This is a genomic window from Streptomyces saintjeani, assembly GCF_055409605.1.
The window spans coordinates 7,598,963-7,714,305 of the sequence record NZ_CP189624.1; the positions used below are offsets into that span (position 1 = coordinate 7,598,963).

The following is a 115,343-nucleotide window of genomic DNA, read 5'->3' on the forward strand; positions in this document are numbered from 1 at the left end:
CCACGACTGGGCGCTGATCCGCCTCGGCGCCCCAGGCGTCGTCCGCGGCATCGTCGTCGACACGGCCCACTTCCGGGGTAACTACCCGAAGGCGGTCTCCGTGGAGGCCACGTCGCTGCCCGGCGCGCCCTCCCCGGAGGAACTCCTCGGCGACGACGTCAAGTGGACCACCCTCGTCCCGCGCACCGAGGTCGGCGGCCACGCGGCGAACGGCTTCGCCGTCGACGTCGAACAGCGCTTCACGCACCTGCGCCTCAACCAGCACCCCGACGGCGGCATCGCGCGCCTGCGCGTGTACGGCGAGGTCGTCCCCGACCCCGAGTGGCTCGCCGTCCTCGGCGCCTACGACGTCGTCGCCCTGGAGAACGGCGGCACCGCCGAGGACGCCTCCAACCTGTTCTACTCCCCGGCGTCCAACACCATCCGCCCCGGCCGCGCCCGCCAGATGGACGACGCCTGGGAGACACGCCGCCGCCGCGACCAGGGCAACGACTGGATCCGCTACCGCCTCGCCGCCCAGTCGGAGATCCGCGCGGTCGAGATCGACACCGCCTACCTGAAGGGCAACAGCGCCGGTTGGGCCTGCGTCGCGGTCAGGGACGGCGAGGACGGCGGGGACGACGCCTGGCGCGAGATCCTCCCGCGCACGCGCCTCCAGCCCGACACGAACCACCGCTTCGTCCTCCCGGAACCGGCCGTCGGCACGCACGCGCGGGTGGACATCTTCCCGGACGGCGGGATCTCCCGGCTGCGGCTGCACGGCGCGCTCACCGGGAAGGGCGCGGCCGACCTGGCGGCACGTCACCGGGAGCTCGGCGGTTGATCCGTACCGGGTGAACCGATGAGTTCCGCGCGCGGGGCGGGGTCCGGCCTGACGGCAACGGGCCCCGCCCCGCGCCGTGGAGCCCGAGAACCCCGTCGCCTCGCGGCCGGACTCCCGGCCGATGCCCAGCCGCAGGTTAACTTCCTGAAAACGCTTCGGACTTGCCGGGAAAATCTTCGGAGTTGTCGTTGACATGCCATCATCTACGCGCGTCATCATGGACCCATGAGATTCCCCCCACGCATCACCCGAGTCGGCGCCGCTGCCGCCGTCCTGTCCGCCCTCCTGGTCGGCGGCACCGTCGCCACCGCGTCCCCGGCGGCTGCCGCGGTCGGCAGCATCTGCTACGGCGACCTGCCGTCGCAGGCGCACACCACCCTGGACCTGATCGACCAGGGCGGTCCGTTCCCCTACTCGCAGGACGGCGTCGTCTTCCAGAACCGCGAAGGCGTCCTGCCGAGCCGGTCCAGCGGCTACTACCACGAGTACACCGTGATCACCCCGGGCTCCTCGACCCGCGGCGCGCGCCGCGTCGTCACCGGGCAGCAGTCCCAGGAGGACTACTACACCTCCGACCACTACGCGACCTTCGACCTGATCGACTTCTCCTGCTGAGCCACCCCCACGCTCGGCCCTGAGGACAGGTGCCCCCACCCGGAAGCCCGACTTCATCAGTCGGGCTTCCGGCGTTCCGCGACGGCGAACAGCGCGCACCCGAGCACCACGAGCGCGATGCTCGCGTACACCTCCGCCCCGTCGAGGAAACCGGCCTTCTGCACGAGACCGACGTCCCAGCCGGCGAACTCGTGCAGGAGTCCCATTCCGCCCTGCACGAGGGTGATGAAACCGAGAACCTCCAGCAACTGCTTCATGCCTGCGAGTCTCGCCGCGCGGACCCCCCTCGCACATCGGCCGCCGGGCGACGTCGCCCCGACGGAAGGAGCCGGTCGGGCCGGGTGCGGTCGCCGAAAGTCGGTTCCGCCGTGACTTAGGTAGCCGATCACCCGCACAGGACGGTCAGAGGCCATGAGGGCGGCATAGATTTGTCGGCTGTGAAGACCGTGAAGCAAGACCGGGGGACACGGGCGTTCGCAGGGCCGCGGTGGCTGCTGCCGTCCGCCGTCGTCGCGGAGCTGGAGACGGACACCGACCCCGCGCGGGTGCTCGGGCGGCCCCGGCGTACCGCGCGCGACTGGTTCGTCGACTTCACCGCGTTCTTCCTGGCCGTCGTCGTGGGTCTCCTCGCCGCCGACGGCCTCGACCAGGAGACCGGCCTCCCCCACTCCCTCGCCGTCCTCGACCAGGTCCTGGGCGCCCTGGCCTGCGCGGGGGTCTGGGTGCGCCGGCGCTGGCCGGTCGGGTTCGCCGTCGCGCTGATCCCCGTCAGCCTGCTGTCCGTCACAGCGGGCGGCGCCGGGCTGATCTCCATCTTCACCCTGGTCGTCCACCGGCCCCTCAGGCAGTCCGGCTGGATCAGTGCCGCCTCTTTGGCGGTGATGCCGCTGTTCTACTGGATGCGCCCCGACCCCGACCTGCCGTACCTGGGCGCGCTCGTCCTCGTCACCGTGCTCGGCGCCGCCGTCGTCGGCTGGGGCCTGTTCGTCCGCTCCAAGCGCCAGCTCATGCTCAGCCTGCGCGACCGCGCGCACCGTGCCGAGACCGAGGCGCAGTTGCGCGCGGAACAGGCCCAGCGCCTCGCGCGCGAGGCCATCGCGCGCGAGATGCACGACGTCCTCGCGCACCGGCTGACCCTCCTGAGCGTCCACGCGGGCGCGCTGGAGTTCCGCCCCGACGCGCCGCGGCAGGAGATCGCCCGCGCGGCCGGGGTGATCCGGGAGAGCGCCCACGAGGCCCTCCAGGACCTGCGCGAGATCATCGGCGTCCTGCGCGCGGGCGACCCCGACGACAAGGGCCGCCCGCAGCCCACCCTCGGCGGTCTGGACGCGCTCGCCGCCGAGTCCCGCGAGGCCGGCATGAAGGTCACCCTCGACCAGCGCCTCACCGACCCCGCCTCCGTCCCCGCCTCCACCGGCCGCACCGCCTACCGCATCGCCCAGGAGGCCCTCACCAACGCCCGCAAGCACGCCCCCGGCACCGAGGTGTCGGTCACGGTCACCGGCGCCCCCGGTGACGGCCTCACCGTCCTCGTCGTCAACCCCGCGCCCGAGGGCGACGTCCCGCACGTCCCCGGCTCCGGACAGGGCCTCATCGGCCTCACCGAACGCGCCGCCCTCGCCGGCGGCACCCTCACCCACGGGCCCCTGGACGACGGCGGGTTCGAGGTCCGCGCCTGGCTGCCGTGGCGGACGGAGGGGGCGCGGTGAGGCGTACGGGAGGGGCGTCGGGACGCGGTGCGGGAGGGGCGGCGGGACATGGTTTCGTAAGCCCATGACTACGACGATCAGACTGCTCCTCGTGGACGACGATCCGCTGGTGCGGGCCGGGCTGTCCCTGATGCTGGGCGGCGCCGACGACGTACGGATCGTCGGGGAGGCGGCCGACGGCGCCGAGGTCGAGGCGCTCGTCGAACGGACGCGGCCCGACGTCGTCCTGATGGACATCCGGATGCCCGCCGTGGACGGCCTCACCGCCACCGAACACCTGCGCGCCCGCGCGGACACACCCCAGGTCGTCGTCCTCACCACCTTCCACGCCGACGAACAGGTCCTGCGCGCCCTGCGCGCGGGCGCCGCCGGATTCGTTCTCAAGGACACGCCGCCCGCCGAGATCCTCGACGCCGTCCGCAGGGTCGCGGCCGGCGACCCCGTCCTGTCACCCGTCGTCACCCGCCAGCTGATGGCCCACGCGGCCGGCACCGCCGCCGACACCCGCCACGCCCGCGCCCGCACGCGCATGGCCGAACTCGGCGACCGCGAACGGGAGGTCGTCGTCCGCGTCGGCCGCGGCATGAGCAACGCCGAGATCGCCGCCGAACTGTTCATGAGCGTCGCGACCGTCAAGTCCCACGTCTCCAGGATCCTCGCCCGGCTCGGCCTCAACAACCGCGTCCAGATCGCGCTGCTCGCCTACGACGCGGGGCTGCTCGACGAAGAGGCGTAGCCCGGCGGGCACTTCACGCCGCCGCCGTCCGTTGTCGGGGTGACGGGGCGACGGGAGGGAAGAGCATGGGTGACGTGGTCGATCTGTGGGGGTCCGGCGAGCGGGGAGTCGTCGACCTGACGGACCTGGGGGAGGAGCTGCGGCGCGACCCGCACCCCGTGTACGCGCGCCTGCGCGAGCAGGGCCCGGTGCACCGGGTGCTGCTCGACGGAGCCGACGGCGCCTGGGAGACCTGGCTCGTCGTCGGGTACGAGGAGGCGCGGGCCGCGCTCGCCGACGGCAGGCTCGCCAAGGACCAGCGCGGGCTGGCCGCAGGCGACCCCGACGAGTCGGAGATCAGCCGGCACCTGCTCGGCACCGACCCGCCCGAGCACACCCGCCTGCGCTCCCTCGTCACACGCGCGTTCACCGCGCGCCGCGTGCAGAGCCTCGCCCCGAGGGTCCAGGAGATCACCGACGGACTCCTCGACGCGATGATCCCGCGCGGGCGCGCCGACCTCGTCGACGCCTTCTCCTTCCCGCTGCCCATCACCGTCATCTGCGAACTCCTCGGCGTCCCCGAACTGGACCGCGCCGCCTTCCGCGCGATGTCCACCGAGGTCGTCGCGCCCAGTGGACCCGGCACCGGCCCCGAGGCGTTCGTCCGCCTCTCCGGCTACCTGACCGAGCTGATCGAGGACAAGCGCTGCACCGCGCCCACCGACGACCTGCTGAGCGACCTGATCCGCACCACCGCCGAGGACGGCGACCGCCTCTCCGGGGCCGAACTGCGCGGCATGGCCTTCCTGTTGCTCATCGCCGGCCACGAGACGACCGTCAACCTGATCACCAACGCCGTGCACACGCTCCTGACCCGCCCCGCACTCCTCGACGCCCTGCGCGCGGACCCCGGCCTCCTGGACGGCGTCATCGAGGAGACCCTGCGCTGGGAGGGTCCGGTGGAGAACGCGACGTACCGGTACGCCGCGCAGTCCCTGGAGATCGGCGGCACCCGGATAGCGAAGGGCGCCTCCGTGGTCATCGGCCTCGCCGCCCCCAACCGCGACCCCGCGCGCTACCCCGACCCCGACCGCTTCGACCCCCGCCGCGACACCCGGGGCCACCTCGCGTTCGGGCACGGCATCCACTACTGCCTCGGCGCCCCGCTGGCCCGCCTGGAGGCGCGTACGGCCATCGCCTCGCTCCTGGAGCGCGCGCCCGGACTCGCCCTCGACGGACCGGCCGGGGAGTGGCTGCCGGGGATGCTGATACGCGGGGTGCGGAGCCTTCCGGTGCGGTGGTCGACGGGGTGAGCCGGGCGCCGCGCGGGGACGGCCGTGTCCCTGCCGGAAGCGGCGGTGAAACCGGTCGGTCGGCCCGCCAAGCTGACTCGGGTTCGCATTTATGTGCGCGCGTACGGCCCCGGCTACGCGTGCGCTCCCGGAAGCTCCCCCAGATACACCGGTCTGCGCTCCCGCAGGGACACGTCGCACGCCTCCGCGATCCGCTGCGCCTGGAGCGCCTCGCGGCCGTCACAGGGGTTCGCGCGCTCGCCCCGGACCACTTCGACGAACGCGTTCAGCTCGGCCTCGTAGGACGGCGCGAAACGCTCCAGGAAGCCGCTCCAGGGCTTGTCGGCGGCGGGCGGGCCGGTCGGCTCGGTGGAGGCGATGGGCGTCCGGTCGTCCAGCCCGACGACGATCTGGTCCAGCTCCCCGGCCAGCTCCATGCGCACGTCGTACCCGGCGCCGTTCATCCGCGTCGCCGTGGCCGTCGCCAGCGTGCCGCCCTCCAGGGTCAGCACCGCCGCCGCCGTATCGACGTCGCCCGCCGCGCGGAACATCGGCGGCCCGGCGTCCGAGCCCGTGGCGTACACCTGCGTCACCTCCCGCCCGGTCACCCAGCGCAGCGCGTCGTAGTCGTGCATCAGGTCGTCCCGGAAGATCCCGCCGGACACCGGCAGCCAGTCGGCGGGCGGCGGCGTCTGGTCGGACGTCACCGTCCGCACCGTGTGCAGCCGCCCCAGGCGGCCCGCACGGACGGCCTCGCGGGCGCCCAGGTAGCCGGTGTCGAAGCGCCGCTGGAAGCCCATCTGGAGCACCGTCCCGGCCGCCTCCACCTCGGCGAGCGCGTGCAGCGTGCCCGGCAGGTCGAGCGCGATCGGCTTCTCGCAGAAGACCGGCAGCCCCGCCCGCGCGGCCCGGCCGATCAACTCGGCGTGCGCCGCCGTGGACGCGGTGATCACCACCGCGTCCACGCCCCAGCGGAAGATCTCGTCCACCCCGGGCGCCGCCGTCTCGCCGAGCCGCAGCGCTGCCTCCTGCGCCCGCGCGGGGTCCGCGTCGGTCAGGATCAGAGAGCCGACCTCGCGGTGCCGCCTCAGTGTGTTCGCATGAATCGTGCCGATGCGGCCCGTCCCGATGACGCCGATACGCATGAGGACAAAGTGAGGTCGCGGGCCGCACCCTGTCAATCCGCATGTCCGGACAATCTGACTGCGCAACTTCCCGTCGACGGACCCCACGGCTACGCTCGGGCCGTGCCGAAACCAGAAGTGGACCCGACCGTGCAGCTCGAACTCCGCGTGGACAGAAGCTCTCCGGTGCCGTTGTACTTCCAGCTGTCGCAGCAGCTGGAGGCGGCCATCGAGCACGGCTCGCTCACTCCCGGCAGCCTCCTCGGCAACGAGATCGAGCTCGCCGCGCGTCTCGGCCTGTCCCGCCCGACCGTCCGCCAGGCCATCCAGTCCCTCGTCGACAAAGGGCTCCTCGTGCGCCGCCGGGGCGTCGGTACCCAGGTCGTGCACAGCCAGGTCAAGCGGCCCCTCGAACTGAGCAGCCTCTACGACGACCTGGAGGCGGCCGGCCAGCGCCCCGCGACGACCGTCCTGGTCAACGCGGCCGTCCCCGCGACCGCCGAGGTCGCCGCCGCGCTCGGGGTCGCCGAGGGCAGCGAGGTCCAGCGCGTCGAACGCCTGCGCCTCGCGCACGGCGAGCCGATGGCGTACCTGTGCAACCACCTTCCCGCAGGGCTCCTCGACCTCGACACCGGCCAGCTGGAGGCCACCGGCCTGTACCGCCTCATGCGCGCCGCCGGGACCACCCTCCACAGCGCCCGCCAGTCCATCGGCGCGCGCGCGGCGACCGCCGCCGAGGCCGACCGCCTCGCCGAGCCCGAGGGCGCGCCCCTGCTCACCATGCAGCGCACCACGTTCGACGACACCGGCCGCGCGGTCGAGTTCGGCGACCACATCTACCGCCCCAGCCGCTACTCCTTCGAGTTCCAGCTCCTCGTACGGCCCTGAGGGCGCCGTAGCCGTCGGGGCCCGCGCGGGACGACCTGCGCGGGCCTTTTCGTGATCCCTTCTCGCGCTCCCGCGTGCGCGCGTGGCGGCTGCTGATTTCGTGGCGCCCGCGCGCGTGTCGGAAGGGGCATCCGTCCTGATGTCCGGACAATGCGACCGAGTCGCGGTCCCCGGCCGCGCGTCCGGCGATCCCCGTGTTCGATACTGGGGCGTTTGCGTCCGGTGAGCGGTCACCGGGCGCGGACGGACGACAGAGCACGGCAAGACGGCAAGAAGGGCACGGCCTCGTGGCACGGTTTCGGACCTGGGCAGGGATCGCGGTGGCGGGGGCGCTGTGCGTGTCCCTCGCGGGATGCAGCAGCACCGGGGGCAAGCGCGCCGAGGACGCCCGCAAGGCCGCGTCGGCCCAGGGCAGGGCGGCGGTGGACACGCCCCGCTGGACGTTCGCGATGATCACCCACTCCGGCGACGGGGACACCTTCTGGGACATCGTCCAGAACGGCGCCAAGCAGGCCGCCGTCAAGGACAACATCAACTTCCTGTACTCCCACGACGACGAGGCCCAGCAGCAGGCCCAGCTCGTCGACGCGGCCGTCGACAAGAAGGTCGACGGCATCATCGTCACCCTCGCCAAACCGGACGCCCTGAAAGCCTCCCTCGCGCGCGCGGTGAAGGCCGGCATCCCCGTCATCACCGTCAACTCCGGCTCCGCCGAGTCCAAGGCGTTCGGCGCGCTCGCCCACATCGGGCAGGACGAGACCGTCGCCGGCGAGGCCGTCGGCGAGGAGCTGAACAAGCGCGGCAGGAAGAAGGCGGTCTGCGTCCTGCACGAACAGGGCAACGTCGGCCACGAACAGCGCTGCGCGGGCGTCGCCAAGACGTTCACCGGCAGCGTCCAGAACCTGTACGTCACCGGCACCAACATGCCCGACGTGCAGTCCGCCATCGAGGCCAAGCTCCAGGCCGACACCTCGGTCGACGCCGTCGTCACCCTCGGCGCGCCGTACGCCGACACCGCCGTCAAGGCCAAGCAGGGCGCCGGGAGCAAGGCCGAGATCGACACCTTCGACCTCAACGCCAAGGTCGCCGAGGGCCTCTCGAACGGCTCCCTCGGCTTCGCGGTCGACCAGCAGCCGTACCTCCAGGGCTACGAGGCCGTCGACCTGCTCTGGCTGTATCGATACAACGACGACGTCCTCGGCGGCGGCAAGCCCGTCCTGACCGGCCCCCAGATCATCACCAAGGACCAGGCGGCCCGGCTCGCCCGGTACACCGAGCGGGGCACCCGATGACCGCCACGACCGACGAACGCCTCCTGGAGACCTCCCCGCTGCGCCGCCTCCTCGGCCGGCCCGAACTGGGGTCCGTGGTCGGCGCGATCGCCGTCTTCCTGTTCTTCGCGGTGATCGCCGACAGCTTCCTGCGCGCCGCGAGCCTGTCCACCGTCCTGTACGCGTCCTCGACGATCGGCATCATGGCCGTCCCCGTCGCCCTGCTGATGATCGGCGGCGAGTTCGACCTGTCGGCGGGCGTCATGGTGACGTCGTCAGCATTGATCTCATCCATGTTCAGCTACCAGATGACGGCCAACGTCTGGGTCGGCGTCGGCGTGTCCCTGCTGGTCACGCTCGCGATCGGCGTGTTCAACGGGTTCGTGCTCACCCGCACCAAGCTGCCCAGCTTCATCGTCACGCTGGGCACGTTCCTCATGTTGACCGGGTTGAATCTCGGGTTGACCAAGTTGATCGACGACACGGTGTCCACCAAGACCATCGCCGACATGGAGGGCTTCCCCTCCGCCCGCGACCTCTTCGCGTCCACGTTCACCATCGGCGGCGTCGACTTCAAGGTCACCATCCTGTGGTGGTTCGGCCTCGTCGCCCTCGCCTCCTGGATCCTGCTGCGCACCCGCGCGGGCAACTGGATCTTCGCCGTCGGCGGCAACGAGGACGCGGCCCGCGCGGTCGGCGTCCCGGTCGTCCGCACGAAGATCGGCCTCTACATGGGCGTCGCCTTCGGAGCGTGGATCTCCGGTCAGCACCTGCTGTTCAGCTACGACGTCGTCCAGTCCGGCGAGGGCGTCGGCAACGAGTTGATCTACATCATCGCGGCCGTCATCGGCGGCTGCCTCATCACCGGCGGCTACGGCAGCGCCGTCGGCTCGGCGGTCGGCGCGCTCATCTTCGGCATGACCAGCAAGGGCATCGTCTTCGCCGAGTGGAACCCCGACTGGTTCAAGTTCTTCCTCGGAGCGATGCTGCTCCTCGCGACCCTCCTCAACACGTGGGTCCGCAAGCGCGCGGAGGCGACCAAGTGACCCTCGTCGAACTGACCGACGTCAGCAAGCACTACGGCAACATCCGCGCGCTGGAAGGCGTCTCGCTGGCCGTCAACGCCGGTGAGATCACCTGCGTCCTCGGCGACAACGGCGCCGGCAAGTCAACATTGATCAAGATCATTGCCGGACTGCATCAACATGACGGCGGCACGCTCGACATTGACGGTGAATCAACCCGCCTGACCTCCCCGCGCGACGCCCTCGACCGCGGCATCGCCACCGTCTACCAGGACCTCGCCGTCGTCGGCCTCATGCCGGTCTGGCGCAACTTCTTCCTCGGCTCCGAGCCCCGCGTCGGCAAGGGTCCCTTCAAACGCCTCGACACGGACTTCATGCGCCGCACGACCCACGCGGAACTGCTCCGCATGGGCATCGACCTCCGCGACGTCGACCAGCCCATCGGCACACTGTCGGGCGGCGAACGCCAGTGCGTGGCGATCGCGCGGGCGGTCTACTTCGGCGCGAAGGTACTGGTACTGGACGAACCGACAGCGGCACTGGGCGTGAAGCAGTCGGGCGTGGTGCTGAAGTACGTGGCGGCGGCGAGGGACGAGGGCCTGGGCGTGGTCTTCATCACCCACAACCCGCATCACGCGTATCTGGTGGGGGACAGGTTCGTGTTGTTGAAGCGCGGAACGATGGTGGGAAACCATGCTCGCGACGACATCAGCCTGGATGAACTGACCAGGCAAATGGCGGGCGGAACAGAGCTGGACGCACTACGCCACGAGCTACAACGCAGCTAGGGGCGCGGGGAACTGCGCGACAAGCCACGACGCAGCCCGCACCCGGCAACGCACAGAACCCCCCACCCCCTGCCCCGCTCGGCGTCCTACGCGCGCGTGCGGCAGAATCAAGCCCGATGAGCACCTACGGCACCTTCACCGCCCCCATCGGCTCCCGCCGGGCCCCGGTCCTGCGCACCGTCGGCACCCGCGAACGCCGCTCACACCTGACGGCGCCCCGCGTCCCGACGGTCGGCATCGACATCGGCGGCACCAAGGTCATGGCGGGCGTGGTCGACGCCGACGGCAACATCCTGGAGAAGCTCCGCACGGAGACCCCGGACAAGTCGAAGAGCCCGAAGGTCGTCGAGGACACGATCGTCGAACTGGTCCTGGACCTCTCGGACCGCCACGACGTGCACGCGGTCGGCATCGGCGCGGCCGGCTGGGTGGACGCGGACCGCAACCGCGTCCTGTTCGCCCCGCACCTGTCGTGGCGCAACGAGCCCCTGCGTGACCGCCTCTCGGGCCGCCTGTCGGTGCCGGTCCTGGTGGACAACGACGCCAACACGGCGGCGTGGGCGGAGTGGCGGTTCGGCGCGGGCCGCGGCGAGGACCACCTGGTGATGATCACGCTGGGCACCGGCATCGGCGGCGCGATCCTGGAGGACGGCCAGGTCAAGCGCGGCAAGTACGGCGTGGCGGGCGAGTTCGGGCACATGCAGGTCGTCCCCGGCGGCCACCGCTGCCCGTGCGGCAACCGCGGCTGCTGGGAGCAGTACAGCTCGGGCAACGCGCTCGTGCGCGAGGCGAAGGAACTGGCGGCGGCGGACTCGCCGGTCGCCTACGGGCTCATCGAGCACGTCAAGGGCCAGATCGACGACATCACCGGCCCGACGATCACGGAGCTGGCCCGCGAGGGCGACGCGATGTGCATCGAACTGCTCCAGGACATCGGCCAGTGGCTCGGCGTCGGCATCGCCAACCTGGCCGCCGCCCTGGACCCGTCCTGCTTCGTCATCGGCGGCGGCGTGTCGGCCGCCGACGACCTGCTCATCGTGCCCGCGCGGGACGCGTTCAAGCGCCAGCTCACCGGCCGCGGCTACCGCCCCGAGGCGCGCATCGTGCGCGCGCAGCTCGGCCCCGAGGCCGGCATGGTGGGCGCCGCCGACCTGGCCCGCCTGGTGGCCCGCCGGTTCCGCCGCGCGAAGCGGCGCCGGGTGGAGCGCTACGAGCGCTACGAGCGGTTCGCCGAGACACGCCGTACGCAGGACTCGGCGTGACCGCGGCGCTGCCCCGGCAGGCGGCGCCCCCGGACGAACCGTCCCGCCCCCCGGAGGACCGGGGGCACGTGATCCGGCGCAGGGCGCTCACCCTGCTGATCATCGTCCTGCTGATCGGCGTACCGGCGGGTTATCTGGTGATCTCCGCCGCGCAGAGCCGGGACAGCGGCAAGGACAAGGAGGCGAAGTACTCGGCGACCGGCCTCAGCAAGGGCTGGCCGTCGAAGGTGCAGCGCCGCCTGTACGACGTACCGGTGCCGCACCCCTCGGTCAACGTCGCGTACTACGAGACCAACAACTGGCGCACCAGCCGCCTGTACGTCCAGTTCCAGACGACGAACGCCGGGCTGGACGAGTTCCTCGCCGACCTCGGGCTCACCCGCGCCGACCTGGTCAAGGGCAAGATCGCCGTCAACGCGCGCGACCAGGGCATCACCGGCTGGAATTTCACCGGCCCGGGCGCCCGCCCCGGCGACAACCTCGGCCTGGTCAAGGAGCAGAAGAACCCGAAGCCGACCCTGGACGTCGTCGTGAACACCTGGAACGCCGACAACCCGTTCGTGTACGTCGTCTCCCGCACCAGCCCCTGAGACCCCGTGACAGGCGGCCCCGGCCGGTCTCCGGGACCGATTGTCAGACCCCGCCCGTAGAGTCGGAGACGACCGGATCCGAGACACGGGCGGAGGTGGACGAAGCGCATGGACGAGCAGGCGGTGGAGGTGCCCTCCCGGCTGGCGGCCGTCTTCCTGCCCGCCCCGCTGCCCCGCGCGGGCCGCGTCGCGTTCTGGGACCCCGCGGACGGCCCGCTGCCCGCCGGTGACGTCACGGACCTGACGGTCGTACGGCCGCACGGCGCGGCGGCGGCCCGTCGTCGGCAGGCCCCGGCGCTGTCGCTGCCCCTGGAGCGCGCCCTGCCTGTCCTGGCGCGGGCCCGCCGCGACCCCGCCGCCCACCCCGCCACCGCCTGCTGGGGCGCCGCCGCACTGCACGCGCTGCGGCTCGTCGCGCGCGGGCGCCTGCTGCCGGGCCTGACCCCCGCCGGGGACGACGCCTGGCGCGCGGGCCCGCTCGACCCCGAGGACCTCGCGCACCTGCGCGCGATCGCCGCCGCCCTGCCGTACGAGGGCCACGCGGTACCCCTCCCCGGCCCGGGCCCCCTGCGCCTGCCCGACCCCGAACCGCTGGTGCGGGCCTTCCTCGACGCCGTCGCCGACACCCTCCCGCGCACCCCCGCCGCCCCCCACACCGTCGGCCGCCCCTTCGCCGACCAGCGCCCCCAGCGCCTCCCCGGCGCCCGCGACTGGGCCGCGGAGGTCGCCGCCGGGCGCGACGCGGGCGTACGGATCTCGCTGCGCCTCGACCTCTCCGCGTCCGCCGTGTTCGACGACAGCGAGGACGCCGCCCGCGCGGGAGCCGCGATCGTCCAGGTCCACAGCCTCGCCGACCCGACGCTCGTGACCGACGCCTCGGCCCTGTGGACGGGCGCCGCTGAAGCCGCGTTCGGCCCCCGCGCGCGCGTGGACGCCGCCCTCGCCGTACGGCGCGCCGCGCGCGTGTGGCCTCCGCTGGCCCGCCTCGCCGAGCGGGACGCGCCGGACGCGCTGGCCCTCTCCGAGGAGGAGCTGACCGACCTCCTGGGCCGCGCGGGGGCCCGGCTCGCGCAGGCCGGAGTCGCCGTCCACTGGCCCCGCGACCTCGCGCAGGACCTCACCGTCACCGCCGTCGTCCGCTCCGCCCCGGGCTCGGCGACGGACGGCACCGGCTTCTTCGAGGGCGAGGAACTCCTCAAGTTCCACTGGCAGTTGGCGCTCGCCGGTGACCCGCTCACCGAGGCCGAGATGGACGCCCTGGCCGAGGCCCACCGCCCCGTCGTACGGCTGCGCGACCAGTGGGTCGTCGTCGACCCGGAGCTGGTCCGCAAGGCCCGCAAGCGTGAACTCGGCCTCCTCGACCCCGTCGACGCGCTGTCCGTCGCGCTCACCGGCAGCGCGGAGATCGACGGCGAGACCGTCGAAGCCGTCCCCGTGGGCGCGCTGGCCGCCCTCCGTGACCGGCTCACCGCGGGCGTGCGGCCCGCCGAGCCGCCGGCCGGGCTGAAGGCCACCCTGCGCGACTACCAGCTCAAGGGCCTCGCCTGGCTGGACCTGATGACCTCCCTCGGCCTCGGCGGCTGCCTCGCGGACGACATGGGGCTCGGCAAGACCGTCACCCTCATTGCCCTGCACCTCAAGCGCGCCCGCCCCGAACCCACCCTCGTGGTCTGCCCCGCCTCCCTCCTCGGCAACTGGCAGCGCGAGATCGGCAAGTTCGCCCCCGGCACCCCCGTACGCCGCTTCCACGGCCCGGACCGCACCCTCGACGGCCTCACCGGCGGCTTCGTCCTCACGACGTACGGCACCCTGCGCTCCGCCGCCACCGCCCTCGCCGACCGGCCCTGGGGCATGGTCGTCGCCGACGAGGCGCAGCACGTGAAGAACCCCCACTCCGCGACCGCCAAGGCCCTCAGGACGATCCCCTCGCCCGCGCGCGTGGCGCTCACCGGCACCCCCGTCGAGAACAACCTCTCCGAGCTGTGGGCGCTCCTCGACTGGACGACCCCCGGACTCCTCGGCCCCCTCAAGGCGTTCCGCTCCCGGCACGCGCGCGCGGTGGAGAACGGCGAGGACGCGGAAGCCGTCGAACGCCTCGCGCGTCTCGTGCGGCCCTTCCTGCTGCGGCGCCGCAAGTCCGATCCCGGGATCGTGCCCGAACTTCCGCCCAAGACCGAGACCGACCACCCCGTGCCGCTCACCCGTGAACAGGCCGCGCTGTACGAGGCCGTCGTGCGCGAGTCGCTGCTCGCCATCGAGACGTCCGACGGCATGGCCCGGCGGGGGCTCGTCCTCAAGCTCCTCGGGGCGCTCAAGCAGATCTGCGACCATCCCGCGCTCTACCTCAAGCAGGACCCCGGCGCGCCCGGCCGCTCCGGCAAACTCGCCCTTCTCGACGAACTGCTGGACACGGTCCTCTCCGAGGACGGGTCTGCTCTCGTCTTCACGCAGTACGTCGGAATGGCCCGGCTCGTCACCGCCCATCTCGCCTCCCGCGCGGTTCCCGTCGAGCTGCTGCACGGCGGTACGCCTGTCGCCGAGCGCGAGCGCATGGTCGACCGGTTCCAGGACGGGGCCACGCCTGTGCTCGTCCTGTCCCTCAAGGCCGCCGGGACCGGGCTGAACCTCACGCGCGCGGGGCACGTCATCCACGTCGACCGGTGGTGGAATCCGGCCGTCGAGGAGCAGGCCACCGACCGTGCGTACCGCATCGGGCAGACCCAGCCCGTCCAGGTCCACCGGCTCATCACCGAGGGGACCGTCGAGGACCGGATCGCCGAGATGCTGGAGAGCAAGCGCGCGCTCGCGGACTCGATCCTCGGGGGCGGAGACGCGGCACTGACGGAACTGACCGACCGGGAGCTGTCCGACCTGGTGTCGTTGCGGAGGGAGGGGTGATGGGGGAGTCGATGAGCCCTGCGGAGGCGGCTCGGCGGGCGTTGCGGGAGGCGCGGGGGGTTCGGGAGGACGGCGAGGGGGCGGACGGGAGTGCGGAGGTGCTGAGCGTGGGGGCGGTTGTGGCGGAGTGGGTGGGGGCTGCGGAGGGGGCGGATCGGGTGGGTGGGGGAGAGGTGGGTTCCGGGCGGGCGGTCTCCGAGGGGGCGGCGCTGGAGGCTGGTTCCGGGCGGCCGGCGGCAGCAGGAGGCGAGAGGGTGGCGCGGCCCGGGGATGCGGCTCGGGCTGCGTTGCGTGAGGCGTTGGCGGCGCGGAGAGGGAGCGCTGGGCGGGAAGAGGTGGGGGAGGTTGGTGCTGGTGAGGGGGCTTCTCGTGGTGCGCGGGGTGTCGAGGGGGATGCTGCTTCCGGGAGCGGGCTGCGTGTGGCTGGGGAGGGTGAGCCTGAGGGAGGGGAGTCGTCCGGCGCGGGTGAGGTTTCGGCGGCCCTTGATCCCGGTGGGGCCGTGGACGCCGTCGACGTACCCCGGCCCGCCGATGTCGCCCGGCAGGCGCTGCGGGCTGCGCGGGCGCGGAGGCGGGAGGAGGACGAGGCGGCGGCTCAGGGCGGGCGGAAGCAGGTGCGGGGCGGTGCTCGGGGTGGGGCAGCGCGAGGTGAGGCCGTGCCGGGGGTCCCGGGTGAGCGGGCGCGGGATCTGAAGAGTTGGCTGGCGGGAGCTTTCCGGATGCCTTCGGAGGACGAAGGGGAGGAGACGGAGGGCGGGGGCGCGCGGGATGGGGAGGGGGGCCTGTCTGCGGAGGGGGTGCGTGTCGCGGATGGGGGCGACGAGACCGGGGTGACGGCGCTGCCGTGGGCGGGGTCGGACGAGGGCCACGAGACCGGCGTAGCACTGCCGTGGATCGGGGCGGACGCGTTGTACGCCACGCAGGGGCAGGGGTCGGCATCGGGCCCGCGCGCGGGTTCACCGACGGAGTCGTACCGGTCGGCCTTCCAGGAGCCGTCCGCAGCCACCGACCCGGCCCGCCCTGCTCCGGCTCGCGGCCCGGCCAGCCCCGTTCCGGTCCGGCCCGCTTCGGCTCCCGGCCTGGCTCGCCCCGTTCCGGCTCCCGGCCCGGCTTCGGCTCACGACTCGGCATCGGCTTCGGGCTTGGCCGGGGCTCACGACCCGGCTTCAGATCTGACCCCGGCCACCCCAGGAACCCCGGCCTTCGACCAGCCCCGATCCTCGACCGCGCCCGAGCCCTCCGCCCACCCGGACGAGCCCTTGGCCGGACAGCATGTCTCTCCCGGCGCCGGGGACCAGCCCGCGCTATCGGACGACTCCGGGGCCGCACGGGATGCTTCCGACAGGCATCAGCCCGCGCCGGCCGACGAGCCCTCGGCAGAGGCACATGCTTCTCCCCGGCCTCTGCCCGCGTCCTCCGGCGAGCGAGGCGCCGGATCGCATGCCTCCCCTCGGACCAAGTCCGCACGCTCCAGTGAGCCTCGGGCTGTGCCGCGTGATTCTCCCCGGGTTGAGTCCGGGTTCTCCGACGAGGCTTGGGAGGCGCCGCACGCCTCTCCCCGGTCCCACCCCGCGCTCGCCGACAACCCCCCGGCCACCCCGCATGCCTCCCCGGCCCCCGCCGAACCCCGCGCGTACGTCCCCCGGACCATGGCCTCCCCCTCCCGCGACGGCGACCTCAGGCGCACCTTCTCCGCCCTCCCCGTCCAGGGCGCCCCCTTCGCGCGCACCTGGTGGGGAGAGGCGTGGGTTTCCGCGTTGGAGGGCGGGGCCTTGGACGCGGGGCGGCTCGCGCGGGGGCGGGGGTATGCCGAGGGCGGGCGGGTGGACGCGATCACCGTGACGCCCGGGTCCGTGCTGGCGTACGTGCAGGGGAGCCGGCCGCGGCCGTACCGGGTGCAGGTCAGGCTGCGGACGTGGGCGGCGGAGGACTGGGAACGGTTCCTGGGCGCGGCGGTGGAGCGGCCGGGACAGATCGCCGCGCTGCTGGACAAGGAGGTCCCGCCGGCGCTGGCGGCGGAGTGCGGGGTGCCGTTGCTGCCGGTGGCGGGCGAGCTGGAGCCGCAGTGCAGCTGCCCGGACCGGGGGCACCCCTGCAAGCACGCGGCGGCCCTCTGCTACCAGACCGCGCGCCTGCTGGACGCCGACCCGTTCGTGCTGCTCCTGCTGCGCGGCCGGGGCGAACGAGACCTGCTGGACACGCTGGCCCGCCGCAGCGCCGCGCACGCGGCCCGCGCCGCGCGGGACGGCGAGACCGAGAACCTGCCCGGCGTCCGCGCCGCCGAGGCGATCGTACGGCGCGACCAACTCCCGCCGCTGCCCGCCCCGTTGCCCGTGCCGCCGCACCCGGAGCAGCCCCCGGCGTACCCGTCCGTCCCCGACGGCCCGGACGCCTTCGCGCTGGACCAGCTCGCCACGGACGCCGCCGCCCGCGCGCACGCGCTGCTCGCGACCGGCGAGGACCCGATCGGCGGACTCACCCTGTGGCAGGACGCCGTACGCCTGGCCGCCGCCCGCCCCGGCTCCGGCCTCACCGCCGCGACCCGCGCCCTGTACTCCGCCCTCGCCGCCGCCACCGGCCGCACGTCCGGCGACCTCGCCCGCGCGGTCGCCGCGTGGCGCCAGGGCGGGCTCGACGGGCTCGCCGTCCTGGAGGACCCCTGGGACCCGCCCGCCGGCCGTTTCGACCGGGCCCGCCCCCTCCTCCTCGCCACCGGCCGCCCCGCCTTCCGCCCCTGGCGCAACCACCTCACCCACCCCGTCGGCCACGTCCAACTCCGTTACGGCCAGGACGGCTTGTGGTACGCGTACGAATCCGAACCGGGCGACGAGGACTGGTGGCCCCGGGGCACGCCCGCGTACGACCCGATCGACGCGCTGGCGACGGCGAACCCGCGGGCGGACGAGTGAACGGGCTCGGTCCGGCAGGGGCTTGCGCCGGGGCCGGCGGGCGGGGCGCCGGACGTACGCCGCGAGTACTACGACCGACCCGAAGTGCTACGGCCCGTACGCGCCCTGTGTCGCCGTACGTCCCGTGAAGACCGTGTAGCGGTTCCCCGGGCGTGATGCGGTGATACGGCGGGAGAGCGCGCGGAGTTGGAGGGGGCCGTGGCCCGCGTGGCGCGTGGGGCGGTTAGCGTGGAGCGGTGAGTGAGACGAAGACCCCCACCCCCGCGACCGCGATCCCGGGTCTGCCGGCGGCCGTGCTGCCGGCCGTCGTCGGGAACGCGCTGCCCGCCGGTGCCGTGCCCGCGGCCCCGCCGACGGCCGGGCCGGTGACGCCCACCCTCCAGTACCGCTTCGACGGGCCGGACGACGCCCCCGTGCTCATCCTGGGCCCCTCGCTCGGGACCACCTGGCACATGTGGGACCGGCAGATCCCCGAACTCACCAAGCAGTGGCGGGTGTTCAGGTTCGACCTGCCCGGCCACGGCGGCGCCCCCGCCTACCCCGCCGGATCGGTCGCCGACCTGGCCGCGCGCCTGCTGGCCACCCTGGACGCGCTCGGCGTGCAGCGCTTCGGCTTCGCGGGCTGCGCGCTCGCGGGCGCCGTCGGCGTCGAACTCGCCCTGCGCCACCCCGAACGGCTCGCCTCGCTCGCGCTGATCGCCTCCTCGCCCCGGTTCGGCACGGCCGACGAGTTCCGCCAGCGCGGGGTGATCGTGCGCACCAACGGCCTCGACCCGATCGCCCGCACCTCGCCGGACCGCTGGTTCACGGCCGGGTTCGCCGCCGCGCAGCCCGCGATCACCGACTGGGCCGTCCAGATGGTCCGCACCACCGACCCCGGCTGCTACATCGCCTCCTGCGAGGCCCTCGCCGCCTTCGACGTACGGCACGAACTGGGCATGGTCGGCGTCCCGACGCTGGTCCTCGTCGGCTCCGACGACCAGGTCACCGGCCCCGCCGAGGCGCGCACGCTGGTCGCGGGCATCCCGGACGCGCGCCTCGCCGTCGTACCCGGCGCCTCGCACCTCGTACCGGTGGAGCAGCCGGCCGCCGTCACCGACCTGCTGGTGCGGCACTTCTCGACGGCCTGGCAGCCCGGGTACGACACGGGTCAGACCGTGGTACCGGGGATACCCGTAGTACTTCCGCAGCAGCCCGCCCCGATCGCCGAGATCGCCCCGGCCCCGCCGGTCGCGACCGACCAGGTGATGGGGCGTCCCGACCCGTACGACTCCGGGCTGAAGGTCCGCCGCGAGGTGCTCGGCGACGCGCACGTGGACCGCGCGCTGACCCAGGCCGACGACTTCTCCGGCGACTTCCAGGAGTTCATCACCCGGTACGCCTGGGGCGAGATCTGGGACCGCCCCGGCCTCGACCGGCGCGCGCGCAGCTGCGTCACCCTGACGGCCCTCGTCGCGGGCGGCCACCTCGACGAACTCGCCTTCCACACGCGTGCGGCCCTGCGCAACGGCCTCACCCCGGACGAGATCAAGGAGGTCCTGCTGCACGCCGCCGTCTACTGCGGGGTGCCCTCGGCCAACAGCGCGTTCCGGGTGGCCCAGCAGGTCATCCGGGAGGAGACCACACCGCAGGAGTGAGCGATGCAGGATGGACCCATGACGATCATCCAGCTCACCAAGAAGTCGCACGCCTGTGTCCGCCTGGAGAAGGACGGCCGCACCCTCGTCCTCGACCCGGGCGTGTTCAGCGAGGCGGACGCGGCCGTCGGCGCGGACGCGATCCTGATCACGCACGAGCACCCGGACCACTTCAGCGAGGCGCACCTGAGGGCCGCGCTGGAGGCGAACCCCGAGGCCGCGATCTGGACCCTGCGCGCGGTCGCTGAGCAGCTCGCCGCGGCCTTCCCCGGGCGCGTGCACACCGTCGGGCACGGCGACACGTTCACCGCCGCCGGGTTCGACGTCCAGGTCCACGGCGAGCTGCACGCCGTGATCCACCCGGACCTCCCGCGCATCACGAACGTCGGCTACCTGATCGACGACGGCCGCGTCTTCCACCCCGGGGACGCGCTCACCGTCCCCGACCACGCGGTGGAGACGCTGATGCTGCCCGTGATGGCCCCCTGGAGCAAGATCTCCGAGGTGATCGACTACGTCCGTGAGGTGAAGCCCGCGCGCGCGTACGACATCCACGACGCCCTCCTGACCGACCTCGCCCGGCCGATCTACGACAACCAGATCGGCGCGCTGGGCGGCGCCGAGCACGGGCGGCTGGCGCCCGGGGAGAGCACCTCGGTGTGACTGTCGGTGGGGCCCGGTAGGTTGTCAGGCATGCGCATCGCGACCTGGAACGTGAACTCGATCACCGCCCGCCTGCCGAGGCTCCTGGCCTGGCTGGAGAGCAGCGGCACGGACGTGCTGTGCCTCCAGGAGGCCAAGCTGGCCGAGGAGCAGTTCCCGTTCGACGCGCTGCGCGAGGCCGGGTACGAGGCGGCGGTGAACGCGACGGGCCGGTGGAACGGCGTGGCGGTGCTCTCCCGGGTCGGCCTCGATGACGTCGTCAAGGGCCTGCCCGGCGGCCCGGAGTACGACGGCGCCGAGGAGCCGCGCGCGGTGTCGGCGACCTGCGGTCCCGTGCGCGTGTGGTCGGTGTACGTGCCGAACGGGCGCGAGGTCGACCACGCGCACTACGCGTACAAGCTCCAGTGGTTCGAGGCGCTGAAGGCGGCGGTCACGGGCGACGCGCAGGGGGGCCGTCCGTTCGCCGTCCTCGGTGACTACAACGTGGCCCCCACGGACGACGACGTCTTCGACACGGCCGTCTTCGAGGGCCTCACCCACGTCACCCCCGCCGAGCGCGCGGCCCTCGCGGCCCTGCGCGAGACCGGCCTGACGGACGTCGTACCCCGCCCCCTCAAGTACGACCACCCGTACACCTACTGGGACTACCGCCAGCTCGCCTTCCCCAAGAACCGGGGCATGCGCATCGACCTGGTCTACGGCAACGAGCCCTTCGCGAAGGCCGTCAAGGACGCGTACGTGGACCGCGAGGAGCGCAAGGGGAAGGGCGCGTCGGACCACGCGCCGGTGGTCGTCGACCTGGAGGTGTAACCGGGTAGTACCTCGGAGGGAGGGCGGCGGGTGCCGGCACACCGGCGCCTCGCCGGAGGTCACAGCTCCGTCAGGTCCACCGCCGCCGCCAGCGCCGCGTACCCCGCGTCCGAAGGGTGCAGCCGGTCCCCGCTGTCGTACGCGGGCAGCAGCCGGGCCGGATCGGCGGGGTCCCGCAGCGCGGCGTCGAAGTCGAGGACGGCGTCGAAGGCGTCGCCGTCCCGGATCCACGCGTTGACCTTCTCGCGCCGCTCCTGGACCTCGGGGGTACACCTCAGGTCCCCGGCGCACGGCAGGAGCGTCGCGCCCAGTACCCGTACCCCGCGCGCCCCGGCCCGCTCGGCGATCTCCCGCAGCCCGTCGGTCACGTCGTCCGAAGTCCCGCCCCGGCGCAGGTCGTTGATCCCCTCGAAGACGACCAGCGTCCGCACCGACGGCTGCGCGAACACGTCCCGCTCCAGCCGCGCGAGCGCCGACACCCCCGAGGCGACGGGCGAGACACCGTCCCCGGCATAGCCGTCGGCGCCGACGCGGTTGCCGGCGATCCCGGCGTTCAGCACGCCGTACGCCGGTACCGCCCGCTGCCCGCGCAGGCGCGCGGCGAGCCCGTCCGGCCACCGCCGGTTCGCGTCCGTCGTCGACAGGTACCCGTCGGTGATCGAGTCCCCCAGAAAGACGACGCTCCCGGGTCCCCCGGCCACGTCGACCCCGGCGAGCAGCGGCCACCCGGTGAGCTCCGAGGCGTACGCCGTTCCCGCGCGGTCCGCCGTGTGATCGCCCGGCGCGCTGAGGTACGACCGCTGCGAGGCGTACCGGTGCGTGGGGAGCGCGGTCACGGTCCCCGGCAGATGGAAGCTGACCAGCAGATCGGCGCCCGCGGGCACGACGAGGTCCACCGGATCACTGACGGCACGCGTCCCGGCGGGGATCTCGACGCCGGCCGAGCCGCCGAACGACACGGGCACGGGGACGCCGTCCACGGCCGCTCCGGAGCCGCTGGGGGCGGCGCCAGGGGCCGCCGGGCCCAGGGGCGGGCCCGGAGATCCGGCGGGGCCTTCCGGGGCCGTCACGGACGGCGTGCGGCCGGGAGACCCGGTGGAGCCGCCCGGGGTGGTCCTGGACGCCGTGGCGCCCGCGCCCCCGGAGGACTCACCGGCCGGCCGGCCCGTCACGCCCCGCACCCCCGCAGGACCCGCGATCGCCCCTGACGCGCTCGCTCGCCCATCCGGCGTCGAGGACGCCCCGGGCGCCTCTGTGCCGCGCCTCCCGACACCGTTGCCCGAGGCCGCCCCCGGCGTGTCTGCCGCCCGCGCACGTAGGGCGACCGTCGCGGCCCCGATCCGCACCGGCACCGAGGCGAACGTGTTGTCGAAGCGCAGCCGTACGCGGGCGCCGCCCGCCGACGTGTGGACGACCAGCCGCAGCGTGCGGTCCGTCCACGGGCCCTCGGCGGGCAGGCCGGACTGGGCCGTTGCCCACGTACCGGTCCAGGGGCCGGGGTCCGTGCGGATCGCGAGGGCGAATACGTGAAGGCCGGAGGCGACGGGGAGGCGTACGGAGGTGACGGTGCGGGCCGGGGTCAGGGGGACCGTCACGGCGTACACGCGCGCGCGTGCGGGACGGCGGCCGGCGGGGGTGTTGACGTGGGGGAGAGTGACCGCCTTCGTGGCGGCGGGGCCCTGGCGCCAGTCGGGGGCGGCGAGGGTGTACGGCGCGCGCGTGCCGTCGGCGTACACGATCTCGCCCTTCCCGCGCGCGGTGTGCCCCGTCGTGCTCGTGACGAGGAACGTGAGCGCGTCGCCCCGGCCGAGGGCGGTCACCCGCTGCCCGTCGGCGAGGACGTTGTCCGGGGCGCCGGGGGCGGTCGCCGGCCAGGTCAGGCGGGTGCCGTGCACGGTCAGGGCGCGACCGGGGGTCCAGCCCGCCGAGGCGAGCGCCGAGGCGGAGAGAGAGGCGCCCCTGCTGTCGAGGTCCGCGCCGGAGGGACGGTCGTCCGCGCTGATGCCCCGGTTGTCGAAGTGGCTCTCCAGGGGTACGGGGGGAGCGCCAGAGGCGCGCGAACCAGCGCGCGCGGCGGTCTGGGGAGCCAGCAGCAGGGTCGCGATCAGCGGAAACGCCCAGGCCCTTCGGCGCACGTCTCTCCCTCTCCTGTCGTCCGATGATCGTACCGGGACGGCGGACACGGGTGCCCGCGCGCCTGTGGTGCGGACGACGGTGCGAATGCCACGCTGGGCGTATGAACATCCCTTTCCTGGGCAACAGGCGCAAGAGGGCTGCGGGCGTGCTGCTGGACGCGGACCCCGAGGGTGTGGCCGGACTGCTGTCCGAGTGCGAACTCCTGCGCTCCCAGGCGGAGGAGGCGGGCGTCCGGCTCGACGACACGGCCGGTTCCCTGGAGGCGCTCGACCAGTTGCTGCCGCGCTGGCGTGACGACGAGGAGACGCTGGCCTGGCTCGGCAACGACGCCGGGCTCTACCTCGGCACGGTCGTCGTACGTACCGTCGAGGGCGCCGAGTGGACCTTCTGGCCGGGCGGCGAACCGGTCGTACGGCTGGGCTCCGGGCGGGAGTTCGACGTCGTGACGGCCGGCCGGGAGTGGGCGGCCAGCGGGGTTCCGGAGCTGTCGCAGTGGTATGCGGAGGTCGCCGAGGTGTGACGGGGTGACGCGCCTTCGGGAAGAGAGGTTAAATACGGCTTATGCCCGAAAAGTGCGTGTCGCGTCTCAAGTCCCGTCCGCTCTCGATAGTTTGCGGCGACCACGACACACAGCTGAGAGCGAGTAGGGCTGAGCATGGCCGTCGATCCGTTGATCGGACTGCGTGACGTCGACAAGCGAAAGAAGGAGCCCGACCGGGCCCGCTCCGTCGGCCACTAGTGGGGGGCGTCCAGGCCGTGACCGGGCTCGACTACGATGGATCGTTCATCCCCGGAGCGACGGTGACCGGGCCGGGGACTCCGCCGCAGGGCGGACCGTAGGGGGCAGCAGTTCACCAGAGCCATACCCGGCCGGACGCGCGGCCGGAGATCACTGCTCGCACAGTGCAGGCGGTCCGTACGACGGGTCGGACGCTGTGCGGGGAGAAGGTCAGCCGCGCGCCGGACGGGTTGTGCTCGATGCGGAGCGGGTCGGGTGGGTGTGCGGCGCATCGCCGGACCGGCTTGCCGAGAGCGGGCGGGCCCCTGCCGTGGAGGCGCGGCGGGGGCCCGCCCGTCCCGGTTCCCGGGGGCGCGGCGTACGAGGCGTGTGGCGCACGGCAGTTGATGGAGCCTCAGGTCGTCCGGTGGGACGTCGGCGTCACCGGGTCCACCAGCGGCGTACGGGCCGGCCGGGTCACGTCGGCCACCAGCTCCACCACATCGGGGCCGTACGCCTGGGAGTTGACGACCTTCAGGAGCAGCGCGAAGGAGTCCGCGCCGTACTTGCGGGCCAGGCGCTCGTGGTGGCGGGCCAAGTACCGGGTCGCCGCCTGGTTGTTGATCGCGCGCTGGCCGCAGAAGAGGAACACCGGCCGCGTGCCGCGCCGTTCGCCGGTCGTGAGCCGGGCCAGCAGGACGTACTCGGTGATACCGGTGTCCATGCGGTAGCGCTCGGTGCCGATCTGGAACGCCCCCCGGTCCGGGCCGGGTTCGGGGTCGATGTTCACCCGGAAGCCGGGCAGCATCGCCGACATGTGCGCGAGCATCCGCCGGTTGGAGCTGGGCCCGCCCACACAGAACTCCGTACGCTCGCCGAAGCCTTGCTGCACCCCGTCCTGGGTGACCATCTGCACGTTGGCCCCGCAGTCCTTGACGAGCGCGGCCAGTTCGAGGAGCGCGAACACGTCGTAGCGGTGCACGGCGGGCTCGGAGGTCGCCGGGTCGCGGTTGACGACGAGCAGCGACTCGGAGTTCTCCGGCAGCCCGAAGAACGCCTGTTTACGCCGGAGTCGGCGCCTCCACAGGTACGTCCGCGCCAGCCAGCCGAGCCCGGCACTGAGACCGGCGGCCAGCACGCCGAGGACGATATTGCGCACGTCGTCGTTCATGGGCGCGCATGGTAGCGGCCGAACCCGCCTGGGGCGTACCCGTGTTCGAGGTGTGGCAGTCGTATGACAGTGCCCTGAATGCCCCTGTCGGCGACGGGGCAGTGTGGCTACAGTGCGCGGACGGTCCTTGACTGGAGGTACATGCGGATGGCCCTGCGTCGCCCTGTGGTACGGAAACTGACGGTCCTGGCGGTCTCTGCCGCCGTGGTCTCGGTGGGTGCCGCCGCGCCACCGAACGCCTTGTCATCGTCCGTGCGGCACAAGGCGGTGGAGAAGGTTCCCGTCGCCGTCGGGTACGGCGGCGCCGTCTCCAGCGTCGACGCGGACGCGTCCGCCGCCGGCATCGAGGTGCTGCGCAGGGGCGGCAACGCGGTCGACGCGGCCGTCGCGACCGCCGCCGCGCTCGGCGTCACCGAGCCCTACTCGGCGGGCGTCGGAGGAGGCGGCTACTTCGTCTACTACGACGCCAAGTCCCGTACGGTGCGCACGATCGACGGCCGCGAGACCGCGCCGCTGAGCGCCGACGTGAACCTGTTCGTCGAGAACGGGCAGCCCCTCGCCTTCGCCGACGCCGTCAGCAGCGGTCTCAGCGTCGGCACCCCTGGCACGCCCGCCACGTGGGCGAGCGCGCTGTCCAAGTGGGGTACGAAGAGCCTGGGTTCGGTGCTGAAGCCGGCCGAGCGGCTCGCCCGCGACGGGTTCACCGTCGACGACACGTTCCGCTCGCAGACCGCCGCCAACGAGACCCGGTTCCGCTACTTCCCCGACACGACGAAGCTGTTCCTGCCGAACGGGCAGCTCCCGGTGGTCGGTTCGACCTTCACGAACCCCGACCTCGCCCGCACCTACGCGGAGCTGGGCAGGAAGGGCGTCTCCGCGATCTATCAGGGCGACATCGGCAAGGACATCGTCAGGACGGTCAACAAGCCGCCGGTGGACCCGGGTTCGGGGTGGAACGCCCGGCCCGGCAAACTCTCCGCCGCCGACCTCGCCGCCTACCGCGCCAACTTCCAGGCGCCCACGAAGACTTCGTACCGAGGACTCGGCGTCTACTCGATCGCGCCGTCCTCCTCCGGCGGCACGACCGTCGGCGAGGCCCTCAACATCCTGGAGAAGACGGACCTTTCGAAGGCGAGCGAGGTCCAGTACCTGCACCGCTACATCGAGGCCAGCCGGATCGCGTTCGCCGACCGGGGCCGCTGGGTCGGCGACCCGGCCTTCGAGAACGTCCCCACGAAGGAACTCCTCTCGCAGAGGTACGCCGACTCGCGGGCCTGCCTCATCAAGGACGACGCCGTCCTCACCAGCCCTGTCGCGCCCGGCGATCCGCGCAACCCGGCGGCCTGCGACGCGAGCGGGACACCGGCACCGACGACGTACGAGGGCGACAGCACCACGCACCTCACGGTCGCCGACAAGTGGGGCAACGTCGTCGCCTACACCCTCACCATCGAGCAGACCGGCGGCAGCGCGATCACCGTCCCGGGCCGGGGATTCATCCTCAACAACGAGCTGACGGACTTCTCGTTCGCGCCCGCGAGCCCCGCCGTGCACGACCCGAACCTGCCCGGTCCCGGCAAGCGGCCCCGGTCGTCGATCTCGCCGACCATCGTGCTCGACAAGGCCGGCAGGCCGGTGGTGGCGCTGGGTTCGCCCGGTGGGGCGACCATCATCACGACCGTCCTCCAGGTGCTGACCGAATTCGTGGACCGGAAGCTGCCGTTGGTCGACGCGATCGCCGCTCCGCGAGCCAGTCAGCGCAACCAGACGACCACCGAACTCGAACCGGCCCTCTACAACGGTGACTTGAGGGCCAAGCTGGAGGCGATCGGGCACGGGTTCCGGCTGAACGCCGAGATCGGGGCGGCAACTGCCGTACAGCGGCTGCCCGGTGGGAAGTGGCTGGCCGCCGCCGAGACCGTGCGGCGCGGTGGCGGGTCGGCGCAGGTGGTGTATCCGGCGAGCTAGTGCCGTGTCAGGCGACGTTTGCCCGTCAAGGAGCGGCGTCCGGTGCGGCGAGAGTGCGTGCCGGGCGTCGCGACAGGCGAACGTTGCCTGACGCGGCACTAGGCAAGGGAGTTGACGGGCGGCTCACCCGATTCCGGGTGGGCCGGCCGTCGTTCAGTGGTCCCGGGCCGTCAGAATCCTCGGGCCGTCGTCCGTGATCGCGACCGTGTGCTCGACGTGCGCCGCGCGCGAGCCGTCGTTCGTGCGCAGCGTCCAGCCGTCGGGCGCCTCGTGGTAGCCGTCCCGGCCGCTCGCGATGAGCATCGGCTCGATCGCCAGGGCCATGCCCCGGCGCAGGAGCATGCCCCGGTGGGGGCGGCCCTCGTTGGGGACCGGCGGGTCCTCGTGCATTCGGCGGCCGATGCCGTGGCCGCCGAAGCCCTGCGGGATGCCGTAGCCGCCGTCCCGGCAGACCTCGCCGATCGCGTGCGCGATGTCGCCGATGCGGTTGCCGGCCGTCGCGGCGGCGATCCCGGCGGCCAGGGCGCGTTCGGCCGTCTCGATCAGGCGGACGTCGTCCGGGCGCGGGGCGCCGACGGTGAAGCTGATCGCCGAGTCGCCCGCCCAGCCGCCGAGTTGGGCTCCGCAGTCGATGGAGACGAGGTCGCCGTCGCGCAGCTTCTGGTGGGTCGGGATGCCGTGCACGATCGCGTCGTTCACCGAGGCACAGATGACGGCCGGGAACGGCGTCGTCGCGAAGGACGGGCGGTAGCCGAGGAACGGCGAGTCCGCGTCCGCGCCGCGCAGCACCCCGCGCGCCACCTCGTCCAGCTCCAGCAGGGAAACGCCCACGTCAGCGGCTTCCCGTACGGCCGTGAGGGCGCGGGCCACCACCTGGCCGGCCCGGTACATCTCGTCGATCGACGTGTCTGTCTTCAGCTCCACCATGCCAATTACTATACCGGTATTAGAATGGGGTCATGGTGCGCACCCCCTTGACCCCAGAAGAGCGTGAACGCGGCGAGCGGCTCGGCCGGTTGCTGCGCGAGGCCCGCGGCGGGCGGAGCATGGCCGAGGTCGCGGCGCGGGCCGGGATCTCGGCGGAGACGCTGCGCAAGATCGAGACGGGCAGAGCGCCGACGCCCGCGTTCTTCACGGTCGCCGCGCTGGCCGTCGTACTCGGGCTGTCCATGGACGAGTTGGCGGTGCGGTGCGCTCCGGCGGGGGTGGTCTGAGGCGCCCCGCGCGGGCGTCTTTCTTGTGAACTCCCTTTGCCCGCACGGCCTTTGTGTGAACATCCTTGGTGGGGTCGTCGGGATCCGGCCATGTCGTCTTCGCGGCCCCTTCGCAAACTGGTCGTAGCCGCGCTGTAACACGGCTGGTGTTTTCTGACCAGTCCGAGGGAGCGGTCTGGCGGGAGTTCGGAGATGACTGTGGAACAACTCCCGGGGCAGGTGCGGGAGTTCGTGAGCTGCCTGGACGGCCTGCTGGGGCGCCTCGACCAGGGCGGCGGCTGGTGCGCCGTGTTCTGGCAGCGCGACCCCGACGGCATGCGGGCCTGCCTCGACGGGACCGAGATGCCGCCCTGGGACGTCATGGAGGCGCTCCTCCAGGACCTGGCGTCCGCATACGGCCCCGCCGTCGCCGAGCGGGAGGCGCGGCGGGTGCGCGTCCTGCACGCCGCCGCCCTGCGCGCCCACGACTCCCGGCCCGGCGCCCGCGACGACCTCGGGGACCGGCTCGACGTCATGCTCCGCGAGCAGCGGTACGCCGTCGAGCGGCAGGCGGAGTTGGGGCGGCGGCTGTCCGCCGCCGTGACGCGGGAGCAGGCCGACAGGGTCCGGCTGGACCTGGCCTGGGCTCATGACGACCATGAGCGGGCGACCGCGCGGTGCGCTGAACTGCGCGCCAGGATGGCGGAGTTGGATCGGCTGGGCGGGGGATTCCCCGAAGAGGGTGCCCGGCAGGCGGGGGCGTTCGGGCGGGATGTGAAGGGGCGGCTTCGGGGGTTCAGGGGGAGCGAAGGGGAGTTCGAGGGGCGTGAGGGGAGTTCGGCGGGGGCCGGGTGGGCGGCGAGTGGCCCGGACGGTGTGTCGCCGGGGGCCGGGGGAGGTCCGGGGGGCGCGGACAGTGTGTCGTGGGGTGCCGGGTGGGGTCCGGGTGACGGGGAGAGCGGGGCGGGTGGCGTCGGGTCGGCCGGGGGCGGTGAGGCGGGGGCGCGCGGTGAGGGTGGCCGCGATGCCGGGGAGGCGTCGGAGGTGCCTTCTGCCGCCGTGCCCAAGCAGCGCAAGCGGCGGCGGGGGAGTGCGCGGTTCGCCGGGGTCGTGGAGGAGGAGGGGGCCGCCGTCGTCGTGCCGGAGGAGGCGGCAGGTGTCGTACCCGAGGGGGACGGGGGGAGGGGGCCACGCGGGGCGCGGTTCGCGGGGGCCGGAGGGCGTAAGACCGTGGCCCGGGTGCGGGCGGAGCCCGTCGTCGCGCCGGATGTCGCCGCCCGGCAGGAGACCGCCGAGGTCGTACGGCGGCTGGTCGCGCTGCGGGGCGAGCGGCGCAGCGGGGAGGCACACGCGCTGCTGGTCGAGCTGGCGTCCTGGCCCGCCGCGCGGATTCCGCTGGTCGCCGGGGAGCTTCAGCGGGCCGGGCTGGGGGCCGACTGGTCGACGCTGCTGTGGGAGGCGGCCTCGCTGCCCGCCGAGCGGCTCGTCGAGGCGGCGGACGCGCTGACCGGGGCGGGGCGGGCGGGTGACGGGGAGCAGATCCTGCGGCAGGGGGTGGCGCGGCCCGCCGAGGAGATCGGGGAGGCCGTCCTGGGGCTGGTCGGGGACGGGCGGCGGCGTGAGGTGCGGGCGCTGCTGGACGCGTACGTGCGGGTGCGGGCGCCGGAGGAGGCGGCGCGCAGTGTCGCGCCGGACCCGCGGACGCTGGTGCCGTTGCTGGTGGAGGCCGCGCGGGGGGTGTCGGAGGAGCGGTACTGGGATGTGGTGCACGCGCTGCGGGTGGCGGGGTTCACGGCGTGACGTGAGGGGAGCGCCGGTCGTGTGCGGGTCGTACCCGTGTAGTACCTCGGGGTGAGCGGGGCGGTGCCGGTCGTGCACCGGGCGTACCCGGGTAGTACCTCCGCCCGAGCCGCCGCCCCACCCCGCATTGCTCCGATCGGCCCCGCCCCACCCCCCACCGGAGTGTGAAACGCGATCGACTCCCCGGGTTAACGGCCGTGGTCTTGGCAAGGGCGTCGCGGAGGCTTACGTTCATGCCTCTATGGCCCGCTTTCTACGGGCGTAGAGGCTCTGACGTCCCGTCGAAGGAGCAGCTCATGGCCGATGTCGTACGTGCCGCACTGGTCCAGGCCACCTGGACCGGCGACACGGAGTCCATGGTGGCGAAACACGAGGAGTACGCCCGCGAGGCGGCCCGGCAGGGTGCGCGGGTGATCGGCTTCCAGGAGGTGTTCAACGCGCCGTACTTCTGCCAGGTGCAGGAGCCGGAGCACTACCGCTGGGCGGAGCCGGTGCCGGACGGGCCGACGGTGAGCCGGATGCGGGAGCTGGCACGCGAGACGGGCATGGTGATCGTCGTACCGGTGTTCGAGATCGAGGGAACCGGTTTCTACTACAACACCGCCGCCGTGATCGACGCCGACGGGACCTACCTCGGCAAGTACCGCAAGCACCACATCCCGCAGGTCAAGGGGTTCTGGGAGAAGTACTACTTCCGGCCGGGCAACGCGGGCTGGCCGGTCTTCGACACGGCCGTCGGAAAGGTCGGCGTATACATCTGCTACGACCGCCACTTCCCGGAAGGCTGGCGGCAACTGGGCCTCAACGGTGCCCAGTTGGTCTACAACCCGTCGGCGACCTCGCGCGGACTCTCCGCGCACCTGTGGCAGTTGGAGCAGCCGGCGGCGGCCGTCGCGAACGAGTACTTCGTCGCGGCGATCAACCGGGTGGGCCGCGAGGAGTACGGCGAGAACGACTTCTACGGGACGTCTTACTTCGTCGATCCGCGGGGACAGTTCGTGGGAGGGACCGCGAGCGACCAGGACGAGGAACTCGTCGTCCGCGACCTCGACTTCGACCTGATCGAGGACGTACGGCAGCAGTGGGCCTTCTACCGCGACCGCCGTCCCGACGCCTACGAAGGACTGGTGAAGCCGTGAGCGACCTGTACGCCCGCCACCGAGCCGTCATGCCGGACTGGCTCGCGCTGTACTACGAGGAGCCGCTGGAGATCACGCACGGCGAGGGCCGGTACGTGTGGAGCGCCGACGGCACCCGCTACCTGGACTTCTTCGGCGGCATCCTCACCACGATGACCGCGCACGCCCTCCCCGAGGTGACGAAGGCGGTGAGCGAGCAGGCCGGGCGGATCATCCACTCGTCCACCCTGTACCTGAACCGCCCGATGGTCGAACTCGCCGAGCGCATCGCCCAGTTGTCGGGCATCCCGGACGCCCGCGTCTTCTTCACGACCTCCGGCACCGAGGCCAACGACACCGCGCTGCTGCTCGCGACGGCGTACCGGCGCAGCAACACCGTGCTCGCGATGCGCAACAGCTACCACGGCCGCTCGTTCAGCACGGTCGGCATCACCGGCAACAAGGGCTGGTCCCCGACCTCCCTGTCCCCGCTCCAGACGCTGTACGTGCACGGCGGCGTCCGCACCCGGGGCCCCTACGCGCACCTGGACGACGAGGCGTTCATCGCGGCCTGCGTCGACGACCTCAAGGACCTCCTCGGCCACACCCGCCCGCCCGCCGCGCTGATCGCCGAACCGGTCCAGGGCGTCGGCGGGTTCACCTCCCCGCCGGACGGCCTGTACGCGGCGTTCCGCGAAGTCCTGCGCGAGCGCGGCATCCTGTGGATCGCCGACGAGGTGCAGACCGGGTGGGGCCGCACCGGCGACCACTTCTGGGGCTGGCAGGCGCACGCCCGCAGCGGGCCGCCGGACATCGTCACCTTCGCCAAGGGCATCGGCAACGGCACGTCGATCGGCGGGGTGATCGCCCGCTCCGAGATCATGAACTGCCTCGACTCCAACAGCATTTCGACGTTCGGCGGCACCCAGCTCACCATGGCCGCCGGGCTCGCCAACCTCACCTACCTGCTGGAGCACGACCTCCAGGGCAACGCCCGCCGCGTCGGCGGCCTCCTCCTCGAACGGCTGCGGGCAGCCGCCGCACAGGACCCCGGCGTCCGCGAAGTACGCGGGCGCGGCCTGATGATCGGCGTCGAACTGGTCAAACCCGGTACGGACGAGGCCGATCCGGACCGCGCCGCCGCCGTCCTGGAGGCGGCCCGCGAAGGCGGCCTGCTCATCGGCAAGGGCGGCGGGCACGCCACCAGCGCGCTGCGCGTCGCCCCGCCGCTCACCCTGACCGTCGCGGAGGCCGAGGAAGGCGCCGCGATCCTCGACAGCGCTCTCAGGAGTACGCGGTAACGAAGGAACGACGCCATGACCACCACCCTGGAACCAGCTCTGTCGGTCCGTCAGGTCCTCTCCCTGGAAAGGGTGTTGGCCGGTGAGCCCGAGGTGGTGGCCGGCGCGGGCCAGCTCGACCGGCCGGTGCGCTGGGTGCACGTCGCCGAGGCGCCCGACGTCGGCGTCATGCTCAGCGGCGGCGAAATGGTCCTCACCACCGGGGTGTTGCTCGCCGGTGACGACAGCGCGCAGGCCGAGTACATCCACTCCCTGTACCGCGCGGAGGCCGCGGCCGTCGTCCTCGGGCTCGGCCGCGCCTTCCCCACTCCGCCGGACGTGATGCGCAGGGCCGCCGAACGCTGCGGACTGCCCCTCGTCGTCCTCCACCGGCCCTTCCCCTTCGCCGAGTTGACGGAGGAGGTCCAATCCCGGCTGGTACGGCGGAAGTTCGCAGCCGTCAGCCTCTCGGAGGCCGTACGCACCGCGCTGACCGGCCTCATCACGGCGGGCGCCCCGCTGCAACGGCTCCTCGACGAGGTCGCCCAGCACAGCGGCTGCCCCGTCGTCGTCACCAACCTCGCGCACCGCGTCCTCGCCACCGCCGGTGAACGCCCCGCCGTGGACGACGTGTTGCGCGACTGGGAACGCATCGCCCGGCAGGCCGGCGGCAGAGAGGGCGACGGCTGGATCCGCGCCGAACTCGGCGGCCGGGGCGAACGCTGGGGACAGATCGTGCTGTGCGGCTACCGGGGCGACACCGCCGGCGGGCGGCTCCTCGCCGACCGGGCCGCCGAGGCCCTCGTCCTGCACCGCATGCTGGGCGCCGCCCCCACCTGGGAGGAGCAGTCCGCGCAGAGCCTGCTCACCGACCTCGTCTCCGGCGTCGTACCGGCCCGCGCGCTCCTGTCCAGGGCACGGGCCGCCGGGCTGCCGGTCAACCGGCGCACCTTCGTCCCGCTCGTCGTGCGCGACCGCGACCCCGGTGAACTGGAGCGTACGCTCCGGCTGTTGGGGCTGCCCGGACTCGTCGCCGAACTCGCCGACGGGCTCACCGCCGTCCTGCTCAGCCTCGCCCGCGACCAGGACGCCGACGCGCTCGCCGCGCACTTCGCCGCCCGCCTCGGGGCGGCCGTCGTCGCCTCCGCCGGGCCGCGCGGCAGCTGGGAGGACGTCCCGGCGGGGCTGCGCGAGGCGCGGCACGTCGCCGACGCCGTCGACGGCGCGGGCGACGCCCTCGACCTGCCCGGGGTCGTCCGCCTGAGGGACGTCCATCTCCGGGGACTGATCCGGCTGTTGCGCGACGACCCCCACGTACAGGCCTTCGCGGAGCGGGAGTTGGACGGGCTGCTGGGCGCGGTCGACGAGGATCTGGTCGCCGTGCTGCGCACGTACCTCGCGACCGGCCGCAACAAGTCGCGCACCGCCCAGCTCCACCACGTCTCCCGGCCCGCGCTCTACCGCCGACTGGAGGCGATAGAGACCCGCCTCGGCGTCGACCTGGACGACTTCGAACAGGCGGCGTCCATGCACATCGCACTCCTCGCGCACGACGCGCAACAGCGCTGAAACACAGAACGACCTGCGAAAACGGCGGTGAAACATGGGCCGAAGAGAGCGTGACACCGTGGCACGCGAAACGCCCTCAGACGTGACACGCTGCACCTCAAAGCCCCCTCCCGGACTTTCTAGGCTCCTCGCACACCGAGTGACCGGAGGTCCCGATGAGCAGAGTGATCCGTGCCGCGATCTTCCAGACCGCCTGGACCGGCGACAAGGAGTCGATGATCCAGGTGCACGAGCAGGCGGTGCGCGACGCCGCCGCCCAGGGAGCCCAAGTCCTGTGCTTCCAGGAGCTGTTCTACGGGCCGTACTTCTGCCAGGTGCAGGACCCCGCGTTCTACGAGTACGCCGAGCAGATCCCCGACGGGCCGATCGTCAAGCGGTTCCAGGCCCTCGCCAAGGAGCACGGCATCGTCCTCGTGCTGCCGATGTACGAGGAGGAACAGCCCGGCGTCCTCTACAACACCGCCGCCGTCATCGACGCGGACGGCTCCTACCTCGGCAAGTACCGCAAGCACCACATCCCTCAAGTCAAGGGATTCTGGGAGAAGTTCTACTTCCGCCCCGGCAACGCGGGCTGGCCGATCTTCGACACGAAGGCCGGGAAGATCGGCGTCTACATCTGCTACGACCGCCACTTCCCGGAAGGCTGGCGGGCACTCGGGCTCGCGGGCGCCGAGATCGTCTTCAACCCGTCGGCGACCTCGCGCGGACTCTCCGCGTACCTCTGGCAGTTGGAGCAGCCGGCGGCGGCCGTCGCGAACGAGTACTTCATCGGCGCGATCAACCGCGTCGGTGTCGAGGAACTGGGCGACAACGACTTCTACGGCACCTCCTACTTCGTGGACCCGGAGGCCCAGTTCGTCGGCGAGGTCGCCAGCGACAAGGAGAGCGAACTCGTCGTCCGCGACCTGGACCTGGCCAAGCTGCGCGAGGTCCGCGACCGCTGGCAGTTCTACCGCGACCGCCGCACCGACGCCTACGGCCCGCTGACCGCTCCCTGACCGGCGCCGCGCGCGGGCCCGGTGCCACGGGGGCCGGGCCCGCGCGCGACACATCCAGAAACCTTTCCTGAGACTGGAGTTGGGAGCACATGAGCAGTCGTACCGTCATCCGCGGCGGTCTCGTCGTCACCGCGTCCGACGAGATCCACGCCGATGTCCTGATCGAGGACGGCCGGATCGCCGCCCTCGCCGCCACCGGCACCCCGTCGGCCGAGGCGTGGACGGCCGAGCGGGTCCTGGACGCGACCGGAAAGTACGTGATTCCGGGCGGAGTCGACGCCCACACCCACATGGAGCTGCCGTTCGGCGGCACCTTCGCCGCCGACACCTTCGAGACCGGCACCCGCGCCGCCGCCTGGGGCGGTACGACGACGATCGTCGACTTCGCCGTGCAGAGCGTCGGCCACACCCTGCGCGAGGGCCTCGACGCCTGGCACGCCAAGGCCGAGGGCAACTGCGCGGTCGACTACGCCTTCCACATGATCGTCTCCGACGTCCACGACGAGACGCTCAAGGAGATGGACCTCCTCGTCGAGGAAGGCGTCACCTCCTTCAAGCAGTTCATGGCCTACCCCGGCGTCTTCTACAGCGACGACGGCCAGATCCTGCGCGCCATGCAGCGCTCCGCCGAGAACGGCGGGCTGATCATGATGCACGCCGAGAACGGCATCGCCATCGACGTCCTCGTCCAACAGGCCCTGGAACGCGGCGAGAGGGACCCGCGCTACCACGGCGAGGTCCGCAAGGCGCTCCTCGAAGCCGAGGCGACGCACCGCGCGATCAAGCTCGCGCAGGTCGCCGGAGCCCCGCTGTACGTCGTGCACGTCTCGGCCATGGAGGCAGTGGCCGAGCTGGCGCGGGCGCGCGACGAAGGGCTCAACGTCTTCGGCGAGACCTGCCCGCAGTACCTGTTCCTGTCGACCGACAACCTCGCCGAACCGGACTTCGAGGGCGCCAAGTACGTGTGCAGCACGCCCCTTCGGCCCCGCGAGCACCAGGCGAAGCTCTGGCAGGGGCTGCGCACCAACGACCTCCAGGTCGTCTCCACCGACCACTGCCCCTTCTGCTTCGTGGGACAGAAGGAGCTGGGGCGCGGGGACTTCTCGAAGATCCCCAACGGCCTCCCGGGCGTCGAGAACCGAATGGACCTGCTGCACCAGGCAGTTGTGGACGGACACATCTCGCGCCGCCGCTGGATCGAGATCGCCTGCGCCACCCCGGCCCGCATGTTCGGCCTCTACCCGAAGAAGGGCACCATCGCCCCCGGCGCCGACGCCGACGTCGTCATCTACGACCCGCACGCCGAGCAGATCGTCTCCGCCGAGACCCACCACATGAACGTCGACTACTCGGCGTACGAGGGCAAGCGGCTCACCGGACGCGTCGAGACGGTGCTCTCGCGCGGCGAACTCGTCATCACCGAGCGGGAGTTCACCGGACGCGCCGGACACGGCGCCTACACCCCGCGCTCCACCTGTCAGTACCTCATCTAGGAGTGGCGCCCATGGACTTCGGACTTGTCCTCCAGACCGACCCACCCGCCTCGCGTGTCATCGAGCTGATGAAGCGGGCCGAGGAGAACGGCTTCACGTACGGCTGGACCTTCGACTCCGCCGTGCTGTGGCAGGAACCGTTCGTGATCTACAGTCAGATCCTGTCCCAGACCTCGAAGTTGACGGTCGGGCCGATGGTCACCAACCCCGGCACCCGCACCTGGGAGGTGACCGCCTCCACCTTCGCCACCCTCAACGACATGTTCGGCAACCGCACCGTCTGCGGCATCGGGCGCGGCGACTCCGCGATGCGCGTCGCGGGCCGCGCGCCCAACACCCTCGCGCGGATCAGCGACGCGATGAAGGTCATCCGCGCGCTCGGCTCCGGCCAGGAGGCCGACCTCGGCGGCGGTACCGTCGTCAAGTTCCCGTGGATCAAGGACGGCGCCCAACTCCCCGTCTGGATGGCCGCTTACGGGCCCAAGGCGCTCAAGATGACCGGCGAGGAGGCCGACGGGTTCATCCTCCAGCTCGCCGACCTCTACCTCACCGAGTACATGGTGAAGGCCGTCAAGGACGCCGCCGTCGCCGCCGGACGCGACCCCGACGACGTCAGGATCTGCGTCGCCGCACCCGCGTACGTCACCGCCGACGACTCGCCCGAAGCCCTCGCCCACGCGCGCGAGCAGTGCCGGTGGTTCGGCGGGATGGTCGGCAACCACGTCGCCGACCTCGTCTCCAAGTACGGTGAGCACTCCTCCCAGGTCCCCGAGGAGCTCACCGAGTACATCAAGTCCCGCCAGGGGTACGACTATTCGCACCACGGCCGCAGCGGCAACCCCGACACCCAGTTCGTCCCGGACGAGATCGTCGACCGCTTCTGCGTCATCGGCACGCCCGAGCAGCACGTCGAGAAGCTGAACGCCCTACGCGCCCTCGGCGTCGACCAGTTCGCGATCTACGACATGCACGACGCGCAGGAAGCCGTCATCGACGCGTACGGCACCACGGTGATCCCGGCCGTCAACGGCTGAGCGAAACCAGGTCAGTTGGTCTCCCTCTCCCGGCCTCACGCCGGGGGAGGGACAGGGCGCACCCCCACGCGCACCCCGCGTCCCCCACGCGCACCCCGAGGATTCGCCCGCACGGCCTCTCTCCCCTCCCCTCTCCCCGATTGGCCAAGCCCATGACCGACACCGCGCCCACCGCGCTGCCCCCGCCCTCCCAAGTCACCCTCGCCGACGGCCGGGTGGAGATTGCCCCCGGCGCTCCGCAGCCCACCGGCCCCTACGCCAACGAGGACCTGCTCCCCGTACCGGTCGAGAAGCGCACCTGGACGACGTACAACTTCTCCGCGCTGTGGGTCGGCATGGCCCACAACACCGCGTCCTGGACGCTCGCTTCGGGTCTCATCGCCGTCGGCATGGACTGGAAGCAGGCGGTGTTCACCATCGCGCTGGCCAACGTCATCGTGCTGGTGCCGATGCTGCTGACCGGACACGCGGGGCCCAAGTACGGCATCCCGTTCCCGGTGTTCGCGCGTGCCTCGTTCGGCATCCGGGGCGCCAACCTCCCCGCTGTCGTACGGGCGTTGGTGGCGTGCGGCTGGTTCGGGATCCAGACCTGGATCGGCGGTGAGGCGATCTACTTCCTCGCCGGGAAGCTGATCGGCTCCGGGTGGAGCGACGCCGGGGAGGTCGGCGGGTACGCGTGGACGATGTGGCTGTCGTTCGCGATCTTCTGGGCGATCCAAGTGGCCATCATCTACCGGGGGATGGAGACGATCCGCCGGTTCGAGAACTGGGCGGCGCCGTTCGTCCTCGTCGGCGCGGTCGTCATGCTGATCTGGATGAGCAACAAGGCGGGAGGATTCGGCCCGTTGCTCGACCAGCCGTCCAAACTCGGCTGGGGCGACGACTTCTGGAAGCTGTTCTGGCCGTCCCTGATGGGCATGATCGGCTTCTGGTCGACGCTGTCGCTGAACATCCCCGACTTCACCCGCTACGGCAAGTCCCAGAAGGCGCAGACCTGGGGACAGGCGCTCGGCCTGCCGACCACGATGACGCTGTTCGCGCTGCTGTCCGTGATGGTCACCTCCGGCTCGCAGGCTGTGTACGGCGAGACGATCTGGGACCCGGTCCAGCTCGCCGCGAAGACCGACAACGTCTTCGGGCTGCTGTTCGCGCTGGTGACGGTCCTGGTGGCGACGCTGTCCGTCAACATCGCCGCGAACCTGGTCTCCCCGGCCTTCGACTTCTCCAACATCGCGCCCCGCAGGATCAGTTTCCGCACCGGCGCGCTCGCGACCTGCGTCCTCGGCGTGCTGATCTTCCCCTGGAAGCTGTACTCCGACCCGCAGGGCTACATCTTCACCTGGCTCGGCCTGGTCGGCGGGCTCCTCGGCACCGTCGCCGGCATCCTCATCGCCGACTACTGGATCCTGCGGCGCGGCAAGCTCGACCTCGTCGACCTGTACCGCGCCGGCGGCCGGTACTGGTACGAGAACGGCTGGAACTGGCGCGCCGTCGCCGCGTTCCTCGTCGGCGGGGTCCTCGCGGTGGGCGGTGCGAGCTTCAAGCCGATCATCGACGGCCGCCCGATCCCGGCGCTCAGGTCCCTCGCGGACTACGGCTGGGCGGTGGGGCTGGGGACGTCGATGGTGTTGTACCTGGGGTTGATGGTGCTACGCGGGAAGGACGAGACGGCCAAGACGGACGCCTGAGGTCCCGGGCGGGGTGATACCCCTCACCCCGCCATACCTCCACCCCGCCGTACCCCCTACCTCCGCCGTACCCCACCTGTCACCCCGCAGTACCCCCCTGCAACGCCCCCATCGCCTCCTTCGCCGCCTTGATCGCCCCCGTGTTGATCGTGCTCGTGTCCGGCGCCTTCTTCGTCTCGAAGTCGCTGCCGTTGTACGTCACGATGACGATCGCGTTGGCCGTCCGGGCGAACACCACACCCTCCCGGGTCTGCTGCTTGTCCTCGGTCGTGAGGTTGACGACGGAGTACGCCTCCTGGCCGAGCCCCGGCACAAGGCCGCCGCCGCTCTTCTCGCCGACCCGCGCCTTGTACGACTTGAGCGCCGCGTCCTCGGTGTCCATGATCTCGAAGGACACGTCCAGCCAGCGGTAGTCGAACCCTTTGAGCGCGTTCCAGGAACAGGTCCGGCGGACCTTCGTGTCCGTGGACGGGATCTCCTTGCCCGCCGTCTTCGCGCCCGGCACCAGCGAGGTGACCGTCTTCGCGGAGACGCTGCCGCACGGCGCGGGCGCGGCGGCGTACGCCTTCGCCGCGGCCGGGGAGGACGGCGTGCCGTCCGGCTCCGACCGGGTCTGCCGGGTGCTGTCGCCCTGGGAGGCCGCGTCCTCGGGGGAGGCGGGGGAGGACGACAGGGCCCAGCCCGCGCAGGCGAGCACGACCACCGGGGACAGCCGGGCCGCGAGGGCGAGCGGCAGAGGAAGAGAACGCACAGGCGCACTTCTTTTGTGGGGGAGGGCACGGAGACCAGTCCGCACCGCGGACGACGGGACGCCAGTGTCACACGACTGACAGTGGTGCGGAAGCGCGAACTCGCTGCGTACCTGAGTGGTGACAGCGGCCCCGTGTTGACGAGGCGAACGTCCCTAAATGTGCCGCGCGGGGTGCGGTGAAAAGTGCAGGGCGGCCTCGATCCGCTCCACCGCGAGGAACGCCCCGTACACCACGAGACGCACCAGATCCCCGTCCGTACGGTCCTCCCGCCGCCAGGCCGCGACGTCCTCGCCGGTGATCCGGTACGGCGCCAGCGCGGCCAGCAGCGCGAGGCGCGCGCCGGGCCGTTCGCGTCGGTGCGGGTAGCCCCGGAGGATGACGGGGGGATGCGCGCCGTCCCAGGCCACGACCCCCTCCCGGACGAGACGCCGCTCGTCCTCCCCGAGGAGTACGGCGCCCTCCAGCGCGGCCGTGCGCAGCGCGTCGTACGCGGGACCCACCGCCGTACCCGCGGCCCACGCGGGGCCCCTGCCGGGCGCCTCCAGGAGCGGCAGGGAGGCGCCGGGGACGGCCGTACGGCGGACCGTGCGCGACAGCGAGCGGCCCGTGAGGGAGCGCACCGGGCGCAGGCGCTGGGCGCCCGCCGGGAGGAGGTCCTCGGTGAGCAGCGCCGAGGCGAAACGGTTCACGAGGTGGAAGGCCAGCGCGGTGCCCAGGTAACCGGGCAGCTCCTCGCGCGCGAAGGGCAGCGGTTCGGGGTCCGCACCCGGCACGCGCGTGCGGGCCGCCCAGTCGAGCACACGCGCGTGGACCTTGCTCTCCGGGCGCTCGCCCCGCGCGAGGCGTTCGGCCAGGGCGTGCTCCCCCGTCGCGTGCAGCAGGACCGTGTGCGCGGACACGCAGAACGGACACCTGTTGGCGAGCGACACGCCGTACGCGGCGACCTCCTTGCCGGTGCGGTCGCCCGGACCTGCGATCAGCGACTCCCGCAGCAACGCCCAGGCGGGAAGCATGAGTCCGGGTGCGGACGACAGGACCGTGAATGTGGGCGGAGCGGCGATCCCGAAGTCGCGCGCCAACTGCGCGTACACCTCGGCGACGCGGCCCTCGGCCTGTTTCGGCGACGGGGGAGTGGTGTGGCGGAAAGGAGTGGACATGTACGCCAGCCTGGCGGCGGGGGCGCGCGAAAGCGTCGTCCCGGCGTAGCGGTTGCGGCGCACATCCCCGGCAGGGGGCGTGCGGCCCGGCTACTGCGACGGGAGTAGTGCGCGAGCCGTCCACAGGGCTGACGCCGATGTCGGTGGCGGGGTCTAGGGTGCGGACATGGACGGGCGAACGGACGTGCGGACGCGGCTCGCCGACGCGGCACTCGCGGCCGTGATCGGCGCGATCGTGGTGACCGCAGCCGCCCTCGACGCGGACACGCGGGCCGTCGACTACCCGCTGATCCTCGCCGGTTCGCTCGCCCTCGCCGTCCACCGGTGCGCCCCGCGCGCGGTGCTCGCCGTCGCGACCGTGACCGGTACGGCGTACGTCCTGCGCGCCGACCCCGGGCCCTGGGCCGCCCTGCCCGTCGTGGGCGCCGTGCACACCGCCGCGCGCGTGGGGCACCGCTGGCTCGCGCTCGGGGCGGGCGCTGTGTTCCTCGCCGGGTACGCGCTGCACCGGCCCGCCGCCGCCGTCCTGCTCGCCGGGTGGGTGCTGTGCGCGGCCGTCAGCGGGCTCGCCGACCGCAACTGGCGGGCGTACCTGCGCCAGACCGAGCAGCGCGCGCTGGACGCCGAACGCACCCGCGAGGAAGCCGCGTTGCGCCGGGCCGGGGAGGAACGGCTGCGCATCGCGCGCGAGTTGCACGACTCACTCACCCACAGCATCTCCGTCGTCAAGCTCCAGGCGGGCGTCGCCGCGCACCTCGCGCGCAAGCGCGGCGAAGAGGTCCCGCCCGTCCTCGTCGCCATCCAGGAGGCCAGCGGCGAGGCCATGCGCGAACTGCGCGCCACGCTCGCCGTCCTGCGCACCGACGAGCCCACCGGCACACCGGCTCTCCTCGTCGAACGCGCCCGCGCGGCGGGGCTCTGCGCGCGCCTCACGGTCACCGGCGAGGAACGCGCCCTCGCCGTCCCCGTCGAACGCGCCGCCTACCGCATCGTCCAGGAGGCCCTCACCAACGCCGCCCGCCACGCGGGCCGGGCCACCGTCCAGGTCCGCCTCGACTACGGCCGGCGCGCGCTGGTGATACGTGTGGACGACGACGGCCTGGCACACCCGTCCCGCCCCCTGCGACCGGGCACGGGCCTCACGGGGATGCGTGAACGGGTTACGGCCCTGTGCGGAACGCTGGATGCCGCGCCACGCGCGGAGGGCGGGTTCTCGGTGCGGGCGGAGTTGCCGTTGGGGGAGGCGGGTTGAGGGGTGGGGGTGGCGTTCCGGGCGGAGGCCGGCGATGGGGCAGGGCGGCGTCGACCCGGCGAGGGCGCGTCGTGGGGCTTGACCCGGGCGACGGGGCCGACCGAGGAGGGGGCCGGAGTGATCCAGGGCGGGGAACGGCACGTTGGCACGGCCGGAGGCGAGCGCGGGACGGCCCCGGTGACCCGTGTCGTCCTCGTCGACGACCAGGCCCTCATCCGCGCCGGGTTCCGGGCGTTGCTGGACGCCGAGGGCGGGGTCGAGGTCGTGGGGGAAGCGGCGGACGGGCAGCGGGCGGTGGAGGTGATCCGGGCCGCGCGGCCGGACGTCGCGCTGGTGGACGTACAGATGCCCGGGATGTCCGGCATCGAGGTGACCCGTACGGTCACCGCCGACCCCGCGCTCGCGGGCGTACGGGTCGTCATCCTCACGAACCACAGCGTCGACGAGTACGTCTTCGAGGCCCTGCGCGCGGGCGCGAGCGGCTTCCTCCTCAAGGACGGCGAACCCGCGGACTTCCTCCGGGCGATCGACGTCATCGCGCGCGGGGACGCCCTCCTGGCCCCCTCCGCGACGCGCACCCTCATCGGCGAGTTCCTCTCCCGTCCCCCCGACCGCACCACCACCCCCGGCCTCGACCACCTCACCCGCCGCGAACGCGAGGTCACCGCCCTCGCCGCCCACGGCCTCACGAACGACGAGATAGCCGCCCACATGGTTATCAGCCCCCTCACGGCGAAGACCCACGTCAGCCGGGCGATGACGAAGCTCGGCGCGCGGGACCGGGCCCAACTGGTCGTGTTCGCCTACGAGTCGGGGTTGGTGCGGGCGCGCCGGGAGGCTGGGTAGCCCGGCCCCGGCGACTGAGTACCCGTACTCAGGCACCCGCGCGCCGCCTTCGGGAAGCTGGAGGCAGGCAGAGGGACGGTCGGAGAAACCCCGTGGAGGCGTGTCATGGTCCGCTCGCAGTTCGTCGGCAAGGCCCGGCAGTGGTTCGTGAACCCGGCCGCGTTGGGGTATCTCGCGCTGGTGGCCGCCGTGTTGGGATGGATCGCGGTGGACGCGCTGTTCGTCACGCACGAGGACGCGAGCATGGCGGGGGTGTGGGCGTTCGTGGTCACTGGGCCGGTGTCGTGGATCTTCTTGATGCTGCCGGAGCCGCTGGTGTCGGCAGGGGTCGTGGTCGGGGCGGTCGTGCAGGCCGGGGCCATCGGGGCGCTCTACCGGGCCGCTACACGCGGGCGCGGGACGGGGGCGGCCCTCACCGGGCGGTAACGGCGGGTGTGCGCCCGCGCGTGCAGGGCAGTCTGATGGTCGTAGCAACGATCTACGGCCGCCGGACGTCCGTGCGGCGCGTGAACCCAGTGAGGTGCGAGAGATGCAGTTCACCACCCGGCCGACGCTCCAGGGCACCTTCGGCATGGTGTCGTCGACGCACTGGCTCGCCTCGCAGTCGGCGATGGCGGTCCTGGAGGACGGCGGCAACGCGTACGACGCGGCGGTGGCCGGCGCGTTCGTGCTGCACGTCGTCGAACCGCACCTCAACGGGCCCGCCGGAGAGGTGCCGATCCTGCTGGCGCCCGCGCGCGGGGAGGTGCGCGTCCTGTGCGGCCAGGGCGTCGCCCCCGAAGGCGCGACGATCGCGCACTACCGGGCGCTCGGCCTGGACCTCGTCCCCGGCACAGGGCCCCTCGCGGCGGCCGTACCGGGCGCGTTCGACGCCTGGCTGCTCCTCCTGCGCGACCACGGCACCAAGCGCCTCACGGACGTCCTGAAGTACGCCATCGGCTACGCGGAGCACGGACACGCGCCCGTGGAGAACGTCGGGACGACCGTGGAGACCGTACGGAGCCTCTTCGAGACCGAGTGGACGTCCTCCGCGCGGGTCTACCTCCCGGACGGCCGCCCGCCCCGCCCCGGCGCCCTCCTGCGCAACCCCGCCCTCGCCGCGACCTGGCGCCGCCTCCTGGACGAGGTGTCCGGTACGGCCGACAGAGCGGCGCAGATCGACGCCGCGCGGGACGTGTGGCGTACCGGGTTCATCGCCGAGGCGCTGGTACGGCAGTCCGCGCGCCCCACCCTCGACGCCACCGGCGAACGCCACACCGGCACCCTCACGGCCGCCGACCTCGCCGGCTGGTCCGCGACCTACGAGGCGCCCGCGACGTACGACTGGAACGGCTGGACCGTCTGCAAGCCGGGCCCCTGGAGCCAGGGCCCCGCCTTCCTCCAGCAGCTCGCGCTGCTCCCGCCGCAGCTGCCGCCCTACGGGAGCGCCGACTACGTCCATCTACTGATCGAGGGCTGCAAGCTCGCGATGGCCGACCGGGAGGCGTGGTACGGCGACGCGCGCGAGGTGCCGCTCGCCGAGCTGCTGTCGGAGCCGTACAACGCCGGACGGCGCGAGCTGATCGACGACAAGGCGTCGTACGAGCTGAGGCCCGGCGCGCCCGGAGGCCGCGAGCCCCGGATCGGCGCGCACGCGCGCGTGGACGTCGATTCCCTGGCGCTCGGCGTGGGAGAGCCCACCGTCGCCACCGACGGCACCACCCGGGGCGACACCTGCCACCTGGACATCGTCGACCGCTGGGGCAACATGGTCGCGGCCACGCCCAGCGGCGGCTGGCTCCAGTCCAACCCGGTCGTGCCGGAACTCGGCTTCCCGCTGGGCACGCGGTTGCAGATGACGCGCCTGGAGGAGGGGCTGGCGGACTCCCTGACGCCGGGACGGCGGCCCCGTACGACCCTGTCGCCGTCCCTCGCGCTGCGCGACGGCGTGCCCGTGCTGGCGTTCGGCACGCCCGGCGGTGACCAGCAGGACCAGTGGCAGGTGCACTTCTTCCTCGCCGTCGCCCTGCGCGCGCCCGCGCGGGGCGGACTCGACCTCCAAGGGGCGATCGACGCGCCGAACTGGCACAACGACTCCTTCCCCAGCTCGTTCTACCCGCGCGGGACGCGCCCCGGCAGTGTCACCGTGGAGGAGCGGACGCCCGCCGGGGTCGTCGAGGAGCTGCGGCGGCGCGGCCACGACGTGACCGTGGGCGGGCCCTGGTCCGAGGGGCGGCTGTGCGCGGTCGCGCGCGACCCGGAGACCGGCGTACTGTCCGCCGCCGCGAACCCGCGCGGGATGCAGGGGTACGCGGTCGGCCGCTGACCGGCGGGAACCGGCTTTTCATCCCGATTCCACCCGGAGGGCACCGGGCGGGCGGGGATTGTCAGTGGGGCGTGCTCTCATGGAGACATGATCGAAGACATGGAAACCATCGAGGAGTTTCTCGCCCGGCGCGCGGCTGACGTGGAGGAGGCGGTCCGCACGGCCGCCGCGACCGAGATCATGCCCCGCTTCCGGCGGCTCGGGGCGGGCGACGTGGACGAGAAGGCGGGCCCGCACGACCTGGTGACCGACGCGGACCGGCTCGCCGAGAAGTACCTCACCGACGTCCTCGGCAAGCTCCTGCCGGGCTCGGCCGTCGTCGGCGAGGAGGCGGTCCACGCGGACCCGTCGGTGTACGAGGCGATACAGGGCGACGCCCCCGTGTGGATCGTCGACCCGGTCGACGGCACCCGCCCGTTCGTGCGCGGCGAGGACGGCTTCTGCACGCTGGTCGCGCTCGTCCGGCGCGGTGTCCTCCTCGCGTCCTGGACGTACGCGCCCGCCCGCGACCAGCTCGCGACGGCCGTGCGCGGTGGCGGCGCGTACCTGGACGGCGAGCGTCTGCACGCGGGCCGTCCGGTCCCCGGCGCCGATCTCCGCGTCGCCTGCTCCCACCCCGACTACACCGACGACGACCAGAAGGCCGTCCTGCGCAACCTCTGGACCGACGGCATCGCCCCGCGCGCGTGCGGTGCCGCCGGCCTGGAGTACCTCGCGGTCGCGCGCGGTGAGTCCGACGCGACCGCCTTCTCCTGGGAGGCCGCCTGGGACCACGCGGCGGGCCTGCTGCTGGTCGAGGAGGCGGGGGGCACGCACCTGACGCTCGCCGGAGAGCCGTTCCGGATCACCGGGGGCAACGCGCTGCCGTTCACGACGGCGCGGGACGCCGAGACCGCGCGGAAGGTCATCGGGACGCTCGCCGGCGGGGAGTGAGCCGACGCCCCGGACCCGTTGTCGGACCCCCGGCATATCCTGGCCCCAGGTGGCCGGACGGCTGACGAAGGGGTCCGAAGTGGCGGCGGTGTTCGATGCGGTGGTGGTGGGGGCGGGGCCGAACGGACTGACCGCCGCCGTGGAGTTGGCGCGCCGGGGGTTCTCCGTGGCGCTGTTCGAGGCGAAGGAGACCGTCGGCGGGGGAGCGCGGACCGAGGAGCTGACGCTGCCGGGGTTCCTGCACGACCCGTGCTCGGCGGCGCACCCCCTCGGGATCAGCTCACCGGCCTTCCGGGCGCTGCCCCTTGAGCGGTACGGCCTGGAGTGGCTGCACTCGGAGCTGCCGATGGCGCACCCCTTCCCGGACGGTACGGCGGCCGTACTGGCGCGTTCCGTCGCCGAGACGGCCGCGTCCTTCGGCCCGCGCGACGCGGGCGCGTACCGCCGCCTGGTCGAGCCGTTCCTGCCGCACTGGGACACCCTCGTACGGGACTTCATGTCGCTGCCCCTGACCGCGCTGCCCCGCGACCCGGTCACCCTGGCCCGCTTCGGCCTCGCGGGCCTGCCCCCGTCGACGTGGCTGACCCGCCGCTTCCGGGACGAGCCCGCGAAGACGGTGTTCGCGGGCCTCGTCGCCCACGTCATGGCGCCCCTCACCGGCTTCGCGACCGGCGCGATCGGCCTCATCTTCGCGCTCGCCGCGCACGCGCGCGGCTGGCCGGTGGCCCGGGGCGGCTCCCAGGCGATCTCCGACGCGCTGGCCGGCTACCTCAAGGACCTCGGCGGCGAGATCCACACGGACTACGAGGTCAAGCGCCTCGACGACCTCCCGCCCGCGCGCGCGTACGTGTTCGACACCTCGCCGACCGCCCTCGCGCGCATCGCGGGCCTCGGCGGCTACTACGACAACTACCGGTACGGCGCGGGCGTGTTCAAGGTCGACTACGCGCTCGACGGCCCGGTCCCGTGGACCGCCGAGGCACCCCGCTCCGCGACGACCGTGCAGATCGGCGCGGACAGCGCGGAGATCGGCGCCGCGCTGAAGGCCGCGTCCCGGGAGAACCGCGCCCCCGACCGCCCGTTCATGATCACCGTCCAGCCGAGCATCGTCGACCCCACGCGCGCGCCCGAGGGCAAGCAGGTCTTCTGGGCGTACGGCCACGTCCCGAGCGGCTGGACCGGCGACCTCACGGAGCCGATCGAGCGTCAACTGGAGCGCTTCGCACCGGGGTTCAGGGACCGGGTCCTCGCGCGCGCCACCTTCGGCCCGCCCCAGCTCGCCGTCCGCAACGCCAACTACGTGGGCGGCGACATCGGCACCGGCGCGTTCGCCGGGCTCCAGGTGATGCTCCGTCCCAAGCTGTCGCTGTCGCCGTACACCACCCGGCACCCGGCGATCTTCATCTGCTCCTCGGCGACCCCGCCAGGGCCCGGGGTGCACGGCATGTCGGGACACAACGCCGCGAAGGCCGTATGGCGAAGGCTGCGCGCGCAAAGGTGAGTTCAGGTGTCCATACCCTCAACTCCCCGGACTTCGCAAAGGCTTTCCCGTGTTGCCTTCACCACTGCTCCATACCCACCTGGATACTTTTGAAAGTGAAAATATTGTGAGTAAGGTGCGTGCATGGATGATCGGAAAGTGGCATTCCGCTCCAAATCCGCCTCCGGCCAGCGCACTTCCGACTACGTACGGCTCGTCAGAGCGCCCGCCGCTCTGAGCGTGCCGGGCGATGTACTCGCCGGCGCGGCGGCGGCCCGTACCCCCTGGCACCCGCGCGTCCTGGGTGCCACCGCCTCCTCCGTCTGCATGTACTGGGCGGGCATGGCGCTCAACGACTACGCGGACGCCACGGTCGACGCCGTCGAGCGCCCCGACCGGCCCATCCCCTCGGGACGCGTGCCCCGCCGCACCGCCCTCGCCGTCGCGACCGGCCTGACCGCCGCGAGCCTCGGCCTCGCCGCGGCGACCGGAGGCCGCCGGGGCCTCCTGGGCGCGCTCCCCCTGACAGCCCTGGTCTGGTCCTACGACCTGGGCCTCAAGTCCACCCCGGCGGGCCCCGCCGTGATGGCCGGCGCCCGCGCCGCCGACGTCCTCACCGGCGCCCTCGCGGTCGCCCCGCCCGGCACCGGCGCGACAGCCCTGCGCCGGGGCACACTCCCCGCCGCCCTCATCGCCGCCCACACGTACACACTCACCGCGCTGAGCCGCCACGAGATCGCGGGCGCCCCGGCCGGCGTCCCGGCCCGGACGTTCGCGGCGTCCACGGCGGCGGCGGTGGCGACGGCGGCGGGGCCGGTGGCGCGGGGGCTGGGCGGGTTCGCCACGGCGGACGCCCCGGCCGGCGGTACCGGGCTGCGGGCGAGCGCGGTCGGGGCGGGCGCCCCGGCTTCCGGTACGGCGGTCGCCGCCCGCGCCGGTGGGCTCCTCGGCAAACGCCCCCAGGACCCCCGTACCGCCGCCACCGCCCTCATCGCCGGTGCCGCCGCGCTCTCCTACCTCGGCTCCTACGGGCTCGCGCAGGTCAAGGCCGTCCGGGCGCCCTCAGGGGAGAACGTGCGCGGTGCGGTCGGGGCCGGGATCACCGCGCTCGTGCCGTTGCAGGCCGCGCTCACCGCGCGCGCCGGTGCCCCGGTCGCGGCGGCGCTGCTCGGCGCCGTACACCCCTTGGCCCGCCGACTGGCCCGGCGCGTCTCCCCCACCTAACTCCCGTGTGAGGAACCAGGCATGGCCTCCCCCCTCAGATTCGGCTACGGCACCAACGGATTCACCCACCACCGGCTCGACCACGTCCTCGGCGTCCTCGCCGACCTCGGCTACGACGGCGTGGCACTCACCCTCGACCACGTCCACCTCGACCCGTACGCCGACGACCTGCCCCGCCAAGTAGCCGACGTACGAAGGAAACTGGACCGGTACGGGCTGAGCGTGACCGTCGAGACGGGCGCGCCCTACCTCCTCGACCCCTACGGCAAGCACCAGCCCACGCTCATGGGCGACGGCGTCGACCAGCGCGTCGAGGTGCTGCGCCGGGCCGTGCGGATCGCGGACGAACTCGGCTCGCCCACCGTCCACTTGTGCAGCGGCCCCGCCCCGGACGGCATCCCCGAGGCCGACGCCTTCAAGCGGCTCGCCGACGGGGTTGGACGGGTGCTGGAGACCGCCGAGTTCTACGGCGTCTCGCTCGCCTTCGAACCCGAGCCGTACATGTTCGTCGACACCGTCGAACGCTGTCTGCGCGTCGCCGAACTCACCGGCGGACACGACCTGTTCGGCATCACCCTCGACATCGGACACGCACACTGCGTCGAGGACGCCCCCCTGCTGGACTGCGTACGGCTGGCAGCTCCCCGGCTGCTGAACGTACAGATCGAGGACATGCGGCGCGGCGTCCACCAGCACCTCGAACTCGGCACCGGCGAGATCGACTTCCCGCCCGTGCTGGCCGCGCTGCGCGACCTCGGGCACACCGGCCTCGTGTCCGTCGAGATCCAGGGCGGCGCGCTCGACGCCCCCGAACTCGCCCGCCGCTCGCTGGAGTTCCTGCGCGCGGCCCAGTAACCGCTCACCCCTGTTTCCCCGTTCTCCGCCACCCCATCAGGAGACCCCGCAGGCATGGCTACCGCCCACCCCATCCCGCAGGCGCCGCCGGACCCCCGGCCCGCCCTCGCCGGTGCACCGCTCCCGGACCGGGCGCGGACCTGGCTGGACACCGCGACCGCCCGCGTCAGCGCCGATCCCGCCGCGATCCGCGCCCTCTTCCCGGCCGTCCGCCGCCAGTGCGGCCAGGCCCGGCTCACCGACCACTGGCACACCGACGACGCGGTCCGCGCGGCCCTCCTCACGGCCCTGCCCCTGCGCGGCGAGGCCCTCGCGAACGCGGTCGCCGACCTCTACCGCCACGGCGACCCGGCCGAACAGCGCGCCGTGCTCAGGGCGTTGCCGCTGCTGGAGGAGGTCAACGCGGAGGGAGGTGAGGGGCGGGAGGACGCGGGCGAGGCGCCGACCGGGAACAGGGACGGCTTCGACGGGACGTCTCCGATCAACGGTGCATCTCCGACCGACGGCCCCGACCGCCCCGGCATTCCCGACGGCGTCAACTCGCCCCACGCCGCCGCCGGTTCGGGCGACCCGGCCCCGCCCGGCGGTGCCGGAGCCCCCACCCGGCACCCCCTCCCCGGCGTACCCGGCGTCCGCCGTACCCTCTTCGCCGCCGCCCCCGACGACCGGCTCGGTGAACTCGCGCTCTCCCTCGTCCGCGAGGCCCTCCGGGGCAACGACAACAGCGTGATCGAGGCGGCGCTCGGGGCGTACGCGGCGGCGCGGCTGCCGGACGCGGAGTACCGGCAGGCCGTGCTGAAGTGCGTCTTCTACGACATCCCGCTCGACCGCCTGTACGGTCTGGACGCCCGCGCGGACCGTGAACTCGCCCGTATGCTCGCCGACTTCGCGCACGAGCGCATCGCGGCGGGCCGCACGGTCCCGGCCGACGTCTGGCCGCTGGTCCGCGCGCACACGGCCCTGGCGAAGTCCCTCGCGGCCCGCGCCCGCGACCTCGCCGAGACCCGCCCGGAGGCGGCGGCCCGCGCGCTGGCCGCACTGGCGGAGACGGACGGGGACGCGGCGACGGTTGTGGAAACGGTTGCTGCAACATCTGCCACCCGAACTCCCGCCCCACCCCCCGGTCCGGCCGCCACCGGCACCTTCCCCAGGAGGCCCTGACCATGCGTATCTTCGACCCGCACATCCACATGACGTCCCGCACGACGGACGACTACGAGGCCATGTACGCCGCAGGCGTCCGCGCCCTCGTGGAGCCCGCGTTCTGGCTCGGCCAGCCCCGCACCTCCCCGCAGAGCTTCTACGACTACTTCGACGCCCTCCTCGGCTGGGAGCCGTACCGCGCCGCCCAGTTCGGCATCCAGCACTTCTGCACGATCGCCCTGAACCCGAAGGAGGCCAACGACCCGCGCTGCCTCCCGGTGCTGGACGAACTCGACCGCTACCTCGCGAAGGACAGGGTCGTCGCGGTCGGCGAGATCGGCTACGACTCGATGACCCCGCAGGAGGACGAGGTGCTCGCCCGCCAGCTCCAACTCGCCCTGGACCACGGCCTCCCGGCGCTCGTGCACACCCCGCACCGGGACAAGGCGGCCGGCACCCGCCGTACGCTCGACGTGGTCAAGGAGTCCGGCATCGACCCCGGACTCGTCGTCCTGGACCACCTGAACGAGCTCACCGTCGGCATGGTCCTGGAGAGCGGCTGCTGGGCCGGCTTCTCGATCTACCCGAAGACGAAGATGAGCGAGGGCCGCATGGTCGAGATCCTCAAGGGCCACGGCAACGATCGCGTCCTGGTCAACTCGGCGGCGGACTGGGGCAGTTCGGACCCGCTGAAGACCCGCAAGACCGCCGACGCGATGTTGGCCGCAGGGTTCGACGACGACACCGTGGACAAGGTGATGTGGCGCAACCCCGTCGCCTTCTACGGCCAGAGCGGTCGGCTGGAACTCGACGAGGTGAAGCCGGACGACACGACCCTGTTCGCGGGCAACTCCATCAAACGCGGGGGTGAGTGAACTCCCGTGCGCCTTCAGCATGCTGACGGTACGACAGTTCATGTGGGCTACTGCAGCAACGTCCACCAGGCGGAGGACCTGGACGGCGTGGTCGCCCAGCTCGCCACGTACGCCGAACCGGTACGCGAACGCCTGGGCGTGGACCGCCTAGGTATAGGCCTGTGGCTGGCGCGGGACGTGGTCGCCGAACTCACCCGCGACGAAGTCCAGTTGAAGCGGCTGAAGAGCGAACTCGCCGGCCGGGGGCTGGAGACGGTCACCCTCAACGCCTTCCCCTACGCCGGTTTCCACAACGAGGTCGTCAAGAAGGACGTCTACCTCCCCGACTGGGCCGACGAGGCGCGCCTCACCCATACCCTGGACTGCGCACGGGTGTTGGCGGCCCTGCTGCCGGACGACGCGAGGCGGGGCAGCGTCTCGACGGTCCCCCTCGCCTGGCGCGAGCCCTGGCCCGCCGACCGCGCCGACACCGCCCGCCGCGCCCTGGACCGGCTGGCCGAGGGGCTCGCCGGCATCGAGGCGGACACGGGCCGCGCGATCCGCGTCGGCTTCGAACCCGAGCCGGGCTGTGTCGTCGAGACGACCGCGCAGGCCGCCGAACGCCTCGGCGGGCTCGACCCCGAGCGCCTCGGGATCTGCCTGGACGCCTGCCACCTCGTCGTGCAGTTCGAGGACCCCGCCGAGGCCGTCGCCCGTCTCGCCGCCGCCGGGCTGCCGGTCGTCAAACTCCAGGCGTCCAGCGCGATCGAGGCCGCCGACCCCGCCGCCCCGGCGGCCCACGCCGCCCTGCGCCGGCTCGCGGAACCCCGGTTCCTGCACCAGACCCGTACCGTCCGCGCGGGCGAGATCCTCGCCGCCGACGACCTGCCCGAGGCCCTCGACGGCGCCCTCCCGACGGACACCGGCGCCTGGCGCGTGCACTTCCACGCACCCCTGCACGCCGACCCCGAGCCGCCGTTGCGCACCACGTCCAGTCAACTGGCCGCCGTGTTCGCCGAGTTGTTCGCGGGACCGGCCGCGCTGTGCGACCACGTCGAGGTCGAGACGTACACCTGGTCCGTCCTGCCCACCCCGCCCACCGACCTCCCCGGCGGGATCGCCGCCGAACTCGCCTGGGCCCACGAGCAGTTGACCGGCCTCGGCCTCAAGGAGACCGTCGTCAAGGGGCGCGGCCTCGAAGGACCCGCTCTCAAGGAACGTGGCCCCGAAAGGCCCGCCCCCAAGGAGCCCGCCCTCAGCAGCCCAGGCCCCAAGGACCCCGACCACCCGCAGGAGCGCCCATGAAGAAGCGCCTCGTCGTCCTCGACATCGTCGGCCTCACCCCCAACCTGCTGCGCCACATGCCCTCGGTCGCCGCCCTCGGCGAGCGCGGTTCCAGGGCCCGCCTCGACACCGTGCTGCCCGCCGTCACCTGCACGGTCCAGTCGACGTTCCTGACGGGCGAACTCCCCTCCGTGCACGGGGCGGTGGCGAACGGCTGGTACTTCCGGGACGTCGGCGACGTCCTGCTGTGGCGCCAGCACAACGCCCTCGTCGCGGGCGAGAAGATCTGGGAGGCGGCCCGCAGGGAGAACCCGGACTACACGGTCGCCAACGTCTGCTGGTGGTACGCGATGGGCGCGGACGTCGACTGGACGGTCACCCCGCGTCCGATCTACTACTCCGACGGCCGCAAGGAGCCCGACTTCTACACCCGGCCGCCCGAACTCCACGACGAACTCACCGAACGCCTCGGCCCCTTCCCCCTGTTCACCTACTGGGGCCCCAACGCGGGCCTGCCCTCCACCCAGTGGATCCTGGCCGCCACCCGGCAGATCTTCGACGACAAACAGCCCGACCTCACCCTCGTCTACATCCCTCACCTCGACTACGAACCCCAGCGCACCGGCCCCGACTCCCCTCAGACGGCCGCCGCCGCCCGCCAACTCGACGCCGCGCTGGGCCCGTTGATCGCCCACTTCGAGAAGGAGGGCGCGACGGTCGTCGCCCTCAGCGAGTACGGCATAGCCCCCGCCTCCCGCCCCGTCGACGTCAACCGCGCCCTGCGCGCCGCCGGACTCCTCGACGTCCACACCCAGGACGGCATGGAGTACCTCGACCCCTGGACCTCCCGCGCCTTCGCCGTCTCCGACCACCAGCTCGCCCACGTCTACGTCCGCGACCCCGCCGACACCGACCGCGTCGCCGCGATCCTCGCCGAACTCGACGGCGTGGACGAGGTGTTGGACGCGGCAGGCAAGAAGGAGCACGGCCTCGACCACGAGCGCTCCGGCGAACTCGTCGCCGTCGCCGAGCCGGACGCCTGGTTCACGTACTACTACTGGCTCGACGACGACCGGGCCCCCGACTTCGCCCGCCAGGTCGAGATCCATCGCAAACCCGGCTACGACCCCGCCGAGTTGCTGTACGACGAGACCGTCCCGGCCCTCAAGGCGCGGGTCATCGGCTCGGTGATCCGCAAGAAACTCGGCTTCCGCTACCGCATCCGTACGGTTCCCCTCGACCCCTCCGGCGTCCGGGGCAGCCACGGCCGCCTCACCGACAACCCCGACCACGGTCCCGTACTCCTGTGCTCCGGACCGGAGTTGACGCGCGAGGCGTACGCGGCGACCGAGATCAAGGACCTGCTGCTCGCCCTGTCGGGAAAGAGCGGGGCGCGTAAAGACGGGTGAGAACGGCGCCGGGTTGGTAGAAAAGCCCCCATGACCACGCTCACCTTCGTCCGGGGCGACATCACCGACCAGTCCGTCGACGCCATCGTCAACGCCGCGAACTCCTCGCTGCTCGGCGGCGGTGGCGTCGACGGCGCCATCCACCGCCGGGGCGGCCCGGCGATCCTGGCGGACTGCCGAAAGCTCCGCGCATCTCACTATGGCAAGGGCCTCGCGACAGGCCAGGCTGTCGCCACAACTGCCGGGAATCTGAACGCCCGTTGGGTGATCCACACCGTCGGCCCGGTCCACAGCGCCACCGAGGACCGCTCCGCCCTCCTCGCCTCCTGCTACCGCGAATCCCTCGGTGTCGCCGATCAACTCGGCGCCCGCACCGTCGCGTTCCCCGCGATCTCCGCCGGGATCTACGGCTGGCCGATGGACGACGCCGCGCGCATCGCGGTGCGGACCGCGCGGGACACCCCCACGCGGGTCGAGGAGGTGCGGTTCGTGCTGTTCGACCAGGACGCGTACGACGAGTTCACGGCGTACGCGGCGATCTGATCGTCGTATCCAGACCTCCCCGGTTCATCCTGTCGGGTGACTTGTGAGGCCGAATCGTTTCTTCTGGATTGCGCAGAAACGTTCTACTGCTAGCTTCGGCGCGTCCTGCTCAAGATCCGCGAGGAAGAGTGCCGGTGCGATCACCCATCTGGACCGAGGAGTTGGGCGTCGAGGAACGGGCGGGGGACGCCGGCGCCCTCACCGCCAGGACCGCCGAGGACATCGCCGTCCGCATCGGTCGCTTCACCCACCCGGCCACCCGTCTGCTGCTGAGCGCCGACGGCCTCACCACGACCCTGCTGCGGGCCTGGACGGGGGCCGAGGTGACGGTGCTGCGGGCTACGCAGTGCTGGGTTCCGTCCACTGAAACCCCTTGGCGTGCGGGGGAGTTGCTCGGCGCCGAGGGCGGCGAGAGGGTCGTACGGCACTCCGTGCTCGGCGGGGCCGACGGGAGCGATCTCTCGCGGAACGTGGTGGTGGCCCGGCCCGAGCTGTGCCCGTCCGCCGAACGCTGCCTCGCCGACACCTCGGCGCCGCTCGGGCCCATGCTGCAAGCGGCGGGAACCGGTTACCGGCGTTCTCTGCTGGACGCGGGGCTGCGGTCCTGGGGGCCGTGCGGGGAGCCTGCCGCGTACAAGGCGTACCTCCTGTGGCATGGGGACCTGCCGTTCGCCGTGATCTCCGAGTCGTTCAATCCGGCGGTCGTCCCGGCGGCCCTGCGATGAGCGCGGGCCGCGTCGCGGTCGTCGGTGCGGGGCCCGCCGGGCTGGTGCTCGCCGCGCTGCTGCACCGGGCCGGGATCGACGTCGAGGTCTGGGAGCGCGGGAGCCGGCGGCACGTCGAACAGCGGGCCCGGGCCGGGCTGTTGGAGCATTGGGTCGTCGACCTCCTCGCCGCGCACGGTCTCGCCGACCGGCTGCTCAAGGAGGGGGAGCGGCACGGGTGGTGCGACTTCCTGTGCCTCGGTGAACGGACCCGCGTCGACTACGGGGAGCTGTCCGGGGGGTATCGACACTGGGTGTATCCCCAGCAGTCGCTGGTCCGCGACCTCGTCGCGACGCTGGAGGAGATGGGCTGCCCGATCCATTTCGACGCGCCCGTGCGGGAGTTGGACGGCACGGCGCTGCGGCTCGAACGAGGCACCGTACGCACCGAGTTCGTGATCGGCTGCGACGGCGCGCACGGCGTCGTCGCCGGGAGTCTCCCCGACTCCCTTGCCCTGCAACGCCGTTACCCCTACGACTGGCTCACCGTCCTCGCCGACATGACCCACCCCGTCGAGGGCGTGCTCTACGCCGTCCACGAGGCCGGGTTCGCGGGGAGGATGCCGCGCGCCGGGAACGTCGCCCGGCTCTATCTCCAGGTCCCCGCCGACGACGACCCCGCCGACTGGCCCGAGGGCCGGGTACGGGAACAGCTCGCGCTCCGGCTCGCCCCCGGCTCCGGCGACCCCGCCCCCGTACGGCTGCGCGAGACCGGCATGCTCCGGATGCGCGGCCGGGTCCGGCGCCGGCTGCGCTCGGGCCCCGTCCTCCTCGCGGGCGACGCCGCGCACCTCCTGACACCGTCCGGCGCCAAGGGGCTCAACCTCGCGGTCGCCGACGCGGCCGACCTCGCGGACGGGCTGATCCGCCGTATCCACCACGGCGACGACACCGCCCTCGCCGGCTACGAGGCCCGTCGGCTGGCCGCGGCCTGGTGGGCCCAGGACTTCTCCGACCGCCTCCTCGACCTGCTGCACCTCCCGACGGGCTCCCCGGCCGACCGACGTTTCGCACTGGAGCTGCGCCGCGAACGCATCCGCGCGCTGACCAGGCCGGGGCCGTATGCGACGGCGTTCGGCCGAGACTATGCGGGGGCGGCGAGTGTTTCGGAGCGGTGAGCGGTTGCTGGGGGAGGGGGCGGTGGGGGCGCGGGTGGACTGGTCAAGGCGGGGGACGGGTGGTTCGGTGCGGGTGACGGGGTGACGGGGTGACGGGGTGACGGGGTGACGGGGTGACGGGGTGACGGGGTGACGGGGTGACGGGGTGACGGGGTGACGGGTGGTTCCGTGCGGGTGGCGAGGTGGCGAGGTGGCGAGGTGGCGAGGTGGCGAGGTGGCGAGGTGGCGAGGTGGCGAGGTGGCGAGGTGGCGAGGTGGCGGAGTGGCGGAGTGGTCGGTGGCGCGCCCGCCTCGGCGTACCTGCCCGGCAGCGTCTCGACGGTCCCCCTCGCCTGGCGCGAGCCCTGGCCCGCCGACCGCGCCGACACCGCCAGCCTCGGCGTACCTGCCCAGGCGGCGGATCGGTCGGCGGCACGCCCGCCCTGGCATCGGGGTGCCCATCTCGGTGCATCTGCCCAGGCGGCGGCGCCCCCGCCCTGGTGCCGGCGGACCTGTCCTGAGCCGGCACACTCGCCCCGGCCTCGGCACACTCGCCGGCACGGCTCTGGCGTACCCGCACCTGCTTCGGCGCACCTGCTTCGGCGCACCTGCTTCGGCGCACCTGCTTCGGCGCACCTGCTTCGGCGCACCTGCTTCGGCGCACCTGCCGCAGAGCCGGAGCCGCCGCCTCCGCACTGCCCCGCGCACCCGTCTCACCCACCCCGCCCCCACCACACCCGCGCCGCCCCTCCGCCGTACCTGACGGACTCCCGCACTGTGTCCGGAGTCACATTCGTGCCCTTTGTGGTGGTCGTCCCGCGCCCCCTCGCCCGGCCCGGTGCCGCCGCAGGAGCCGTCTGCCGCTGCGGTGATGGCTGTTTTCGGGCGGGGGCCTGGGCGTACGGCCGTCGGGGCGGGGGGCTCCGGGGCGCTCCGGACACCCCCGGGCGGCCCGCGGAAAGCGGTGATACTCGGTTTCGGTGGCGCGCTCACATTCCGTCCGGCGCCCCTGTGCGGCGGGGTTAACCCCCGGTGACCGGCGCGGGAGACACCGGCGTAATCAGCACTTCGTACCGTCACTGAGGCTCTCACCAGGCCGATCGTCAGACAGAAGGGGGCGCCCGTGGCAGCCGTGCCGGACCCGCGGACCGACAGCGCGACGAAGGTGCGCACGGTCTGCTCGTACTGCGGTGTCGGCTGCGGCATGGTCCTCGACATCGGGATGGGACCCGACGGACGCCGTACGGTCCTGAAGGCGACCGGCGACAAGGAGCACCCCGCGAACCACGGCCGGCTCTGTACGAAAGGTGCGACGACGGCCGACATGCTCTCCGCGCCGGGCCGCCTCACGACCGCCCTCGTCCGCTCGGACCGGGGCGAGGAACCGCGCCCCACGCCTGTTGTGGAAGCGGTTACTGAAACGGCGCGCAGACTGCGGACGATCCTCGACGAGCACGGCCCCGACTCCATCGCCCTGTACGTCTCCGGACAGCTGAGCCTGGAGGCCCAGTACCTCGCGAACAAGCTGGTCAAGGGCTACCTGCGGTCCAACCAGATCGAGTCGAACTCCCGCCTGTGCATGGCGAGCGCGGGCACCGGCTACAAGCTGTCGCTCGGCGCCGACGGCCCGCCCGGCTCGTACGACGACTTCGACAAGGCGGACGTCTTCCTGGTCATCGGCTCCAACATGGCCGACTGCCACCCCATCCTGTTCCTGCGGATGATGGACCGGATCAAGTCGTCCGGCGCGAAACTGATCGTCGTCGACCCGCGCCGCACGGCCACCGCCGAGAAGGCAGACCTGTTCCTCCAGGTCGCCCCGGGCACGGACCTCGCGCTCCTCAACGGCCTGCTGCACCTTCTGGTAGAAGGCGGTTGCACAAACCCCGACTTCATCGCCGCCAACACCGAGGGCTGGGAGGCGATGCCGGAGTTCCTCGCCGACTACCCGCCGCAGACGGTTGCCGAGATCACCGGCATCCCCGAGGCCGACCTCCGCGAGGCCGCGCGGCTGATCGGCGAGGCGGGGGAGTGGACGAGCTGCTGGACGATGGGCCTCAACCAGTCCACGCACGGCACCTGGAACACCAACGCGCTCGTCAACCTGCACCTCGCGACCGGCGCCATCTGCCGCCCCGGCAGCGGCCCGTTCTCCCTCACCGGCCAGCCCAACGCGATGGGCGGACGCGAAATGGGCTACATGGGACCGGGGTTGCCCGGCCAGCGGTCCGTACTCGCCGACGCCGACCGGGAGTTCACCGAGCGCCTGTGGGGCCTGGAACCCGGCACGATCCGCGCCGACGGCGTCGGCAGGGGAACCGTCGAGATGTTCCGCAAGATGGCCGACGGCGAGATCAAGGCGTGCTGGATCATCTGCACCAACCCCGTCGCCTCCGTCGGCAACCGCAGGACCGTCATCGAGGGCCTGGAGGCGGCCGAACTCGTCGTCGTCCAGGACGTGTTCGCGGAGACCGAGACCGCCGCGTACGCCGACGTGATCCTGCCCGGCGCGCTGTGGACCGAGACCGAGGGCGTCCTCATCAACAGCGAGCGCACCCTCACGCTGGCCCGCCCCGCCGTGGACGCGCCCGGCGAGGCCGTCGCCGACTGGCGGCTCATCGCCGACATCGCCTGCGCGATGGGGTACGAGAGCGGGTTCGGCTACGCGAGCGCGGAGGAGATCTTCGAGGAGATCAAGGGCGCGTACAACCCGGCCACCGGCTACGACCTGCGCGGGGTGACGTACGAGCGGCTGCGCGAGACGCCGGTCCAGTGGCCGGCCGCCCCCGCCGGACCCGACCGCAACCCGGTCCGGTACGTCCGTCCCGACGGCTCCCTGTCCTTCGCGACTCCCTCCGGGCGCGCGGTCTTTCACGCCCGCCCGCACATGGCGCCCGCCGAGATGCCTGACGACGACTACCCGTTCGTCCTCAACACCGGGCGTTTGCAGCACCAGTGGCACACGCTCACCAAGACGGGGCGCGTCGCGAAGCTCAACAAGCTGAACCCCGGGCCGTTCGTGGAGATCCACCCCGAGGACGCGGAGCAACTCGGGCTGGCCGAGGGGGACTCGGTGGAGGTCGCGTCCCGGCGCGGGCGCGCGGTGCTCCCCGCTGTCGTCACCGACCGCGTGCGGAAGGGGAGTTGCTTCGCGCCGTTCCACTGGAACGACCTCTTCGGGGAGTACCTGAGCGTCAACGCGGTCAGCAGCGACGCCGTGGACCCGCTGTCGTTCCAGCCCGAACTCAAGGTGTGCGCGGTGTCGTTGACGAAGACGGCCACGGCGGTGAGCGTGCGGACGCCGGTCGGGACGTCGGCCTCGGACCGCGCACCGGCACTCGCGCTTACGCCGGGGGAGCCACAGCCCCCAGCCCTCACCCCGTCCGCCGTCCTCACCTCCCCCACCGCCCCGCCCACCGCCTCCGCCTCCCTCTTCGGCCTGGAGCCCACTCCGCCCCCCGTCCTCAGCGAGCGCGAACGGCAGTACCTGCTCGGCTTCCTGGCCGCGATCCCGGCGGGCGGCCCCGGCGTCCCGGTCCTCCCGCCGGACGCGCCCTTCAGCCCTGAGCACGCCCTGTGGGTCAACGGCACGCTCGCGGGCCTGTATTCACGCACGTCGGCCCCGACTCCTGTACCCGTACGGCAGGTTGTCATCCTGTGGGCCTCGCAGACCGGCAACGCCGAGGAGTTCGCCGCCGCCACCGCCGCCCGCCTCACCCAGGGCGGACACGCCGCCTCCCTCGTCGAGATGGACCAGGCCGACCCGGCCACGCTGCCCTCCGACGCCGATCTCCTCCTGATCACCAGCACGTTCGGCGACGGCGACGCCCCCGACAACGGCACCGGCTTCTGGGCAGGACTCACCGCCCCCGACGCCGGACGGCTGGAGGGACGCCGGTACGCGGTCCTCGCCTTCGGCGACTCGTCGTACGACGACTTCTGCGGCCACGGACGCCGACTCGACGACCGTATGGACGAGTTGGGCGCCGTGCGCCTGGCTCCGCGCATCGACTGCGAACCGGACTACGAGACGCAGGCGTCGGAGTGGCTGGACCAGGTGCTGGGGGCGCTCACCGGAGCCCCCGCGACTCCCGAGCCGCCCAAGGCCGTTGCCCGCCCCCGCCCGAGCCGTCCCGCCTCCGCGACCGGCCGCCTCGTCGGCAACGTCCTGCTGAGCGGGGCCGGTTCGGGCAAGGAGGTCCGCCGCTTCACGTTCGACACGCGCGACAGCGAGGTCCCGCTCGTGTACGAGGCCGGCGACGCGCTCGGCGTCCGGCCCCTCAACTCCCCGGCCCTGGTGAAGGAGTGGCTGACCGTCATCGGCGCTGACCCGGACACCCCGGTCGGCGTCGAGGGCGACCAGGTCCCGTTCGACGAGGCCCTGTCCCGGTACCTCGACATCACCCGCATCACGCCCTCCCTGCTCCGCTTCGCCGCCGAACGCACCCGCGACCCACGGGAGTTGCGCAAGCTGCTGCGCCCCGACAACAAGGACGAGCTCGCGAAGTGGTCCTGGGGGCGCCAAGCCGTCGACGTGGCCGCCGAGTTCGGGATCGAGGCGGACGCGCAGGAGTGGGCCGACGTCATGGGGCGGCTCCGCCCCCGCCTGTACTCCATATCGTCCAGCCCCCTCACCGACCCCCACCTCGTCTCCCTCACCGTCTCCGTCGTCCGCTACGAGAACCGCGAGGGCCGGACCCGGCAGGGCGTCTGCTCCCCGTTCCTCGCCGACGCCGAACCCGGCACCGAGGTCCCGCTCCACGTCCAGCGCTCCCCGCACTTCCGGCCGCCCGCCGAGTCCGGTGTCCCCGCGATCATGATCGGCCCCGGCACCGGCGTCGCCCCTTTCCTCGGCTTCCTCCACGAACGCCGCGCACGCGGCCACCGCGCCCCCAACTGGCTCTTCTTCGGCGAACAGCGCCGCTCCACCGACTTCTACTACGAGGACGAACTCTCCACCCTCCTCTCGGACGGCACCCTCACCCGCCTCGACACCGCCTTCTCCCGCGACCAGCGCGCCAAGGTCTACGTCCAGGACCGGATGCGCGAACACGGTTCCCAACTCTGGTCCTGGCTCCGCGAAGGCGCCCGCTTCTACGTCTGCGGCGACGCCTCCCGCATGGCCAAGGACGTCGACCGGGCGTTGCGCGACATCGCGATGCTCCACGGCGGCATGACGGATGCGGAGTCCGCGACGTACGTGAAGCAACTCGCGGCGGAGAAGCGGTACATGAGGGACGTGTACTGAGTCGGGGCGGGGGCGGTAGCGCGTTCGCCCCACCCCCTCCGGGCACCCCTTTGCCGAACCCCCGACACCCCCCCCGCGTACAGAAACCGCTTCCACAAGATCAAGGACCCGTCAGGACCCCCGTAACCCCCCATTCCCGCACGTAGCGTCACTCTCGCAGGGCCCCACCCGGGCCCCTTCGAGAAAGCCCCCGCCATGACCATCCCCACGCTGGACGACGCCCGCACGAAGGACATCATGCGTTTCCGCCTCGCGTCCGGCCCCGACCTCACCACCCGCAACGACCCCTACCTCACCTGGCAGCGGGAACGCGAACAGGCCGACCTGTGGCCGTACTTCCGCCGCTACGACACCGCGCTCACCCCCCGCGCGACAGCGGTCTCGGACACCGGCATCACGACCACCGGCCCCAACTTCGGCGGCCAGGACTACCTTTCCCTGACCGGCCACCCGGAGATCCTGGAAGCCGCACACAGCGCACTGCGCGACTACGGCCCCCTGACGGCGGGTTCACCGGCGCTGGGCGGCGCCAACCCGCTCAGCAAGGAGCTGGAGTCCGGTCTGGCGGCAGCGCTCCGCACGGACCACGTCATGCTCTTCCCCACCGGCTGGGCGTCAGGCTTCGGCACGATCCGGGCCCTGATGCACAAGAACGACCACATCCTCCTGGACAAGCTCTCCCACGACTCCCTGCGGCAGGGCGCGGCGGCGAGCGGCGCGACGGTCGAGTTCTTCCGGCACCTCGACAACACGGCGGTCCGGCGCCACCTGAGCAAGATCCGCGCCACGGACACCGCGAACGCGATCCTGGTGGTCACCGAGGGGGTCTTCTCGATGGACTCGGACACCCCGGACCTCAAGGAACTCCTCGATATCTGCCGCGAGTTCGGCGCACAACTCCTCGTGGACGTCGCCCACGACTTCGGCGCGATGGGACCGACAGGGGGCGGCCAGCCGGAGGTTCACGGCATCCTCGGCGAAGTCGACTTCGTGGTGGGCGCGTTCTCGAAGACGTTCGCGACGACGGGCGGCTTCCTGGCGACCAGGTCCGCCTCGGCCCGCGAGTACGTCCGCATGTTCGGCGGCCCCCAGACCTTCTCCAGCGCCATCACCCCCGTACAGACGGCGGTGGCCCTCGCGGCGCTGAGGGTCGTGACGTCCCCGCAGGGCGCGCGGCGCAGGGCGGCGGTACGGGCCAACTCCATACGTCTGCGGGAGGGGTTGACGGCGAAGGGGCTGGAGGTGATGGGCGACGTGGTCTGTCCCGTCGTACCCGTCCTGATCGGCGACACCCCCACCGGCCGTACCGCGTCCGGGCTGATCGCACGGGCGGGGCTGATCGCGCATCTCGTGGAGCAGCCCGCCGTCGCGTCGGACGCCGCGAGGTTCCGGCTCCAGGTGATGGCGGAGCACACGGAGCGGGACGTCGACGAGGCGGTCGGCATCCTCGACGCGTGCATAGGCGAGGCCCGAACCACCGTGGACACGCTGCGAAAGTGATGTTCCGGTCAATCAGAATTGCACAAAGCCTTACAGGGTGATTGCTTCACCTGTACGCGGGACCTAGGGTGTGGCTGGCTCAGGAGTAACCGTTTCACCAGCAGTGCTCCCACGTCCGGGCGGCGATCCGCGCGGATACGGGGTGAGTTGACGGATCGTCAGTGAAACGTGCCGCTGTTCGGTTCGGCAACAGCATCCGACAGGAACTGACGTGCCCGGGACGGGGCACGGAGAACCGAGGAAGGTCACGGCCATGCCGCACCCGCACCCGCAACCGCCGCTCCCGACGGACGCCCGGCGGCCGGTCGTCAGCCGCCGCCGGCTCCTGGAGGGCTCCGCCGCCGTCCTGGGAGCGTTCGCTCTCTCCACCTCCTCGAACGCGCAGGCGGCCGGTGCGAAAGCCGGTGAAAACGGGGCGCAAGCGGTTGCACAACCCGAGTGGAACGGCCGTTTCGACGTCTTCCGCGTCGGCACCCAGCCCCCGCACACCACCCTGATGCCGTACGACGGCCTCGCCCCGGCGCTGAAAGCCGACCGCACCCGCTCCCCGTACCGCCAAAGCCTCGACGGCAACTGGAAGTTCGCCTACGCGGACCGCCCCGAGGACCGCGACGAGGACTTCCACCGCACCGACCTCGACGACCGGGGCTGGGACACGATCCCGGTCCCCTCGGTCTGGCAGCGGCACGGCTACGACTTCCCGATCTACGTCAACATCACCTACCCCTGGTGGGGCCCCAACGGCCTCGGCGAGAACGCCCAGCCGCCCGCCGCCCCGACCCGCTACAACCCGGTCGGCCAGTACCGCCGCACCTTCACCGTCCCCCGCGACTGGTCGGGACGGCGCACCTTCCTGCACTTCGAGGGCGTCAAGTCCGCGCACTACGTGTGGATCAACGGCCAACTCGTCGGCTACAGCGAGGACTCGTACACCCCCGCCGAGTACGACATCACCCCGCACCTGAGACCGGGCAGCAACCAGATCGCCGTGGAGGTCTACCGCTACTCCGACGGCGACTGGCTGGAGGACCAGGACATGATCCGGCTGAGCGGCATCTTCCGCTCGGTCTACCTGTACTCCACCCCGCCGGTGCATCTGCGCGACTTCAAGCTGGAAACGCCGCTGGCAACCGGTTACACAACAGCCGACCTCGCCGTCACCGCGAGCGTCCGCGCCTACGACGACACCAAGGGTGCCTACACCGTCGACACGATGCTGTACGACGCCCAGGGCCACCCCGTCTGGCCGCGCCCCCTCAGCGGGCGCGCCGACGTCACGGCCACCGGCGAGGACGTCACCGTGACCGCCTCCCGAGCCGTACCGAAACCGCGCCTGTGGTCCGCCGAGGACCCCTACCTCTACACGGCCGTCCTCCAGCTCCGCAGCCCCGCCGGAAAAGTGGTAGAGACCGTTTCCCATCGGGTCGGCCTGCGCGAATTCGCCCTCAAGGACGGGCTGATGCGCATCAACGGCAAACCGGTCTCCTTCCGGGGCACCAACCGCCACGAGATGCACCCCGAGCGGGGCACCGCGCTCACCCGCGCGGACCTGGTCAAGGACATGCGGATCATCAAGCGGATGAACATCAACTCCGTCCGCACCTCGCACTACCCGAACAACCCGCAGTGGTACGAACTCGCCGACGAGTACGGCCTGTACCTCGTCGACGAGACCAACCTGGAGACCCACGGCATCCGCGACCAGTACCCCGGCGACCACGCCGACTGGTCCGCCGCCTGCGTCGCCCGCGCCCAGAACATGGTCCACCGCGACAAGAACCACGCCTCGGTCGTCATCTGGTCCCTCGGCAACGAGGCGGGCGGCGGACGGACGTTCGTGAACATGCACGACTGGATCAAGTCCTACGACACGACCCGTGTCGTCCAGTACGAGGGCGACGACCGCCCCGGCATCAGCGACATCCGCTCCGAGATGTACGACTCGCCCGCGCGCGTCGAGGCCCGCGCCAAGGACACCGCCGACACCCGGCCGTACGTGATGATCGAGTACTCCCACTCCATGGGCAACTCCACCGGGAACTTCACCAAGTACTGGGACCTCGTACGCCGCCACGACGTCCTCCAGGGCGGCTGGATCTGGGACTTCGTCGACCAGTCCCTCACCGAGCGCACCCCGGTCCGTCAACTCCTCACGGAAACCGGCCCGTTGAAGCTGCGCGGCGAACTCATGGCGTCCGCCGGGACGTTCGACCGCGAGAAGGGGATCTCCGGCGCCACGGTCTTCCCCCGCGACCCTGGCCTCGACCTCACCGGCTCCCTCACCCTCGAAGCCTGGATCACCCCCCGCGTCACCGGCTACCACCAGCCGATCCTCGCCAAGGGCGACACCCAGTACGCGCTCAAACAGAGCGACGGATCAGTGGAGTTCTTCATCCACGGCGGCGGCCAGTGGGTCAGCGCGAGCTGGCCCCTACCCGCCGACTGGACCGGCCGCGAACACCACGTCGCCGGAGTCTTCGACGCCGACGCGGGCACCGTCACCCTCTACGTCGACGGAGTCTCCCGCGCCACCCGGACGACGACCCGCCGCCCCAGCGTCAACACCGCCCCGCTCGCCCTCGCCAACGACACCGACAACCACACCCGCGAGTTCAGCGGCACCATCCGCCGCGCCCACGTCTACGCCCGCGCCCTCACCGCCGCCGAACTCGCCTCCACCACACGGCAGTCGAGCGACGAAGGCGTCCGCTTCTGGTTCGACGCGGCCACGGTCGGCCACACCGGGAAGAAGCCGAAGGAGAAGACGTACTTCGCGTACGGCGGCGACTGGGGCGACTTCCCCAACGACGGCGCCTTCGTCGCGGACGGCATCATCACCGCCGACCGGGGCCACACCGGCAAGGCCGCCGAGGTCAAACGCGTCTACCAGGAGATCCAGGCGACCTCGGGGGCGAAACCCGGTGAGGTCACCCTCGTCAACGAGTTCCTCTTCACCAACCTCCGTGAGTTCGACGCTAGTTGGACCCTCGTCCGGGACGGCGAGACCGTACAGAAGGGCAAGCTCGGCCGCGCCCAGCTCGACGTCGCGCCCCTCACCAGCAAGAGCATCACGGTCCCGGTGAAACTCCCCGCGAAACCGGCCCCCGGCGCCGAGTACTTCCTCCAACTCGCCTTCACCCTCAAGGAGTCGACCCCCTGGGCGAAGTCCGGCCACGAGATCGCCCGTGCCCAGCTCCCGCTCGACGCGGGCAGCCCGGCGGTAACTCCCGTACCGCTCACGGCCGTTCCGGCGCTCACCCACGCCGAGGACGCCGCGAAGGTCACCGTCACCGGCGAGGACTTCACCGTCGTCGTCGACAAGGTGAGCGGCCTCATCACCTCGTACACCGTCGACGGCAGCCCCCTCCTCGTCTCCGGCGGCACCCCCAACTTCTGGCGGGCGCCCACCGACAACGACAAGGGCAACGGGCAGCACACCCGCAACCAGACCTGGCGCGACGCCGGCGCCCGGCGCGAGGTGAAGAGCGTCACCGTGCGTCAACTCGCCGACAGGGCCGTCGAGATCAACGTCAGCGGCACCCTGCCGACGAGCACGCCGTCGACGTACACAACCGCTTACACCGTCTTCGGCAACGCCGAGATCAAGGTCGACCACACGCTGCACCCGGGTGCGGCGAACCTGCCGTACATCCCGGAGGTGGGCAGCCTGCTGTTCCTGCCCGCGCGGCTCAGCGAACTGCACTGGTACGGGCGCGGGCCCGAGGAGAACCACTGGGACCGCAACGACGGTACGGACGTGGGGCGTTGGAGCGGAAGCGTCGCCGAGCAGTGGACCTCATACATCCGGCCGCAGGAGAACGGCAACAAGACCGACGTACGCTGGGCGGCGCTCACCGACCGGCGCGGGCGCGGGCTGCTGGTGTCCGGTGAACCCCTGCTGGAGATCAACGCCTCGCACCACACGCCCGAGGACCTGTCCGCCGGAGTGCGGCACGACTATCAGCTCACCCCGCGCGCCGAGGTGGTGCTCCGCGTCAACCACCGGCAGATGGGCGTCGGCGGCGACAACAGCTGGGGTGCGCACACGCACGACGAGTTCAAGCTCCTCGCCGGCCGCGACTACGCGTACACCTACCGGCTGCGGCCGATCAAGGACGTGACCGACGCGACAGCCGCTTCCCGGCGTCCGACCTCGGCGGAGTAGGAGAATTCCTCACGGAAACGGCCGCCGGAAACTGTTTCCGGCGGCTTTCGTGCACCCTGAGGGAAGAGGAAGTCATGGACGAGCGATTCGACGTCGTCGTGCTCGGAGCGGGCCCCGGCGGCTACGTCGCGGCCGTCCGCGCCGCCCAACTGGGCAAGAGCGTCGCGGTCGTCGAAGAGAAGTACTGGGGCGGCGTCTGTCTCAACGTCGGCTGCATCCCCACCAAGGCGCTGCTGCGCAACGCCGAACTCGCCCACATCTTCACCCGCGAGGCGAAGACCTTCGGCATCAAGGTCGAGGGCCAGGTCACCTTCGACTACGGCGAGGCGTACGCGCGCAGCCGCCGCGTCGCCGACGGCCGGGTCAAGGGCGTCCACTACCTGATGAAGAAGAACAAGATCACCGAGTTCGACGGCCGAGGCACCTTCCTCGACGCGAACACCCTCCAGGTCACCGGCCGCGACGGAGAAACGAAAGCAATCGGTTTCAGCGACTGCATCATCGCGACCGGCGCCACCCCCCGCCTGCTGCCGGGTACGAAGAAGAGCGCGCGCGTCGTCACCTACGAGGAGCAGATCCTCGCCGACGACCTCCCCCGCTCGATCGTCATCGCGGGAGCCGGCGCCATCGGCATCGAGTTCGCGTACGTCCTGCACAACTACGGCGTGAAGGTCACCGTCGTCGAGTTCCTCGACCGCGTCGCCCCGCTGGAGGACGCCGAGGTCTCCGCCGAACTCGCCCGCCAGTACCGCAAATTGGGCATCGACGTGCTGACCTCCACCCGCGTCGAGTCCATCGACGAGTCCGGCGAGCAGGTCCGCGTCACCGTCACCGGCAAGGACGGCGCCCAGCAGGTCCTGGAAGCCGACAAGGTCCTCCAGGCCATCGGCTTCGCCCCGAACGTCACCGGCTACGGCCTGGAGGCGACCGGCGTACGGCTCACCGAGCGCGGCGCGATCGACGTCGACGGCTACTGCCGTACCTCCGTCCCGCACATCTACGCCATCGGCGACGTCACCGCGAAGCTCATGCTCGCGCACACCGCCGAGGCCATGGGCGTCATCGCCGCCGAGACCCTCGCGGGCGCCGAGACCATGGAGCTCGACTACGCGATGATCCCCCGCGCGACCTACTGCCAGCCCCAGATCGCGAGCTTCGGCTACACCGAGCAGCAAGCCCGTGAAAACGGTTACGACGTGAAGGTCGCCAAGTTCCCGTTCACCGCCAACGGCAAGTCCCACGGCCTCGGCGACACCACCGGATTCGTCAAGCTCATCAGCGACGCCAAGTACGGCGAGCTGATCGGCGGCCACCTCATCGGACCCGATGTCACCGAACTGCTCCCGGAGCTGACCCTGGCGCAGCAGTGGGACCTCACCGTCCACGAGGTCGCCCGCAACGTGCACGCGCACCCGACGCTGGGCGAGGCGGTGAAGGAAGCGGTGCACGGACTCGCCGGGCACATGATCAACATGTGACGTGCGGCGGTAGGCGCTACTCGGGCTCGGCGGTGTCGCTGAGCCCGAGCCGCAGGTGCTCCACGTGGTACACCGCCTGGTCCAGCAGCTCGGCGACGTGGTGGTCGTGCAGGGCGTAGACCACGGACCGGCCGTGCCGCTCGCCGACCACCAGACCGAGGTTGCGCAGCAGCCGCAGCTGGTGCGAGCACGCCGACTGCTCCATGCCGACCTCCGCCGCCAACTCAGTGGCGGGCAGCGGGCCTTCGCGCAGCCGGGCCAGGATCAGCAGGCGGGACGGGGTGGAGAGGGCCTGGAGGGTGGTGGCCACCTTCGTGACGTTGTCCGCGTCGAGGCGCACCCGATCTGCGGTTTCGGTGGTGACGACTCCATGACCCATGAGGGGCATTCTACCTACCACACATGAACGAATGAATGGGTCTTCATGTGTTCCTGTATGGTGGTGCGGGTGTCAGCGACCCTTGCCTCCGCCCGCCCTGCCGCCGCCCCGCGCCGCCGCACCCGGCTGCTCGCCCTGCCCGAGGTGCGGTGGGCTCTTGCGGCAACCGTTTTCTTCGCGTTTGCTCTCGCCGTCGACCTCGGCGGGGGACCGGGCTGGCTGTACGGGTTTCTGTATGCGGTTTCCTACGTCTCCGGCGGGTGGGAACCCGCGCTGGAAGGCATGCGCGCGCTGCGGGAGAAGACCCTCGACGTCGACCTGCTGATGATCGTCGCGGCCATCGGCGCCGCCTCCATCGGACAGGTCCTCGACGGCGCGCTCCTCATCGTCATCTTCGCGACCTCCGGGGCGCTCGAAGCGCTCGCCACCGCACGGACCGCCGACTCCGTCCGAGGGCTCCTCGACCTCGCGCCGGAGACCGCGACGCGCGTCACCGACGCGGGGGAGTCCGTCGTCCCCGCCACCGAACTCGCCGTCGGCGACGTCCTGTTGGTCCGGCCAGGCGAGCGGATCGCCGGGGACGGCAAGGTCGTGGACGGGGTCGGCGAGGTCGACCAGGCGACCGTCACGGGGGAGTCCCTGCCGGTCGTGAAGCGCTCCGGCGACGAGGTGTACGCCGGGACCCTCAACGGCACCGGCGCGCTGCGCGTCCGCGTCGAGCGCGATCCCGCCGACTCCGTCATCGCCCGCATCGTCGGGCTCGTCGAGGAGGCGTCGCGGACCAAGGCGCCCACGCAGGTGCTGATCGAGAAGGTCGAGCAGAGGTACGCCGTCGGGGTCGTCGTCGCGACGCTCGCGGTGTTCGGGGTGCCGCTCGCGTTCGGGGCGGACCTCACGAGCGCGTTGCTGCGGGCCATGACGTTCATGATCGTGGCCTCGCCCTGTGCGGTCGTGCTCGCGACCATGCCGCCGTTGCTGTCGGCCGTCGCCAACGCCGGGCGGCACGGCGTCCTCGTCAAGTCCGCTGTGGCCATGGAGCAGTTGGGGGCCGTGGAGGTCGTCGCGCTCGACAAGACGGGGACGTTGACCGAGGGGGTGCCGGAGGTGAGCGGGGTGCGGGCTCTCGCCGGGTCGGGGCTGGACGAGGACGGGGTGCTCGCGTTGGCGGCTGCGGCCGAGTACGCGAGTGAGCATCCGCTGGGGCGGGCGATCGTGGCGGAGGCCAGGGCGCGGGGCGTCGAGACGGCTCGGGCCGAGGGGTTCGCGGCCCGGCCCGGGTGGGGGGTCGAGGCTGTGGTGGAGGGGAGGGCGGTGACTGTGGGGCGGGTGCCTGCGGGGCACGGGGGTGACATGGCTGCCGGGCGGATGCCGGAGGCCGGTTCAGCGGTGGTCCGGCGAGGGGCCGAGGGGCGTGCCGCGGCGGTCGGGCGGGGCTCGGGAGGCGGCGCGGACGGGAGCCGTACGGCCGTTGCCGAGCCCGTTGTCCGGTCCGCGCCGCAACACGGTGAGTCCGCGCCGCAACACGGTGAAAACGGTTGCACAACCGTCCTCGTCACCCGCGACGGCGTCCCCGTCGGCGCCCTCGACCTCACCGACCGGCTCCGCCCCGAGGCCCCTGCCGCCGTCACCGCGCTGACCGCGCTCACCGGATCCGCGCCCGTCCTGCTCACGGGGGACCAGCCGGAGGCCGCCGCCCGCGTCGCCGAGGCGGCCGGCATCACGGACGTACGGGCCGGACTCCTCCCCGAGGAGAAGGTTTCCGCAGTACAGGGGCTGGGCAAGCGCGTCCTCTTCGTCGGCGACGGCGTCAACGACGCGCCCGCCCTCGCCGTCGCCCATGCGGGGATCGCCATGGGCCACGCCGGCTCGGACCTCGCGCTGGAGACCGCCGATGCCGTCCTGGTCCACGACGACCTCACCGCCGTACCGGCCGCCGTACGCCTCTCCCGCACGGCCCGCCGCCTGGTCCGGCAGAACCTCGTGATCGCGGGGGTGTTCATCACGGGGCTGGTGCTGTGGGACCTGGTCGGACACCTGCCGCTGCCGCTGGGCGTGGCCGGGCACGAGGGGTCGACCGTACTGGTGGGGCTGAACGGGTTGCGGCTGCTGCGGGAGTCGGCCTGGCGGGGGTGAACGGGGGAGCGGCGCTGGTCGGGCGGGGCCGGGCGAGGCGAGTGGCTTGCCCAGCATGTGCTGGACGGCAGGGGGCTGTGCGTACCGGCCGGCGCCCCTCCGGCACTCGGCCCCGGCCCGCTCCTTCCGCGCCGACCGCCTTCCCGGCCCTTCCGTGAGCTGACGCCCTCGATCCGCGCCCCGCGCCGGCTCGCCCCGCCTGGCCCACTCCGCACCGCCCCGCCCCGGCCCCGCACCAGCCCGCCTGGCCCACTCCGCACCGCCCCGCCCCGGCCCCGCACCAGCCCGCCCGGCCCGCCCGCCCGGCCCCGCCCCGACGCCGCCTCCCCCCATCCCACGTCCATGTCGCATTTCCGCCAGCCGAACCCCCCGCCTGCCCGCATGCTGGACTCATGCAGAACGGGATGCACACCGACCGGGACCGCTGTGTGCGGGCCGTGCGGTCGAAGGACGCGCGGTTCGACGGGTGGTTCTTCACGGCGGTCCACACGACCGGGATCTACTGCCGGCCGAGCTGCCCGGCCGTGCCGCCGAAGCCGCGGAACATGACCTTCTACCCGAGCGCGGCGGCGTGCCAGCAGGCCGGGTTCCGGGCGTGCAAGCGGTGCCGCCCGGACACGAGCCCCGGCTCGCCGGAGTGGAACCACCGTGCCGACGCCGTGGCCCGCGCGATGCGGCTCATCGCGGACGGCGTCGTCGACCGCGACGGCGTCACCGGCCTCGCCACCCGCCTCGGCTACAGCACCCGCCAGGTCGAACGCCAACTCCTCGCCGAACTCGGCGCGGGACCCCTGGCGTTGGCGAGGGCACAGCGCGCGCAGACCGCGCGGATCCTGATCGAGACCAGTGAACTCCCCATGGCGGACGTGGCGTTCGCGGCCGGCTTCTCCTCGATCCGGACGTTCAACGACACCGTCCGCGAGGTCTTCGCGCTCGCGCCCACCGAACTCCGGTCCCGCGCACCGAAGTCGGCGAAGGGAACCCCCGGCGCGCTCCAGCTCCGGCTGCCGTTCCGCGCCCCCCTCAACCCCGACAACCTCTTCGGCCACCTCGCGGCGACGGCCGTACCCGGCGTGGAGGAATGGCGGGACGGCGCCTTCCGCCGCACCCTGCGGCTGCCCTACGGCCACGGCATCGTCGCCCTCACCCCGCGGCCCGACCACATCGCGTGCCGCCTCACCCTCAGCGACCTGCGGGACCTGACCGTCGCGACGAGCCGCTGCCGCCGCATGCTCGACCTCGACGCCGATCCGGTCGCCGTGGACGACCAGTTGCGCACCGACCCGGTCCTCGCGCCGCTCGTCGACAAGGCCCCGGGGCGCCGCGTACCCCGCACCGTCGACGAGGCCGAGTTCGCGGTCCGCGCGGTCCTGGGACAACAGGTCTCGACGGCGGCGGCCCGCACCCACGCCGCGCGCCTGGTCACCGCGTACGGTGATCCCGTGGACGATCCCGAGGGCGGCCTCACGCACCTCTTCCCGACGCCCGAGGCGCTGGCCGGCCTCGACCCCGAGACCCTCGCGATGCCCCGCACACGGCGTACGACGTTCACCACCCTGGTCGCCCGACTCGCCGACGGCACCCTCCACCTGGGCCCCGAGAGCGACTGGCCCGAGACCCGCGCGCGCCTCCTCGGACTCCCCGGCTTCGGGCCCTGGACCGTCGACGTCATCGCCATGCGCGCCCTCGGTGACCCCGACGCGTTCCTCCCCACCGACCTCGGAGTCCGCCGCGCCGCCCAGGAGTTGGGGCTGCCCGCGACGCCGGCCGCCCTCACGGCCCGCGCCGCCGCCTGGCGCCCCTGGCGCGCGTACGCCGTCCAGTACCTGTGGGCGACCGACGATCACCCCATCAACTTCCTGCCTGCGTAAGGATGTTCACGTGAAGCACCACAAGGTCATCGACAGCCCCTACGGCCCCCTCACGCTCGTCGCCGACGACGGCGTTCTGTGCGGCCTCTACATGACCGACCAACGCCATCGTCCGCCGGAGGAGAGCTTCGGCCTGCGCGACGACACGTTGTTCGCCGAACCGGAAGCGCAACTGGAGGCATATTTCCAGGGCGAGTTGAAGGAATTCACCCTGGAACTGACCCTGAACGGAACGGAGTTCCAGAAGTCGGTCTGGTCCCAGCTCCAGTCCATCCCCTACGGCGAGACCCGCACCTACGGCCAACTCGCCGACGCCCTCGGCAACTCGGGCGCCTCCCGGGCCGTCGGCCTCGCCAACGGCAAGAACCCCCTCGGCATCATCGTCCCCTGCCACCGCGTCATCGGCTCCACCGGCAGCCTCACGGGCTACGGCGGCGGCCTGGACCGCAAGCGCCGCCTCCTGGACTTCGAACGGGGGACGGCTCTTTTCTGATCACCCCAACTCCCGCAGCAGGCGCGGCAATGCCGTTCCGATCGGTTCGCGTACCACCTCGGCCGCGACCTCGTCGTACGGGGTCTCCTCCGCGTTGACGACGATCAGGCGGGCGCCGTTCTCGGTGGCGATGCCGGCCAGGGCGGCGGCGGGGTGGACCTTGAGGGAGGTGCCGACGGCGTAGAAGACGTGGCATGCCTTGGTGATGGCCAGGGCGTCCGCGAGGACTTCGGGGTTCAGGTGTTCGCCGAACATGACCGTCGCCGACTTGAGGATGCCGCCGCAGTCCAGGCACGGCGGGTCGTCCTCGCCGGCGTCCAGGCGGGCCAGGGCGTCCTCCATCGGGCCTCGCGTGCCGCACTGCGTGCACACGAACTGCCGTGCCGTGCCGTGGAGTTCGAGGATCTTGCGGGCGGGGAGGCCGGCGAGCTGGTGGAGGCCGTCCACGTTCTGCGTGAGCACCCGGACCGGTACGCCCGACCGCTCCAGCTCCACGATCGCCCGGTGCGCGGCGTTCGGCTCCGCCCGCAGCGCCTCGCTCTGCCGCCGCATCCGCCAGGAACGCCGGCGGATCTCCGGATCGCCCATGTAGTACTCGTACGTCACGAGCTTCTCGGCGTCCGGGTCCTTGCGCCACAGTCCGTTCGGCCCGCGGTAGTCGGGAATCCCGGAGTCCGTGCTGATACCGGCGCCGGTGAGGATGGCGACGAGGGGCTTGGTCATGGGCCGAGCGTAAGTGCCGCGAACGGGACGGGCGAACGGATATCCGGCCCCCCGGCCCCGGTGATAGCGTCACGCCATGGCAAAGGTCTCCGTCTCCCTCGACGCGGAACTCGTCGTCGAGGCCATGGTGTTGGCCGGGGTCGGCACCCCACAGGACGCCGTCGAACTGGTCCTGCGCGACTACATCCAACGCGGCCACCGCACAGAGGCCCGCGTCGCGGAACGGGACGAGGCCCTACGGGAGATCGACGCGAAGCCGCATACGGAACGGGGCTGAGCCGAGGCACGACCCGTACGCGAACGGGCCTGATCCCGGGCCGCACAGGCGAGCGGTGCGTGAACAAGTCTCAGCCCAGGTCGCGCAACCCGAGCCGCACACCGAACAGAGCTGACCCGGGACGCGCACGGCACACCGTGCGGGGCGAATCGAGACGCGGGGCCGCCGACCGGCGCGGGCCGGGCTGAGGCGCGAGTCCGCCGTCAACTCCACGCCGCGCAGGGCAAATCGAGACGCGGAGTCACCATCCAGCGAGTGCCGAACCGAGGCGCCGACTCTGCCCCGGCATGCGCCGCACAGGTGGCCCTCAGGTCGCGGCATCGCCCCCAACTCCCAACCGCCCAGCCTGAATCCCACCTCGTTCAGGACACCGCAACCCCGTTCTCCAACTCCACCGTCCCCGCCCCCTCCGTCAGCACGTCCAGCGCCGCCAGAACCCGCAAACCCAGCGTCCCGGGCAGCCGAGCCGTGAGGTCCTCGCGTGGGACCAGTTGCCAGGACAGCAACTCCTCCTCCTGGAGCCGGATCGACTTGAGGTCGTCCGCGTCGAGAACGCCGCCGTCGTACACGTACGCCACGATCGGCGGCCGAGCCGGACCGTGCACCCAGTCGACCGCGAGGAGCCGCCCCAGCGGACGGTCGAGGCCGATCTCCTCCAGGGTCTCGCGACGGGCGCCCTGGCGGGGTGTCTCACCGGTGTCCGACTCGATGGTGCCGCCCGGAAGCGCCCACCCCTCACGGTAGTTGGGCTCGACGAGCAGCACCCGCCCCTCGGCGTCACGGAAGAGCGCGGCGGCGCCGGCGAGGATACGGGGCAGGGAGGCGATGTACGCGGCGTAGTCGGAGGTGCTCATCCCCGCAGGGTATCCAGGCGCGACCGGCACCGCCGAACTGCTGCGCGGGCACGCCGAGTTCACGCCCTCCCGAACCGCACAACCACTCCCGGCACGCCCCCGCGCCCCCTGACACGCCCTGCCCCTTTCCACGCCCCCACCGCCTCCGACCCTGTCGAGCTACCCCCTCCTCGACTGAGCCCTCCGCGCACTTCCCCGGCCCGCTCGCCAAACCACTCGCTTCCCCGACAAGCTCCGTCCTCTTCCCACCCCCCGCAAGTCCCCTGCACACCCCGCCCGTTACCCGCCCCCTCCCCGACAAGCCCCGCCCCCTCCCCGCCCCCCCCAAACAAGTCCCGCCCCCTCCCCACTCCACAGCCACCCCCCACCCCCATCCAGGCCCCGGACAAGGCATGACGCCACCCCCCTCCGCCGGTTAAGGTCACTCCGGCGTGACCGGCCCCCACGTGCGGGGACACCGGGACGCACCGGCGATGGGAGACAAGTGGCGGAGGCACGGCGCGTCCTCGTGGCGGCGGACAAGTTCAAGGGCTCGCTGACGGCAGTGGAGGTCGCCGAACGGGTCACGGCGGGCCTGCGCAAGACCGTCCCCGGCGTGGAGGTCGAGGCGCTGCCGGTAGCGGACGGCGGCGACGGCACGGTAGCCGCGGCGCTCGCGGCCGGCTTCGACCGCCACGACGTACGCGTGGCGGGCCCCCTCGGCCACGAGGTCACCGCCGCGTTCGCCCTGCGCGGCGACACCGCCGTCGTCGAGATGGCCGAGGCCAGCGGCCTGCACCGGCTCCCGCGCGGCGTCTTCGCCCCCCTCGCCGCGTCCACGTACGGCTCCGGCGAACTCCTGCGCGCAGCGCTCGACGCGGGCGCCCGCACGATCGTCTTCGGCGTCGGCGGCAGCGCCTCCACGGACGGCGGCGCGGGCATGCTCTCCGCGCTCGGCGCCCGCTTCCTGGACGCGGACGGCGAGCCCGTGGCCCCCGGCGGAGGCGGCCTCGCGGACCTCGCCCGCGCCGACCTGACCGACGTGGACGCCCGCTTGAAAACCGTCGACCTGATCCTCGCCAGCGACGTGGACAACCCGCTCACCGGCCCGACCGGCGCCCCCGCCGTCTACGGCCCGCAGAAGGGCGCCTCCCCGGACGACGTCGATGCCCTCGACGCCGCCCTCGCCCACTTCGCGAAGGTCCTGGAGACCGCCGTGGGCCCGAAGGCCGCCGAACACGCGCTCGCACCCGGCGCCGGAGCGGCCGGCGGCATCGGCTACGGCGCGCTGCTGCTCGGCGCCCGCTTCCGCCCCGGCATCGAGATCATGCTCGACGTCCTCGGCTTCGCCCCCGCCCTGGCCCGCGCCGACCTCGTCATCACCGGCGAAGGCTCCCTCGACACCCAGACCCTGCACGGCAAGGCCCCGGCGGGCGTCGCCGCAGCCGCCCGTACCGCCGGCAAGGACGTCATCGCCGTCTGCGGACGCCTCGCCCTGACCCCGGAGGCCCTCGCGGGTGCGGGTATCCGCCGCGCGTACCCCCTCACCGAGATCGAGCCGGACGTCGCGCGGTGCATCGCGGAGGCGGGCCCGATCCTGGAGAGGGTGGCGGAACGGATCGGCCGGGACCTGCTGGCCTGAGAACGGGACACGGGCCGACGAGAGGACCGTACGTCTGTCGGCTTGTACGACAACCGGTAAACCCCACGCCCACCACCCCCCACTCCCTACGCCCGCCCACCCCCGATCCCGTCCAGCTCCACCACCGCCTCCTTCGGCAACTTCAGCTCCACCGCCGCCAGATTCTCCCGCAGATGCCCGAGCGACGACGTCCCCGGAATCACCGCGATCGCCGGAGACCGCCCCAACAGCCAAGCCAGAGCCACCTGTTGGGGAGACGCCTCCAGCCGGCCCGCCACCTCGGTCAGCGTCGCGGACTGAATCGGCGAGAACCCGCCCAGCGGAAAGTACGGCACATACACGATCCCCTCGGCCGCACACCGCTCGACCAGCGCGTCGTCCTCCCGGTGCGCCAGGTTGTAGTGGTTCTGCACGGTCACCACAGGCGCGATCGCCTGAGCCTCGCTGAGCTGCGCGGACGTGACCGTGCTCAACCCGAGATGCCGGATCAGCCCCTGCTCGCGCAGCTCGGCGAGTGCGGAGAACGCCTCCCCGATCGACGCGTCGTCCGGCCCCTGAACGGTCCCCGCCCGCAGATTGACGGCGTCCAGCGCCTCCACCCCGAGGTGCTCCAGGTTCTCGTGGACCTGCGCGCGCAGGTCGTCCGGGTCGAGGCCCTGGTTCCAGGACCCGTCGGGTCCGCGCCGGCACCCCACCTTCGTGACGATGCGCAGCTCCCCCGGGTAGGGGTGCAGGGCCTCGCGGATCAGCTCGTTGACGACGGTCGGGCCGTAGAAGTCGGCGGTGTCGATGTGCGTGACCCCCGCGTCGACGACGGCCCGCAGGACGGCGATCACGGTGCCGGGGTCCTTCGGCGGACCGAAGACACCGGGTCCGGCGAGCTGCATCGCGCCATATCCCATACGGGTCAGGGTCAGTCCGTCGGCGGGGGTGAGCGTACCTGCGAGCATGTCGGGCCACCTTTTGCTGAGAACGGTTACTACGGCAGAGCGTGCGCCGGTCGCCGGGCCGGTGGTTAGGCCCCGCTGTTCCTGGGGGGCGCAGGACCAGGCACCGGGCCGCCGCACCGCCGTACGGTGAACACATGGACGACGCGAACGCTCTCGGTGAGTTTCTGAAGGCCCGGCGAGCGCTGGTGCGGCCGGAGGACGTGGGGTTGCCCCGTGGCGGGCTCAGACGGGTGCCGGGGCTGCGCCGCGAGGAGGTCGCGCTCCTCGCGGGGATCAGCGCGGACTACTACCTGCGTCTGGAGCAGGGCCGTGACCGCAACCCGTCGGCGCAGGTGCTGGAGGCGGTCGCTCGCGCGCTCCGGCTCGACGTCGCCGCCACCGCGTACCTGCTGGGCCTGACCCGGCCGCGTACGAAGGCCGGGAGGCGGCCGGCGACCGAGCGGGTCCCGGGCGGTCTGCGGGAGCTGATCGACGGCTGGGACCGCAACCCGGCGTACGTCCAGAACGGGCTGACCGACATCCTCGCCGCGAACGCGCTGGCCGCCGCGCTGTCCCCGAAGTACCGTCCCGGCGGCAACCTGCTGCGCACGCTCTTCCTCGACCCGGTGGAGCGCGAGCGCCAGCTGGACTGGGAGCGGCTCACCGAGGAGGCCGTGGCCATGCTGCGGCCCAGGACGGACGCCGGTGACCCCCGGCTCGCGGCCCTGGTCGGTGAGTTGTCGCGGCGCAGCGAGCGGTTCCGCGCGCTGTGGGCACGGCACGACATCCGCCGCCAGATGGACCGTACGGTCCGGATCCTCCACCCCCAGGTCGGCCCCCTGGAACTCGTCAAGCACAAGATGGCGCTCGACGGCGACGAGGGACTCATGGTGGTCGTCATGCACGCTCCGCCCGGCAGCCGCGCCGCCGAGCTGCTCGACATCCTCGGCAGCCTCAGCGCTCCCGCACCCCAGGAACGCTGAAGGGCCCGGAACCGATCGGTTCCGGGCCCTTCAGCGTCGTACGGAAAACGACTGCAAGCGGTTACGGCAACTGCGCCGTACGCGCCTCGCGGCGGTTGTCGCGGAAGTTGTTCACCCGGCGGGCCGTGGCGAACAGCGGGATGACCGCGCCCATGACGAGCTGGAGCGCGCAGCCCGTCTGGAGGAGGAGCTGGCCGCCGGGGGCGCCGAACGCCCACGCCGCGAGCATGCCCATCGACAGGACGATCCACGAGAGCATGGCGCCCGCGAGCGGTCCGCGCGGCTTCGGGTACTCGACGCGGCTCACCATCAGCCAGGCCGTACCGACGATCGCCAGAAGTGTCGCCACGAACGGCAGTTCAAGCAGCACGATCGCTACGACCGTCAGCGCGCCGAACGGCGACGGCATCCCCTGGAACATGCCGTTCGCGGGTGTCACGCACGAGAAGCGCGCGAGTCTCAGCACCACCGCGAGCAGCACCACGACCGCGCCGACCGCGGCCACCCGCTGGTGCGCGTCGTTGGCGACCATGCCGTAGACGAGGACGAAGTACGCCGGGGCCAGGCCGAAGCTGACCAGGTCGGAGAGGTTGTCCAGTTCCGCGCCCATCGGGGACGAGCGCAGCTTGCGGGCCACCAGACCGTCGAACAGGTCGAAGACCGCCGCGCACAGCATCAGGATGACGGCGGTGGCCGCGCTGCTGCGCGCCATCCCGCTCTCCTGGCTGCCCGTGAGGTGCGGGATGAGGATGCCGGTGGTGGTGAAGTACACCGCCATGAAGCCGCAGGTGGCGTTGCCGAGCGTGAGGGCGTCCGCTATCGACAGCCGCAGGGAGAGGGGCATCTCCTCCGCGTCGTCCTCTTCGTCGGCCTCCGGCACCCAGCCGGTCTGCGTCTCAGGGTCAATCACGGTCAAGACGAGTCACCCCCGCAACGGTCTTCTGCCCGACCTCGACGGCGACCTCGATGCCCTCGGGGAGATATACGTCCACGCGCGAACCGAACCGGATGAGACCGATGCGCTCGCCCTGCTCGACCTTCGTGCCCTCGGGGAGGTAGGGGACGATGCGGCGAGCGACCGTACCGGCGATCTGGATCATCTCGATGTCACCGAGTTCGGTGTCGAAGTGCCAGACCACCCGCTCGTTGTTCTCGCTCTCCTTGTTGAACGCCGGGACGAAACCGCCCGGCACGTGCTCCACGGACACCACCGTGCCCGCGAGGGGCGCGCGGTTGACGTGCACGTTGAGCGGGCTCATGAAGATCGCGACCCGGGTGCGCCCGTCCTTCCACGGCATGATGCTCTGCACCACGCCGTCGGCGGGGGAGATGACCCGGCCCGAGGCGATCTCGCGCTCGGGGTCGCGGAAGAACCACAGCATGCCCGCCGCGAGCGCGGTGGCGGGTACGGCGACTGCCTTCGCGGCGCCCGAGCGGCGGGCGCGGACCAGGCTGACGGCTGCGGTGGCGACGGTCGGGAGAAGCCACGGCGATGCTCCGCGCGCAAGGCGTACGCCGGCGAGGCTGTCGCGAGGTGCAGAGGTTTGGCTGTGGGGCATGGATGACCTTCGTAGCGGATGATGCCGCGCTCTGAGAAGGGGACGGCGGCTTTCCGGCGATCGTAGCGGTTCACGACCACAACTGGGTAAGCCAGGAAGACGAGTCGGCGGCTGAGAGCGATTGACGGGGTGTGACCTTCTTCTCGAGGAAAACACCCCCAACCGGTACATCTAACCCTGGAATCGATACTCTTCGAGCAGCCTTCGGCCGATGATCATTTTCTGGATCTCGGCGGTGCCTTCACCGATCAGGAGCATCGGTGCCTCGCGGTACAGGCGCTCGATCTCGTACTCCTTGGAGAAGCCGTAGCCACCGTGGATCCGGAACGCGTCCTCGACCACCTCCTTGCAGTACTCGGAGGCGAGGTACTTCGCCATCCCGGCCTCCAGGTCGTTTCGCTCACCCGAGTCCTTTTTGCGTGCCGCATTGACCATCATCGCATGGGCGGCCTCGACCTTGGTAGCCATCTCCGCGAGCTTGAACTGGATCGCCTGGTGCTGGGCGATCGGCTTCCCGAAGGTGTGACGTTGCTGGGCGTACCGGACACCGAGCTCGAAGGCACGCTGGGCGACGCCGCAGCCACGCGCCGCGACATTCACGCGGCCAACCTCGACTCCGTCCATCATTTGGTAAAAACCTCGGCCGGTCTCCCCGCCGAGCACCCGGTTCGCCGGAACCCGCAGGTCGGACATGATCAGCTCGGTCGTATCGACGCCCTTGTAGCCCATCTTCTCGATCTTCCCGGGGATCGTCAGGCCCGGACGCACCTCCCCGAACCCCGGCTCCTTCTCCACCAGGAACGTCGTCATCGCCTTGTGCGGCTTGGCCGCCGCCTGTGCCGGGTCGTGTCCTTCGTCACTTCGTACGAGAACCGCCACCAGCGACGACGTACCGCCGTTCGTCAGCCACATCTTCTGGCCGTTCAGGACGAAATCGTCACCGTCCCTGACCGCTTTCGACGTGATCGCCGACACGTCCGAACCGAGCCCCGGCTCCGACATCGAGAACGCGCCCCGGACGTCCCCCGCCGCCATCCGCGGCAGGAAGTACTCCCTCTGCTCCTCGGTGCCGTGCTGCTTGAGCATGTACGCCACGATGAAGTGCGTGTTGATGATCCCGGACACCGACATCCAGCCGCGCGCGATCTCCTCCACGCACAGCGCGTACGTCAGGAGCGACTCGCCCAGACCGCCGTACTCCTCCGGGATCATCAGCCCGAACAGGCCCAACTCCTTGAGGCCGTCCACGATTCTCTGTGGATACTCGTCCCGGTGCTCCAGCTCGGTCGCGACCGGGAGGATCTCCTTGTCGACGAAGTCCCTTACGGTGGACAGGATTTCGGTCTGTACGTCCGTGAGGCCGGCGGTCTGTGCGAGGCGTGCCATGGTGGGTCAGCCCTCCTGAAGTTCCGGGCGGCCGGGCTGCTCGCCGCCGCGCTCCTTGATGTACGTCTCCGTCGGCACCATGACCTTGCGGCGGAACACGCACACCAGCGTGCCGTCCTGCTTGTAGCCCTTGGTCTCGACGTGGACGATCCCGCGGTCGTCCTTCGACTTCGACGGCCACTTGTCCAGCACCGTCGTCTGGCCGTAGACCGTGTCGCCGTGGAACGTCGGCGCCACGTGCTTCAGCGACTCGACCTCCAGGTTGGCGATCGCCTTGCCCGAGACGTCCGGGACGGACATGCCGAGCAGCAGCGAGTAGACGTAGTTCCCGACCACCACGTTCTTGCCGAAGTCCGTCGTGTTCCCGGCGTAGTTGGCGTCCAGGTGGAGCGGGTGGTGGTTCATCGTGAGGAGACAGAAGAGGTGGTCGTCGTACTCGGTGACCGTCTTGCCGGGCCAGTGCTTGTACACCGCGCCGACCTCGAACTCCTCGTAGGTGCGCCCGAATTGCATGGTCCTCACGCCTCCGGGATCTCGAACGCCGACGTCCGGGTCAGGCCCGCCGCCCTGCCCTTGCCGGAGACGACCAGCGCCATCTTGCGGCTCGCCTCGTCGATCATCTCGTCGCCGAGCATCGCCGAACCCTTCCTGCCGCCCGCCTCGGACGTGTAGTACTCGTACGCGTCCAGGATCAGCTCCGCGTGGTCGTAGTCCTCCTGCGACGGCGAGAAGATCTCGTTGGACGCCTCGACCTGGCCCGGGTGCAGCACCCACTTGCCGTCGAAGCCGAGCGCGGCGGCGCGCCGCGCGACCTCGCGGTAGCCGTCGACGTTGCGGATCTGGAGGTAGGGGCCGTCGATCGCCTGGAGGTCGTTCGCGCGGGCGGCCATCAGGATCTTCATGAGGATGTAGTGATAGGCGTCCGCGGGATAGCCGGGGGGCTGTTCGCCGACGACGAGGGACTTCATGTTGATCGACGCCATGAAATCGGCCGGACCGAAGATGATCGTCTCAATACGTTGACTGGCCTGGGCGATTTCATTGACGTTGTTGAGTCCCTGCGCATTCTCGATCTGCGCCTCGATGCCGATGCGGCCGACCTCGAATCCCATGGTCTTCTCGATCTGCGTCAACAGAAGGTCGAGCGCCACGATCTGCTGCGCGTTCTGCACCTTCGGCAGCATGACGCAGTCAAGGTTCGGGCCGGCTCCCTCGACCACCGTGACGACATCCCGGTACGTCCACTCGGTCGTCCAGTCGTTGACGCGCACGACCCTCGTCTTGCCCGTCCAGTCGCCCTCGTTGAGGAACTTGACGATCGTGTGCCGCGCCTCCGGCTTCGCGAGCGGCGCGCACGCGTCCTCCAGGTCCAGGAAGACCTGGTCCGCCGGGAGGCCCTGCGCCTTCTCCAGGAAGCGCGGGTTGCTGCCCGGCACGGCGAGACAGGAGCGGCGGGGGCGGAGACGGTTGACGGTCATGCGGGGACCTCCAGGGGGTCGAGCCGGTTCGCTGTGCGGATCTCGTCGACGATGCGGCCGATGATTCCGGTGATGTCGAAGTCCTTCGGGGTGAAGACCGCTGCCACACCGGCGGCCCGCAGCTCTTCGGCGTCACCGTTGGGGATGATGCCACCGGCGATCACCGGGATGTCTGTGGCACCGGCCACACGCAGCCGGTCCAGCACATCCGGCACCAGACGGGCGTGCGACCCGGACAGGATCGACAGGCCGACCGCGTGCACGTCCTCCGCGAGCGCCGCGTCCACGATCTGCTCCGGCGTCAGCCGGATGCCCTGGTACACCACCTCGAACCCGGCGTCCCGCGCGCGTACGGCGATCTGCTCGGCGCCGTTGGAGTGGCCGTCCAGGCCCGGCTTGCCGACCAGGAAACGCAGCTTGCCGGTGCCGAGGTCCCGCGCGGTGACGTCCACCCTGCGGCGCACCTCGGCCAGCGCCGAGCCCTCCGCCACGGGGACCGCGACCGGCGCCGACGACACGCCCGTCGGCGCCCGGAACTCGCCGAACACCTCGCGCAGGGCCTGCGTCCACTCGCCGGTCGTGATCCCCGCGCGGGCGCACTCCAGGGTGGCCTCCATGAGGTTCTCCGTGCCCTGCGCGGCCTCCTTGAGACGGTCGAGGGCCTGATGGGTCGTCGGGTAGTGGAAGGGGTCGCCCATGCCCTGCCGGTCGGACGACTCCTGGCGGGTGGTGCGCCACTCCTCGACGGCCGTCACGACGCGTTCCTCGACAGCCGGATCAACTGTATGGATAGCTTGATCGAGATCGGCGGTGAGTGGATTGGGCTCGGTCGTGTTGAACATGTTGACGCCCACGATCGTCTCTTGACCGGACTCGATACGTGCCCGGCGCTCCGCGTGCGACGCCACCAGCTGCGACTTCAGGTACCCCGACTCCACGGCGGCCATCGCACCGCCCATCTCCTGGATGCGCGCCATCTCCGCGAGGGAGTCCGCGACCAGCGTGTCCACCTTCTTCTCGATCACGTGCGACCCGGCGAAGATGTCCTCGTACTCCAGCAGATCGCTCTCGTGCGCCAGCACCTGCTGGATCCGCAGCGACCACTGCTGGTCCCAGGGGCGCGGCAGCCCCAGCGCCTCGTTCCACGCCGGCAACTGCACCGCCCGCGCGCGGGCGTCCTTCGACAGCGTCACCGCGAGCATCTCCAGGACGATCCGCTGGACGTTGTTCTCCGGCTGTGCCTCCGTCAGCCCCAGCGAGTTGACCTGCACGCCGTAGCGGAACCGGCGCTGCTTGGGGTCCTCGATGCCGTACCGCTCCCGCGTCACCTGGTCCCAGATGCGGCCGAACGCGCGCATCTTGCACATCTCCTCGACGAAGCGGACACCGGCGTTGACGAAGAAGGAGATGCGGCCGACGACGTCACCTTTTTGAGCCTCGGTGATCTGCCCGGAGGCGAACACCGCGTCCAGCACCGCGACCGCCGTCGACATCGCGTACGCGATCTCCTGGACGGGTGTCGCCCCCGCCTCCTGGAGGTGATAGCTGCATATGTTGATCGGGTTCCACTTCGGCATGTGGTTGACCGTGTAACAGATCATGTCCGTCGTCAGCCGCAGCGAAGGACCCGGCGGGAAGACGTGCGTCCCTCGCGAGAGGTACTCCTTGACGATGTCGTTCTGCGTCGTCCCCTGGAGCAGCTCAGGGTCCGCGCCCTGCTCCTCCGCGACGACCTGGTAGAGCGCCAGCAGCCACATCGCGGTCGCGTTGATCGTCATCGAGGTGTTCATGCGCTCCAGGGGGATGTCCTGGAACAGCCGCCGCATGTCCCCGAGATGGGACACCGGCACGCCCACCCGGCCGACCTCGCCGCGCGCGAGGACGTGGTCGGGGTCGTAGCCGGTCTGGGTCGGCAGGTCGAAGGCGACCGACAGTCCCGTCTGGCCCTTGGCGAGGTTGCGGCGGTACAGCTCGTTGGACGCTTCGGCGGTGGAGTGACCGGCGTACGTCCGCATGAGCCACGGCCGGTCCTTCTGGCGCTCTGTCATCGGATGCCCTCAGATGTTCCGGAAGCGGTTGATGGCGTCGATGTGCTGCTCGCGCTTGGCGTGGTCACGCACGCCCAAGCCTTCCTCGGGCGCCAGGCACAGGACGCCGACCTTGCCCTGATGCAGGTTGCGGTGGACGTCGTACGCGGCCTGGCCGGTCTCCTCAAGGGAGTACACCTTGGAGAGCGTCGGGTGGATCTTCCCCTTGGCGACCAGGCGGTTGGCCTCCCACGCCTCGCGGTAGTTCGCGAAGTGCGAGCCGATGATCCGCTTGAGGGACATCCACAGGTAGCGGTTGTCGTACTCGTGGGTGTAGCCGGAGGTCGAGGCGCATGTGACGATCGTGCCCCCCTTGCGGGTGACGTAGACCGACGCGCCGAAGGTCTCGCGGCCCGGGTGCTCGAAGACGATGTCGACGTCCTCGCCGCCGGTCAGCTCGCGGATGCGCTTGCCGAAGCGCTTCCACTCGCGCGGGTCCTGCGTGTGGTCGTCCTGCCAGAACTTGTAGTCCTCGGCGGTCCGGTCGATGATCGCCTCCGCGCCCATCCGGCGGCAGATCTCCGCCTTCTGCGGGCTGGAGACGACACAGATCGGCGTGGCGCCGCCGGCCAGCGCGAACTGCGTGGCGTACGACCCGAGTCCGCCGCTCGCGCCCCAGATCAGGACGTTGTCGCCCTGCTTCATCCCGGCGCCGTTGCGCGAGACGAGTTGCCGGTACGCCGTCGAGTTGACGAGGCCGGGCGAGGCGGCCTCCTCCCAGCTCAGGTGGTCCGGCTTCGGCATCAGCTGGTTCGACTTCACCAGCGCGACCTCCGCGAGGCCGCCGAAGTTCGTCTCGAAGCCCCAGATGCGCTGTTCCGGGTCGAGCATCGTGTCGTTGTGGCCGTCGGACGACTCCAGCTCTACGGACAGGCAGTGCGCGACGACCTCGTCACCCGGCTTCCACGCGTTGACGCCGGGCCCGGTGCGCAGGACGACGCCCGCGAGGTCGGAGCCGATGACGTGGTACGGCAGGTCGTGGCGCTTCGTCAGCTCGCTGACCCTGCCGTAGCGCTCCAGGAACCCGAACGTGGACAGCGGCTCGAAGATCGACGTCCACACGGAGTTGTAGTTCACGGACGACGCCATGACGGCCACCAGGGCCTCGCCCGGGCCGAGTTCGGGCACGGGCACCTCGTCCAGGTGCAGCGACTTGCGCGGGTCCTTGTCGCGGGTCCGCATCCCCGCGAACATCTCCGTCTCGTCCTTGCGCACGGTGATCGCGCGGTACGACTCGGGCAGCGGGAGGGCGGCGAAGTCGGCGGATGTGCTCTCCGGCGACTGGATCGCCTCCAGGATGTCCTTCACGGTCACGGTGTTGCCTCCGGCGGTGTGCGCCCCTGAGGGGAGGGCGCGGTGAGGGTGCTGGCTTCTGGGTGCGGCGGCGCTTTGTGGCGCGGGAGGGTGCCTGTGACGCAGGCGTCCGGGTGCGCGGCGACGTGGTGCGCGGGGACAACCGGCGGACGGCTGTTCGCCGTCCGCCGGCCACCCGGACGACTTCACGGTATGGCACCCCGTGTCACTCGGCAAGGCACTGGGTGCCATGAAATGCGCTCAGGTGAAATCTTTACTTGACAAATGAGCGATGATCGATCAAGTGGGGGTCTGGAGGTAGGGGAAAACGTGCCCTGACATGCCAAAACGGCCACCCGTGGGGGTGGCCGTCGTCACAGGGTGCTGAGGGTCAGCGTTCCTTGAGTGCCTGCTCGATCGCCCGCATGACCTCGTCCAGCGGCGCGTCCGTCCGGGCGACCGTCACCAGGACCTCGCCCTGCGCGGAGAGCGTCGCCGGGGGCGCCGGTACGGCGGGGGAGGAGGGTGCCGTCGCGCGCCCGAGGCCGATCCCGGTGCCGAACGTGCGGCGCACGATCGCGAACGCGTGGTCCAGCTGCGCCTCCACGTCGCCCTGCCCGCCCGCGCGCAGCCAGCGCCGCAGCACGTGGTTGTGCGCGGTGACCACCGCTGACGCGGCGACCTCGGCGAGCAGCGGGTCGTCGTTCGCGTCGTCGTCGTGCGCGTGCTCGTCGAAGTGGCCCAGGAGATAGCGCGTGAACAGCCGCTCGTAGCGGGCCACCGAGGCGATCTCCGCCTCGCGCAGGGTGGGCACCTCGCGCGTCAGCTTGTAGCGGGCGACCGAGATCTCCGGCCGCCCCGCGTACATCTTCATGACCTCCTTGATGCCGCGGCACACGGTGTCGAGGGGGTGCTCGTGCGCGGGGGCGGCGTTCAGCACGGCCTCCGCGCGGACCAGCGTGTCGTCGTGGTCCGGGAAGATCGCCTCCTCCTTCGAGCGGAAGTGGCGGAAGAACGTACGGCGCGCGACCCCGGCCGTCGCCGCGATCTCGTCGACGGTGGTCGCCTCGTAGCCCTTCGTCGCGAACAGCTCCATCGCGGCTGCCGCCAGTTCTCGGCGCATCTTGAGCCGCTGGGCGGCGGCACGGCTGCCTGCGGCACTCTCCGGCGCGTCGGACGGGGTACGGGAGGACTTGGCGGACTGGGACATGCCCCGAACGTACTGCATGTGTACGGCCCGATGCGCAGGTCCGGGGTCCGCCCGGCCTGCGGAATCGAGCAGCCCGCCCCAGTCCGCCGGCCCTCGGAAGGGGTCAGCGCCTGGCATGCTCGCGGAAGCCGCGGCCCGTCTTGCGGCCGAGGCAGCCCGCGGCGACCAAGTGCTCCAGGAGCGGCGCCGGCGCGAGGCCGGGGTCGCGGAACTCGCGGTGCAGGACCTTCTCGATGGCGAGGGAGACGTCCAGGCCGACGACGTCGAGCAGTTCGAAGGGGCCCATCGGGTAGCCGCCGCCGAGCCGCATCGCCGCGTCAATGTCGTCAAGAGATGCATAGTGTTCCTGCACCATCTTGATCGCGTTGTTGAGATACGGGAACAGCAGGGCATTCACGATGAACCCCGCACGGTCTCCACAGTTGACGGGATGCTTCTTGATCGATGCACAGACCTCGTCAACAGTTGATCGAGTACCGTCCGCCGTCAACACTGTACGGACGACCTCGACCAGCTTCATCGCCGGTGCGGGGTTGAAGAAGTGCATCCCGACGACGTCCTGGGGCCGCGACGTCGCCCGCGCGCACGCGATCACCGGCAACGACGACGTCGTGGTCGCCAGCACCGCCCCCGGCCGGCACACCTTGTCCAGCGTCGCGAACAGCTGCTGCTTGACCGCGAGATCCTCCGCGACCGCCTCGACGGCGAGATCGACGTCAGCGAACGCGTCGTACGACCCGGCCGGCGTGATCCGCTCCAGGGTCAGCGCGGCTGCCTGCGCGGTGAGCCGCCCCTTGTCGACGGACCGCGCCAGGGACGTCCCGATCCGGGCCTTCGCGGCGAGGGCCTTCTCCTCGCTGCGGGCGGCCAGGACGACGTCGTACCCGGCCTTCGCGAAGACCTCCGCGATGCCGGACGCCATGGTCCCGGACCCGGCGACGCCCACGGACCGGACGGGGCGGCCGGGGACGCCGCAGGCGCCGGGGACCGGGGTGAGGGCGTCGGGGACGACGGTCGCGCTGCCGGGAGCCTCGTACGTGTAGAACCCGCGCCCCGCCTTGCGGCCCGTGAGCCCGGCCGCGCCGAGCTGGCGCAGGATCGGCGCGGGGGCGTGCAGGCGGTCGTGGGAGGCGGCGTACAGGGCGTCCAGGACGGTGCGCGCGGTGTCGACGCCGATCAGGTCGAGGAGCGCGAGGGGACCCATCGGGAGGCCGCAGCCCAGACGCATCGCCGCGTCGATGTCCTCGCGGGAGGCGTAGCGCGCCTCGTACATCGCCGCCGCCTGGTTGAGGTAGCCGAACAGCAGGCCGTCCGCGACGAAGCCGGGGCGGTCGCCGACGGCCACCGGCTCCTTGCCGAGTTCGACGGCCAGTTCGGTGACCGTCGCGACGGCCTGCGGGGAGGTCAGCACCGACGAGACGACCTCGACGAGCTTCATCGCGGGCGCCGGGTTGAAGAAGTGCAGGCCCAGCACGCGCTCCGGACGCGCCGACTCGGCCGCGAGCCGGGTCACGGACAGGGCGTTCGTGCCGGTCGCGAGGATCGTGCCGGGGCGCACGACGCCGTCCAGCTCGCGGAAGATCTGTTGCTTGACCTCGTACGACTCCGGCGCGACCTCGATCACCAGGTCGGCGTCGGCCGCCTCGCGCAGGTCGGTGCCCGTACGGACCAGGGCGAGCGCGTCCGCGCGCTGTTGCTCGGTGAGCCGGCCGCGGGCCACCACGCGGGCGGTGGAGGTCTCCAGGGCGGCGACGCAGCGGGCCGCCTGCGCGGCGCTGATGTCGATGCCGATCACCCGGCGGCCGGCCTTGGCGAGGACTTCGGCGATGCCGGTGCCCATCGTGCCGAGGCCGACGACGGCGACGGTCCGCAGGGTCTGCTGGGGCAGCGGGGGCTGCTGCGTCTGCTGGGAGGAGGGGGACAGGGGAGTGGCCATCGAGGGACTCCAGGAAGAGGTGACGACTGGGAGAGCGCCGGGTACGCCGAGGGGGCGCGCGGGGCGCGGAGCGGTGCGGGTGATGCCGGGCTGCGAGCGCACACGCCCGGCGTACAGATGCGTACGGCTTGTCCGGCTCGTACGGCGGAGAGATGCGACCGGCCCTGTCCCGGAGCCGGGTCGTGCTTCCCACGGTGGCTGCGTCACCAGGCCGCCATGGGGAGATACGCGGGAGGGTGTCCCGCTCGTCTGAGCTTAACCCGCGAGTAACGAGCGCGCCAGCCCTTGGAAGCGGCGGACTTCGCGAACCTGTTCCCCTCCTGGTCGCACCCCGCCTACGCTCTGAATCATGGACGAGGAGTCGCGGTCGCTCACGGAGCGCTTACGGCGGGAGTCGGGCGGGGGTGAGCCCTTCGAGCGGCTCGCGACGGCCGGTGTGGACGAGCTGGCCGCGGTGCTCACCGAGCCCGGACGGCCGCTGTGGGCGCGGGAGCTGGCCGCGTACCGGCTCGGCCTCGCGGGTGACCGGCGGGCCTTCGAGGCCCTCGTCCTCCTCCTGAACCACCGCGACCCCCCGCGCTGCGCCTCCGCCGCGCATGCGCTGACCCGCCTCGGCGACCCCCGCACGGCCCGCGCGGCGGCGGCTCTCGCCACCAACGAACTCCGCGTCGCGTACGCGCTCCAGCCGGTCCGTCTGCTGGCCGCGCTCGCCGCACCCGAGTCGGTCCCGGCCCTGATCACGACCCTCCGCCGCCGCCTCACCCCCCACGACCCGTACCGCCGGGTGGCACTGGCCTGCATCGAGGGCCTCGGCGCGCTCCGCGATCCCCGCGCGCGGCCGGTGCTGGAGGAGACCCTGGCCCATCCGGCGCTGGCGGAGGCCGGGGCGCGGGCACTGCGGAGGATTCCGGTTCGGCGCCGGTGAGATGGGTACGGCGCCGGTGGCGTGCGACGTCCTGGCGGATGGTCAGCCCCCCACCTCGCCCACGTACCGCACCTCCGGCACCTCCACACCGTCCACCTCGAACGGTTCCTCCGTGCCGTCGGGAACGAGTCCCGCACGCTCGTAGAACCGGCGTGCGCGGGTGTTGTCCTTGAGGACCCACAGGTACAGCCGCTCGCACCCCCGCGCGGCGAGCTGCCGGCGCGTCTCCTGGAGGAGCGCGTGTCCGACGCCCGTGCCGAAGCAGGCCGCGTCCACGTACAGGGCGTACAACTCCGCGTCGCCCGTGAGAAGTTCACCGTCCCGGTACGGCCCGTGACACGCCCACCCGACGACCGCACCGGCACGCTCGGCGACAAGGTTGACCACGTCCTCACCGGCGTTCGCGAAATGGTCGCGGCGGCGGTCGGTGTCCTCGGGGACGGAGAGGGCGTCGAGGTAGGGCTGGGGGACCAGGCCCCGGTAGGCGGTCTGCCAGCCGCGCACGCGGATCTCGGCGACGCGGGGGCAGTCGGCGAGGACCATGGGGCGGACCGGGAGCGGCTCGCCCGCGCCGGCCACGTGGCTGTACCGCGCGGCGGGGGCGACGCCGTCGGGGGCCGGGATGCGGGTCGGATCGCTCATGGATCCATCATGGATCACGGGTCTGACAACGCCCCCGGCCCCTCAGTTCGGCGGACCCTGTCTCAGCCCCTGAACCCCAGCAGCCCGTGCAGCGCGGTGCCGTGCGCCGACGGTGCCGCGACCTTGCTGGTGAGCGGCTTGGGGTCCGGCAGGGCCTTGCACACCGCGTCGACCGGGCCGTCGGCGCGCGGGACCGTGCCGTCGGTGAGGTACGCGGCGAGGTGCTTGTCGAGGCACGCGTTGCCGCTGAGCGTGATCCCGTGGTTCCCGCCGCCCTCCTCGACGACGAGGCTGGAGCCGCGCAGCAGCGCGTGCGTGAGGGCGCCGCCCTCGTACGGGGTCGCGGCGTCGTTGGTCGCCTGGAACAGCAGGACCGGCGGCAGCTTGTGGTTGGCGACGTTCACCGGCCGCAGCGTCTTCGTCGGCCAGAACGCGCACGACGCGTTGTACCAGGCGTTGTTCCAGGTCATGAAGGGCGCCTTCTCGTACGTCGCCCAGTTGTCGGCCCGCCACTGCTCCCAGTCACGCGGCCAGGCGGCGTCCCGGCACTGCACCGAGCTGTAGACGCTGAACCCGTTGTCCCCGGACGCGTCGACCGCGCCGAAGTTCTCGTACGTCTCGACCAGCGGATCGGCGTTCTTGGTGTTCACGTACGCGGCGAACGCCTCGGCGAGGTAGGGCCAGTAGCCGTTGAAGTACCCGCCCGGCAGAAACGTGTCCTCCAGCTCGGAGGCGCCCACCTTGCCGCCGGCCGGCTTCTTCGCGAGGGACGCGCGCATGGCGTACCACTTCGCCTCGACCTTCTCGGGGTCGGTGCCGAGGTGGTAGGTGGCGTCGTACTTCGCGATCCACGCCATCAGCGCGCGGTGGCGGTCGTTGAAGGCGACGTCCTGGGTGAGGTTGTCGTCGTACCAGACGCCCGAGGGGTCGACGATCGAGTCGAGCACCAGGCGGCGCACGTGCTGCGGGTAGAGCTTCGCGTAGACGGCGCCCAGGTACGTGCCGTACGAGTAGCCGAAGTAGTTGATCCGGCGCGCGCCGACGGCCGTACGGATCGCGTCCATGTCGCGCACCGCGCTGACGGTGTCGATGTACGGCAGGAGCTTCGCGTACTTCGTGCCGCAGGCTTTCGCGAACGACCGCACGCGCGCGAGGTTGGCCCGTTCGATCGCCTCGGTGACGGGCACCGAGTCGGGGCGCACGGGGTCGAAGTGACCCGGCGCGCAGTCCAGCGCGGGTGTCGATTTGCCGACCCCGCGCGGGTCGAAGCCGATGACGTCGTACTGCGCGGCGACCTTCTTCGGGAGCGTCGAGGCGACGAACCCGGCGAGGGACAGGCCGCTGCCGCCGGGACCGCCGGGGTTGACCAGCAGGGGGCCCTGGTAGGCCTTCGCGGTGTGCGGTACGCGAGTCAGCGCGAGGGTGATCCGCTGCCCGTGCGGGTTGTCGTGGTCGAGCGGCACCTTCAGGGAGGCGCACTGGAGCGTCGGGTGGTCGGTCGTACCGCAGCTCTTCCAGGCGAGCTTCGCGGCGTACGGGGCCTCAGCGGCCTCTACGGGCGCGGCGGTGAGCGTCGCGGCTACGACGGCGGCGGCACCGCACAGTACGGCTGCGCGTTTTCTCATGGAGCCTCCCAGGAACGGCCGGGACCGTGTGGGTCGACGGCCCCGGCGGCATCGTCCCGGGAAGCGGCGGCGAAGGAACCTGTTCCGCCGATAGTTGACCCGAACGGGTCTCTCCCCGCAGGCCCCGGGCCCGTTCAGAGCAGGCTCAGCTGGACCGGACCCGGGGGTTCCGGCTTCTTCGCCCGCGCGGGCGCGGATGTCCTGCGCGGCATCCCCGCGCGCGTGGGGCCGATGCCGTACTCCCGCGCCAGTTCGTGGACCTGACGGGTGATCCGGCGCTGGTACCAGGTCGGGGCGTAGGCGCCGTCCGCGTACAGCCGGTCGTAACGGGACGTCAGATGCGGGTGGTGGTGCGCCAGCCAGGCCATGAACCACTCGCGCGCGCCGGGCCGCAGATGCAGCGTCAGCGGCGTCACGGACGTCGCTCCGGCGGCGGCAATCGCGCGCACGGTGGCGCGCAGGTGATCGGGGTGATCGCTCAGGAACGGGATCACGGGAGCCATCAGGACGCCGCACCCGAGCCCGGCGTCGGCGAGCGCGCGTACGACGTCCAGGCGCCGCCGGGGAGCCGGGGTGCCCGGTTCCACCGTGCGCCACAGCTCCTCGTCGAGGAAGCCGACCGACACGGAGACGCCGACGTCGGTCACCTCGGCGGCCCGCCGCAGGAGGTCGAGGTCGCGCAGGATCAGCGTCCCCTTGGTGAGGATCGAGAACGGGTTCGCGCGCTCCCGCAGGGCGGTCAGGATGCCCGGCATCAGTTGATAGCGGCCCTCCGCACGTTGGTAGCAGTCGACGTTGGTGCCCATCGCGATGTGCTCCCCCTGCCAGCGCGGGGAGGCGAGTTCGCGGCGCAGCACCTCGGGGGCGTTCACCTTGACGACGATCTGCGTGTCGAAGCCGATGCCCGTGTCGAGGTCCAGATAGCTGTGCGTGCGGCGCGCGAAGCAGTACACGCACGCGTGCGTGCACCCCCGGTAGGGGTTCACCGTCCATTCGAACGGCATGCGCGAGGCGCCCGGCACCCGGTTCAGGACCGAGCGGGCCCGGACCTCGTGGAACGTCATTCCGCGGAACTCGGGCGTGTCGAAGGTACGGGTGGTCACCGCGTCCGCGCCGAACAGGGCGGGGTCGGCCGCCCGGCCGTGCTCGCCGGGCTCCTGGGTGAGGTTCTGCCAGCGCATGACGCCTCCTCGGTAGCACTGGCCACAGAATAGAACACTTGTTCCCATGATCGTGCGCGTGCCGTTTCCGCTCGCTTTGGGACCCCCGATTTGGGTGGCTGCCCGGCGGGGTGGTTGGCTTGCCCCGACCCCGAGAAACAGGCCCTGGAGGAACTCATGGCGCAGGTCGAGGCCACCACCGAGCGCGTCGTCGCGGCGGACCCGGAGACGGTGTTCGACACGCTCGCCGACTACAGCGGCCCTCGCGCGAAGCTGATGCCCGAACAGTTCAGCGAGTTCGAGGTGCGCGAGGGCGGCGACGGCGAGGGCACGCTCGTCCACTGGAAGCTCCAGGCGACCAAGAAGCGCGTGCGTGACTGCCTTCTGGAGGTCACCGAGCCCACCGACGGCGAGCTGGTCGAGAAGGACCGCAACTCTTCCATGGTCACCGTCTGGCGCGTCACGCCCGCCGGTGAGGGAAAGGCGCGCGTCGTGGTCACCACGACCTGGCAGGGCGCCGGAGGCATCGGCGGCTTCTTCGAAAAGACCTTCGCCCCCAAGGGCCTCGCCCGGATCTACGACGCGCTGCTCGCCAACCTCGCCGCCGAGGTGGAGAAGTAGAACGCCCGGACCGGCGGACAGGTTCCGCCGGAGCCCCGGACGTTGATCGAGTTCACCGGTTCGAGTGGTTGTTCCCTCGAACCCGGTCGGCGCCGTAACTCGTCGCGCTTGCCAGGAGTTGTCGCTTTACGCGGGAATTGTGTGGCAAGTGCGACGAGGGGAGCGGTACGTGGGCGGGATCACCCTGGTGCAGGAGGAGCCGGCGGCGGCGACGGCCCCGCCGGCCGCCGCGCCCCCACCCCCGCGGCAGGCCGAGGAGCTGAGCCCCCGCCGGGTGCGGCTCGTCTTCGTCGGCCTCATGCTCGCGCTGCTCCTCGCGGCGCTGGAGCAGATGATCGTCGCCACCGCCCTGCCGAAGATCGTCGGCGAGCTGCACGGCCTCGACAAGATGTCCTGGGCGATCACCGCCTACCTGCTGACCGCCACCGTCGGCCTGCCCGTCTACGGCAAGCTCGGCGACCTCATCGGCCGCAAGGGCGTCTTCCAGTTCGCGATCGTCGTCTTCGTCATCGGCTCCGCCCTCGCCGGGCGCGCGCAGACGATGGACCAGCTGATCGCTTTCCGCGCGGTGCAGGGCGTCGGCGCGGGCGGGCTGATGATCGGCGTCCAGGCGATCATCGCGGACATCGTGCCGCCCCGGCAGCGCGGCCGGTACATGGGCCTGATCGGCGCCGCCTTCGGACTCGCCTCCGTCGCGGGCCCCCTGTTGGGCGGCTACTTCACCGACCACCTCTCCTGGCGCTGGTGCTTCTACTTCAACGTCCCCTTCGGACTGGTCACCCTCGCCGTCGTCACCGCCGTCCTCAAACTGCCCAGGCCCAAGGTCCGCCCCCGCTTCGACTTCCTCGGCACGCTGCTGCTCGCCGCCGCCTCCACCTGCCTGGTCCTGCTGACCAGCTGGGGCGGTACCGAGTACGCGTGGGGCTCGCGCACGATCCTCGGCCTCGGCGCGGGCGCCGTCGCCGCGAGCCTGCTCTTCCTGCTCGCCGAGCACCGCGCGGCCGAACCCCTCATCCCGCTGCGGCTGTTCAGGGACTCCGTCTTCAACGTCACCGGGCTCATCGGCCTCGTGATCGGTGTCGCCCTGTTCGGCGCGGCCAGCTATCTGCCGACGTTCCTCCAGATGGTCGACGGCGCCTCCGCCACCGAGTCCGGGCTGCTGATGCTGCCCATGATGGCGGGCATCGTCGTCGCCTCCGTCGTCTCCGGACAGCTCATCAGCCGCACCGGCCGCTACAAGCTCTACCCCCTCCTCGGCGGCGCCCTGTCCGCCGCCGGCATGTGGCTGCTGTCCCGCCTGGAGACCGACACGCCCCGGCTGCACTACAGCCTCTGGATGGCCGTCCTCGGCGCCGGCATCGGCCTGGTCATGCCCGTGCTGGTGCTCGCCGTGCAGAACTCCGTGCGCCCCACCGACCTCGGCACCGCCACCAGCGCCAACAACTACTTCCGGCAGATCGGCGGCAGCGTCGGCGCCGCGATCTTCGGCACCCTCTTCGCGAACCGCCTCGCCGACGCCCTGCGCGAGCGCGTCCCCGCGCACGCGGGCCAGACGCCGCCCGACGCCGAGTCGATCACCCCGCAGCTCGTCCACGCGCTGCCCCCGGCCCTGCGCGACGCCTACATCAGCGCCTACGCCGACGCCATGCCGAGGATCTTCCTGTACCTCGTGCCGGTCCTTCTCGTCGGCCTGTTCCTCGCCTTCTTCCTCAAGGAGAAACCCCTCGTGTCCCACAACGAGACGGAGACCGAGCCCCTCGCCCTCCCGTCGGCGCGCGCGACGTACGCGGCCGGGATCGCCGTCTGCGGCACCGTCCAGCACCCCGACGGAACCGTCGTCCCGCGCGCGGCACTCACCCTCATCGACATCACCGGACAGCAGATCGGGCGCGGCGCCAGCGGCGACGACGGACGCTACGCGCTGGCCACCCCGGGCTCCGGCGCGTACGTGCTGATCGCCGCAGCGGGCGGGCATCAGCCGCAGGCCGTCTCCGTCACCGTCGGCGAGCGGCCCGTCGACCTCGACATCGTCCTCGGCGGCGCCGGACGCCTCGCCGGGGCCGTCGTCACCGCCGACGGCGCCCCCGTGCGGGACGCCACGGTCACCCTCACCAACGTCCACGGCGAGGTCGTCGCCGCCACCCGCAGCGGGCGCGAGGGCGGCTACACCATGACCGAGCTGGTGGCCGGCGAGTACACCCTCGCCGCGAGCGCCCCCGCCTTCCGGCCCGCCGCCCTGCCGGTCACCGTCCAGCAGGCCCGCGAGACCCGCCAGGACATCGAGCTCGCGGGCGGCGCCGTCCTGCGCGGCACCGTGCGCGCGGGCGGCGGGCGGCCCGTCGAGGACGCGCGCGTGACGCTCCTCGACGCCGCCGGGAACGTCGTCGACACCCTCACCACGGGCCCCGACGGCACCTTCCGCTTCGTCGACCTGTCCTCCGGCGAGTACACCGTCATCGCCGCCGGATACCCGCCGGTCGCCACCGTCCTCCAGGTCGCCGGCGGCGGCCGTACGGAACGGGACCTCCAACTCGGGTACGAGGACTGAAGGGGCTCAGGGGGCGCGCATGGATCACCGTGACCGGGAACGGGCCGCCGCACGGCGCGCGAACGCTCCGTCGAGCGCCCCGTGCGCCCGGCGGCGCCCCGGTCGCACCAATTCCAGCATTGCCGCACATCCCGGCCCACCGCCCCCGTACCGTGGTGGCAGCGGGACAGATCTTGTGAAGCTCTGGGGAGAGAGGGCCTGGGCCATGGACCGTGGCACCGAGCGGGACACACATCCCGGCCCGGGACGCGTCCCGCTGGCCGTCGTCGTGGTCGACGACGCCGGCCTCGTCTCCCACTGGAGCACCGGCGCGCGCAAGCTCTTCGGCGTCGTCAAGGAGGAGGCGATCGGACAGCCCGCGCTCGACCTGCTGCCCGTCGCCGGCGCCCTCCCCGACCCCGACGACACCCCCGAGCCCGCCCCGTACGACCTCCTCGCCGAGTTCGACGGCCACGGCCCGCCGCTCGACGCGGGACTCGGCTATCCGTCCTCCGGGCGGGCCTGGATCAGCCGCCCCGACGACGCCCGCGCGGACGTGCTGTGGTGGGCGTACCCGCTGTACGGCTCCGGTGCCGAACGGCTCCTGGTGCTCGCCGCCGACGCGGCCGGACTGCGCGAGGAGGCGGCCCCCGAAGACGACGACGGCGACGCCGTCAGCGTCGAGCGGATCTCCCCGGCGTTCGCCCGCCACACCGAGTTCCCCGGCGCCGACGACCTCGCGCGCCGGCTCCCCGAGATCCTGCCCAGCATGAGCGTCGGCGAGAGCGCCCGCATCGTCGCCCAGATCCTCGAACTCGGCTACCCCATCCTGGAGTTCAGCCAGAACGAGAAGGTCCCCGTCACCCCCGACTGGGGCGTCTCACGGCGCACCGAGCGCATCGCCCGCCGCGAACGCGCCGCCCGCGTGCTCGCACAGGGCCTGCCGGTGCCGGCCGAACTCTCCGACGACGACGGCGAGGACCTGGAGTACGTCGCCGTACGCGAGCGCCTGGAGTTCCTCAACGAGGTCAGCGGGAAGATCGGTACGTCGCTGGACCTCGCGCGCACGATCGTCGAGGTCAGCCGGGCCGTCGTGCCGCGCTTCACCGACGTCGCCGGGACCTATCTGCGTGAACAGGTCGTCGCCGGCGAGGAGTTCGACGACGGGGTGCCCGACACGCGCACGATGTGGCACCGCGTCGCCCTCGAACACACCGACGAGCCCGGGCGCTGGGACGACGTCGTCCCCGTCGGCGAGGCGATGCCGTTCCCCGCGCACACGCCGTTCTTCCAGTGCATGACCACCGGCGAACCCGTGCTCGTGCCGCGCATCGACGAGCGGATGGGGCACGCGATCGCCTCGCAGTTCGACAAGCGCGACATCCGGCCCCTCATCACCGGCCGGTCCATGCTCGTCGTGCCGCTCAAGGCGCGCAACGTCGTCCTCGGGTTCATGATCCTGCTGCGGCACCCCGAGCGCACCGAGTTCAACGACATGGACCGCGTCACCGGCGCCGAACTCGCCGCCCGCGCGGGGCTCGTGCTCGACAACGCGCGCATGTACACGTTCCAGGAGGCCGTCGCCGAGACCCTCCAGGACAGCATGCTGCCGCACATCCCCGCGCGCATGGCCGGCTGCGACATCGCCACCCGCTACCTGCCGGGCACCCAGATGGGGCGCATCGGCGGCGACTGGTTCGACGCGGTCAAGCTGCCCGGCGCGCGGACCGCGTTCGTCGTCGGCGACGTCATGGGGCACGGGCTCAACTCCGCCGCGAAGATGGGCCAGCTGCGGACCGCGATCCAGACCATGGCCGGGCTCGACCTGCCGCCCGCGCAACTGCTGCGCAACTTCGACGACCTCGCGCAGCGGCTCGGCGGCGACTACCTCGCGACCTGCCTGTACGCCGTGTACGACCCGCTCGCCGGCGAGCTGAGCATCGCCAACGCCGGCCACATCCCGCCCGTGCTGGTCCGCGCCGACGGCACCAGCGAACTCCTCGACCTGCCCACCGGCGCGCCCGTCGGCGTCGGCGGGGTGCCCTTCGAGGCCGTCCGGCTGCGCGTGGAGCCCGGCGACCGGCTCGTCATGTGCACCGACGGGCTCGTCGAGATCCGCGGCGAGGACATCGGTGTCGGGCTGGAGACGCTGTGCGAGTCCGCCGCGCACCCCGCCGCGTCCATGGACGACGCCTGCGACACGATCATCCGGGCGCTCAACCCGCGCGGGGGGCGCAAGGACGACGTCGCGCTCCTCATGGCCCGCCTCAACGGCATCGAGCCCGACGACGTCGCCGAGTGGCGCTTCGCCTCCTCGCCCGCCGAGGTCCGGCGCGCCCGCGCGGCGATCGGGGAGCAGCTGCACGAGTGGGGGCTCGCGCGGCTCGTCGACAACGCGGTCCTGATGGTCGGCGAGCTGGTCACCAACGCGGTGCTGCACGCGCCGGGGCGGAGTGTCGTCGTACGGCTCGTGCGCGGGGAGACGCTGCTGTGCGAAGTGGACGACGAGGGGCATGAGCTGCCGACGCTGCTGGGCGCCGGCCCGCTGGACGTGGCGGGGCGGGGGCTGCGGGTGGTGAGCACGCTGGCGCGCGAGTGGGGGGCCAGCCGGTCGGGGGCCGGGAAGAGCGTGTGGTTCGAGCTGACGCTGCCCCGGAGGTAGCGAGGTTCAGGCCGCGTTCTTGTGGGCGCGCGCGGGGAGCGGTAGACCGTACCCGGCTGTCGGTTCACGGCGGGCCGGCGTCGCACCCTGGGGAGAGGCCATGAGCGTGACACAGCGGTACCGGGAGTCGTGGGAAGGGTTCTGGAGGGAAGCGCCGGAAGGCGCGGGGGAGGTGTTCTGGGACGCGGAACCCGAGGTCGCCGTCGCCTCCCACCTCCCGTTGTTCACCCCCCACCTCCTCGACCCCGGCCTGCCCCTGGTCGACCTGGGGTGCGGGAACGGCACCCAGACGCGGTTCCTCGCGACCCGCTTCGCGCGGGTGCTCGGCGTCGACCTCGCCGAGGCCGCCCTCGACCAGGCGCGCCGCGCCGACCCCGGAGGACTGGCGGCGTACCGGTTCCTCGACGCGGTGGAGGAAGGGGCCGCCGAGAACCTCCACGCCGAGCTGGGGGACGCGAACGTCTACGTCCGGGGCGTGCTGCACCAGTGCGGTCCCGACGACCGGCAGCCGCTCATGGACGCCGTGGCGGCCCTCGTGGGCGCCCGGGGCCGCGCCTTCCTGGTCGAGCCCTCCGAGGGCGCCGGCGCCATCCTGGGGGGCCTCGCACGCCGTCCCGAGGGGCCTCCCGCCAAGCTCGCGCCGATCTTCCGGCACGGCATCGCACCGGGGGCGGTCCCCGACGCGGCCGTACCGGACCACCTGGCGTCGGCCGGACTCGCCGTGCTGGACCTGGGGACGACACCGCTCACCACCACCGAGCGCACACCCGACGGCGCGCTGATCGTGCTGCCGTCGCAGTGGGTCGTGGCGGGACGCCCGGCCTGACCCGCCCCCCTTGCGTGGTGTGGATCACACCCGGGGAAGTGAGCACCCCACGGGGGTGATTTTCGTACCTTCGGCCGACAGGCGGCCCCTGGATGCGAGGATGTGGCCCCATGACTGCCGGGTGGTGCGCGCGTACGGGGAGGGCCGCGATGTTCGCGGCCGTCTGCGTCGTGCTCGCCGCACTGGGGCACGTGATGATGGCCGGGGCCGGACTGCCGGCGTGGACGCTCGCCGTCGCCTTCGCGGCCGTCTGGGGCGCCGGATGGGCACTCGCCGGACGCGAGCGCTCGGTGCCGGCGGTCGTCGGGGGTGTCGTCGCCGCCCAGGCCCTGCTGCACCAGGGATTCTCCGCCGTGCAGCGGACGGGGTCCGGCGCGGCGGACATGGCCGGGATGCCCGGCATGACCGGGATGACCGGCATGCATATGGACATGGGGATGCCGCACGGGGGCATGTCCCACGCGGACGGCCATGACGGCATGGGGACACCTCTCGCGGACGTCTCGGCGACGTCGTACGGCATGCTCCTCGCGCACCTGGTCGCCGCGCTGCTGTGCGGCCTGTGGCTGGCCTACGGGGAGCGCGCCGTGTTCCGCGTCCTGCGGGCCGTCGGTACGCGGCTGGCGGCGCCGCTGAGGCTCGTGCTGGCCGTGGCCGGCGCCGTACCGCCGGAGTTCCCGCGCCCCCTGTGGCGGCGCGGGCGGTCCGTGCGGGCGCCCGTCCAGCGGCTTCTCGTCCACTCGCTCACGTCCAGGGGACCGCCCCGGGGGCGCGCTGCCGTCTGACGGCAGCCGGTGCCCCGAGCCGCCCGGCGCGCCTCGGGCCGCGGCCGTACCCGGCCGCACCCCCCTTCACCGGACCGCACGCGCGCGTGCGGTCTCGGACGTGACCAGAGAAGGACACACCCGAGTGACTCTCTCCACGCTGCCCCCGCCGTCCACGCTGCCCTCGCCGCGCGCCGACGCGGACGCCTCGATCACCGCGTGGGCGCTGCGCGCACGCGACGGCGATCCCGTCGCCGTCGACCGATGGGTGCGCGCGCTGTACCGGGACGTGCTGCGGTACGTCATCCACCTGAGCGCCGACCCGCAGGGCGCCGACGACCTCGTCCAGGACACCTTCGTCCGGGCCCTCGGCAGCCTGCACCGCTTCGAGGGGCGCTCCTCCGCGCGCGCGTGGCTGCTGACGATCGCCCGCCGCGCGGTCGTCGACAGCCACCGCCGGGCCGCCGCACGCCCGCGCGTGTGCGACTCCGACGCCTGGGAGGCCGTCGTCGTCCCCGGCTTCGAGGACGGCGTCCTGCTGCTCGACCTGCTCGCCGCGCTGCCGAAGGAGCGCCGCGAGGCGTTCGTGCTGACGCAGATCGCGGGCTGGTCCTACGAAGAGGTCGCCGCCCGCAGCGGCTGCCCCGTCGGAACCGTCCGCTCGCGCGTCGCGCGGGCACGCGCCACGCTGGCCGGAATGCTGGCGGAGCGGACCGAGGCGGGAGTGGCCGTGGCGTAACGTGACGCCCCATGAAGATCCTGATCAGTGCTGACATGGAGGGTGCCACCGGGGTCACCTGGCCGGAGGACGTCCGGCCGGGCGCCCCGGAGTGGCAGCGGTGCCGGGAGATGTTCACCTCGGACGTCGACGCGGCCGTCCGCGGCTTCTTCGACGGCGGCGCCGATCACGTGTTGATCAATGAAGCTCATGCCACGATGCGCAACCTTCTCCTTGAACGTCTTGACGAACGTGCGGACATGTTGACCGGTCGTCACAAAGACCTGTCCATGGTCGAGGGAGTCCAGTACGGCGACGTGGACGGCATCGCGTTCATCGGGTACCACGGCGGCGCCGGCATGGAGGGCGTCCTCGCCCACACCTTCCTCGCCAACACGATCACCGGCGTCTGGCTGAACGACGTCCGTGCCAGCGAGGGCCTCCTCAACGCCCATGTCGCCGCCGAGTACGGGGTACCCGTGATCCTCGTGACGGGCGACGACATCACCTGCGAGGACGCCCTCGGGTACGCGCCGGAGGCCCACAAGGTCGCCGTCAAGGACCACGTCTCGCGGTACGCGGCGATCTGCCGCACGCCCGCGCGCACGGCCGCCGACATCCGCACGGCGGCCCGCGAGGCGACGCGGCTCGCGGTACGGCACGACCCGGCCGGCACCGGCCCGTACACGGTCGCCGTCGAGTTCGACGCGGAGCACCTGGCGGGAGCCGTGACGGTGATCCCCGGCGTGGAGCGGATCGCGGAGCGCAAGGTCGCGTACACCATGGACCGCATGTACGACGCGATCCGTGTGTTCAAGGCTGTCACCACGGTCGCCGCGTCCGCGATGGAGGAGAAGTATGGCTGACCGGCAGGCGTACGACGAGGTCGTGCGGTTCACGTCCGACCTGATCCGCCGCGACACCACCAACCGGGGCGGCGGCGACTGCCGCGAGCGCCCCGCCGCCGAGTACGCGGCCGAACAGCTCGCCGAAATCGGCCTGGAACCCACGCTGTTGGAGCGCACGCCGGGCCGCACCAACGTCGTCGCCCGCATCGAGGGCACCGACCCGTCCGCGGACGCGCTCCTCGTCCACGGCCACCTCGACGTCGTCCCCGCCGAGGCCGCCGACTGGAGCGTGCACCCCTTCTCCGGAGAGGTCCGCGACGGGGTCGTGTGGGGGCGCGGCGCCGTCGACATGAAGAACATGGACGCGATGGTCCTCGCCGTCGCCCGCTCCTGGGCCCGCGAAGGCGTACGCCCGCGCCGGGACGTCGTCATCGCGTTCACCGCCGACGAGGAGGCGAGCGCCGAGGACGGCGCCGGGTTCCTCGCGAACCGGCACCCCGGCCTCTTCGAGGGCTGCACCGAAGGCATCAGTGAATCCGGCGCGTTCACCTTCCACGACGGCACCGGACGCGAGATCTACCCCATCGCCGCCGGTGAACGCGGCACCGCCTGGCTGAAGTTGACCGCGCGGGGCCGCGCCGGGCACGGCTCGAAGGTGAACCGCGAGAACGCCGTCACCCGCCTCGCCGCCGCGATCACCCGCATCGGCGCGTACGAGTGGCCCGCCCGTCTGACCCCCACGGTCAGCGCCGCCCTCACCGAACTCGCCGCGCTCTACGGCATCGAGGCCGACCTCGACGACGTCGACGCCCTGCTCGGCAGGCTCGGCCCCGCCGCGAGCCTCGTCGAGTCGACCGTCCGCAACAGCGCCAACCCGACGATGCTGGACGCCGGTTACAAGGTCAACGTCATCCCCGGCGAGGCCGTCGCCTACGTCGACGGACGCTATCTCGCGGGCGCGGAGGACGAGTTCAGGGCGACGCTCGACAAGCTGACCGGACCTGACGTCAGTTGGGAGTTCCAGCACCGCTCCGTCGCCCTCCAGGCGCCCCTGGACACCCCGACGTACGCCGGACTCCGGGCCGCCGTACGGGAGTTCGCGCCCCAGGGCCACACCGTCCCCTACTGCATGTCGGGCGGCACCGACGCCAAGCAGTTCTCCCGGATCGGCGTCGTCACCTACGGCTTCACCCCGCTCAGGATGCCCGAGGGGCTCGACTACCAGGCCCTGTTCCACGGCGTCGACGAACGCGTCCCCGTCGACGCGCTGCACTTCGGCGTCGACGTCCTCGACCGCTTCCTGCGCACCGCGTGACCCGCGCCCTGCCGTACGGCGACTGGCCCTCGCCGGTCACCGCCGGTCTCGCCGCCGCGCACGACGGCCGCCCCGAGTACGTCGGGTTCGTCGGCGAGGAGGTCTGGTGGACGGCGCCCCGGCCGGCCGAGGGAGGCCGCCGCGCCTTGGTCCGCCGCCGTGCCGACGGCACCGAGGAAGCGGTCCTGCCCGCGCCCTGGAACGTCCGCAGCCGCGTCCACGAGTACGGCGGCTGCCCTTGGGCGGGAACCGTGCACGAGGGCCGACTCCTCGTGGTGTTCGTCCACTTCACGGACCAGCGCCTCTACCGGTACGACGGCGACGGCGAACCCCGGCCCCTCACCCCCGTCTCCGAGATCGGCGGCGGGCTGCGCTGGGCCGACCCGGTGCTGCTGCCTGAGCGGGGCGAAGTCTGGTGCGTGAAGGAGGAGTTCACCGGCGACGCGCCCACCGACGTGCGGCGCGTCCTGGCCGCCGTACCGCTGGACGGGTCCGGTGCCGTGCGTGAACTCACCGACGACCGGCGGAGGTTCGTCACCGGGCCGAAGCTGTCGCCCGACCGGCGCAGGATGGCGTGGATCGCCTGGGACCATCCCCGGATGCCGTGGGACGGGACGGAGCTGCTGGTCGCCGAAGTCGACGACGTCGCCGGGGTCCCTCAAGTCGTCGCCGGTGGGCCTGAGGAGTCGGTCGTCCAGGCCGAATGGGCGCCGGACGGCGGGCTGTTGTACGCGTCCGACCGGAGCGGCTGGTGGAACCTCTACCGCGACGGGCGTCGACTCTGCCCGCGCGAGGAGGAGTTCGGCGGGGCGCCGTGGAAGCTGGGGCAGCGGTGGTTCGCGCCACTGGCGGACGGGCGGATCGCCGTCGTCCACGGGCGGGGCGCCGCCGTACTCGGCGTGCTCGACCCCCGAACCGGGGAGACCGCCGAACCGGACGGGCCCTGGACCGAGTTCGGGTCCACGCTCGCCGTGCGCGGGGAGCGGGTCGTCGGGGTCGGGGCCGGTCCGTACAGCGGGTACGAGGTCGTCGAACTGGACGCGCAAAGCGGGAGCGTCCGGGTGATCGGGGCCGCGCATGCCGACGCCGTGGACCCGGCGTACTACCCGCGGCCGGTCGCGCGGACCTTCGCCGGGCCGGGCGGCCGGGAGATCCACGCGCAGGTGTATCCGCCGCGCACCCCCGAACACGCCGGCCCCGAAGGGGAGTTGCCGCCGTACGTCGTGTGGGCGCACGGCGGGCCCACCGACCGGGCGCCGCTCGTGCTCGATCTGGAGATCGCGTACTTCACCTCGCGGGGGATCGGGGTCGTCGAGGTCGACTACGGCGGGTCCACCGGGTACGGGAGGGCGTACCGCGAGCGGCTGCGCGGGAGTTGGGGTGTCGTGGACGTCGAGGACTGTGCCGCCGTCGCGCTGGCGCTCGTCGAGGAAGGGGCCGCCGACCGGGGGCGGCTCGCCATCCGGGGCGGCAGCGCGGGAGGTTGGACCGCCGCCGTGTCGCTGGCCCGCACGGACGTCTACGCCTGTGCGGTGATCCGCTACCCCGTTCTCGATCCCGTGAGCTGGGCGGACGGCGGGACGCACGACCTGGAATCCCGGTACCTCGACGGGCTGATCGGGCCGGCCGAGCGGCTCGCGGAGCGGTCGCCGGTCGAGCACGCGGACCGCGTTTCCGTACCGTTCCTGCTGCTCCAGGGCTTGGACGACGTGATCTGTCCGCCCGCGCAGTGCGAGCGGTTCCTGGAGCGGGTCGGCGTGCCGTACACGTACCTCACCTTCGAGGGCGAGGGGCACGGGTTCCGCAAGGCGTCGACGACCGTGCGGGCGCTGGAGGCCGAACTCGCCCTGTACGCCGAGGTGTTCGGCCTGAATCCGGTGAAAGAGCTGATCCCGTGAACGAGTTGACCCGTCCCCGGCGTCTCGCGCCCGGCGCCCGCGTCGTGATCGTCGCCCCCAGCGGGCCCGTTCCCGAGGAGCGGCTCCAGGGCGGCCTCGACATCCTGCGCGGCTGGGGACTCGAACCCGTCGTCGCGCCCCATGTCCTCGACAGGCACGGGGAGTTCCCCTACCTCGCGGGCACCGACGCCGACCGGGCCGCCGACCTCCAGCGCGCCTGGTGCGCCCCGTCCGTCGACGCCGTGCTGTGTGCGCGGGGCGGGTACGGCGTCCAGCGCATGGTCGACCTGCTCGACTGGGACGCGCTGCGGGCGGCCGGGCCGAAGGTGCTCGTCGGCTTCAGCGACGTCACCGCGCTGCACGAGGCGTTCGCGAACCGGCTCGGGCTCGTCACCCTGCACGGGCCGATGACGGCCGGTGTGGACTTCCTCAAGAACGCGGCTGCGCAACGCCATCTCCGGGCGACCCTCATGAACCCCGAGTCCGTCCAGGCCGTCACCGCGACCGGAGGGGGTGCGCTGGTCGGCGGGCGGGCCCGGGGCGTCCTGCTCGGCGGGTGCCTGTGCCTGCTCGCCGCGGAACTGGGTACGCCGTACGCGCGGGCCTCCGCGCGCGGGGGGCTGCTGTGCCTGGAGGACGTGGGGGAGGAGACGTACCGGCTCGACCGCTACCTCACCCAGCTGCTGCGCGCCGGGTGGCTCGACGGGGTGCGGGGCGTGGTCCTCGGGTCCTGGGCGGAGTGCGACGACTACCCCCTCGTACGGGCCATGCTCGTCGACCGGCTCGGCGGGCTCGGGGTGCCTGTCGTCGAGGAGTTCGGGTTCGGGCATGCGGCGGGGGCGCTGACGGTGCCCTTCGGGGTGGCGGCGGTGCTCGACGCTGACGCGGGGACGCTGGTGCTGGACGAACCGGCCCTGCGCTGAGCGCTCGCCGTGCGGAACCGTTTGCTCGGGCGCACGCTGGTCGCATGAGTCCGAAGACGACGTCCGAGAGCGGGGCGAAGAAGAGGGGGGCGAGTCTGCTCACGCCGGGGTGGATCGCCGTTGCGGTGCTGGGGGTGCTTGCCCTGGTGTTCATCTTCGAGAACACCCGGCAGACCAAGATCCGGCTGTTGATTCCCGAGGTCACGATGCCGTTGTGGACGGCGTTGCTGGCGACGGGGGTGGTGGGGGCGTTGTGCGGGGCGTATTTCGTGCGCAGGAGGAAGTAGCGGTGCGCCTGAGGGAGTGCCGGTGCCTGTAGCAGGGCGGGTGCGGCGCCGTTGTGGTTGTTCGCGCCCGCGCGGCGGTAGCCGCAGATCGACACAGCCCCGCGCCCCTGGAGGGGCGCTGCCCTCGCAGGCCGTCCGGAGCCCCGTCGTACGCTGGTCCGATGCCTCACACTGATCGTTATCTCGCCGAAGGGCCCCGCGTGGGGATACGTCACTTCACCTACGCCGACGGGGCCGAGTTCGCCGCTCGGGTTCGGGAGAGTGGAGAGTTGCATCGACCATGGCTGTATCCGCCGGACAATGTTGATGCGTACACCTCGTACGCGTCAAGGTTGATCGAGGATCCCTCCAAGGCCGGGTTTCTCGTGTGCACCAAGGACGATGCGGCTATTGCTGGATACATCAATATCAACAACATCGTCGAGGGGGCTTTCCAGTGCGGGGCGCTGGGGTACGGGGCCTTCGCGCACTCCGCCGGGCGAGGGCTGATGCGGGAGGGGCTCGATCTTGTCGTCGGGTACGCCTTCGGGCCCATGCGGCTGCACCGGCTGGAGATCAACGTCCAGCCGGGCAACACGGCGTCGATCGCGCTCGCGCGGGGTGCCGGGTTCCGGCTGGAGGGGCTGTCGCCGAAGATGATCTACGTCGACGGCGACTGGCGTGACCACGAGCGGTGGGCGATCACCGTCGAGATGCGCGCTTGACGTTGATCTTCATGGTGTCGAGGTCGGTGACCTTCGACTTCAGGCCGGTGAAACCGTGTGAGAGCGCTTTCAGCGCCGTTTCCGCCCGGTCCTCCGCGATCGCCGCGGCCATCTCCTCGCCGTCCGTCGCGTCCGACACCACCACGTACCGCATCGAGAAGTGCTTCAGGGGGCTCGCCTCGTAGGTCAGCGAGCCCTCCTCGGTGAACCGCATGCTGGACAGGCCGTGGTCGGCGGCCTCGGTGAGCAGCCTCTCCCGGGACTCGTCGGTCAGGGCGTCCCACGTGCCTCGGACGATGACCCGGTAGGTGTGCTGCTCGCTCATCGGCTTCTTTCCGTCTCTGGGTGCGGGGCGCGTCGACTCTACGGCGGTGCCGACGGCCCGCACACGGAATTTCCCGCCGCCGCGGTCACCGCCGACCCGGTCACTTCCGGCAGAGGATCTCCCCGTGCAGGACGGCGAACCAGCCGTCCTCCTGCCGCCCCCACTCCCGCCACGCCTCGGACACGGCCGTCAGCTCGTCCCGGGTCGCGTGCCCGCCCTCGGTCGCGCGGTCGGCGTACGCGGAGGCCAGCGTGCGGTCCGCCCACAGGCCGCTCCACCACGCCCGCTCCTCCGGCGTCGAGAACGTCCAGTTCGCGGACGTCGCCGTGATGTCGGTGAACCCGGCCGCCAGCGCCCACGACTTCAGCCGCCGCCCGGCGTCCGGCTCGCCCCCGTTCGCGCGCGCGACCCGCTGGTACAGGTCGGACCAGGCGTCCATGCCGGCCGAGGCCGGGTACCAGATCATCCCCGCGTAGTCCGAATCGCGGACGGCGACGAGACCGTTCGGCTTGGTCACCCGGCGCATCTCGCGCAGCGCCTGTACGGGGTCGCCGACGTGCTGGAGGACCTGGTGGGCGTGGACGACGCAGAACGTGTCGTCCGGATAGTCCAAGGCGTGGACATCGGCGACCGCGAAGTCCAGGTTCGTCAGACCGCGCCCGGCGGCCGTGGCGGCGGCCTGCTCCAGGATGCCCGGCGCGTGGTCGACGCCGGTGACGTGGCCGTCCGGGACCAGGGCCGCCAGGTCGGCGGTGATCGTGCCCGGACCACAGCCCAGGTCCAGGACCTTCATGTGCGGCTTGAGCGAACTCAGCAGGTACGCCGCCGAGTTGGCGGCGGTCCGCCAGGTGTGCGAGCGCAGGACGGACTCGTGGTGGCCGTGCGTGTAGACGGCCGTCTCCCGTGCTTCCGGCATGGCTGTGCCCCTTCGCTTCGTCGGGTCGGTGCGGATTTCACGGTAACGCGATCGGCCGTATCGTGAGACTAACCGTTTCGTAATGTGGACTGACTGTGCGTCAGTCCATGCTTTCGATAACGGTTTGCCGTGCAGGTCGCGGGGCCGGAGAATGCGTTTCCATGGGACATCTGGAAGCCGCGCACCTCGAGTACTACCTCCCCGACGGGAGGGCGTTGCTCGGCGACGTGTCCTTCCGCGTCGGAGAAGGGGCGGTCGTCGCCCTCGTCGGCCCCAACGGGGCGGGCAAGACGACCCTGCTGCGGCTGATCTCCGGCGAGCTGAAGCCGCACGGCGGCACCGTCACCGTCAGCGGCGGGCTCGGCGTGATGCGCCAGTTCGTGGGCTCCGTACGGGACGAGACGACCGTCCGCGACCTGCTCGTCTCCGTCGCCCCGCCGGAGATCCGTACGGCCGCCGGGGCCGTCGACCGCGCCGAGCACGCGCTGATGACCGTCGACGACGAGGCCGCGCAGCTCCAGTACGCACAGGCGCTCTCCGACTGGGCCGAGGTGCGCGGGTACGAGGCCGAGACGCTGTGGGACATGTGCACGACCGCCGCGCTCGGCGTGCCGTACGAGCAGGCCCAGTGGCGGCAGGTGAGCACACTGTCCGGGGGCGAGCAGAAGCGGCTCGTGCTGGAGGCGCTGCTGCGCGGGACCGACGAGGTGCTGCTCCTCGACGAGCCCGACAACTATCTCGACGTACCCGGCAAGCGGTGGCTGGAGGAGCGGCTCAAGGAGACGCGCAAGACCGTCCTGTTCGTCTCCCACGACCGTGAACTCCTCGCGCGGGCCGCGGAGAAGATCGTGTCCGTGGAACCCGGGCCCGCCGGTGCCGACGCGTGGGTGCATGGCGCGGGGTTCGGGACGTATCACGAGGCCCGGCGTGAACGATTCGCCCGGTTCGAGGAGTTGCGCAGGCGGTGGGACGAGAAGCACGCGCAGCTGAAGAAGTTGGTGCTCTCGCTTCGTCAAGCCGCCTCCATCAGCCATGAGTTGGCGTCCCGGTACCAGGCCGCGCAGACCCGGCTGCGGAAGTTCGAGGAGGCCGGGCCGCCGCCGGAGCCGCCGCGCGAGCAGGACATCAAGATGCGGCTCAAGGGCGGGCGTACCGGAGTAAGGGCCGTCACCTGCAAGGGACTTGAGCTGAGCGGGCTGATGAAGCCCTTCGACCTCGAAGTCTTCTACGGCGAGCGCGTCGCCGTCCTCGGGTCCAACGGGTCGGGGAAATCGCACTTCTTGAGGCTCCTCGCGGGGGACGAGGTCGCGCACACCGGGGAGTGGAAGCTCGGCGCGCGGGTCGTCGCCGGGCACTTCGCGCAGACCCACGCCCACCCCGAACTCCTGGGCCGTACCCTCCTCGACATCCTCTGGACCGAGCACTCCCAGGACCGCGGCGCGGCCATGTCCCGCCTGCGACGGTACGAGTTGACCAACCAGGCGGAACAGAGCTTCGACCGCCTCTCCGGCGGCCAGCAGGCCCGCTTCCAGATCCTCCTCCTCGAACTCCGGGGCTGCACGGCGCTGTTGCTCGACGAACCGACCGACAACCTCGACCTGGAGTCGGCGGAGGCCCTCCAGGAAGGGCTGGAGGCATTCGACGGAACCGTCCTCACGGTCACCCACGACCGGTGGTTCGCCAAGTCCTTCGACCGGTACCTGGTGTTCGGGAGCGACGGGAAGGTACGGGAGACCGCGGAGCCGGTGTGGGACGAGCGGAGGGTGGAGCGGGCGCGGTAGGGGCGGGCGCGCGCCGGGTTCGTGGGCGGTGTGCGCGAGGCCGAGAGGGCCTGTGGGGCGGGCGGGCTGCGGGAGCGGTCGTGGCGTGCTCGCGCAGCGGTACGGCCCTGGGGACGGTGTCGTGGAGGCCGGCCCGTGCCGTGCCGCCGGGTGCCGTCCTGGCCTGCGCGGCGGAGCGGGTTCGGGTTCCCGGACGGTGTGCCGGTTGCCGCGCCCCACTTGTTCGGGTGGGGTCGGGGCGCCGCGCTCGCCCGGGCGGTGAGCTGGACGCGGTGGCTGTTCGCCGGGCGGTGTGCCGGGTGCCGTGATCGTCCGGCCGGGTTTCGCGCGTGTCCGTCTCCGGTGTCTGCCGACTCGTAACCGGCCGCGTCTGCCCAGCTCGGACCCCCTCCGTGTTTGTGTGGCGGGCCCCGGGGCAGGCGGATTGGCGTGCTTCGGACCGGAGGCACTCGGTGGGATGGCTCCGGCGGCCTGCGGCTGATCGTTCGCCGCGCGGGGCGTGCTCATCGGTGAACCGTCCAACCCGGAGCACCCGCAAGGGAGTTGCGACGCACCATGCGAAATTCAGTGAGCGTGACGCGCCACCCGCACGACGATGCCCCCGACACCGCCGAGGCATTCCGCAAGCTCGCCGACATGCCCGAGGGACCCGACCACGACACGTTGCGCGGCGAGATCGTCGAGGCGTGGCTGCCGATGGCCGACCGCCTCGCGGGCCGCTTCCGCAGCCGGGGCGAGAGCCTGGAGGACCTGCGCCAGGTCGCGGCCCTCGGCCTCGTGAAGGCCGTCGACCGGTACGACCCGGACCGCGGCAACGCCTTCGAGAGCTACGCCGTACCGACGGTGACCGGCGAGATCAAACGCCACTTCCGTGACCACCTGTGGACCCTGCACGTGCCGAGGCGGGTCCAGGACCTGCGCAACCGGGTCCGCTTCGCCTGCCAGGACCTCGCCCAGAACGGCGGCCGGCAACCGACCGTCGCCGAGATCGCCGAGCGCGCGCAGCTCAGCGAGGACGACGTACGCGCCGGCCTGGAGGCCCTGGACAGCTTCACCGCCCTCTCGCTGGACGCCGAGCTGCCCGGCGGCGAGGACGGCTACTCCCTCGGCGACGTCCTCGGCGCGCCCGACCCCGCGCTGGACGTCGTCGTCGACCGCGAAGCCGTACGCGGGCGCCTGGCGGCGCTGCCCGAGCGGGAGCGGGCGATCCTGTACATGCGGTTCTTCGGCGACATGACGCAGAGCCGGATCGCCGAGCGGCTCGGCATCTCCCAGATGCACGTCTCCCGGCTGATCAGCCGCTGCTGCGAACGCGTCCGCGAACAGGTGCTCCAGGACGCCGCCTGAGGCGTGGTTCACCCGGTCGGGTGGAGCCACTGCCGCCGAACGAGGGCGCACGCGCGCGTGTCGGCGTGCGGCGGGCTGTGATGGGTGTACGTCCACCGCAGCCGTCGCACGCCGCACCGAGGAGTCCCATGCGTCGCAGCGCCCGTGTCCTGTCCGCCACGCTCCTTGTCTGCGGGGTGCTCGCCGTGACACCGGCCGCCGCGGCCGACCCCGCCGCCGAGGTCACCCCGGCGACCGTCTCGCCCGGTGCCACGGTCACCGTCTCGGTTTCCTGCGACCCGGTCACGGGTACGGCGCCGGCGACGCTGGAGGCGACGTCCCTCGCGTTCGCCGAGGACACGGTGAGCCTCCAGCAGGTGCCCGGCGGCGGTCCCGGCCCCGTCTACCGGGGCACCGCCCGGATCGCGGGCGCGGGCGAGTTCACGGGCCTGGAGGGCACCGGACCCGACTCCGCGTGGACGGTCGACGGGACCTGTCCGGCGGCCCGGGGCGCCCAGGGACGCGCCTGGAGCGCCACGTTCGACGTCTCGCGCGCGGGCGGCGGCGGCCCGGCGCCGTGCACGCGGCCCCCGCAGCAGCCCTGGCCCGACTCGTGCCCCGGCCCCACGGTCCAGCACGGCGTCAAGGCGGGCGGCGGAGGCACCTTCACGGACTCCGTACCCGCACTGGCGGCGGGCGGCCTGTTCATCGCGGGCGCGTTCGCCGCCGCGGGCCACCGGCTGTGGCGGCGGGGTTCGGCGGCGAGGGGCTGAGGTCGCTGTGGGGAGGGCGGGCGGCGACGGGGCCGACGAGGGCGCGGCGACCGACGGGGGCGGCGAGGGTGCCGGGGTGAGGCGAGACCGGGAGCGCGGCTCCGAGCCGCGCCCCCGCGCGCGTGCGGCAGAGGACCGACCCGACCGGTCGACCCCGCCACCGGACGCAGGCTCCCGCGTGTGTGCAGGAGAGGCCCCGCGCGACCGGTCGGCCCACCCGGCAGACCCGCGCCCCCGCGCGCGTGTCCCCGAGGAGACCGAGCCGCCCCCCGCCGCTGCCCGCCCCGAGGACCACGGCCCCGTCCGGTACGGTCCGCCCCTCCCCGGCGACGGAGTTCCCGTTCTGCCGTTTCTCGCCGATGCCCTGGCCTCCGTGGCCTCGCGCGCGGGTGCCGAGCCGGTGGGAGGCGGGGCCGCGATACGGGAAGCCGCGTGCGGGTACTGGGCGCGGCGGGGCGTTGACGCCGACCCCGCGCGGGTGGCCGTCGCTCCCGGTGCGCCCGCCCTGCTGCTGGCGCTGACCGCCGCCCTCGGCGGGGACGTGCTCGTGCCGAGGCCCTGCGCGGCCTGGTGGGCGCCGTACGCGCGGCTGCTGGGGCGGCCGGTGTTCCATGTCGCGACGCCCGCCGAGTGCGGGGGAGTGCCGGACCCGTACGCGCTCCTGGAGACCGTCCGGAGGGTCCGGGAGGAGGGCGGGGAGCCGCGTCTGCTCGTGCTGTCGCCCGCCGACGACCCCACGGCCACCGTCGCGCCCCCGGAGGCCGTGCACGAGGCCGTGGAGGCCGCCGAGGGGGCCGGCCTGCACCTCGTCAGCGACGAGACCTGGCGCGACACCGTCCACGCCCCGCACGACACGGTGTTCGTCAGCCCTGCCGAGATGCTCCCGGACAAGGTCACCGTCGTCAGCGACCTCGCGGGCGCGCTGCTGCCGGCCGGCTGGCCCGCGGCGACCGCCCGCTTCCCCGCCGGAACCGACCTCCACGCGCGCGTGCTGGACGTCCTCACCGCACTCGGCGCCCGCGTCGCGACCCCGGTCGCGGCAGCCGCCGCCCGCGCGCTGGAGGAGCCCGACGAGGTCACCGCGCGCGTAC

Annotated in this window: 94 protein-coding genes (2 of these 94 running past the window's edge); 69 read left to right on the forward strand and 25 right to left on the reverse strand. The window is 72.2% G+C overall.

All coding sequences use genetic code 11. The annotated features are described in order from the left end of the window. Nucleotides 1–823: the 3' portion of an allantoicase gene (alc, locus tag ACQCO7_RS34430; protein ID WP_464075474.1), read on the forward strand. It extends 302 nt beyond the left edge of the window; only the last 823 of its 1,125 coding nucleotides appear in the window; its start codon lies off the left edge, out of view; the stop codon is at nucleotides 821–823. 225 nt (nucleotides 824–1,048) lie between these two features. Beyond that, nucleotides 1,049–1,438 (forward strand): guanyl-specific ribonuclease, encoded by a 390-nt coding sequence (locus ACQCO7_RS34435; RefSeq protein WP_464075475.1) that lies wholly within the window; start codon nucleotides 1,049–1,051, stop codon nucleotides 1,436–1,438. 56 nt (nucleotides 1,439–1,494) lie between these two features. On the opposite strand, the gene ACQCO7_RS34440 is transcribed toward ACQCO7_RS34435, so the two are convergent. Further along, the gene (locus tag ACQCO7_RS34440) at nucleotides 1,495–1,695 is read right to left on the reverse strand and encodes a hypothetical protein (RefSeq protein ID WP_464075476.1); all 201 of its coding nucleotides are present in this window, start codon (nucleotides 1,693–1,695) and stop codon (nucleotides 1,495–1,497) included. A 180-nt stretch (nucleotides 1,696–1,875) separates the two neighbouring features. On the opposite strand from ACQCO7_RS34440, the gene ACQCO7_RS34445 reads away from it, so the two are divergent. The 3 genes from ACQCO7_RS34445 to ACQCO7_RS34455 all read left to right on the forward strand — a co-directional run bounded on the left by ACQCO7_RS34445 (nucleotide 1,876) and on the right by ACQCO7_RS34455 (nucleotide 5,175). Next, nucleotides 1,876–3,147 (forward strand): sensor histidine kinase, encoded by a 1,272-nt coding sequence (locus tag ACQCO7_RS34445; protein WP_464075477.1) that lies wholly within the window; start codon nucleotides 1,876–1,878, stop codon nucleotides 3,145–3,147. A 64-nt stretch (nucleotides 3,148–3,211) separates the two neighbouring features. Continuing rightward, nucleotides 3,212–3,883, forward strand: coding sequence for a response regulator (locus tag ACQCO7_RS34450; RefSeq protein ID WP_464075478.1), 672 nt, complete (start codon nucleotides 3,212–3,214; stop codon nucleotides 3,881–3,883). A gap of 65 nt (nucleotides 3,884–3,948) precedes the next feature. Then, nucleotides 3,949–5,175, forward strand: coding sequence for a cytochrome P450 family protein (locus tag ACQCO7_RS34455; protein WP_464075479.1), 1,227 nt, complete (start codon nucleotides 3,949–3,951; stop codon nucleotides 5,173–5,175). A 113-nt stretch (nucleotides 5,176–5,288) separates the two neighbouring features. Here the strand turns inward: ACQCO7_RS34455 and ACQCO7_RS34460 are convergent, their stop codons facing one another. Then, nucleotides 5,289–6,299, reverse strand: coding sequence for a Gfo/Idh/MocA family protein (locus tag ACQCO7_RS34460; protein WP_464075480.1), 1,011 nt, complete (start codon nucleotides 6,297–6,299; stop codon nucleotides 5,289–5,291). Nucleotides 6,300–6,428: 129 nt separating this feature from the next. On the opposite strand from ACQCO7_RS34460, the gene ACQCO7_RS34465 reads away from it, so the two are divergent. The 11 genes from ACQCO7_RS34465 to ACQCO7_RS34515 all read left to right on the forward strand — a co-directional run bounded on the left by ACQCO7_RS34465 (nucleotide 6,429) and on the right by ACQCO7_RS34515 (nucleotide 21,019). After that, entirely contained in the window at nucleotides 6,429–7,166 is a 738-nt protein-coding gene (locus ACQCO7_RS34465; RefSeq protein WP_464077352.1) for a GntR family transcriptional regulator, read from the forward strand. A gap of 287 nt (nucleotides 7,167–7,453) precedes the next feature. Further along, nucleotides 7,454–8,458 (forward strand): sugar ABC transporter substrate-binding protein, encoded by a 1,005-nt coding sequence (locus tag ACQCO7_RS34470; protein ID WP_464075481.1) that lies wholly within the window; start codon nucleotides 7,454–7,456, stop codon nucleotides 8,456–8,458. Then, nucleotides 8,455–9,483: an ABC transporter permease gene (locus tag ACQCO7_RS34475; protein WP_010355126.1), complete on the forward strand. Its 1,029-nt coding sequence runs from the start codon at nucleotides 8,455–8,457 to the stop codon at nucleotides 9,481–9,483. The genes ACQCO7_RS34470 and ACQCO7_RS34475 overlap by 4 nt, the downstream gene beginning before the upstream one ends. Further along, nucleotides 9,480–10,250 carry an ATP-binding cassette domain-containing protein gene (locus ACQCO7_RS34480; RefSeq protein WP_464075482.1) on the forward strand — a complete coding sequence of 257 codons (771 nt, stop codon included), beginning with the start codon at nucleotides 9,480–9,482 and terminating at the stop codon, nucleotides 10,248–10,250. The genes ACQCO7_RS34475 and ACQCO7_RS34480 overlap by 4 nt, the downstream gene beginning before the upstream one ends. Before the next feature lie 116 nt (nucleotides 10,251–10,366). Continuing rightward, on the forward strand, nucleotides 10,367–11,512 hold the full coding sequence (locus tag ACQCO7_RS34485; RefSeq protein ID WP_050371910.1) for an ROK family glucokinase: 1,146 nt from the start codon (nucleotides 10,367–10,369) through the stop codon (nucleotides 11,510–11,512). Next, nucleotides 11,509–12,102 (forward strand): sugar kinase, encoded by a 594-nt coding sequence (locus tag ACQCO7_RS34490; RefSeq protein WP_464075483.1) that lies wholly within the window; start codon nucleotides 11,509–11,511, stop codon nucleotides 12,100–12,102. Before ACQCO7_RS34485 ends, ACQCO7_RS34490 begins: the two co-directional genes overlap by 4 nt. Before the next feature lie 108 nt (nucleotides 12,103–12,210). Further along, nucleotides 12,211–15,000 carry a DEAD/DEAH box helicase gene (locus ACQCO7_RS34495; protein ID WP_464075484.1) on the forward strand — a complete coding sequence of 930 codons (2,790 nt, stop codon included), beginning with the start codon at nucleotides 12,211–12,213 and terminating at the stop codon, nucleotides 14,998–15,000. A 1,142-nt stretch (nucleotides 15,001–16,142) separates the two neighbouring features. Continuing rightward, a complete protein-coding gene (locus tag ACQCO7_RS34500) occupies nucleotides 16,143–17,909 on the forward strand; it encodes an SWIM zinc finger family protein (protein ID WP_464077353.1) in 1,767 nt (588 codons plus the stop codon). A 365-nt stretch (nucleotides 17,910–18,274) separates the two neighbouring features. Beyond that, a complete protein-coding gene (pcaDC, locus tag ACQCO7_RS34505) occupies nucleotides 18,275–19,546 on the forward strand; it encodes a bifunctional 3-oxoadipate enol-lactonase/4-carboxymuconolactone decarboxylase PcaDC (RefSeq protein WP_050372257.1) in 1,272 nt (423 codons plus the stop codon). Between the two features lie 27 nt (nucleotides 19,547–19,573). Next, a complete protein-coding gene (locus tag ACQCO7_RS34510; protein ID WP_409116484.1) occupies nucleotides 19,574–20,209 on the forward strand; it encodes an MBL fold metallo-hydrolase in 636 nt (211 codons plus the stop codon). Between the two features lie 30 nt (nucleotides 20,210–20,239). Continuing rightward, entirely contained in the window at nucleotides 20,240–21,019 is a 780-nt protein-coding gene (locus tag ACQCO7_RS34515) for an exodeoxyribonuclease III (protein ID WP_010355031.1), read from the forward strand. A 59-nt stretch (nucleotides 21,020–21,078) separates the two neighbouring features. Here ACQCO7_RS34515 and ACQCO7_RS34520 read toward each other — a convergent pair whose 3' ends face one another. After that, nucleotides 21,079–23,154 carry a GDSL-type esterase/lipase family protein gene (locus tag ACQCO7_RS34520; RefSeq protein WP_464075485.1) on the reverse strand — a complete coding sequence of 692 codons (2,076 nt, stop codon included), beginning with the start codon at nucleotides 23,152–23,154 and terminating at the stop codon, nucleotides 21,079–21,081. Nucleotides 23,155–23,255: 101 nt separating this feature from the next. Between ACQCO7_RS34520 and ACQCO7_RS34525 the strand changes: the two genes are divergently transcribed. Next, a complete protein-coding gene (locus ACQCO7_RS34525; RefSeq protein WP_464075486.1) occupies nucleotides 23,256–23,675 on the forward strand; it encodes a DUF6278 family protein in 420 nt (139 codons plus the stop codon). 613 nt (nucleotides 23,676–24,288) lie between these two features. Here ACQCO7_RS34525 and ACQCO7_RS34530 read toward each other — a convergent pair. Further along, on the reverse strand, nucleotides 24,289–25,044 hold the full coding sequence (locus ACQCO7_RS34530) for a hypothetical protein (RefSeq protein ID WP_464075487.1): 756 nt from the start codon (nucleotides 25,042–25,044) through the stop codon (nucleotides 24,289–24,291). 153 nt (nucleotides 25,045–25,197) lie between these two features. Between ACQCO7_RS34530 and ggt the strand changes: the two genes are divergently transcribed. After that, nucleotides 25,198–27,012 carry a gamma-glutamyltransferase gene (gene ggt, locus ACQCO7_RS34535; protein WP_464077354.1) on the forward strand — a complete coding sequence of 605 codons (1,815 nt, stop codon included), beginning with the start codon at nucleotides 25,198–25,200 and terminating at the stop codon, nucleotides 27,010–27,012. Nucleotides 27,013–27,165: 153 nt separating this feature from the next. Here the strand turns inward: ggt and map are convergent, their stop codons facing one another. Continuing rightward, the gene (map, locus tag ACQCO7_RS34540) at nucleotides 27,166–27,939 is read right to left on the reverse strand and encodes a type I methionyl aminopeptidase (RefSeq protein ID WP_464075488.1); all 774 of its coding nucleotides are present in this window, start codon (nucleotides 27,937–27,939) and stop codon (nucleotides 27,166–27,168) included. Between the two features lie 32 nt (nucleotides 27,940–27,971). Between map and ACQCO7_RS34545 the strand changes: the two genes are divergently transcribed. The 9 genes from ACQCO7_RS34545 (at nucleotide 27,972) to ACQCO7_RS34585 (ending at nucleotide 39,185) form a co-directional block, all read left to right on the forward strand. Continuing rightward, complete coding sequence (locus ACQCO7_RS34545; RefSeq protein WP_464075489.1) at nucleotides 27,972–28,226, forward strand: helix-turn-helix domain-containing protein; 255 nt, start codon at nucleotides 27,972–27,974, stop codon at nucleotides 28,224–28,226. Nucleotides 28,227–28,418: 192 nt separating this feature from the next. Continuing rightward, nucleotides 28,419–30,005: a hypothetical protein gene (locus ACQCO7_RS34550; RefSeq protein ID WP_464075490.1), complete on the forward strand. Its 1,587-nt coding sequence runs from the start codon at nucleotides 28,419–28,421 to the stop codon at nucleotides 30,003–30,005. Nucleotides 30,006–30,301: 296 nt separating this feature from the next. Beyond that, a complete protein-coding gene (locus ACQCO7_RS34555; protein ID WP_409116393.1) occupies nucleotides 30,302–31,144 on the forward strand; it encodes a nitrilase-related carbon-nitrogen hydrolase in 843 nt (280 codons plus the stop codon). Further along, nucleotides 31,141–32,424, forward strand: coding sequence for an aspartate aminotransferase family protein (locus tag ACQCO7_RS34560; protein ID WP_464075491.1), 1,284 nt, complete (start codon nucleotides 31,141–31,143; stop codon nucleotides 32,422–32,424). Before ACQCO7_RS34555 ends, ACQCO7_RS34560 begins: the two co-directional genes overlap by 4 nt. A 15-nt stretch (nucleotides 32,425–32,439) precedes the next feature. Beyond that, nucleotides 32,440–33,972 carry a PucR family transcriptional regulator gene (locus tag ACQCO7_RS34565; RefSeq protein ID WP_464075492.1) on the forward strand — a complete coding sequence of 511 codons (1,533 nt, stop codon included), beginning with the start codon at nucleotides 32,440–32,442 and terminating at the stop codon, nucleotides 33,970–33,972. A gap of 155 nt (nucleotides 33,973–34,127) precedes the next feature. Then, on the forward strand, nucleotides 34,128–34,970 hold the full coding sequence (locus ACQCO7_RS34570) for a nitrilase-related carbon-nitrogen hydrolase (RefSeq protein WP_010355043.1): 843 nt from the start codon (nucleotides 34,128–34,130) through the stop codon (nucleotides 34,968–34,970). Nucleotides 34,971–35,059: 89 nt separating this feature from the next. Continuing rightward, on the forward strand, nucleotides 35,060–36,463 hold the full coding sequence (hydA, locus tag ACQCO7_RS34575) for a dihydropyrimidinase (protein WP_464075493.1): 1,404 nt from the start codon (nucleotides 35,060–35,062) through the stop codon (nucleotides 36,461–36,463). A gap of 11 nt (nucleotides 36,464–36,474) precedes the next feature. Beyond that, complete coding sequence (locus ACQCO7_RS34580) at nucleotides 36,475–37,497, forward strand: TIGR03842 family LLM class F420-dependent oxidoreductase (protein WP_464075494.1); 1,023 nt, start codon at nucleotides 36,475–36,477, stop codon at nucleotides 37,495–37,497. Between the two features lie 152 nt (nucleotides 37,498–37,649). After that, a complete protein-coding gene (locus tag ACQCO7_RS34585; protein WP_464075495.1) occupies nucleotides 37,650–39,185 on the forward strand; it encodes an NCS1 family nucleobase:cation symporter-1 in 1,536 nt (511 codons plus the stop codon). A 79-nt stretch (nucleotides 39,186–39,264) separates the two neighbouring features. On the opposite strand, the gene ACQCO7_RS34590 is transcribed toward ACQCO7_RS34585, so the two are convergent. Next, on the reverse strand, nucleotides 39,265–39,936 hold the full coding sequence (locus ACQCO7_RS34590) for a hypothetical protein (RefSeq protein WP_464075496.1): 672 nt from the start codon (nucleotides 39,934–39,936) through the stop codon (nucleotides 39,265–39,267). Between the two features lie 153 nt (nucleotides 39,937–40,089). Beyond that, nucleotides 40,090–41,094, reverse strand: a complete 1,005-nt coding sequence (locus ACQCO7_RS34595; protein ID WP_464075497.1) for a carboxymuconolactone decarboxylase family protein — start codon at nucleotides 41,092–41,094, stop codon at nucleotides 40,090–40,092. A gap of 166 nt (nucleotides 41,095–41,260) precedes the next feature. Between ACQCO7_RS34595 and ACQCO7_RS34600 the strand changes: the two genes are divergently transcribed. From ACQCO7_RS34600 to lpdA, 19 genes are all read left to right on the forward strand, one after another. Further along, nucleotides 41,261–42,346 carry a sensor histidine kinase gene (locus ACQCO7_RS34600; protein ID WP_464075498.1) on the forward strand — a complete coding sequence of 362 codons (1,086 nt, stop codon included), beginning with the start codon at nucleotides 41,261–41,263 and terminating at the stop codon, nucleotides 42,344–42,346. 177 nt (nucleotides 42,347–42,523) lie between these two features. After that, entirely contained in the window at nucleotides 42,524–43,192 is a 669-nt protein-coding gene (locus tag ACQCO7_RS34605) for a response regulator (protein ID WP_464075499.1), read from the forward strand. A 105-nt stretch (nucleotides 43,193–43,297) separates the two neighbouring features. After that, entirely contained in the window at nucleotides 43,298–43,618 is a 321-nt protein-coding gene (locus ACQCO7_RS34610; RefSeq protein WP_464075500.1) for an SCO4225 family membrane protein, read from the forward strand. A gap of 103 nt (nucleotides 43,619–43,721) precedes the next feature. Continuing rightward, on the forward strand, nucleotides 43,722–45,497 hold the full coding sequence (locus ACQCO7_RS34615) for a gamma-glutamyltransferase family protein (RefSeq protein ID WP_464075501.1): 1,776 nt from the start codon (nucleotides 43,722–43,724) through the stop codon (nucleotides 45,495–45,497). A gap of 87 nt (nucleotides 45,498–45,584) precedes the next feature. Beyond that, nucleotides 45,585–46,430 carry an inositol monophosphatase family protein gene (locus ACQCO7_RS34620; RefSeq protein WP_464075502.1) on the forward strand — a complete coding sequence of 282 codons (846 nt, stop codon included), beginning with the start codon at nucleotides 45,585–45,587 and terminating at the stop codon, nucleotides 46,428–46,430. Nucleotides 46,431–46,518: 88 nt separating this feature from the next. Then, the gene (locus tag ACQCO7_RS34625) at nucleotides 46,519–47,931 is read left to right on the forward strand and encodes a phytoene desaturase family protein (RefSeq protein WP_464077355.1); all 1,413 of its coding nucleotides are present in this window, start codon (nucleotides 46,519–46,521) and stop codon (nucleotides 47,929–47,931) included. Between the two features lie 123 nt (nucleotides 47,932–48,054). After that, nucleotides 48,055–49,134 (forward strand): SCO3242 family prenyltransferase, encoded by a 1,080-nt coding sequence (locus tag ACQCO7_RS34630; protein WP_464075503.1) that lies wholly within the window; start codon nucleotides 48,055–48,057, stop codon nucleotides 49,132–49,134. Between the two features lie 21 nt (nucleotides 49,135–49,155). Then, nucleotides 49,156–49,989: a sugar phosphate isomerase/epimerase family protein gene (locus tag ACQCO7_RS34635; RefSeq protein WP_464075504.1), complete on the forward strand. Its 834-nt coding sequence runs from the start codon at nucleotides 49,156–49,158 to the stop codon at nucleotides 49,987–49,989. Nucleotides 49,990–50,043: 54 nt separating this feature from the next. Continuing rightward, nucleotides 50,044–51,150, forward strand: coding sequence for an EboA domain-containing protein (locus ACQCO7_RS34640; protein ID WP_464075505.1), 1,107 nt, complete (start codon nucleotides 50,044–50,046; stop codon nucleotides 51,148–51,150). Nucleotides 51,151–51,152: 2 nt separating this feature from the next. Beyond that, nucleotides 51,153–52,007 (forward strand): TatD family hydrolase, encoded by an 855-nt coding sequence (locus ACQCO7_RS34645; RefSeq protein ID WP_464075506.1) that lies wholly within the window; start codon nucleotides 51,153–51,155, stop codon nucleotides 52,005–52,007. Nucleotides 52,008–52,013: 6 nt separating this feature from the next. Next, on the forward strand, nucleotides 52,014–53,291 hold the full coding sequence (gene eboE, locus ACQCO7_RS34650) for a metabolite traffic protein EboE (RefSeq protein WP_464075507.1): 1,278 nt from the start codon (nucleotides 52,014–52,016) through the stop codon (nucleotides 53,289–53,291). After that, nucleotides 53,288–54,679, forward strand: a complete 1,392-nt coding sequence (locus tag ACQCO7_RS34655) for an alkaline phosphatase family protein (RefSeq protein ID WP_464075508.1) — start codon at nucleotides 53,288–53,290, stop codon at nucleotides 54,677–54,679. Before eboE ends, ACQCO7_RS34655 begins: the two co-directional genes overlap by 4 nt. A gap of 30 nt (nucleotides 54,680–54,709) precedes the next feature. Then, entirely contained in the window at nucleotides 54,710–55,222 is a 513-nt protein-coding gene (locus tag ACQCO7_RS34660) for an O-acetyl-ADP-ribose deacetylase (protein ID WP_464075509.1), read from the forward strand. A 134-nt stretch (nucleotides 55,223–55,356) separates the two neighbouring features. After that, nucleotides 55,357–55,947: a hypothetical protein gene (locus ACQCO7_RS34665; RefSeq protein WP_464075510.1), complete on the forward strand. Its 591-nt coding sequence runs from the start codon at nucleotides 55,357–55,359 to the stop codon at nucleotides 55,945–55,947. Then, nucleotides 55,944–57,104 carry an FAD-dependent monooxygenase gene (locus tag ACQCO7_RS34670; RefSeq protein WP_464075511.1) on the forward strand — a complete coding sequence of 387 codons (1,161 nt, stop codon included), beginning with the start codon at nucleotides 55,944–55,946 and terminating at the stop codon, nucleotides 57,102–57,104. The genes ACQCO7_RS34665 and ACQCO7_RS34670 overlap by 4 nt, the downstream gene beginning before the upstream one ends. A gap of 1,183 nt (nucleotides 57,105–58,287) precedes the next feature. After that, nucleotides 58,288–62,331, forward strand: a complete 4,044-nt coding sequence (locus tag ACQCO7_RS34675) for a molybdopterin-dependent oxidoreductase (RefSeq protein WP_464077356.1) — start codon at nucleotides 58,288–58,290, stop codon at nucleotides 62,329–62,331. 195 nt (nucleotides 62,332–62,526) lie between these two features. Beyond that, entirely contained in the window at nucleotides 62,527–63,831 is a 1,305-nt protein-coding gene (locus tag ACQCO7_RS34680; RefSeq protein ID WP_464075512.1) for an aminotransferase class I/II-fold pyridoxal phosphate-dependent enzyme, read from the forward strand. A 253-nt stretch (nucleotides 63,832–64,084) separates the two neighbouring features. Beyond that, complete coding sequence (locus ACQCO7_RS34685) at nucleotides 64,085–67,996, forward strand: glycoside hydrolase family 2 TIM barrel-domain containing protein (RefSeq protein ID WP_464075513.1); 3,912 nt, start codon at nucleotides 64,085–64,087, stop codon at nucleotides 67,994–67,996. 74 nt (nucleotides 67,997–68,070) lie between these two features. Further along, the gene (lpdA, locus tag ACQCO7_RS34690) at nucleotides 68,071–69,474 is read left to right on the forward strand and encodes a dihydrolipoyl dehydrogenase (protein WP_464075514.1); all 1,404 of its coding nucleotides are present in this window, start codon (nucleotides 68,071–68,073) and stop codon (nucleotides 69,472–69,474) included. Between the two features lie 16 nt (nucleotides 69,475–69,490). Here lpdA and ACQCO7_RS34695 read toward each other — a convergent pair whose 3' ends face one another. Further along, on the reverse strand, nucleotides 69,491–69,853 hold the full coding sequence (locus ACQCO7_RS34695; protein WP_464075515.1) for an ArsR/SmtB family transcription factor: 363 nt from the start codon (nucleotides 69,851–69,853) through the stop codon (nucleotides 69,491–69,493). A gap of 57 nt (nucleotides 69,854–69,910) precedes the next feature. Here ACQCO7_RS34695 and ACQCO7_RS34700 point away from each other — a divergent pair, with 57 nt between their 5' ends. The 3 genes from ACQCO7_RS34700 to ACQCO7_RS34710 all read left to right on the forward strand — a co-directional run bounded on the left by ACQCO7_RS34700 (nucleotide 69,911) and on the right by ACQCO7_RS34710 (nucleotide 74,350). Next, the gene (locus ACQCO7_RS34700) at nucleotides 69,911–71,986 is read left to right on the forward strand and encodes a heavy metal translocating P-type ATPase (RefSeq protein ID WP_464077357.1); all 2,076 of its coding nucleotides are present in this window, start codon (nucleotides 69,911–69,913) and stop codon (nucleotides 71,984–71,986) included. A 404-nt stretch (nucleotides 71,987–72,390) separates the two neighbouring features. After that, nucleotides 72,391–73,857 (forward strand): AlkA N-terminal domain-containing protein, encoded by a 1,467-nt coding sequence (locus ACQCO7_RS34705; RefSeq protein WP_464077358.1) that lies wholly within the window; start codon nucleotides 72,391–72,393, stop codon nucleotides 73,855–73,857. 10 nt (nucleotides 73,858–73,867) lie between these two features. Next, the gene (locus tag ACQCO7_RS34710; RefSeq protein WP_409116418.1) at nucleotides 73,868–74,350 is read left to right on the forward strand and encodes a methylated-DNA--[protein]-cysteine S-methyltransferase; all 483 of its coding nucleotides are present in this window, start codon (nucleotides 73,868–73,870) and stop codon (nucleotides 74,348–74,350) included. On the opposite strand, the gene ACQCO7_RS34715 is transcribed toward ACQCO7_RS34710, so the two are convergent. Next, complete coding sequence (locus tag ACQCO7_RS34715; RefSeq protein ID WP_464075516.1) at nucleotides 74,351–75,073, reverse strand: SIR2 family NAD-dependent protein deacylase; 723 nt, start codon at nucleotides 75,071–75,073, stop codon at nucleotides 74,351–74,353. A 76-nt stretch (nucleotides 75,074–75,149) separates the two neighbouring features. Between ACQCO7_RS34715 and ACQCO7_RS34720 the strand changes: the two genes are divergently transcribed. After that, nucleotides 75,150–75,350: a type II toxin-antitoxin system VapB family antitoxin gene (locus ACQCO7_RS34720; RefSeq protein WP_464075517.1), complete on the forward strand. Its 201-nt coding sequence runs from the start codon at nucleotides 75,150–75,152 to the stop codon at nucleotides 75,348–75,350. Nucleotides 75,351–75,712: 362 nt separating this feature from the next. Here ACQCO7_RS34720 and ACQCO7_RS34725 read toward each other — a convergent pair whose 3' ends face one another. Continuing rightward, nucleotides 75,713–76,204, reverse strand: a complete 492-nt coding sequence (locus ACQCO7_RS34725; protein WP_464075518.1) for an NUDIX domain-containing protein — start codon at nucleotides 76,202–76,204, stop codon at nucleotides 75,713–75,715. 484 nt (nucleotides 76,205–76,688) lie between these two features. Here ACQCO7_RS34725 and ACQCO7_RS34730 point away from each other — a divergent pair, with 484 nt between their 5' ends. Further along, a complete protein-coding gene (locus tag ACQCO7_RS34730) occupies nucleotides 76,689–77,825 on the forward strand; it encodes a glycerate kinase (protein ID WP_464075519.1) in 1,137 nt (378 codons plus the stop codon). An 86-nt stretch (nucleotides 77,826–77,911) separates the two neighbouring features. Here ACQCO7_RS34730 and ACQCO7_RS34735 read toward each other — a convergent pair whose 3' ends face one another. Continuing rightward, nucleotides 77,912–78,775 carry an oxidoreductase gene (locus tag ACQCO7_RS34735; protein ID WP_464075520.1) on the reverse strand — a complete coding sequence of 288 codons (864 nt, stop codon included), beginning with the start codon at nucleotides 78,773–78,775 and terminating at the stop codon, nucleotides 77,912–77,914. Between the two features lie 134 nt (nucleotides 78,776–78,909). On the opposite strand from ACQCO7_RS34735, the gene ACQCO7_RS34740 reads away from it, so the two are divergent. Further along, nucleotides 78,910–79,737, forward strand: coding sequence for a helix-turn-helix domain-containing protein (locus ACQCO7_RS34740; RefSeq protein WP_464075521.1), 828 nt, complete (start codon nucleotides 78,910–78,912; stop codon nucleotides 79,735–79,737). 61 nt (nucleotides 79,738–79,798) lie between these two features. On the opposite strand, the gene pssA is transcribed toward ACQCO7_RS34740, so the two are convergent. The 9 genes from pssA to ACQCO7_RS34785 all read right to left on the reverse strand — a co-directional run bounded on the left by pssA (nucleotide 79,799) and on the right by ACQCO7_RS34785 (nucleotide 90,686). Further along, the gene (pssA, locus tag ACQCO7_RS34745; protein WP_223786390.1) at nucleotides 79,799–80,653 is read right to left on the reverse strand and encodes a CDP-diacylglycerol--serine O-phosphatidyltransferase; all 855 of its coding nucleotides are present in this window, start codon (nucleotides 80,651–80,653) and stop codon (nucleotides 79,799–79,801) included. Continuing rightward, nucleotides 80,640–81,296 (reverse strand): phosphatidylserine decarboxylase, encoded by a 657-nt coding sequence (locus tag ACQCO7_RS34750; RefSeq protein ID WP_464075522.1) that lies wholly within the window; start codon nucleotides 81,294–81,296, stop codon nucleotides 80,640–80,642. Before ACQCO7_RS34750 ends, pssA begins: the two co-directional genes overlap by 14 nt. 171 nt (nucleotides 81,297–81,467) lie before the next feature. Continuing rightward, nucleotides 81,468–82,682, reverse strand: coding sequence for an acyl-CoA dehydrogenase family protein (locus ACQCO7_RS34755; RefSeq protein ID WP_464075523.1), 1,215 nt, complete (start codon nucleotides 82,680–82,682; stop codon nucleotides 81,468–81,470). A 6-nt stretch (nucleotides 82,683–82,688) separates the two neighbouring features. Further along, nucleotides 82,689–83,195, reverse strand: a complete 507-nt coding sequence (locus ACQCO7_RS34760; RefSeq protein WP_464077359.1) for a MaoC family dehydratase — start codon at nucleotides 83,193–83,195, stop codon at nucleotides 82,689–82,691. 5 nt (nucleotides 83,196–83,200) lie between these two features. After that, nucleotides 83,201–84,160: an HpcH/HpaI aldolase/citrate lyase family protein gene (locus ACQCO7_RS34765; RefSeq protein ID WP_464075524.1), complete on the reverse strand. Its 960-nt coding sequence runs from the start codon at nucleotides 84,158–84,160 to the stop codon at nucleotides 83,201–83,203. After that, complete coding sequence (locus tag ACQCO7_RS34770) at nucleotides 84,157–86,208, reverse strand: protein meaA (protein ID WP_464075525.1); 2,052 nt, start codon at nucleotides 86,206–86,208, stop codon at nucleotides 84,157–84,159. The genes ACQCO7_RS34765 and ACQCO7_RS34770 overlap by 4 nt, the downstream gene beginning before the upstream one ends. 9 nt (nucleotides 86,209–86,217) lie before the next feature. After that, a complete protein-coding gene (gene ccrA / locus ACQCO7_RS34775; protein ID WP_464077360.1) occupies nucleotides 86,218–87,555 on the reverse strand; it encodes a crotonyl-CoA carboxylase/reductase in 1,338 nt (445 codons plus the stop codon). A 376-nt stretch (nucleotides 87,556–87,931) separates the two neighbouring features. Beyond that, nucleotides 87,932–88,750: a TetR family transcriptional regulator gene (locus tag ACQCO7_RS34780; RefSeq protein WP_464075526.1), complete on the reverse strand. Its 819-nt coding sequence runs from the start codon at nucleotides 88,748–88,750 to the stop codon at nucleotides 87,932–87,934. Between the two features lie 103 nt (nucleotides 88,751–88,853). Next, nucleotides 88,854–90,686: a 3-hydroxyacyl-CoA dehydrogenase family protein gene (locus ACQCO7_RS34785; RefSeq protein ID WP_464075527.1), complete on the reverse strand. Its 1,833-nt coding sequence runs from the start codon at nucleotides 90,684–90,686 to the stop codon at nucleotides 88,854–88,856. 349 nt (nucleotides 90,687–91,035) lie between these two features. On the opposite strand from ACQCO7_RS34785, the gene ACQCO7_RS34790 reads away from it, so the two are divergent. Then, nucleotides 91,036–91,611: an adenylosuccinate lyase gene (locus ACQCO7_RS34790; RefSeq protein ID WP_050375364.1), complete on the forward strand. Its 576-nt coding sequence runs from the start codon at nucleotides 91,036–91,038 to the stop codon at nucleotides 91,609–91,611. Nucleotides 91,612–91,653: 42 nt separating this feature from the next. On the opposite strand, the gene ACQCO7_RS34795 is transcribed toward ACQCO7_RS34790, so the two are convergent. The 3 genes from ACQCO7_RS34795 to ACQCO7_RS34805 form a co-directional block, all read right to left on the reverse strand. Next, nucleotides 91,654–92,154 carry an N-acetyltransferase family protein gene (locus ACQCO7_RS34795; RefSeq protein WP_464077361.1) on the reverse strand — a complete coding sequence of 167 codons (501 nt, stop codon included), beginning with the start codon at nucleotides 92,152–92,154 and terminating at the stop codon, nucleotides 91,654–91,656. A 161-nt stretch (nucleotides 92,155–92,315) separates the two neighbouring features. After that, nucleotides 92,316–93,878, reverse strand: coding sequence for an alpha/beta hydrolase (locus ACQCO7_RS34800; RefSeq protein ID WP_464075528.1), 1,563 nt, complete (start codon nucleotides 93,876–93,878; stop codon nucleotides 92,316–92,318). Between the two features lie 134 nt (nucleotides 93,879–94,012). Further along, complete coding sequence (locus ACQCO7_RS34805) at nucleotides 94,013–95,059, reverse strand: Rv2578c family radical SAM protein (protein WP_464075529.1); 1,047 nt, start codon at nucleotides 95,057–95,059, stop codon at nucleotides 94,013–94,015. A 156-nt stretch (nucleotides 95,060–95,215) separates the two neighbouring features. On the opposite strand from ACQCO7_RS34805, the gene ACQCO7_RS34810 reads away from it, so the two are divergent. The 12 genes from ACQCO7_RS34810 (at nucleotide 95,216) to ACQCO7_RS34865 (ending at nucleotide 109,131) form a co-directional block, all read left to right on the forward strand. Next, the gene (locus tag ACQCO7_RS34810; RefSeq protein ID WP_059042464.1) at nucleotides 95,216–95,659 is read left to right on the forward strand and encodes an SRPBCC family protein; all 444 of its coding nucleotides are present in this window, start codon (nucleotides 95,216–95,218) and stop codon (nucleotides 95,657–95,659) included. A gap of 169 nt (nucleotides 95,660–95,828) precedes the next feature. After that, nucleotides 95,829–98,207: an MFS transporter gene (locus ACQCO7_RS34815; RefSeq protein ID WP_464075530.1), complete on the forward strand. Its 2,379-nt coding sequence runs from the start codon at nucleotides 95,829–95,831 to the stop codon at nucleotides 98,205–98,207. Nucleotides 98,208–98,412: 205 nt separating this feature from the next. After that, nucleotides 98,413–100,848 (forward strand): ATP-binding SpoIIE family protein phosphatase, encoded by a 2,436-nt coding sequence (locus ACQCO7_RS34820; protein ID WP_464075531.1) that lies wholly within the window; start codon nucleotides 98,413–98,415, stop codon nucleotides 100,846–100,848. Between the two features lie 100 nt (nucleotides 100,849–100,948). Further along, nucleotides 100,949–101,674: a class I SAM-dependent methyltransferase gene (locus tag ACQCO7_RS34825; protein ID WP_464075532.1), complete on the forward strand. Its 726-nt coding sequence runs from the start codon at nucleotides 100,949–100,951 to the stop codon at nucleotides 101,672–101,674. Between the two features lie 110 nt (nucleotides 101,675–101,784). Beyond that, nucleotides 101,785–102,459: a hypothetical protein gene (locus tag ACQCO7_RS34830; protein ID WP_464075533.1), complete on the forward strand. Its 675-nt coding sequence runs from the start codon at nucleotides 101,785–101,787 to the stop codon at nucleotides 102,457–102,459. A gap of 124 nt (nucleotides 102,460–102,583) precedes the next feature. Next, complete coding sequence (locus tag ACQCO7_RS34835) at nucleotides 102,584–103,177, forward strand: sigma factor (protein WP_464075534.1); 594 nt, start codon at nucleotides 102,584–102,586, stop codon at nucleotides 103,175–103,177. Nucleotides 103,178–103,188: 11 nt separating this feature from the next. Beyond that, nucleotides 103,189–104,022: a M55 family metallopeptidase gene (locus tag ACQCO7_RS34840; protein WP_464075535.1), complete on the forward strand. Its 834-nt coding sequence runs from the start codon at nucleotides 103,189–103,191 to the stop codon at nucleotides 104,020–104,022. Beyond that, entirely contained in the window at nucleotides 104,015–105,319 is a 1,305-nt protein-coding gene (locus ACQCO7_RS34845; protein ID WP_464075536.1) for a M20/M25/M40 family metallo-hydrolase, read from the forward strand. The genes ACQCO7_RS34840 and ACQCO7_RS34845 overlap by 8 nt, the downstream gene beginning before the upstream one ends. Further along, nucleotides 105,316–107,217: a dipeptidyl-peptidase 5 gene (locus tag ACQCO7_RS34850; protein ID WP_464075537.1), complete on the forward strand. Its 1,902-nt coding sequence runs from the start codon at nucleotides 105,316–105,318 to the stop codon at nucleotides 107,215–107,217. Before ACQCO7_RS34845 ends, ACQCO7_RS34850 begins: the two co-directional genes overlap by 4 nt. After that, the gene (locus ACQCO7_RS34855; protein ID WP_464075538.1) at nucleotides 107,214–108,140 is read left to right on the forward strand and encodes a S66 peptidase family protein; all 927 of its coding nucleotides are present in this window, start codon (nucleotides 107,214–107,216) and stop codon (nucleotides 108,138–108,140) included. The genes ACQCO7_RS34850 and ACQCO7_RS34855 overlap by 4 nt, the downstream gene beginning before the upstream one ends. Nucleotides 108,141–108,184: 44 nt before the next feature. Further along, the gene (locus ACQCO7_RS34860) at nucleotides 108,185–108,427 is read left to right on the forward strand and encodes a LapA family protein (RefSeq protein ID WP_464075539.1); all 243 of its coding nucleotides are present in this window, start codon (nucleotides 108,185–108,187) and stop codon (nucleotides 108,425–108,427) included. A 161-nt stretch (nucleotides 108,428–108,588) separates the two neighbouring features. Further along, nucleotides 108,589–109,131: a GNAT family N-acetyltransferase gene (locus tag ACQCO7_RS34865; protein WP_464075540.1), complete on the forward strand. Its 543-nt coding sequence runs from the start codon at nucleotides 108,589–108,591 to the stop codon at nucleotides 109,129–109,131. Here ACQCO7_RS34865 and ACQCO7_RS34870 read toward each other — a convergent pair. Together ACQCO7_RS34870 and ACQCO7_RS34875 are read right to left on the reverse strand one after the other, a co-directional pair. Next, on the reverse strand, nucleotides 109,109–109,456 hold the full coding sequence (locus tag ACQCO7_RS34870; RefSeq protein WP_409116446.1) for a DUF6204 family protein: 348 nt from the start codon (nucleotides 109,454–109,456) through the stop codon (nucleotides 109,109–109,111). The two genes, ACQCO7_RS34865 and ACQCO7_RS34870, sit on opposite strands and share 23 nt — an antisense overlap. A 100-nt stretch (nucleotides 109,457–109,556) precedes the next feature. Beyond that, on the reverse strand, nucleotides 109,557–110,372 hold the full coding sequence (locus ACQCO7_RS34875; RefSeq protein WP_464075541.1) for a class I SAM-dependent methyltransferase: 816 nt from the start codon (nucleotides 110,370–110,372) through the stop codon (nucleotides 109,557–109,559). 161 nt (nucleotides 110,373–110,533) lie between these two features. On the opposite strand from ACQCO7_RS34875, the gene ACQCO7_RS34880 reads away from it, so the two are divergent. The 4 genes from ACQCO7_RS34880 to ACQCO7_RS34895 all read left to right on the forward strand — a co-directional run. Further along, the gene (locus ACQCO7_RS34880) at nucleotides 110,534–112,153 is read left to right on the forward strand and encodes an ABC-F family ATP-binding cassette domain-containing protein (protein ID WP_464075542.1); all 1,620 of its coding nucleotides are present in this window, start codon (nucleotides 110,534–110,536) and stop codon (nucleotides 112,151–112,153) included. Between the two features lie 555 nt (nucleotides 112,154–112,708). Beyond that, nucleotides 112,709–113,500, forward strand: coding sequence for an RNA polymerase sigma factor SigF (locus ACQCO7_RS34885; RefSeq protein WP_464075543.1), 792 nt, complete (start codon nucleotides 112,709–112,711; stop codon nucleotides 113,498–113,500). A gap of 128 nt (nucleotides 113,501–113,628) precedes the next feature. Beyond that, complete coding sequence (locus ACQCO7_RS34890; RefSeq protein WP_464075544.1) at nucleotides 113,629–114,252, forward strand: hypothetical protein; 624 nt, start codon at nucleotides 113,629–113,631, stop codon at nucleotides 114,250–114,252. Between the two features lie 178 nt (nucleotides 114,253–114,430). Beyond that, on the forward strand, nucleotides 114,431–115,343 hold the 5' portion of the coding sequence (locus ACQCO7_RS34895) for an aminotransferase class I/II-fold pyridoxal phosphate-dependent enzyme (RefSeq protein WP_464075545.1). The gene runs 413 nt beyond the window's last position; only the first 913 of its 1,326 coding nucleotides appear in the window; the start codon lies at nucleotides 114,431–114,433; its stop codon lies off the right edge, out of view.

Bases quoted from the DNA above. Each gene is read 5' to 3' on its own strand.
- ACQCO7_RS34435 (WP_464075475.1), top strand. From the start codon at position 1,049: ATGAGATTCCCCCCACGCATCACCCGAGTCGGCGCCGCTGCCGCCGTC.
- ACQCO7_RS34440 (WP_464075476.1), bottom strand. From the start codon at position 1,695: ATGAAGCAGTTGCTGGAGGTTCTCGGTTTCATCACCCTCGTGCAGGGC.
- ACQCO7_RS34450 (WP_464075478.1), top strand. From the start codon at position 3,212: ATGACTACGACGATCAGACTGCTCCTCGTGGACGACGATCCGCTGGTG.
- ACQCO7_RS34455 (WP_464075479.1), top strand. From the start codon at position 3,949: ATGGGTGACGTGGTCGATCTGTGGGGGTCCGGCGAGCGGGGAGTCGTC.
- ACQCO7_RS34460 (WP_464075480.1), bottom strand. From the start codon at position 6,299: ATGCGTATCGGCGTCATCGGGACGGGCCGCATCGGCACGATTCATGCG.
- ACQCO7_RS34475 (WP_010355126.1), top strand. From the start codon at position 8,455: ATGACCGCCACGACCGACGAACGCCTCCTGGAGACCTCCCCGCTGCGC.
- ACQCO7_RS34485 (WP_050371910.1), top strand. From the start codon at position 10,367: ATGAGCACCTACGGCACCTTCACCGCCCCCATCGGCTCCCGCCGGGCC.
- ACQCO7_RS34495 (WP_464075484.1), top strand. From the start codon at position 12,211: ATGGACGAGCAGGCGGTGGAGGTGCCCTCCCGGCTGGCGGCCGTCTTC.
- ACQCO7_RS34515 (WP_010355031.1), top strand. From the start codon at position 20,240: ATGCGCATCGCGACCTGGAACGTGAACTCGATCACCGCCCGCCTGCCG.
- ACQCO7_RS34525 (WP_464075486.1), top strand. From the start codon at position 23,256: ATGAACATCCCTTTCCTGGGCAACAGGCGCAAGAGGGCTGCGGGCGTG.
- ACQCO7_RS34530 (WP_464075487.1), bottom strand. From the start codon at position 25,044: ATGAACGACGACGTGCGCAATATCGTCCTCGGCGTGCTGGCCGCCGGT.
- map (WP_464075488.1), bottom strand. From the start codon at position 27,939: ATGGTGGAGCTGAAGACAGACACGTCGATCGACGAGATGTACCGGGCC.
- ACQCO7_RS34545 (WP_464075489.1), top strand. From the start codon at position 27,972: ATGGTGCGCACCCCCTTGACCCCAGAAGAGCGTGAACGCGGCGAGCGG.
- ACQCO7_RS34550 (WP_464075490.1), top strand. From the start codon at position 28,419: ATGACTGTGGAACAACTCCCGGGGCAGGTGCGGGAGTTCGTGAGCTGC.
- ACQCO7_RS34555 (WP_409116393.1), top strand. From the start codon at position 30,302: ATGGCCGATGTCGTACGTGCCGCACTGGTCCAGGCCACCTGGACCGGC.
- ACQCO7_RS34565 (WP_464075492.1), top strand. From the start codon at position 32,440: ATGACCACCACCCTGGAACCAGCTCTGTCGGTCCGTCAGGTCCTCTCC.
- ACQCO7_RS34570 (WP_010355043.1), top strand. From the start codon at position 34,128: ATGAGCAGAGTGATCCGTGCCGCGATCTTCCAGACCGCCTGGACCGGC.
- hydA (WP_464075493.1), top strand. From the start codon at position 35,060: ATGAGCAGTCGTACCGTCATCCGCGGCGGTCTCGTCGTCACCGCGTCC.
- ACQCO7_RS34580 (WP_464075494.1), top strand. From the start codon at position 36,475: ATGGACTTCGGACTTGTCCTCCAGACCGACCCACCCGCCTCGCGTGTC.
- ACQCO7_RS34585 (WP_464075495.1), top strand. From the start codon at position 37,650: ATGACCGACACCGCGCCCACCGCGCTGCCCCCGCCCTCCCAAGTCACC.
- ACQCO7_RS34595 (WP_464075497.1), bottom strand. From the start codon at position 41,094: ATGTCCACTCCTTTCCGCCACACCACTCCCCCGTCGCCGAAACAGGCC.
- ACQCO7_RS34600 (WP_464075498.1), top strand. From the start codon at position 41,261: ATGGACGGGCGAACGGACGTGCGGACGCGGCTCGCCGACGCGGCACTC.
- ACQCO7_RS34610 (WP_464075500.1), top strand. From the start codon at position 43,298: ATGGTCCGCTCGCAGTTCGTCGGCAAGGCCCGGCAGTGGTTCGTGAAC.
- ACQCO7_RS34615 (WP_464075501.1), top strand. From the start codon at position 43,722: ATGCAGTTCACCACCCGGCCGACGCTCCAGGGCACCTTCGGCATGGTG.
- ACQCO7_RS34620 (WP_464075502.1), top strand. From the start codon at position 45,585: ATGATCGAAGACATGGAAACCATCGAGGAGTTTCTCGCCCGGCGCGCG.
- ACQCO7_RS34630 (WP_464075503.1), top strand. From the start codon at position 48,055: ATGGATGATCGGAAAGTGGCATTCCGCTCCAAATCCGCCTCCGGCCAG.
- ACQCO7_RS34635 (WP_464075504.1), top strand. From the start codon at position 49,156: ATGGCCTCCCCCCTCAGATTCGGCTACGGCACCAACGGATTCACCCAC.
- ACQCO7_RS34640 (WP_464075505.1), top strand. From the start codon at position 50,044: ATGGCTACCGCCCACCCCATCCCGCAGGCGCCGCCGGACCCCCGGCCC.
- ACQCO7_RS34645 (WP_464075506.1), top strand. From the start codon at position 51,153: ATGCGTATCTTCGACCCGCACATCCACATGACGTCCCGCACGACGGAC.
- ACQCO7_RS34655 (WP_464075508.1), top strand. From the start codon at position 53,288: ATGAAGAAGCGCCTCGTCGTCCTCGACATCGTCGGCCTCACCCCCAAC.
- ACQCO7_RS34660 (WP_464075509.1), top strand. From the start codon at position 54,710: ATGACCACGCTCACCTTCGTCCGGGGCGACATCACCGACCAGTCCGTC.
- ACQCO7_RS34670 (WP_464075511.1), top strand. From the start codon at position 55,944: ATGAGCGCGGGCCGCGTCGCGGTCGTCGGTGCGGGGCCCGCCGGGCTG.
- ACQCO7_RS34675 (WP_464077356.1), top strand. From the start codon at position 58,288: ATGGTCCTCGACATCGGGATGGGACCCGACGGACGCCGTACGGTCCTG.
- ACQCO7_RS34680 (WP_464075512.1), top strand. From the start codon at position 62,527: ATGACCATCCCCACGCTGGACGACGCCCGCACGAAGGACATCATGCGT.
- ACQCO7_RS34685 (WP_464075513.1), top strand. From the start codon at position 64,085: ATGCCGCACCCGCACCCGCAACCGCCGCTCCCGACGGACGCCCGGCGG.
- lpdA (WP_464075514.1), top strand. From the start codon at position 68,071: ATGGACGAGCGATTCGACGTCGTCGTGCTCGGAGCGGGCCCCGGCGGC.
- ACQCO7_RS34695 (WP_464075515.1), bottom strand. From the start codon at position 69,853: ATGGGTCATGGAGTCGTCACCACCGAAACCGCAGATCGGGTGCGCCTC.
- ACQCO7_RS34700 (WP_464077357.1), top strand. From the start codon at position 69,911: ATGGTGGTGCGGGTGTCAGCGACCCTTGCCTCCGCCCGCCCTGCCGCC.
- ACQCO7_RS34705 (WP_464077358.1), top strand. From the start codon at position 72,391: ATGCACACCGACCGGGACCGCTGTGTGCGGGCCGTGCGGTCGAAGGAC.
- ACQCO7_RS34715 (WP_464075516.1), bottom strand. From the start codon at position 75,073: ATGACCAAGCCCCTCGTCGCCATCCTCACCGGCGCCGGTATCAGCACG.
- ACQCO7_RS34720 (WP_464075517.1), top strand. From the start codon at position 75,150: ATGGCAAAGGTCTCCGTCTCCCTCGACGCGGAACTCGTCGTCGAGGCC.
- ACQCO7_RS34725 (WP_464075518.1), bottom strand. From the start codon at position 76,204: ATGAGCACCTCCGACTACGCCGCGTACATCGCCTCCCTGCCCCGTATC.
- ACQCO7_RS34735 (WP_464075520.1), bottom strand. From the start codon at position 78,775: ATGCTCGCAGGTACGCTCACCCCCGCCGACGGACTGACCCTGACCCGT.
- ACQCO7_RS34740 (WP_464075521.1), top strand. From the start codon at position 78,910: ATGGACGACGCGAACGCTCTCGGTGAGTTTCTGAAGGCCCGGCGAGCG.
- ACQCO7_RS34750 (WP_464075522.1), bottom strand. From the start codon at position 81,296: ATGCCCCACAGCCAAACCTCTGCACCTCGCGACAGCCTCGCCGGCGTA.
- ACQCO7_RS34755 (WP_464075523.1), bottom strand. From the start codon at position 82,682: ATGGCACGCCTCGCACAGACCGCCGGCCTCACGGACGTACAGACCGAA.
- ACQCO7_RS34760 (WP_464077359.1), bottom strand. From the start codon at position 83,195: ATGCAATTCGGGCGCACCTACGAGGAGTTCGAGGTCGGCGCGGTGTAC.
- ACQCO7_RS34765 (WP_464075524.1), bottom strand. From the start codon at position 84,160: ATGACCGTCAACCGTCTCCGCCCCCGCCGCTCCTGTCTCGCCGTGCCG.
- ACQCO7_RS34770 (WP_464075525.1), bottom strand. From the start codon at position 86,208: ATGACAGAGCGCCAGAAGGACCGGCCGTGGCTCATGCGGACGTACGCC.
- ACQCO7_RS34780 (WP_464075526.1), bottom strand. From the start codon at position 88,750: ATGTCCCAGTCCGCCAAGTCCTCCCGTACCCCGTCCGACGCGCCGGAG.
- ACQCO7_RS34785 (WP_464075527.1), bottom strand. From the start codon at position 90,686: ATGGCCACTCCCCTGTCCCCCTCCTCCCAGCAGACGCAGCAGCCCCCG.
- ACQCO7_RS34790 (WP_050375364.1), top strand. From the start codon at position 91,036: ATGGACGAGGAGTCGCGGTCGCTCACGGAGCGCTTACGGCGGGAGTCG.
- ACQCO7_RS34795 (WP_464077361.1), bottom strand. From the start codon at position 92,154: ATGGTCCTCGCCGACTGCCCCCGCGTCGCCGAGATCCGCGTGCGCGGC.
- ACQCO7_RS34800 (WP_464075528.1), bottom strand. From the start codon at position 93,878: ATGAGAAAACGCGCAGCCGTACTGTGCGGTGCCGCCGCCGTCGTAGCC.
- ACQCO7_RS34805 (WP_464075529.1), bottom strand. From the start codon at position 95,059: ATGCGCTGGCAGAACCTCACCCAGGAGCCCGGCGAGCACGGCCGGGCG.
- ACQCO7_RS34810 (WP_059042464.1), top strand. From the start codon at position 95,216: ATGGCGCAGGTCGAGGCCACCACCGAGCGCGTCGTCGCGGCGGACCCG.
- ACQCO7_RS34820 (WP_464075531.1), top strand. From the start codon at position 98,413: ATGGACCGTGGCACCGAGCGGGACACACATCCCGGCCCGGGACGCGTC.
- ACQCO7_RS34825 (WP_464075532.1), top strand. From the start codon at position 100,949: ATGAGCGTGACACAGCGGTACCGGGAGTCGTGGGAAGGGTTCTGGAGG.
- ACQCO7_RS34830 (WP_464075533.1), top strand. From the start codon at position 101,785: ATGACTGCCGGGTGGTGCGCGCGTACGGGGAGGGCCGCGATGTTCGCG.
- ACQCO7_RS34840 (WP_464075535.1), top strand. From the start codon at position 103,189: ATGAAGATCCTGATCAGTGCTGACATGGAGGGTGCCACCGGGGTCACC.
- ACQCO7_RS34845 (WP_464075536.1), top strand. From the start codon at position 104,015: ATGGCTGACCGGCAGGCGTACGACGAGGTCGTGCGGTTCACGTCCGAC.
- ACQCO7_RS34860 (WP_464075539.1), top strand. From the start codon at position 108,185: ATGAGTCCGAAGACGACGTCCGAGAGCGGGGCGAAGAAGAGGGGGGCG.
- ACQCO7_RS34865 (WP_464075540.1), top strand. From the start codon at position 108,589: ATGCCTCACACTGATCGTTATCTCGCCGAAGGGCCCCGCGTGGGGATA.
- ACQCO7_RS34870 (WP_409116446.1), bottom strand. From the start codon at position 109,456: ATGAGCGAGCAGCACACCTACCGGGTCATCGTCCGAGGCACGTGGGAC.
- ACQCO7_RS34875 (WP_464075541.1), bottom strand. From the start codon at position 110,372: ATGCCGGAAGCACGGGAGACGGCCGTCTACACGCACGGCCACCACGAG.
- ACQCO7_RS34880 (WP_464075542.1), top strand. From the start codon at position 110,534: ATGGGACATCTGGAAGCCGCGCACCTCGAGTACTACCTCCCCGACGGG.
- ACQCO7_RS34885 (WP_464075543.1), top strand. From the start codon at position 112,709: ATGCGAAATTCAGTGAGCGTGACGCGCCACCCGCACGACGATGCCCCC.
- ACQCO7_RS34890 (WP_464075544.1), top strand. From the start codon at position 113,629: ATGCGTCGCAGCGCCCGTGTCCTGTCCGCCACGCTCCTTGTCTGCGGG.